The following is a 105672-nucleotide window of genomic DNA, read 5'->3' as shown; positions in this document are numbered from 1 at the left end:
GCGAGGTAAACTCGCTCCTACCACAGCATCAGCACTGACCAGCGTGGTCGGAGGTGGTTTACCCACCGAGCTGTTGGGCTCCCCAAACAAAGAGAGTAAAACATCCTAGTTCGTAGCGAGCCAGGGCCTTATTAAAGATCGCGAGGTGAACTCGCTCCTACCACCGCATCAGTACTGAGCTGCATGGTCGGAGGTGGTTTACCCGCCGAGCTATTAGGCTTCCCAAACAAAAAGAATAAAACATCCTTCTTCGTAGCGAGCCTGGGCCCAATTAAAGGTCGATTAACAGCATTCATCCATGATTCTAATCGACATTAGTACATCCATGTACGTCAAACCCGTTGCAGAGATGCGACGGGTCTTTTGCTGTTTGGGGTTTAGAAAAGCTCGCAAAATCAACACATCGCGAGATAAACTCGCTCCTACCACAGCATCAGCACTGAGCTGCATTAACGTAGCGGTTTTTTGTTTTTCCGATTTATAGCTCAGCATAGCGACACACAACATTTATACCAATCAGCTTAAATATCTGAGCTAATATAGGTTATGTAAAATCACCGGTTAAACAACGTTGAAGCCAAACCTATCAGAACAGCTTTTAGCACTTTCTCGAAAAGTACAAAGCGCTCGAAAACGCATGCGATGACTTGCGGTGTCATTATTTTATGAGGGTAATAGCAGAACCGATACTGCTAAGTGCCTTAATACCAATTCGTTTAATGACGTGATCTATTTTGAGGCGAGAAAAGCTTGTTGATAACACCGCTACTACACCCTACTCACACTAAGGTGCCGGCGTCCATGTCGGCAAGGGCAAAAATCTTACTATTTAGTTGCTCTAAATAAGAAATTTTTAACGGCGTTAATATAATATTTCATCCTTCAAATTGGTTGTAAGATTAATACTGTTGGTATTAACTGCTCTTTGCATTCTCCCTGTCTAGGGAATGTTCCTGTTACTATGAGCCGTCAGCGATCACTCTTATCTCCCGTTGCCTGTTCATAGAATTATGTGATGTAGCCCCTCGCGATGGAAGCCTATTAAAAGTAGCCAATGGTGCATTTCCTAGTGCGATCTCTACCTCAAAGTGAAATGCCTTAGGATTTTCTGGAGCATAATTCTCTTTAGAGAAGAAAAAGCAAGGATCACCACCAACACCCCAGCGGACACCCTTTTTCAAAATATATGAAGCACCTGGAATATTCTGCCACTGCCGCCCTGGTTGCCTGTATTGATAGCGCTGACGGATATCAATGGTTCTTCCCATAGTGAGTGGGCGTCTTACAATATAATCAGGGTTAAATGTTGAGTGATCGTCAGTTACGGAGGCGCTCTGAGAACCATTTGGAGGCATAAAAAAGCTTTGGGGTACCCTACTTAATAATTGGTTAAAAGGAGGATCATAAGCCCTAGCAGTAGGATACCATACATGCTCTCTAGTTAGGCAGTGTGTAAAAGTGTTTACATCGCCGTTGGTACTGTCAAATGTGAATTGATGCTTAAAAATATACCGTGCATTATCAATCCTTATCATACCATGGGTGGGATCTCGAAATTGGTACCATTGTAATTCAAAATCATGAAAAGCCATATTGTAATTCGTTGGGCGAGCGAAGCTATCTATATTTAATGCGTTGCCTAAGTATACTAATGCAGTTTGATATTTTAGAAGTTTATCCACTGGCAAAGCGTGAATTTCCCCCTCTATATTTTCGGCCGTCCGATTATTGATATTTCGATTATTTGGGCTATTTTGCGCATTACCACCTAGCAATAGAATGATATTGTTAAGTGAGGAGGCACTCTGGCGAAAACCATCATTGGCGTTTCCAATGTGGTTCATAAAGTTACGCATAGAGACAATTGGCATAGTAAACTTTCCGTATTGTGTTCAATTCAATGGTGTATTTTTTTTACTTTTAGTTAAAATATAGTTTACTTGAATAGAAAGCCAGAAAATATTTACATTGAAAATATCTTGATAGTGTATCTTGAGTAGAAGCTCAGAGTACTCGATACCAAATTGGAGTTGGTTGCTCCGAGCTTTAGTGATTTATTCTTTCAAAGGCAAAACGATGGTGAATTGACAGCCTTCATTAAGTGCGCTTGCTACACTGATCCGTCCTTTTAGTATTTTGATCAGCTCACTGGTAATAGCGAGACCAAGGCCTGCATTATGTTTACGATTACTATTACTATTTTTGGCTTGAAAACTCGCATCAAAGATATGTTGTAGGTCTGACGCACTGATACCAATACCTGTATCATTTACTTTGATATATGCATAACCCTCACACTCTTCTAGTACTAAACTAATTTCTCCACCAGCTTCAGTGTGTCTAATGGCGTTATCTATTAAGTTTGACAGCACTCTATCTAGTTTTCCTATGTCACTGACAATCACCAAAGTACTTTGAGGTGGGGATACGACTATCTGTAATTGGTTGGCTTCAGCCCTTAACTTGAATTTTGCTGCGACGTCATACATTAACTCCAGCAGGTTAAAGGGCTCAACATGGAGTTTGGTATGTCCGGCTTCTAAGTGAGCTAGCTCAAAAATTTGTGCGATAAGATGATTCAGTTGATTTATATTTTTGCTGGCAATTTCGATGTGTGGAACGATATTTTTGTCACTCGTTTGTTTTTCTATTAGTTCTATGTAACCTTTCAGTGAAGCAAGTGGTGTGCGAAGATCGTGGCTTAGTTGGGAAAGTAACTCTCTACGTTGTTCATCTTTGAGGTTAAGTGTTGCTAATTGCTGCTGAATTTTATCCAGCATAGCATTGACGCTGCGACCTAGCTGATGTATCTCATCATGCTCCTCGGGCCAGTTTATTTGCGCATCTTGACTTATATTAAACTGGTTTTGACTGACTTGGTCTATATATTGAGTCAATCTAGACACTGGTTTGGTGATTTTATTTAGCAGCAACAGAACGACAATCAGTAGAAAGAATAAAGTGCCGAGTAACCAGCTAACCCCAAGCATTACTTTATCTGAATTTTTTAGTTGCTCAATAATGCTATCGTATTTTGAGGAGCCAATTATGATATATAGATAACCCTGTAAAATGTCTTGATTAAATACGGGAGCAACAGAGAAAATTTTACTGCCATTCACACTTCTCGGATCATCACCAAATACAGGAAGTTGGCTATTGCTTTTTAGGAGCCTTTGTAACGGGGTAATGTCAATATACTGGCGTTTAACCTCTCCTGGAGTTGCAGAGTAAGTTAGTAGCTTCCCTTCAGGGGAGACGAAATAAAACTCGAATGAAGGACCCAAGATCATCAAGGTGTGAAACAAATTACTCAAGCCATCATAGTCATACACTCCCTTTTTTATCAGAGGATTATCGTCAACAAGATGGGTTGCGAGTGCAAGATGTAATTGTTGCTCTGCTTGAGATTTAGAAACTTGAGATAGCGCTTGAGTCCACCACACAAAAATTGCTGCGATGACGACGAAAGTGACAAATAAGGTAAGTGCAAGCTTTTTGTAAAGTGAGAGCTTCATAGGCTTTGTCCGCTAAGAGAGGCTGAATTTAATTTATAACCAACACCCCATACTGTTTCTATCACCGTATTATTTGAAATCGCTTCAAGCTTAGCCCTCAGACGATTAATATGGGAATTAACGGTATGCTCGTAACCTGAGTGTTGGTAGCCCCATACTGATTCTAATAGCTGAGTTCGTGAAAATACGTGATTTGGGTGTTTAGCAAAAAACTGCAGCAGCTCAAACTCGGTTGCGGTGAGGTCTAACCTAACATTAGCCAACGAAATTTCATGACAACAGGCATCTATAATGAGGTTCCCAACTTCAATTTTATCACTGGGGGAGTCTGCACTTTCGGTTTGAATTGGCTGCTTAAGTTGTCTGACATGGCGTAGCTGCGCTTTTACTCTCGCTTGCAATTCTCTGGTATTGAAAGGCTTACATATATAGTCATCTGCACCGACTTCCAGCCCGATGATCCTATCGACCTCGCTACTTTTCGAGGTGACGATGATTATACTACTCATAGGGTAAAGCGCCTTAAGCTCTCGACAGAGGGTTAGTCCATCCATATTGGGTAGCATTAAATCCAGTAAAATCACGGCAAAATCGTTTGCTTTAGCAACCGTTAATACTTGGCTGCCGTCGGCAACATGCGTTACCGCTAAAGCTAACTCCTCTAAATGCACTTGGAGCAATCTCGCTATGTCTAGGTCATCTTCAACTAGCAACACGTTTTCTAACATAAATAGCCCTTTATGAAAGCGCAAACGCCTATGGCAGGCGTTTGCGCATAGGCTATTTAACTCTCTCGATAGTGACTGCAAGCAGTGGGTTATCAAATTTATGGATACTAGTGAGCGTTGAACTTTGGAGTCCATCATCACTACCAACCACACCACTGTGCATCGATACTACATTGTGATTATCGTTGCGCTCTGCGTTAAAGCCTTCACCACTATCTGCTGGACCAGGTATGGTTCCCACGGCTTCGCTATTCAGCTCAGTGCCAGCATCGTAAGCAATCGTTCGATACATTTGTATCTCGCCTACGGCCAGTGCAGAGACGTCTATAGCATTTAGACCGGAGAATCCATCATTGGTATTCACCATCATGGTTAATAGCGATAATTTTAGCTCAGAAAGGTCTGTAGTTTTGATGGAGAGGTTAGTTTCTGCACCGGGGCCCAAAGGTCCATCCGTTGAGACGGATGCTAGTGTCATCTCGTCGGCTATGACGTCATTGTTATTTCCCCCCTCTGCAAGTTGTTCTAAAGCTTCACTTGCAGGCATGCCAACAGTAAAGTAATGGCCAGACTGATGAAGCAACACTGCAATTGGTGACATTGGCTGTGCATATGTAAGGTTCGTGATGTTGATGGCAAACTCATACTCAACTGGTTCTGGCTCAACCGGAGGCTCTGGCATCACCATATTATTGTCATTGTCTCCACATGCACTGAGCAGGAGCGCAGACAAGGCAATTAATGCTAATTTCGCTTTCATAGCTCCCCCTTATTTTACGGTTATTGTTACTTTAGCTACGGGATTTAACCAACGGTGCACGGTGTTATGCAGATCGCTATTACCGCCGACTTGCTCGTCGTCACCTACGTTGCCTCTGTGAATATGGACCATGGTGTTTTCTTCACTTGCTGTGACGCCAGCACCTTGAGTTCCAGGAGCCGCACCTGGCGATGCTGGGATCCCTAAAATACCGGGTGCACCAGAGCCTTCGACAACCAGTTCATTATTCGCTTCAGTACCCGCATCATATGCATTAAGGTAAACTTCATAGGTGCCGGCAGCGCTTGGAATAGGCCAAGCATTTAATCCTACAAATCCATCATTGGTAGGAAGTAGCATCGCCACAATTGAAAGGTGCGTATTTCCTTCACTAGTGGCTATCATGGTCATTGTAGAACTTGCGGGTGCAAGTAGCCCCTCAGCTGGGTTTGCGACCATGTTGGCGTTTGAGCTTTCGAGGATTTGCCCTAAAGCTGAAATGTCTCCGCCTTCGGCCATGGCTTGCAATGCTTCGGAAGCTTGCTCACCAAGTTTAAAAAGAGCGGTATCTTGATTATGAGCAGCCACCAGTAAAGGCGTATAGTAAATACCGTGAGTGAGGTTAGTGATTTTTACTTCAAGGTCTTGTGCCAGCGCAGCGCTTGATAAACACGTTGCGACTAGGGTGGTCAGGATTTTTGCTTTCATGATGTACTCTTCTTATTAGGGTTAACAGTCTCCTTATCATGGCCGCAAGATATTGAGATAGGCTCACGGAGTTATCACGTTTTTATCACAAAAGCGTAGAATACTTATCACATGGCTCAGATCAGCAGAGCTTAGGGTAACTTGAAATACGCCGGAACGGTTCTAATCGGTCGAGAACTATCAATTCGTTCTGCAAGGTAGGGATAATGAGGAGTAAAAAACTCCTCATTACTAGAGAGGCGGGTTAGGGCTTATCGAAATAACTGAGGTTGACGCCAAACACACTATTGGCATCAGCAAGCGTTACTTTGTCTTTGGTGTTTGGTGAAAAGTTAGGATCGATATATTCCATAATCATTTCATTAGCAATTTTCCGATAGGCGATTTGTATTGCTTCTGACGAACTACAGCCTTGATCCGTTTCAAAGACTTCGCTTAGTGGCGCTAAACCAAACCCTTTTTGTAGCGCTAAATCTGTCGAACGTAACGCGCCTTCAACCCAGCCCTGATAATCAGAGTAAGCTTCACCGCAGGTAAACAGATTTGGCAACGGCTCCACTAAATCTTCGATAACGTCTTTATCATTCGCACCAATTGCCCATTGATGTACACCAAAACCAAATTGAAGATTTTCAGGCACATTGAAATTTACATTCCCTTCCCAAACTCGAGCGCTCGTGAGGGTGGGTTGTGGGACATAGTGCGTATTAAAAATGTCTTTAAAGAATTGTGTCGCTTGTCGTACAACCGCTTCCGAGGCTGGAAATATATCACTGGGAATAGATTCAACGAGTTCCGACTCACGAGGGTGATGATAAAGCTCACCTTTATTTTGCAGTGCACTCCAAAAATTAATATTCAAATAATCACAGTAAATAGTCAATGCGGCTGGGCGACTGTATTTAGCGGCTTCTATCCCTTCGAGTTTGTGTTGGGTTTCTGAGTTAGGCTCGGCATGACGCTCGTTATACATAAGCGCGGCTGCGAGTTCATCATCTAAAGCATAAAAGGGATAAACAGAACCTGTTGGTAAATCGGCAAAGTTAGGTCCAAAGCTCACCGCAGGGCGGCCTGTTATGCCGGTTCCCCACCATGCAGTGTCGTAGTATAAATTAATCTTCAGGAGCGGTTGGTTGCTTGTGCTTTGCAATGTATCCCATAACGCATCGCGCCGCTGCTTTGGTAGTTGTTTGAATACATCTGACGCTATGAACAACTTTTCAAGCGCGAGCCTTGGCAGCCCTAAAATAAGCTTTTCGGCTTTAAATGTTCCTTCGCTTATCTGTCCGTCTTGCTCGGTTTTGGTGTACTTAAGTACATATAGATTGTCTGCTTTATCAAAGGCGATGCTGTCGATGCTCGTTTGCAGGTAAATCTTCTCTTTACCTATTTTATCCACCAGCGCGTTTGGCAGGGTGCTAAAGCCATCTTTAAAGGTTCTAAATTCGACATCTGCAGGAAAGTCTTCCAAAAGCTGATAGGCAACCCCCGCATTCATTTTCGATAAGAAGGTGCCATTAAAGCCCAAAACACGATACAGCATGGTGATACATTCTTGGCTATAACCCATATCAGTGAGTAAATCCCACAAAGACCAATTATATAGCGGTTCACCTTGCCATTGACATTGCAGACGGAAATCCTGCCAAAACTCTGGACCGCGAACCTCTGGCCTTGAATCAAACTGTGGATTCACTTGCAAGATTCGATTAAAAACAACATTAATAATGTCTTTGGGGTTAACACCTTGCTCGTTTGGGTCGAGGTTATAAAGTGCTGACCAAATATGATAGTCGTCTTGTTCGGCATCGTTTACCGAAAAGCTGGTACCGCGAAAGTAGAGCCGGTTATTGCCGCCGCTATTCATAGGGAAAGGGACTATCTGATCTTCTAGGCCCAATCTAAGAAAGAGGGCCATTAGGTCATCCATACCCTCAAATAGAAACCGCATACCACCTTGTTCTTCTTTGACTGTAATGGTGCTGTCAGGCTTTGCTCCTGCGCGGTTATCTCTGAAATGGATAAGATCTGAGTCTAATCTTCCACCTGTGCGGTTGCTGCGCTCAAAAATGGCGAAGTCATCAACGTCTGTTTCGTACTGTAATCGCCAAGCGCTATACAAACCAGACATACCAGCCCCTATCACTGCGACCTTCACTGCGTCTGGAATGGGTTTTTGACTAATGTCTGTACCTATTTTGTAGTGAGTCATGTGAGTTCCTTAGTCGACTATGTCTCACACTTTTGATGCTGACTGCTTTTATACCAGTTGGTATTACTTCCTAGCTCGCTAAGTGATCTATAACGTATCTATGCACTCCAACCTGTTGAGTGCACTTTCCAAAAGTTTGTTGCAGCAAGCCAAGTATTGCCTTCTCAGCTTGATGCAAAACCCAGATATTACTTTAGTACACTGGTTAAGTTTGTGTTAATTTTTGAGGCAGGTTTTGCCAAGTGTTTGTCTAAAAAGTGCGAATGGCATGAATTTAATAAGCTTTTATTCTTGGCTGAACACTAATTTGAGAGATGGAACATATTTGTTCCATACCGACTAAGTTATTTAGTGTTCAATGAGTTTAGCCAACAATGATATGGGGTAAGAAACGGCTAAGATCTTGTGTGATCAGGCTTTTATCTTCACGAACACCAATTCCAACCGCTTTGTCACCGACAATCCATGAGCCGATGAGCGTATTGAAGCCCGCAAATTTGGGTAAAGGCGAGTAAGCTTGATAAATATAACCTTCTTCGCCATATCCACCAGCAGACTGTGCAAGCAGTTGTTGATCTTTTCGGATCTCAATATTCGCGCCTTCACGAGAAAATAGCGGCTTCTTCACATAGCCGGACTCGCTGTTTGCAATTTTATGCTTGTCCTGTTCAAAGTATGCCGGTAACAGATTTGGGTGATTGGGAAAGGTTTGCCATAGCAAAGGTAAGATTGCTTTATTAGATAAAATCGCTTTCCAAGCAGGCTCTAGCCATTGCACTTTTGCTTTTGATAACTGCTCACTATATTCATCTTGAAACATAAATTCCCACGGGTATAGCTTAAACATCCATTGAATTTTTGAATCATCAAGGTCGACAAAGTGTTGGCCATGAAATCCGATATCTTCGATAAAAACTTGTTTCGTTTTGAGTCCAGCTTCCATCGCGCAGCTGCGCATATATTGAATGGTGCCCAAGTCCTCAATGCTTTCTTTGCAGCAAGAAAAGTGTAGGGGAGCACCACGGTGGAATTTATGCAGTTGATAAAAGCGCTCTATTAGCGCTTCTTGTAGGCCATTAAATTGATCCGCATTACGAGGCAGTTTACCGGCTTTCACTTGTTCTTCAAGCCATAGCCACTGCCAATAACCTGTTTCGAATAAGCTGGTGGGCGTGTCATAATTGGCCTCCAGCAGCTTGGCTGGTGACTTACCACCGTAACTAAAATCAAAACGACCATAGAGTGCTTGGTCTCGACGACGCCATGAGCGAGTCACTAATTCCCATTGCGACTCAGGAATAGCAAACTGTTGCAGAAGTGACTCATCATTACACACTAGATCGACAAGGTGTAAGAGCATTTGGTGGAGTTCATCACTTGGGTCTTCCAAGTCTTGCTCAATTTGTTTTAACGTAAATTGATAATATGCACTTTCGTCCCAATACTTTTCACCATACATAGTATGAAATTCAAAGCCGTGAGCTTTTGCTTGTTCACGCCAGTGTGGGCGTTCATCAATAGAAATTCTTAACATAAGGATAAAATCGATCCGTCTAATATCAATTGCATAGATATTAAGTAAACTACAGAAGACTCAATAAAAAGCCGAGTGAACCTCGGCTTATCTTTTATCAAGCTAAGGTTGGCTTAGCTGCCCCAACTGCCACCGCTACTACGAGTAGCACTACGACCAAATCCACCGCGACTACGTGATACGGAGCTGGCACGCGGCTTGTAATTGATGGTCGAGCTTTTGACCGACGTTGTACCAGAAGATTTTGCAGATGCGACAAACCCGTTTTGCGCATTTCGATAGCTAAAGAAGTCATCACGAGAGCGATACAGCGGTTTTGCGCCAGAATAGTAAGTGCCGCCTAAGTAAGCTGCCTTTTTCTTCTTGCGCTTTTTCATCATGTCTAAGCCTTCATCGACGGCCTCTGCAAGCGCAGCAACCATAAAGCCCGCCATAATTGGACGCCAGATCCCACCAACTGAATGCTCACAACGGTCAAAGCCAAAGTCGCTCTCGCACAACTGCTCAGAGGCATATTTGGGGGCTTCTTGACGGTGGCTGTCGAGTGCTTGTTGATATTGAAACTGGCATGCTTCTTCTTCAATACCGAATGATGTACATTCATCAACGTCTTTAAAAAGTAAGGCTGATTCGTCACTATCACCACACGCGGTCAACCCTCCTGTGGCGCCCATTAATAAAGTCAATTTTATTGTTCTACTCCTTTTCATCTTGACTCCTTAATAGGTCATGCATGCGGCATTCAAAATTCCGGTCGCAAGCGAGGCACCACCTAAGAACAGACCTGCACTGATATGATTGTTTTCGATTTTCTCAGATAACTTTGGCATATACAGTCTTACCATGAAGAAGGTAATTAATTGCATGATTCCTGCAATAATTCCCCAAACGGCAAAATCAATAAGTGATACTGCGTTTATAGCGGCACTGGCGATAGGCAAGACAAAACCAATTAAGGTACCGCAAAACGCAGCTGCGGCAGCAGGATTGTTTTCTTTGACGAGTTTCCACTCACAATAAGGCGTAACTTTGGAGTAGATAAATAAAAAGGCTAAGGTAAGTAAGTAGGCAAGGCCGAAATAGGAAATAAAAGGGACAAATCCTTGTAAAGAATCCAAAATCATAATTTTCTCTTTGTTATTGAATCGAACTTGAAGTCCGATAGATATTAATCATCATCGTAGGTGAGCTGCTCCAGCTCGCGATGTAGTATATCATCATCTCCAAGGTTAAGTTCAATAAGGCGCTTTAAATGCGTCACACTATCGAGGTCGATTTGGCGGCAATGTACGCCTAGGTGACCCTCTTCAACATGACGAACTTCTATCTCCATCGTAATTTGGATATCACTACCTGGTAGATAAAAGTTTAAACTTGCTGGGTCGTTTTTGAGTGGCACATAGCCATCGGGTAGGGTAAGCAACGCCCCATTGAGCGATAAATCCAATATTTCACAGCTAAAATCACCGCTTGAGGCCATAAACTGTGCCTCGTTTGAAAAAATAACTCTGGAAAAACGTCGACGTTCTTTCATTACTGATCCTAATAGTCCGTATAGGTAAATAATAGCTTATATCATTGTGCTCGCTACTAAAAATGACAATAAATTACGCCGGTTGGGAGGGAGTGGTAGTATTCGCTATTGACCTTGATCGTACTAGATAAATAAAGTAAAGCAGGTATTAAAAAACAAAAGAGGCTCCTAACGAGGAGCCTCAGATTATCATCGTCGATAGACTAATGTTTTGATTGTTAGCCAATCTTCTTATATTTGATACGTTTAGGCTCTGCCGCCTCAGCGCCAAAGGTCTTCTTCAGCCACTCTTCGTATTCGGTGTAGTTGCCGTCAAAGAAATTGATTTGGCCTTCATCACGGTAATCTAGAATGTGCGTCGCGATACGGTCTAGGAACCAACGGTCGTGCGAGATACACATAACGCAGCCCGGGAATTCCAAAATCGCATTTTCTAGCGCTCGTAACGTTTCAACGTCTAGATCGTTGGTTGGTTCATCCAGCAACAGTACGTTACCGCCTGCTTTTAGCAGTTTAGCTAAGTGCAGACGATTACGCTCACCACCGGAAAGCTCTTTTACAAACTTTTGTTGGTCATTGCCCTTAAAGTTAAAGCGGCCAACATAGGCGCGGCTCGGTACTTCAAAGTTGCCAATTTTAAGAATGTCTTGGCCGTTAGAGATCTCTTGGAATACGGTGTTATTACCGTCCATGTCATCACGGAACTGCTCAACTGTGGCGATTTCCACTGTTTCACCAATAGTGATGTTACCACTATCTGGCTGCTCTTGACCGCTTAGCATTCTAAACAGCGTTGATTTACCCGCGCCGTTTGCACCGATGATCCCAACAATTGCACCTTTAGGTACGTTGAAGTTCAAATCGTCAATCAACAATCTGTCACCGAAGCTCTTACGTAAGTTGCTCACTTCAATCACTTGGTCGCCTAAGCGAGGACCAGGTGGAATGAATAGCTCGTTGGTTTCGTTACGCTTTTGATAGTCGTTTTGCTGAAGCTCGGTAAACTGCGCCATACGTGCTTTAGATTTAGCTTGGCGACCTTTCGGATTTGAGCGCACCCACTCAAGTTCTTTTTCAATCGACTTCTGGCGTGCTTTCTCTGACTTTTCTTCTTGCTTCAAGCGCGCATCTTTTTGCTCAAGCCATGAAGAATAGTTACCTTCCCACGGAATGCCATGGCCACGGTCAAGCTCTAAAATCCAGCCTGCTACATTATCTAGGAAGTAGCGGTCGTGGGTGATCGCCACCACGGTGCCCTCGTAGTCATGAAGGAATCGCTCTAACCACGCAACTGACTCGGCATCTAAGTGGTTAGTTGGTTCGTCAAGAAGCAACATATCTGGTTTTTCAAGCAATAGGCGACAGATAGCAACACGGCGCCTTTCACCACCAGAGAGATGCTCAATTTTTGCGTCCCATTCTGGTAAACGAAGTGCGTCGGCAGCGCGCTCAAGCGCATTATCTAGGTTATGACCGTCATGTGCTTGGATAATAGCTTCTAATTCGCCTTGCTCTTTAGCTAGGGCATCAAAGTCAGCGTCTTCCATTGCGTACTCTGCGTACACTTCGTCTAATCGATTCAGGGCGCGCTTAACTTCGCCAACCGCTTCTTCAATCGTTTCACGAACGGTTTTGCTTTCATCTAATACTGGTTCCTGCGGTAGGTAACCAATCTTAGTACCTGGTTGCGGACGTGCCTCGCCCTCGAATTCATTATCCACACCCGCCATAATGCGAAGTAAGGTCGACTTACCTGCACCATTAAGACCTAAAACACCAATTTTAGCGCCCGGGAAAAAGCATAAAGAAATGTCTTTTAGAATAGTGCGCTTAGGTGGCACAACTTTGCTCACCCGCGACATGGTATAAATATATTGAGCCATGAGTTTCCAATCTCTCTTTTAAGTTAGATGTATTTTAGAGAAAGCCTTCCAGTGCTGCAATGTTGATAGTTCAGAACGAGGAAAAAACAATGTTCAAGCCAGTGTTGGTTAACCATTGTAATTTTTTATTTACCATTTAATAAGTTAAATAATTGAACTGTTTATTTATCCAGTATTAAATTGTAAGTGTATCATTGATAGGTCATTTTTGACCTGTTTCTAATCCGAGAAATCGCTATTATATCACTACGCTGAAGAAAGTTATCAGATGAAAATGTTAACGATAGGCGGTGGGTTTTTACCGGAACTAAAAACTTGATGGCAAGGATGAACGACAACGTCGTTTTCGCTTTTCTGCGATCTCCATTCAGCTAAGCAGAACAAATTTTCACTAGTCGTGTTTATTTTTTAAGGTAAGGAGAACAATGACACTTATAAACACAGCCACATCCAGACTGGTGGGTCAAAGCAAACCAGCTCCAACCGGAGCCGAAATTCTTCGTGTTGCGCGAAAGCTTCGAGGTTACACGCAAGCCGAATCAGCTGCTCATTATGGTATTGAGGAGCGTACGTTAAGGCGATGGGAAAATAGGGAATATAGCCCACGCTGGAATGATGTTATTGGCCTAGTTGAAGATGTGTACTTACTCGATATTTTAGAAGTGATAGGAAAAATCCATGACCAACAAGCAAGTGACGATTAAACAGGTACGTACTGCCCTTAAGCGCTGGGGTAAATTTTGGTGTAGTAAAGAGCTAGGTAAGGGCTTTAGCCGTCAAGCTGCAACTGAAGCTATTGGTAGTTCATCAAGCCAATACGTCAGTGCAGAGCAGATGCATGTGCCAGATGAAATCGCTCAACTTACTGCATCAATTGAGTTACTTAGACCAGAATGTAAGCGTGCAATCCGAGCTAAATACATGATGCATAACAAGGTGGTCGATGCAGCAAAAACATTGGGTTTTGACAGCAAGCGTTCAATGGAGTTTTGGTTATTGAAAGCTGAGCAAAGCTTGATGGTTAATATGTCGACACATTAGCAACAATAAAGGGGAATTGTATGTCCGTAATGAATACAGTAGAGCAACTCAAAAAACATGAGGGGTTTCGCCAATTTCCTTACCTTTGTACCGCGGGAAAGCTGACTATTGGCTATGGTCGAAATCTCGATGATAAGGGGATTGATGAAGAAGAAGCAGAATCACTACTTGCGAGCGATGTAGAAAATGCCAAAGCGGCGGTGGCGCGCAGGATTGCAACCCAACACTGCAACGATGCACGGATGGCGGTGCTGGTAAATATGGCATTTAACTTAGGGATCACAGGGTTACTTAACTTTAGTCGAATGTTACAAGCGGTCGAAAAAGGTGATTTTGATACCGCTGCACTGGAAATGTTAGATAGCCGATGGGCAAGACAAGTGCCTAATCGCGCCCAAGAGCTTGCTCAACAGATGATCTCTGGGGAATGGCAATCATGAGTCTATTAGGTAGCCTATTTTCTGCAAAAACAGTGGCTCCGATAGAAGCAATTGGCAATATTCTTGATGAATTGTTTACCAGTGAAGAAGAAGTACTTAAGCAAGAGCATTTAAAGGCGAGACTGATAGCAAAGCATGCATTAGTACAAGCGCAGATCAATCAAGTTCAAGCAGCGCATCGCAGTGTGTTTGTTGCGGGGGCGAGGCCTTTTTTGATGTGGGTGTGTGGTTTTGGCTTTTTGTTTTCGTTCGTGGTTAATCCAATTCTACAATGGTTAATGCCTGAACATGGTACGCCTGAGTTGCCGCTTGATGTGATGTTAGAGCTTACGCTTGCCATGTTAGGGCTTGCAGGGCTTAGAACCGTTGAGAAAGTAAAAGGGGTCAGCAAGTGAATCATCCTGAACAATGGCAAATGAAAAAAGAGTTTAATTTGGCCCACATTCTCACCACCATTGCGCTGTTGGTGTCTGGTGTTATTTACCTTGGCGACTTAGATAAAAGGATCACCACTAACTCCCAAGCGCTTGACCACCTCAAGCAAATTCGCCAAGAAGACCAAAAGCGCATCGAAAAGCGCTTAGATTCTATAGATAAAAAATTAGATACGTTGCTCGGTGCCCGCAGAGTGGGTTCGTAGCGCCGCTATTATCGGCCGTATTGGCTTTCTTTATCCAACCCCATTTAAAAGGAGAGTAGCATGAATAATGCTATCGATTTGACGCGCCTATCTGCACCTGATGTGTTGGAGACAGTCAGCTATGAAGCTATTTATCAGGAATTAGAAGCGCAATTGCAACAGCAGTTTCCAGATTATCCATTTCTTCCCTCTGATCCAGCAATAAAGCTGATGGAGCTTTTTGCTTATCGCGAGGTATTACTGAGACAGCGTGTGAATGACGCCGCACAATCTGTGATGGTGGCATATGCCACGGGCAGTGACTTGGATCATTTGGGTGTTTTGTTCGGTGTGGCGCGAGAAGGAGCGGAATCGGATGAACGCTATCGTTTACGGATCCCACTTTCTCTTGAAAGTCATTCAATGGGAGGCACGTCTGGTGCTTATCAGTACCACGCGTTTACCGCTTCTGCAAAAGTGAAAGACGTATTTGTTGAATCAACGTTGCCGGGTATTGTTGAAGTCCATGTGTTACCAGTTGCTGATGTGGTGACTTTGGAAGATAAAGAAGCACTTAGAACAGAGGTGTTACGTTACCTCAATGACGAAGATGTTAGACCGCTTACGGACCTTGTACGCGTGCATTTGGTAGAGCCAACGGCCTACAGGATTGAAGCCGATATTTACTTTAATGCAGGTATTAATACGGAGCAGGTTAAAGTGTCCATCCATCGTGCAATTGAAAACTTTATTCAATCGCATTACTTGCTCGGGAAAGAAGTACCTAGCTCGGGGCTTATTGATGCTTTGCATCAAGGAGGAGTAAGAAAAGTGAAGCTTCGCTCGATGCATGACGACCTCTCACCAAGTGCTAAAAATGCAGCTTACTGTCGTGATGTGCAATTACATTTTCCAACGGAGTAAGGTGATCTATGACAAGTTATCATAAATTACTGCCACCTGGCACATCACCGCTGGTTCGCACCGTTGCCGAGCTAGTCGAAGACTTACCGAGTAAGCTTGAGGTAACACCAACTATCCCAGAATATGTGGGCAAGCAATGGCACCCAGAGACCTGCCCTGAGGCTTTATTACCTTGGCTTGCATGGTCTTTATCAGTAGATGAGTGGGATGAAAGCTGGCCGGTAGATACCAAACGGGCATTTATCGCCAATTCGGTCAAAGTGCATAAGCACAAAGGCACGGTTGGCTCAGTAAAGCGAGCATTGGCAGCGCTGGGGGTAAGTGTTGAGTTTTTTGAATGGTTTCAAGAAATTGATGATATAGCACTGGCGCCTTATCAATCAAAGCAGCCGCATACCTTTATGTTTATCGCGTGGGCGAATGAAATTCCGTATACCAGTGACGCTGTGATCTTAAGTCCGGAGCTTTACCAAGCCGTTAAAGATGTTACCGATAGTACTAAACCAAAACGTGCCCATTTCGACTTTTTAGTCGGTGCCAAAATGAGCCTAAAACTGCAAACGGCCTCTATTGCCAGTGGCTTGCAGGTTGCGAGAAAGTCAGCGCAAACTGAGGCCGTAAAAGCACCCGCTGCCACCGTATCAGCGGCATTTGCATTGGCAAGCAATAAACAAATCGCAGCGACAGGCCGGTATATGAAAAGCCAGCATGTGAATGCGTATTTACAAAGCTCTGCGCGAGTAGGGCTTCACTTAAATAATCGCCGTCATGTAGTAAGCCGAATTTATTTAACCAATGAGCAAAGACTGCCTGCCGCCAAGTTTGACTTTACGACGGAACTTGCGAGCACTTTGCACTTTAATAACCGTCGTTTTCAAGTGGCTAGATTCTACTGCCACACTTATACCAATTTGTCTTAATATTTGCTCAATTTGAAGGAGTAAATCTGATGCTAACGGCGTTAAAAATTTCTCATTTAGAACAACTAAATAGCAAAATTTTCGTCTGGTTATCGACAAGATTTTCTCGCCTCAAAATAGCTCACTTAATTAAGCAAATTGGTATTAATCATCGCAGCAATTTAGCCTACAACCGCTATTGGAATAGCGAATAAACACTTCAATTGATGTCATCAGCGTTTACCCAGCGGTAGTACCTATTGGTATAAAACCCATTGCTGTCATTTCATATCAATGTGCTTAATAAACCAACTTATTAAATGAGTTGTGTATTGATGCGGGTTGATATCACTCAACAAAAGGAGACAGGTGCTGTGAGCACGATTTTACGGCCGACCATCACCACCGCGGGTTTGGAAGCAGTATTTAACGCCCAAAAAAATGGCTTTCAAGCGAAGATCAGCAAGGTAGGGCTTGGTACTGGCAATTATACGCCAGATCAAGGCCGCCGCCAGCTACAACAAGAAGTCCACCGCATTATGGTGGCAAGTGGCGAAGATAAGGGGAATGCCCAAATCCATATGAGTGTGATTGATGATACCGATCACAACTTTTGGGTCAATGAAGTGGGCTTTTATATCGAAAGCGAAGCAAATGGCCAAACACAAGAGGTGCTATTTGCGGTGTATTCTTCACCAGATAGACCTATTGCTTATAAATCGGCGGAAGTCGATTTACTTCTTGCTTTTGATTTGGTGCTAACGGGCGTGCCTGCCGACGCCGTTACCATCGTCGATAACGGCGTTAATCTAAATATTCTTATCGCCCCTGAACTTGCCAAGCTAGGCGCTGCGCAAATTAACAATATGACTCGTCATCTTAAACAGAAGTTTGAGTTGATGGACAAAGGAATTTTATAGGAGCAACTCATGGCATTAGAACAAGATATTGCTAATCTCATTCAGTCTACGGATGCTTTAACGGCGGTGGTGGATAACAAGGCGCAGCAGCTCGATAACCAAATGGCTGCCTTTGACACGCGTATTGCGAAAAAAGAGCAAGATGTCGACAAATTTATTCAAGAGGCGATGCCAGAAACACGCTATGTTCAGGATATTTTTATCGGTGGTTCAAAGGATTATTTTTATCCGGTGTGGTGGACTATGCCCGGTAATGCTGCGGGAGTGAGTAAGTTAACGATTGCTCGTCAGTATTCTTGGAATAGTGACACACAACCCTTAAACACCACAAGCCCTCACCAAGCGGCACTTTTACTTGAATTGGAAGGGAATGCAACGGCTTGGCACGGTGATTCAAATTTTCTACACGTTAAACGCTTTCATGAGCGTTATAACCCAACCGTAAGCCATGCCAGTTTTTCTATGTACTGCAAACGCGAAAAAGCGGATTCAAGTTTAGATCTATATGGGGGCGGTGAAGAAGGTGCCTTTGGTGCATTCTGTGCTACTCATAGCGGGGTTTATTTAAGAGGTGGCGGTCTGAAATATCGAATTATTAAAAACTGGAAAGGCGACGTATGGTTCCATGACGGTAGCGATCAAGAAAGACGGAATCTATATGCAAGAAGCTGGGATAATTGGACAGTTCGTTGGTACGCAGAGCCAATTCCATTTGCCGAGCGCTTAGCCCCAACACTAAGCTCTATTCCATACGCAAACCATCCATATACACCACCAACAGCTTAAAGGAGTCACAATGGAAATTAAAACCTTAAAAATCGGTGATGATGAACTGATTAATGTACCAGCAGATGAAAAAACATTGGCAGATTTGGGAGTCGCCAGTGCTGATATTCCAGGCATTCTAGCTGAGGCAAAGCATGCTCAGCTTGCAGCGCAATGTATGCATGCTAGAAGTTTTGCTTACCAGTGCGAGTCAGATGGTCTTGCCTTCGATTACTTAGCGGCAATGGCCGAATTTGGTGAAGCGAGTGAAGCCGCACAAGCGGCAAAAACTGCGTGGCTGCAAGCGCGAAGCACCATTAAAAACCGCTATCCAAAACCGCAATAACACCAATCTACAACGACTTTAGGCTATTAAGCCCACCATTCGGTGGGCTTTTTTTTGCCTGATTTACCGCTGAGATAACACTCAGTATTCCTTTTATAAATTGTATTAACCATATGGAGAAAAAAATATGGCATTAGAACAAGATATTGCCAAATTGATTGAGGCGTCAAACGACCTCACCGCAACCGTCGATAATAAAATTCAAGATATTACGGCGAAATTAGATGCGAAAAGAGCAGAGGTCGATGCGCGCTTGCAAGCTAAAGAGCAGGCTGTGGACGCAAAAATTACGAGTTTCCAACGAGCTTTGCCTTTAGCACCTAATGCACTTTCTGATACTAAGCATTTCAATAATATTTGTGCCGATGTACCTAACGGCACGGCTGTTGATGTGATTGCGGCGCATGTCGCACCGTGGAGCAGTTTTTATCATCGTGGTACCGAGGGAACAGGAACAATCACTAAGTTATCACTAGCTCAGTTGGCGGAATTCGGTCTCACTCCAAATGAAGAGTTTCTAAGGCGAGGTTTGGGAGCGAAAGATTCCGATGGTGACAACTATTATGGAAGCGATTATAGAGTCCTTCTGCTGGATGTTGTTGTGAATAAAGGACGAGATGATAACCCCGCTGAAGGTAATCTATTTGTACTGAATCAGGGATGTGAAAGATATATTGGTTGGGGTAAGGGGGAGTTTTTAACACAAGCAAGTTGCTGGATTAATGTGTTGGAACAAACCGGTACATTACGATTCTACCCATCCCAAAATCGCTCAGCATCAATTTCTGTTGATAGCTCAGATGCAGGTAAAGGTTGGCAATACAAGTCGAATAGAAGAACAGGCTGGGGTGGATGTCATCAACAATGCTTTGTAGGACTCGGTAGTATGAAGGTGGCCATTGCGTTGCCTTATGTTGGTACGGGCGATCATGGTGACAACATGATCTGGGCTGATAGTGTCGGCTACCCATACACTCACGTAGGTCCAACTTTAAGCGAAGGAGTATAAACATGGCGATTTTAAAATTAAAAACAACAGGTAAAGCGATTGCTGGTGGTATTGTTGATGATGCACACGCGGCACATCTTGCAAAAGAAGCTGAAGTTGATTTCGCTTTATGTGAAATAGAATACAGCCCTAAAGAAATCAGCGAGTTAAGACGCAAACATTACAGCGCCAACACCGACTTCTTATTCTTTGACTATATGGCTGCGGTTACTGAATATGGTGAAACCTCAGAAAAAGCTGTGGCAGCAAAGCAGACTTGGATGAATAAACGCGCCGAAATTAAGTCAACATTGCCAAACCTTTAAACATCAAATTACACGGCTCCTGAAGGGAGTCGTGTTACAACAGGCCCCATTATGTCTTTAACTAACTTCAGTGCGGTCAGTCTTAGTCAATTACCCGCATCCGATTTACTTGAACCCGTTGAATTTAAATCGCTTTATAACGAACTAAAGCAAGCCGTAGAACACGCCTGCCCAGAACTTTCTGAGCTGCTACCTAGCGACCCCATCGTCAAGCTGATGGAAGTCTTTGCTTATCGAGAGCTGTTATTACGTCAACAGATTAATGAAGGCGCGCAGCAGGTATTGCTGGCAAAAGCCACGAGCAGTGAACTCGATTATTTGGGGAATCGTTTTGCGGTGATACGAGAAGCTGGGGAGAGTGACGAGCGCTTTCGAGCGCGTATTCAATTGGCACTAGAAGGGTTTAGTACGGCAGGGCCAATTGGTGCTTATTGTTTTCACACGCTTAAAGCCTTACCTCAAGTTAAGGATGTTTTTGTTGAGTCTCCCGAATTTGAGCAGCTTCAGGTCGAGCCACCATTATCAGACTTAGTACCAGAGCATACGAAATTGCTGCATTGTAGCCATGCCGCTAGGCTTCTAGATGCCGCACCGGGGGATGTTGCGATAACGGTGCTGACAGATAGAGGCAATGGCATACCAAATCACGACGAAATCACTGCAATTACAGAGCATTTGTTTCAAGAAGACATTAGGCCTTTGACGGATAGACCACGAGTGCTCTCAGCTGAGGTAAAAGAATTTACCCTCCGCGCCACGCTTTATTTATATCCAGGCCCCGATGAAGAAAACGTGAAATCTACGGTAGAGCAAAGCGTGCAGCAATGGTTAAAAACACATCATAAACTCAATCATGATATTCGTTTATCTGGGCTTTACAGTGCGCTACACCAAGCAGGTGTGCAACGTGTTGAGCTTCTCTCACCTACCGCCGACATTATCAATACCCCTTGGCAGGCTGCGTTTTGTACACAAGTGGAGATAAACATTGCAGGAAGAGATATTTAATACACTATTACCGCACTCAAGCACTAAGCTTGAGCATGCGTTGGCAAAGGCGCTAAGTAAAGTTTCCGCGACACCAGTTCCACTTGGTAGCCTTTGGGATCCCTGGCGATGTCCCGAGCATTTTTTACCTTGGCTTGCGGATGCACTCAGCGTAGACTTTTGGGATAGCGCTTGGCCAATTGAAGTGAAGCGCAAGATTATAGCGAATAGCGTGCCCGATCATCGAATAAAAGGGACGGTTAGTGCGATAAAAAGCGCGCTCTCCACTCTAGCTGCAAAAGTTGAGCTTAAAGAGTGGTGGCAACAAGAAAATCCTCACGCGTTTACGCCGCATTCTGCACAGATCATTGCGTTGGCCGCTCAGAACCTAGATCCAGCAGGTAGCACGCTACTGACTCCTAAGCTGCAAGCACAACTTTGGCAAGCTGTGGTGATGACAAAACCATGTCGCAGCCAAATTAGTTTGCGTGTAGGTGTACAGCAAAGTACAGGCTTATCGCTCAATACCGTCAGTCAGTCTGCGAGTCTCCAGCGAACGTGGATGCCTCAACACACAGATAATGTTGCAAATGTAAGCCTGTTGTATCTTGCTGGTACTTCTGTCTTGCAAGGGGTGGGCAAAATATCCGGTGAAGTGCGCTCTGATCTCAAAAGTGCTTCCAGCCTTTATGTTCACGCTGCGCCCTTTGCTATCCTAATCCAGCGACAGTCGTTTTATTGCTATTAATACCTAAACAAAGCTGCTGCAAAAACAAACTTGAAGATTAACAGACTCTAAAGGAATGACTCATGGAACAATTTACGCCGCTTATTACGCAGGCGGGATTAAACGCGGCCGTTAATGCCAAAGCCAATGGTTTTACCATTGATATTAGCGCGATTGCGGTAGGCACTTCTGGCTATACGCCGTCTCGTAGCCAAACTAGGCTGCGAAGTGAAAAAAATCGAGTGGCAATTGCCGGCGGGCAAGTTGTTGGTGACGGGCAATTTCATATTACCGGACATTTTATTGACGATGCTGAGTACGCGGTGCGCGAAGTGGGTTTTTATCTTGCCGATGGCACTTTGTTTGCCGTTTGGTCTCACCCGCAAAATGTACTTTTTTATCAAACACCCATTGCACAAATCGTACAAGGGTTTGATCTGCTGTTAAGTGCTGCACCGGTAGACGCTATCACGATTAATACCACAGGCGATTTAACGCTTTTCTATGCCGCTGAATTTCTCGACATGCTGGTGGCACAAACCCAACAACTGAGTGCGCAAATTCAAGCGAATCACCGACAGATTCAATTCAACAACAGACTACTACAGCTAGGAGTGTAATATGGCGGATTATCAGCCAATGACATTAGAGCAGCGCATCGCCGCACTGCAAGCCGAGAACGGCAGATTAATCGATTCAAATAATGCCCTCACACAAACCGTGATCGGCAAAATGGGAGAAATTAATCATGCGCTGAGTGATGCACAGCAAGATATTAGCGAAGCGATTGTTTTGGCAGGAGCAAAAACAGATCAAGCGATCCTTAATTTTGCAGATAGCCACTCTGATTTGCGAATTAATTATTATGATAGGGCAGATCATTCTAAGAGCTCGTTAAATATAGAAGCTGAACCTGAAGCTCCACATATTTCAAAATGGGTAAAAGTACCTATCGCTACGCAGGGTTACTACACTTATCCAGCTCCTCAGGCGCTGACCAAAATACATCTGACTCGTAGTTATAGCTATGCACCTGGTCACAGTGAAGAAGATCAATATAGTCATGATTGGTCTAGAAGCTTTCCTCAATTTGTATTAGCGAATTATGAAGCAACAAGTGATCAGATTAACGCTGAGGTTGAGCGTTTAGGCCTTCAGCCAAAAATTACTGGTGGATGGAATGCATGTGCAACCACCCAGACTATTGACACAATTAAGCTTCATGGTCTGCACCCTTATTCAATGCTATTTGTTCGCTTTGTTAATATGCTCCCATCGCCCGTTGGCAGTGACAAAACACCACAAAATATCGTTGAATTTGGTGGTAACGCCACTTTTGCTGTTGACCGTGTTATTAACTATCCAAGAATCGAGGTGTAATTATGCAAGAACAAATTCCTTCACAACAAGATCATTTAGCTTTACTCGCGTATCTAGACAAGCAAGTAAAGCGCGGGCAAATAAGCCGAGAAGTGGCGGATGTAGAATCTATTATTGGTACTACTGCAGATACAGGTCACCTGGTATTAGTTGAGTTTATTAAGCTGCTTGATGGTCTCAGCAAAGCAACAACACTTGCCGAGATGCGTGCAGCGGCATCACAGGGGCGTGACAGCTTAGGTACATTAACCACAAAAGTGCTGAATAATGAGATTCAGTTTCCCTATCAAGGTAAAGGCGCTGAAAGTGTTTACCAAGAAATTGAATCTCGCGCCACTGGTGTTGCAAGCATTTTAACTTCCTCAGAATAAGGCGCTCTATGGCAAATCAATCAATTGATCTTTCCACTTTGCCAGCGCCAAACATCCTTGAACCACTTGATTTCGAAAGCCTGTTCCAAGCACGTAAACAACGTTTTATTGAACTTGCACCTGAATATGCCGAAGCGCTAGCGCTTGAAAGCTCGCCGCTTGCGATTTGTTTGCAAGTCGAAAGCTATCGCGAGCTGTTATTACGACAGCGCGTCAATGAAGCCGCGGCGGCTAATTTGTTAGCTACCAGCCAAGGCGCTGATCTTGAGCATCTTGGTGCTTTTTATGGGGTAGCTCGGTTGCCCGATGAGCATGACGAAACCCTACGAATGCGTATTCGCAACAGCACCATAGCGTCTAGTACGGCAGGTAGTGCGGCGCATTATCGTCATCAAGCCATTGAAGCTGCACCGGGATTAATCAAGGATGTATCGGTGCAAAGCCCAGGGGATGGGCTGGTGGTGGTAACGGTACTTGCAAAGCTTGACACTGATGCAGAACAGGTCTTAGCACAAGTGAAAGAGAGGCTATTTGACGACTCGGTGAAAATGCTGACAGACACGTTAGAGGTCAAACTTGCACAGCCCGTTTGGGTAGATGTTGAAGCTGAACTTTATCTCAATACTCATGCTTCTGAACTTATTATCAATAAGCTGGAGCAAACGTTGCAAGACAACTGGCTCAAGGTCACGACACTTGGCTGGGACTTAACGCCAAGCTGGCTACATGCGCAATTACACAGTACGGGAATTAGGCATATCGAACTGCTTGCTCCAACACAGTTAATTGATGTGGCGGCCCATCAGTACGTTATGCCCAAGTCAATCTCGCTGACATTAAAGCGAGGCTAAGATGACGTTATTACCTCCTAATCACACTTTGCTGCAACGGCGATTGCAGCAAAGTGTTGCCGTGAGTGACGACACTCATTCGAGTATCTCAAGGTTATCTGGGTTTAAGGCCGAGCCGCATGACAACTTGCTGATGTGGCTCGTTTGGGAGTATGGCTTGGAAGCTATTTTGCCCTACAGCCAAGACCTTCGCGAAACCATCAAGGAAGGTCTGGTTTGGCAGCGACTTCGCGGTACACCAAAAAGTGTAGATATCGCACTCAATTGGCTCAACTTTGACGAGGCTGAGCTTGAGCTTGATAAACCCGGGCGTCACTTTTATCGCTATCAATTGGCATCTGGCAAAATTCCAGGGAACAAGGCGCTTAAAGATATACATCAGCTGCTTGGACTATCTGTCCCAGTAAGAGCCAAACTTTCACGTATTTATCATGGTTATGATGTGCGTGAACTGAATTTATCTCAAAGTGGTTTTGGAGCGCTTCTATCTGATGTTTCTGGCGTGCCATTTCATGATGGCGATAACACGCTATGCAAAGTCAGCTTTGGTCGCAGCCACCAGCAAGGTGTGAGTCATGATATGACGAATGCCTCCGTACACCTCAGTAGAACACATAGTCAGCGCAGTCATTACCTCACGACAAAACGCTTGAGTGAATACAAGCTCAGCGACAAAGAGCCTTCACAACTGCCTGTGAGCTCAGCCCGAATTAGGCTGCTTTCGAAGCATCGCGTGTGGTCAACACGCTCGTGGCAGGGTGAGTGGCAACAAAGCTGGACTAAAGCCGACGCGTTTATCGGTGATCCGCTTCATGCAACGACTGTACATTGGCAACATCGTCAAATGATGCCGCTCTCAGCTGCGCTCGCCACCACTGGACGGCTTAATGTTCATTGCAGTCGTTTCCAAGTGGTGCTCCCAGAATAGCACTCCTCAAATAAATGGAATTCTCAATGCAATCATCACAATTTGCCTCTGTTGTATGGACGACACCGGGGCTTGCCAAATTGACGCAGGCGCTAGAGCAAGGACAAGCTTTTACGTTGACACATTTGTCCGCAGGAAGCGCAGGTTATATCGCGTCTCACTTGCAAACACAGTTACGACAAGAGCGCCAAAAGGTCCCGATATTACAGGCGGAGCAACTCACTGCAACACAAGTGCGTTTTAGCGCCGTGTTTGAGGGGGAAGCCGATTACCCAGTTAAAGAATTAGGAATTTGGTCTGGCAGCACCTTAGTTGCGGTATATAGCGCAGGGGGCGAAGTGCTGAATCATAAAAGCAAAGACGTAGCCTGGTTAGAGGTCATTTCGCTTAACCTCGCAGCGCTGCCTTCACAGCAAGTCAGTTTTGAAACAGGCGTGCTTAACACCAATATTTTTATGGCAAAAGAGCTGGCTACATCTGTTTATGCACATCTGAGACAGGGTAAAAGCCTAATTCAACAAGCTAACCAAACCATGCAACTGGCGATGCGCCTGCGCAAAGCAAACATAGGATAATACATGACCATAGAATCACAACTTGCCCAGTTGCAACAGGCTGCAACAGAGCAAACCGAAGCAAGTGTTCAACTTGCCAATAATATCACCGAAGGCTTACAAGAAATTGATCAGGTTAAGCAAGATATTGCCCAAACCTATCAAACGGTTAATCAGAACAATCAAGCGCTGAATGATTGGCAAACTCAGTCTGGCAGCGTCAACCTCAAAGATCTAAATGGCAACAGCCATACACTGCCAACACTTAAATCACTGATTGCAGATGCACAAAGCGTTAACCCGCATCCCCATGTAATGACCAAAGCCCAGTTTGATGCACTGCGCGACATGCGTAAACAGCAGTATGCGGGGTCAGGGTTTATTGAGTGGGGTAAGCATAATTACCATTCAAACAATGTAAAAGTGAATGAAGGAATTTGGCAGTATGTGGCGCCCTCAGCAAAAAATAAGCTGATTATGGGTGAAGCTGCATCAAATAGAATTGCAGGCATCTCTAACACAATATATCCGGTTGTGAATATCGACGGGGTTACACATCATGTGTCTAAAGTCGCGCACACTAGCACTCAATCTATTTTGAAATTCCCCTTTGCACCCGACGGCACCAAAACCTATGACTCAGCGTCTGGCACCGTAACCCAGCATAATAATGCTGAAGCCGCATTTGCAGCAGAAACCGAGACCAATAAGGTTATCACCTCTCGTAAAGACTTAGTATTCCTGGAGTCTTGGCATGAGAAAATTGCTGATAAAGACGTCGTGTATCCGCTAGGGAATGTGCAATATGGCGCAAATCATTATAAAGGCATTGTGCTTCGCAATAACCTCGTTACTCAGGGGTACTCCGCATTTGGTGAATGGGATACTGGTACAAAGGGGCATGGCATTAAATGGTCATCGCTAACGGAGTCGCAAAAGGCTACTTTCCTTGGAGAGCCTGAACATAATATTTACTACGACCCAAAAGCCAAAGCGTATATTCAGGTTAGGTATCGAGTTAGGGTTGTTGAGGGACTTGGTGATAACTGGGGCTATATAGCAGACTTTAAACTCTCACCAACAGGGCCTAGATTGCAGTACGACGGTTCATTTAATCGAGTAAAACCCCGAGGTAAATTAGCAGGTGTAATGAGCGACCTACGCGCACATAATTCTGGCCCATCAGGCTTTTTCGTAGGTGGTAATATGCAAGAAAGTTATGGTTTATTGCCTGATAAAGGCTGTTTACAAGCTATAAACAAGCAGCTTAGTGCCGTAGATATTGCAATAGCAGAGCAAGGTAAATGCTTCGCTCTACCAATTGCTCTAGTACAGCGTTTAAATCAAGGGGCATATCACCCCAGCTATAACCCGATGGGAACAACACAATATACGATGACGGGTGTACGTAATTATCATTGGTATGAGCTACCCACATCTTTGCGTATGAGCACATTAGGGTGTTTTATCCAGCCAACAGAAACAAGCATCGGAAAGCACCCAGGCATGGGATATATTGGTGGTCATGGCCATTCAAGAGCGGATCAATACAAATACCACGATGCTATCTACGCAGGTCAGGTTGAAGACTTGCGCCTAAGTGCGAAAAAGCAAGATTTTAACGCGTTGCGTGAAGAAACCATGCGTAAAGCGGTTGCTGGGACACTCAGGGGTAAAGAAAAAATCCCTTTTACCTATTTTGAGCATAGATACGGTGTAGAGTTAGCTAGACCAGCAACTTACAACCAGATAAATGCAGGTGGCTCAATTGAATTTAAAATTTCAGCGGGGCAACCTGTACTTGATGCTTATCTTTCTGAACCAAATAATATTGGCTATTACGTATACAACCAAAAGGGAGACTCCATATATATATCAAAGCTAATTGCCTCGCCAATAAATTATGTTAATTGGCCTTATTCGGGTAATGATAAAGTAACCTGCTATATCTATGGCGTTGAAAATAAAGTTGAAGAGTTTAATTCCACATTTTCTATAGGGGATACATTATTTATTGGAGCACTTCGACAGTTAAGTTGTGAATTTGATACTCTCCCTTGGGTTGATATCATCGGCAGCCCTGAAAACATTGCAGCTACCTTCCCTGATGGTGTGGTTGGGCAGTGGATTCCTCAAATCCCGGATGGTACTAGCAAATCTTTTTCGTTAAATAAAAAAGCAGAAAATCCATCCAGCTGGGTGCTCACCAATGATAACGGGAATATATGGAGTGCTGGTAGTCTGGCGTTTGATTACGTGAAGAATGTTTACGTTTCTCCAGCTGAAGAAACAAGAGTTCAATTGCTCAATTATAAGACGGCTTCTACCATTTCACAGGCTGCTGACAATACTAGCTGCCGATCAGTTGGAGAGGTTTTTGCTAACAGTAATTATCTTACCTCGAGAGGCGCAAGGCTAATGGAAAGCTTGACGGATCGTTTTTCCATTTCTGGACAGGGAAACGGTGAGACAAAAATATACCCTTTGTCGGCTTATACGTTAGATTATGATCTTGGTGCCCAAGATATAAAGCTTATGGGGCGAGGAAGCCGATTAGAACATGCTTCGCCAAAACATCCTCAAATAGACCTTATTCCACCTTTATATAATAGTAAAGCATTTAAAGCGTTGGACTCTATCGTGGAAAAAAATGGCCTGTTTTACCTTCAATTTCATGGAAGTGAGTTGCAATATCAAAATCATGATGTACAACTAGCGAACTCAAGTATTTCGCAAAGTTATACAAAAGGAAAAGTGTATAGATTCTCAGTAGGTGAGTTCAAAGGTTTGGTTTTGCAAGCATTGACAACTCTTACAGGAATTATGCAAGACGTGACTTACATCAATGAGGAAGGTGAACTTGTCGGTTTAGTATCAGGCAATGTTGTCTTTAAACCGGTTAACGCAAAAGGCTCTTGGGGCGACGACCAAACCATCCCTATCATCGATGGCGAAAACACCAAAACCGATCTCAATGGCAATACCGTCAAAGTGTTCTGCCATCACACCCTATTCCCAATAGGAATTGCACATAATGGATAAGGAGATTGTAATGAATACTGAGGCTGAGAACTTCACGGCTGATGCAGCAGATACCGCTACAGTGAGTTTTGCAGAAGTGCAAACAAAAATAATGCTGCGTCATCCTCAAGAGCAGATTGACGAAGTGCTACAACTTGCCATTGAGCAAGAAGAAGCGGCATTTCGTGAGGCGCATGCTGCGTGGCAGACTGAAACGACAGAAGTGCAAGCACAGATAGCAGAGGCACAAGCGCACAATGCCGCTAATCCAGATGAACTAATGCCTTTGCCGCAGCTACCAGCGGAGCCTATACTGGACTTGCAAGCGAGAAGAGCTTGTTATTGTGTTGAGCATGTGGAGGTGGATTTAGCATTAACCACTGAAACTGTTGAATCGCGCATAGAGTACGACGATGAAGCGCGAGTGGCTTATCACCATCCAGCGACCATTTCGCATACTGAACAACAAATTGCAGACACCAAACGTGAGCGCTTTAAAAGTCAGCGTGCAGCGAATGTGGCGTCAATCGCCGTTGAGGTTGACGGTCTGGTGTTTGATGGTGATGAACAAAGTCAGCAACGTATGGTTCGAGCCATACTGCTGATGACAGACAGTGACATGCAGCGTTGGGTACTTGCCAATAACACTGTGGCCAATGTGACCAAAGCACAACTTACCCAAGCTTGCTTACTTGCCGCAGAGCAACAATCCGACCTTTGGATTGAATCTTACTAAACCTCTACTTTCTCACCGAGCTTAATTTTTAGCTCGGTTTCATTTCTTTAAGGAGCAGTCCTTGGCCACTTTAACACTTCAAGGCCGAAAGGCGCTTGCACGGCTAATGCAGCAGCAGGCTATTTATTTGGCATGGGGAAACGGTGAATCAAGTTGGGATAATACTTTACCGCCGACCCCTACCAATACCACACAACTCACCAATCTCATAGGTTATCGCAAGGCAAAGCAAATTCGCTTTTGTGAGCCGGATGAACAAGGCGAAATTCAGGTACCAACCGGAAAGTTCCGCTTAAGCGATACCGCCAGCCAACATCTATATTGCCAATTCACCTACGACTTCGAAGATGGCTTAGGTGAGCATATTCGCGAGCTTGGCTTAATGCTTGGTACTACACTGAAAACAGGCGTTCCAGCTGGAAAATATTACCTCTTACCAGACGAGGTTGCAGAGGCTGGTGAGCTTATTTTGCTTGAGCATCGCACGGCGCTATTTCGTGACCAAGGGGTACGCGAAACATTTGAGTTTGTGATCAGTTTTTAAGAAGAAAGCAATGATAAAAGATTATTACCAGCAGTTTGATCCTGCAAAGCGTTACAGCCAGCTATTGTTTCGAGCGAGTAAAGGGTTGCAAAGTCGTGAACTTAACGACCTACAACTGCAGTCTCAGCACCATGTAAAAGGCATCGCTGATGTATTGATGAAAGATGGGGATGTGGTTAAGGGGGGCGAGGTGGTTATTGACCAAGCTCATGCCGTTGCAACCATTGGCGCATCCTCAGTATATTTACAGGGCGCGGTACATGAGGTCGACACCAAACAGCTAGCGATTGCGCTAAATAAACTCGAAATTGTCGGGGTGTGGTTAGCAAAGGAAGTGGTGACAGAGCTTGAAGATTCAACACTTAGAGATCCAGCCATTGGTGCACACAATTTTGACGAAGCGGGTGCCGCGCGACTGAAAATCTCGGGCCGTTGGGGATTGAGCGACAGCCTTGACTATCCCAATAGCGACTTTTTTCCCGTTTACCAAATCGATCATGGCACGCTTATAGTTAAACAGCCGCCGCCACAACTAGACTCAATTACCAGCGCACTTGCGCGTTACGACCGCGAGTCAAACGGCGGGAGTTATGTGGTGAGCGGGCTCAATGTTAGCTATCGAGAGAGCACGGCAAGCCACCAGCACTTTAATGTGCAAGAGGGAAAAGCGCATATCAATGGCTATGAAATAGCGTTTAACACCGCACTGCCCGTTACGCTGCCGAACGATCCCGATGTACGAGAGGTGATCAATGAGCCGAGCCGATTTAGCGCCAATGCCCAAGGCGCTATGCGAGTCGATTTAGACTTTGCACCGGTGCAGCGCATTGATCAGGTGACCGCAGAGGTGAAAAAGCGAACCTCTCTGACTCGAGGCCACGCGCAAACCGGCCAAAACACCGATCCCTTTGATGATGACTCTGTGATTGAAATTTTGCAGATCTCGCAAGGTGGCATTGAATATCAGCAAGGTATCGACTTTATCTTTACCCGTAACCATATTAGCTGGCGCGATGGTGGCAATAAGCCAGCTTCAGGCACGTCGTATGACGTGGTTTATACCTATCGCCGACTTATTGAAGTTGATGCCGACGAAACCGGATTTTGGCTCGAGCAACAGTTAAGCGAGGCAGAGGAAATGCTCGAAAATGGCCTTGTGGTCGTCGATTATCACTGGTTTATGCCACGTATCGACCTGCTCGTGCTTACCCCCAATGGCCAGGTTGAGCGGATCAAAGGTGCACCTGACAGAATCAACCCGCAAGCGCCTTTAGTGCCTCATCAACATCTGGGGCTTGCCCAAGTGCAGCAACACTGGGGGAGTGCGCCACCGCATATCCAAAATATTGCGATTGAAGCGGTACAAATGACAGATCTTGCGTTGATGCAACAGCAGATCTCAGATTTATACCAATTGTTGGCCATTGAACGCCTACGTAACGATACCAATGCCCAGTCACCTGCGAGCAAATACGGCGTGTTTGTTGACCCGTTTTTAGATGACGATATGCGCGATATTGGACTTGGACAAAGCGCAGCTATTGTGGATGGCGAACTCATGCTGCCAATGGCCGCAGAAATAACTCAGTTGTCACAACCACAAGTCCAAACATTACCTTACGAACTCGAGGATGTCTTAGTACAAGAAAGCCGTACTGGGGAGATGAAAATTAATCCTTATATGGCATTTGAACCACTGCCTGCGGATGTCACGTTAACCCCAAGTGTTGACCATTGGACACAAACCCAGACTCAGTGGACAAGCCCTATTACACGCCGCTTAACCCGTGGTGGTGGGCGCGTGCGTCGTGTTGTTGAACATACCACGACAGAACGAGTTGGTGTGCGCCGTCAGCAAGACGAGTTCTTGCGCACTCGTTGGGTCAACTTTGCTATTTCTGGGTTTGATTCAGGTGAGCAACTGGACTCACTATTATTCGATGGCATTGAAATTATTTCAGAGGTGCAAGCATGATCCAAGCAAATACACGCGGTGAATTAGCAGGTCGATTTAAAGTGCCAAATAATGTTCCCGCTGGAACTAAACTGGTGCGATTTATTGGTAAGCAAGGTTCGGCAGGAAGCGCTAGTTATACAGGTAGTGGCGTGATTGAAGTGGAAACATTGAGGCGTGTAAATAACATTATTACTCAGCGTTTTGATCCACTCGCACAAACCTTTATTTTGGAGCAATCGCGATTTATTGCCGGTGTTGAATTATGGTTTACCGCCAAAGGACAGGAAACGGTTGAAGTACAAATTCGAGAAGTTGTACAAGGTATTCCTACGCAAACTGTGCTGGCAAGTAGCAAAATAAGCAGCGATGAGATAAAGCTAAATGACCAATCGACACTGTTTACCTTTACTCCAACCTTCTTAAATGCCGATCAGGAATATGCGTTGGTTGTGTTAACTGATGGGGCCGAGCACAGTGTTGCTATTGCAGAGCTCGGTAAGCTTGATCAGGCGCACAACTGGGTTACCTCTCAGCCGTATCAAGTAGGGGTGTTGTTATCATCAAGCAACGCTAGCACCTGGACGCCACATCAGGATAAAGATCTCACATTTAGGTTAAAAGCCGCCAAATTCACAGAGCAAAGTAGGCGGATTGAACTCGGCGAGGTAGAGGTTGAACAAGTAACGGATTTAATGCTCTTAGCTGTAGTCCAGCGCCCAAGTGCAGATACCCAAGTTACCTTTGAACTCACGTATCCTACTGGCAGTAAAGAAAAAGTACTAAGCGTTCAAGAATGGCAACCAAGCACGCTTGGGGAAACCATAACAGGCAAGGTGAAGGTCGCTGCTGTATTGACGGGAACACCAAGCTTAACGCCAGTACTTTTTGCGGGCAGCCAGTGCGTTCATGGGCAAGTCGCGCAAACCGGAGACTATATTTCTCGCGAGCTGCGCTGCCGTTTAGGCGGTGATTTAACGGTGAGCTTTGAAGCGAATATTCAAAGCCACTCAGAAGTACAAGCCTTGATGCAAAAAGGGGATGTTTGGCTACCACTTGCACTAGATAGCAGTTCAGTGCTGAATGATGGTTGGCAGCAGTTCAACTACACCTTTAACGGTGTTGATACCGCCACGACACGCGTAAAATTAGTACTGAAGGGGACTCCGGCACAGCGCCCTAGAGTACGAAATCTACGTACATTTACCTTGTAGGAGAAATTGTGGACATCAACCAATTTACTCTATTTCAGCAATATCCACTCCCTCACCCAGATAATCTACTTGAACAAGACGTACAGCGATTGATCAATGCGCTTAAGGCAATTGATGCAGATATCCACCAGCAGCAATTGGTACATCAACAAGCTCAAGTAGATATCGACAAGCGCTTCAGACGGCTTCGGCTAAATCAAGTGTTGGGTGAAACCCTGCTACCAATTTAAAGGATTTATAAGAGGAAATTATGGCAACAATTCAACAAGCCGTTCAAGTAATGGTCGACAAACTGGTCGCCGATATGAACGGCAGCACTCCGCTGAGTGCAGAGGAGCAAACCTTAGTCACGAATGCAATTGCGCGGCTTGCAGATAACGCCAAGCTTGAGCAAGCCGTAGTGGCCGTTGCACAGGAACATTTGGATGACTCAACCCAGCTATTACAGCAGGTTGCAACCTCTGCGATTAATAGTATTGATTCTGCCAAAGCTGACTTAACCGCGTCGACCGCAGAGCTGGTTACCAGAGCTGCAAAACTAGCGCTTCTGGATCAAATAGGTCCTTTGACGCAACAAATTAATAAAGTGGTCGCGAACAACACGGCAGCTACGCCAAAAACCTTATTCGCGATAAAAAATATTGATACGGCGAATAATCATGCTAATTTTCGCCGCTCCACATCGGTTTTGGCTATCTATAATAGTGATGGTACTTCCTACCTCACTCGGCCAAGTGTCAACGCAAATGCAGCAACAGAAACATGCCGTTTGGATCATTTAAAAATTAGCCAAGATGGCACATTTACGACGATTTTAAAGTCGAGTTTTGTGTACAACAATGCCTTTGAGCAAAACCCAGCAACTAAGGTGTATCAATATGGTTCAAGTACTATCGTACCACTGGGTTTAAAAGCACAACCTAATGACATTAGTTTTGAAATCGTTTATAGCACTCAAGAGTCTCAGTCCACAAATGCAACAGAGTATGGTGGTATTTTTGTTTCAGGACAGGGGTTTACATCGCGAACTTTGCCTAAGCAAGATCTCAATGCCCGAGATAAATTTGGTATTCCAACTAGGTCTAGTTACAACCATAATGAGGTAGCTGTGTTGTACAATAACCAAAAGCACTGCTTGGTGATTATCGACTCGGGTACTAACTTGGTTGTGGAAAAATATCGTGATGGCAATCACATTACTAACATCGCCATTGCGAATGAAGCTGAATATCAGAATTATGTGGATAGCGGTGATTTTACAACGATGGTATTTATCACAAATACCCTCGCACAGCCGCACGGAATAAATCGCTATAACCACAGCGAATCGGAAATTTCTAGTTATTCATCTAACTATTACGGTTATTTTGGCTTACTCGGAAATGAGCTCAAAATGGCAGGTGATAAATTCAACGCACATTATCTCTTCACTGAAGAGCTGAAGCTTCAGCCTATCAATTATATTTTTACCAGTAATAGTGAACCGTATCGTACACAAAGTTCAAATGGTACTGAGAATAGTGAAGGTGAAGTGAATGTGGTAATGGAAACACTAGATGGCGAGTTACTGAGTTCATACTGCTATCGCTCTAAGGCCGATAGCCTAGGATACGATGGAGGGATAATAGCCACAGCCATTCAAGCGATGAATCCATACTCACATATAGGCGTTATTAATGAGCACTATCTATATAACCAGTACGGCCTTGCTAGAACCTGTCGCGCGATTTAAGGAGTGAAAATGAATACTTACTACGACAATAACAAAGGGATGTCTATTGCGGGTAACTTTTGGCTGGTACACCCGCAAACAGGCGAGCAATGGAGTAAAGAGTCCGTAGCACAATTTATAGCTGAAGCTCAGTTAGAGACTGAAGAAAACTCTGAAGTTGAGTATTTAAAACAGCAAGTCATTTCGCGCATAAAGCAACTCGCCTATGGCAAATTGCAATCGGAGCAGTGGCGAGTAGAGCGCGCAAAAGAGCGCGAGTTGAGTGAGCAGTTGAACGGTAATGAGGAAGGTGCGGCAACAGAGCGTGCAAACCTACTAGCCATTTTGCAGCAAAGAGAAGTGGTGCGTGAAAAAAGCGGTGAGTTAGAAGCCGAGGTGCTTAGCCTTACCACTCAAGCTGAATTACTAGAGTTTGAGGTTGCGTTCTAATAACTTCGCAGCAGGTCAGGATTGACCTGTTTTACTCCCTAAAAATCAGTAAGATAGACCTATGCTTGAGAAAGTTAACAAGCACACAGGTTTTCAATCTCCAAGGCCCACAAGCAAGAGTTTGCTGTGGGTTTTTTTTGTTGGTGAGGGTTATTACTGTCAAGGTAAAAGCTCTTAGCCTGAGTTCTAGTCAATTAGGAATTTCTAAATAATACACAAGTAATGCAAAAGTTAATTTAAGGAGTGAGTATGAAAGAAGACAAAACCTTTATAGCTGAGAGCAAAGCTAAAGCTAACCCTGAAACATTTGGTGTTAAATATGGGATAGATATGAGCAGGGCAGATCAGGAAAATAACCTGAAGTTCCTGAATGAATGTCTTGCACAATGTGGAGAAATTGAAATAACTGGCGATATCGAAATATATGGCAGTGCAAAGGTGAGATCTGGACATCGTATTTCTGGCCAATCAAGGTCAACATGTAGCATTAGGGGGAAACACCCTACGGCACCGACGATTATTGACAACACAGTAGGTAAAACCCCGAATCAGAGTAATAACTCTAGAGATGTTGTTATTCGCCACCTCAAGGTTGAGTCTGAGCATTCTCATTGCTTTCACGTGACGCCCTATCAATGGACTTGGGATTCTTGTCGCTTCTCTTGCGCTAAGTCCGCAATTAAGTTTTATGATGGCGGCTATCAAGTTGAGAACTATATTATCAACAATTATTTTATCCATTGCGGTCGAGGTATAGATTCATTTCTTGAGAAGAACGCAAGTGGTGACTACATCCAAAGAACATTTAAAGCGACAGATCAATATGTTTTAAATAACGTTTTCTTTCGTGCGGGTGAAATTGACTCCGCTATCAAGATGTTCATACCGTCAGGTTCTCGGTTTGATGGTAACCATTACTATGGAGGTGCGGCAGCTGAGTTTGTTTACTTTAGCGGTGGCTCAAATGTCAGGGTGGCGAACGAGTACTTTGAGAATATGAAAAACGCGAGAATGAGAATTAACTTTGGTGCACCTCATTCAGAGTATAACATTGTTGGTTGTTCGTTCTTTGGCGGAAATGGTTCTCAGCGAGACCATAATGGTAATCAAAGTCACTTGGTTACTTTGTCTTTTAATCCAGACAACTACTGTTCTGCGACTTTTGTCGGAAACTCATTCTCAGGAGCAAGTAGTAAAATCCCAGTTTTTGGTTTACTAAATGGACGTTATAGTAACTTAGGTGGAGCCAATGTTCAGTTTGATAAGTCCAACTTGATAAACTCACCTAATTACTCCAAGGCTGTAGCGCTCGATACAGGTGACAACGAAACGAGGAACGTGATCCAGTCTAATCATCCAAACTTTATTATTATGTCATCGGATGGAAAGACAGACTTTACTAAAGGAGATGGAAGTGAATATATCTTCACATACTCAGGTGTGGCTGAAAAGGAAGTAAAATTGCCTGCGAGTCCTAGATGGAGTAAAAATAAACCTCTCATTATTCGAAATATGTCAGGTACAACGACTTTGAAGTTGGCTCAAGGCAGGGTATTTGGAATGAAAGAGATCCCGACTGGTTGTTCAGCGAGTATTATGCAAAAACCAGATGAACCAAATTCGTACTTATGTGTCAAGTTAAGTTAATTCTTAGGTAAGTCAGCTTATGGCAAACCGGTCAGGATTGACCTGTTTTACACCCTAAAAACCAGTAAGATAGACCTATGCTTGAGAAAGTTAACAAGCACACAGGTTTCCAATCTCCAAGGCCCACAAGCAAGTGTTTGCTGTGGGTTTTTTTATGGCGCAAAGCGAGGAGGTGATGATGGCATTTGAGCGGTTGGACTTATCTCAGTTGCCCATTCCTAAAGTATTAAAACCCTTAAACTTTGAGCAGCGTCTAGACGCATTAAAGCAAGCATTGCTGCAAAAGGATAATGCACTCCAAGAGGTAGTAAACTTGGAAAGTGAACCTCTGACTAAATTGCTAGAAGTCATGGCATATCAAGGACTGACTCAGCAAAGCATGCTAAATGATGCAATAGAAGCGAACTTGCTCGCGAGTGCTTCAGGGAGTGACTTAGACGCAATCGCAGCGAGGTTTAATGTTGCAAGGCTTGGGAATGAGGATGATGAGCGCTTAAGAGCGAGAACACAACTGGCGTTTGATGGACTGAATACCGCAGGGAGCGCGGCTTCTTATCGCTTTCATGCATTGTCGGTGAGTAATGAGATTTGCGACGTGCAAGTTCATAGTCCGAGGCCATGTGAAATAGAACTAACCGCCTTGAGTCGAATAGGGAAAGGTACACTAAGCGCGGAGCTGCTGAATAAATTACACGTTGCCTTTACCCCTGAATCGTCAACTCAGCCTGAAGTCTCTAAAGTGAGACCGCTTGGCGATAGAGTCACAATCAAGCAGCCACAGGTATTGACGTTTAACATTGCAGCGGAACTTGAAATTTTACCTGGCCCGTCGCCTGAGGTGATTGTGGACAGTGCATCAGCCGCGCTCGAAGCTTACTTAACAGAAAGGCGACAGCTTGGTCGGCAGATCACGCGAGCGGGCATTAGCAACGCTTTGTTTTTGTCCGGTGTCGAGAACATCAGGTTGGAGTCGCCAAGTGAAGACATTATACCTCTAGATATTGAGGTGGCGTATTGTCAGCAAATGGATTTGCGGGTAAAGGTGAGGGGGCAGGATGACTAAGCTTTTACCTCATAATGCGTCAACGTTGGAGCAGTGGTTAGCAGAGCTGCAAGCCAAGCCTCGAACTATCCGAGCAGGCTTATTAGCGGCCTTAAAAATTGATCAGCGCAGCGATGATGAGCTAGTGGAAATTGCGCGTTATCTCTCGTTGACGGAGGCCGATTGTCTTGATTTACGCAGCGCACTTAAACGCTTATCAAGTAATAAGCTGCTGCCAATTATTAACTCTCAAGTGTTTTTCCCAAGAGATGCACTTGAGCGGCTAGCGATAAATGTCCGACTAAGTGGGCTCTCCGTCAAGGATGATGAAGCACGAATCCAATTGCGTGATGCCTGTGTACTGAGCGACACACGGCTGCTCTTAACGAGTCTTTGGCAACCCGAGCTTTGCCCTGAGCCTTTATTGCCTTTTTTGGCGTGGAACTACTCAGTGGATGAGTGGGATGAACATTGGCCTGTGGCGATTAAACGCCAAGTCATTACTGATGCATTCACGGTTCATCAGTGCAAGGGAACCCCATTTGCGCTGCAAAAAGCGCTCGATAGCCTCAATATTGAAACCGAGATCAAGGAATGGTGGCAGCAGACAGATGGTTTGCCTGGCACTGTGCAGATCTGGGCGCTTATTAATCAGAATTTGGACGACCGACAACAAGGATTGTTGACCTCCCAGATGCTCAAACGTATTCGCCGTGTGGTAAACGCAGTGAAGCGCGGTGCTATCCATGTTGATTTACAATTGGGGATTGCGCTTAAAGAGCAAATTGGTGCTGCAGGTCTTGGTAAAGCGCCTTTGGGTTTGAGCAATACCCAAGTGTTGGGGTTAGGGGTAAAACCTGAGCAAGGCAAAGCCGCATTAGGGGCATGTGGCCATATAAATCACTATGGCTATCAAATGCTAAATACCGAAGGTACAGGCGTTTTACCAAATGAAACGCAGGTAAGTTTAGGTGTGCTTGCGGTTGCAAAACAGCTGAATGCACAAATGCATACCGGCCAAGGATTGGGCGTTCACCCTGATGAGTTAATGCAAGGAGTGGTACTCGCCAGTGGTATGCACCGACTTCAATATCAACATTATCATTTACAAGGAGCGACTTAATGTCTGCACTAACGCTGCAGTTTACCCATGCGGGACTTGATGCCCTACTCAGCGCTCAAGCGCGAGGCTTTAAGGGGCAAATCAGCCATATGGCGTTTGGCGATGCCGCTTATACGCCATCACAAAATCAAACTGAGCTACGCAGCCTAAAAGAGCGTGTAGCTATTGCCGACAGCGACTATCAAGACGGTGAAAGTACGAGCCTTAAAATTGCAGGCAAATTCGACGCACCACTTGAATATGCCATCAGAGAAATTGGTGTTTATTTAGATAGCGGCGAGGTAGATGCAAATGGTGAGCCGGAGCTGACTTTGCTGGGGGTTTACTCAAAAGCCAACACCACACTTGGCTACCGTACACCTGACGTTAAAGTACTACAGTGGTTAACGTTAAGTTTGGCTCAACTGCCTAGTGAGAGTATTGAGGTAAAGCTAGGGGTCGACAATCTTAATCTGATTGTTGACAAAGAGCTGGCCGAAATGACGCTAACGCAGCTAGATACGATGCATCGGCAAATCAAACAGGAATTTCGTTTGCAACAACAGGAAACCGCGCTAAGTGAGCTGCAACAATTGCTCACCAGTGAAGTGACACGATTAGATACAACACATGCCGCTCGACTAGATAATCGCGTATCAGCATTCCATGGCTTATTTAACGCAGAACTTGCCAACGTAACAACGGTACAGCTAGACACCATGAACCGCCAAACCAATCAAGAAATTAGATTAACCAATCTTGAGCATCAATAAGGAAACACTATGTCAAATGACAATTTAACCATGACGGAGCGCCTGAGCCAGGTTGCCACACGTGCCAATGCACTGTGCCAAACTGTTGAAGATCAGGTTGGGATTATTCAAAGTACTTTATCGGAAACGGTGACAGATGTTAAAAGCCAAACTTCTCAAGCTATTAACACGGCACAGACGCAGTTTTCAGAATTTAGAGAAAACGCAGATGATAGGTTTAGCAAACGTCTAGAAGGTGATTCATCGAAAGAAATCATTGATCTCAAACACCTAGATGAAAACACATTTTATGCTCTTAGCTTTCATCACCCAAAAATGCTTGATGTACGCCTAGAAAGGTACGTTCATTTAGATGGAAATGGTAAGGGTTTACTAGAGTTTCAGGTTCAGCTCCAAAATTGGTCTAGTGGTGGAGATTTCCATTTCGCAATCCAAAAGGCACATGCATACTCTTCTCATCCTTTTGTTGCGAAAGTACTAGGTGCGTCTACACCTTATACATCTTCTATTTGGCTGAGAGGTGGTTTTTCATATGTACTTTATACGTCAGGCCATTACTCGAAGCGTTCCATTATTGAATCTAATACACAAGTGGTTGAAAAGATCAGCGACACTGACTATTACTTGCCGCCGATAACGGAAGTGCATAACAGCGTTGTTCCTAATAGATATATTCGAGGTAATTAATTATGGAAAATGAACTATTTACACAAAAGCAATGGAATGAAATTAGGGATATTCGAAATCGACTACTCGTTGAAACAGATTGGACACAAGTATCAGATTCTCCACTTAGTGAAAGTAAACGTGCAGAGTTCAACGATTATCGAGCACAATTAAGAAATTTGCCTAACCAGTCTGAATCTCCGGATCAAGTCGTTTGGCCGGCAAAACCTGAACTCTAAAATCCCTAACCTTCTTTCGGGCGTTTCGTCCATCTTCGGCTTTTTAATCTAGCCAATTTATAATTTGAGAGCACAACTATGCATCGACAAACCTTGATAGGTAAAGTGTTGGCGTGCCTGAGTGCCGGTCTGTCTGAGCTTGCTCAAGTTGATTTACTCAAAGCAAGCCAGCCACAACCGGATTTAACAGAGCGTGCACAGCTTACCCTAATCCCAATCGCTGAGCGACAAGCCAGTGAACTGCAAGCGAAAGGCGCCGACAAAGGCGTGACTTATGGGCCTGCGTACAATAAAAACCTGAGCCCAAATGCACTCGACAGACGGGTGATGACGTTGCAGCTTGAACTGGCGCTTGAAGAGGCTGAACCCTCGGCGTTGATAGCGCGGTTGGATAACTTGGTCAGTGCCGCTGAGGCTTCGATTATAAAGGACGAAACGCCCGTCCCTTGGCAACACTTTATTTGCGAAAAAAGCAGTTTTAGTTATAGCAACCAAGTCAATTCAATGCTCGCTAAGGCAACGCTGACTTGGCAATTTTATTACCAAGTTGAGTATCCCGAGGAGGCCGGTGTTGAGGTGACAGAAGTGTACCTTGGACCGCATGGTGGCGAGCATCGCTTAATTTACAAAACCCCAGAAGAAGGACCGATAGCGTGATAGCCAATCAACATTTTTCAGACTTAGCCATGTCCGACTTACAGCAGCGTCTTACTAAGTTAATTAGCCTAGGAACGGTGCATGAAGTGGACTACGAAACGGCGACCGTCAAGGTCAAAATGGGTGATTGGATCACGGCAAAGTTACCTTGGCTAACGGCGCAAGCTGCTCATGATATGACTTGGCAAGCCCCTGAAGTTGGTGAGCAAGTGATGGTGTTATCTCCCTGTGGAGATACTTCCCAGGGAGTGGTACTTGGCAGCTTGTATTCCAACTCGCAACCACATCATCATCAAGATCATGTTCTTGGTGCTGGTGAGGCATATGAGCAGGTGTCAGACAGGGAAGGGGTGAGTCGCACTAAGTATAAGGATGGTGCGATGGTGGAATACGACCGAGAGCAACACATTTACCATTTGTATGTGCCTAACACCAGTGGCAATGAGGTAGCGCAAATTAAAGTGCACTCGGCGCGCGATATCCACATTGAGTGTGGTAACGATGCCACTGTGATCGTTGGCAATGATGCTAACGTGCAAGTTGCAAACAATCTAACAGCGCAAATTGGTAATGATGCAGTGGTAAATGCTGATAACAATATCAGTGTGGCGGCAGCGAATGAGTTATCGCTTGAAGGTAGTAACATAACAATGAGCTCAACCTCAGGCAATATTGAAATTGCGGCCAGCGCGACGCTGAAATTAAACGGCGCAAACATCAGTGCACAGGAGTGATTGGGTATGCCAGTGATAGCAGTGGATGGCGATATGACAAATGTTCACGCGCAATTTGTACCAGGGACGGCTAGTGCCACACAGTCGAGTTTTACCGTCGCAGGTAAGCCGGTACTTAGGGTTGGAGATCCCATCAGTGACCATGTATTTTCACCCGATCCAAAAGTAAAACACGTTGGCGTCACGATAGCTGCTGGTGCTGGTAGCTTCACCATTGCAGGGAAAGCGGTCGCGAGGATCAGTGATGCAGCCAGTTGTGGTGGCAAGCTTGCAGTTGCGGGCGTCGCGTCATTTAGTGTAGGAGGGTAACTCAGCATGATAGGAATGAATGCCAAAACGGGCAAGCCGCTAGGTGGTGTTGAGCATCTAAAACAGAGTATTCGCGATATTGTGACCACACCACTTGGGAGCCGAGTGATGCGGCGCGATTATGGCTGCGGCTTATATGAGCTTGTAGATAGGCCTTTTTCTCACTCTTTGGTAGGGGATATCACTATGACCATCGCCAATGCACTGGAAAAGTGGGAACCACGGTTTCAACTTGATGGTGTTGCAGTACACCCAGCAGGAGAGGGCAAGTTGTCTATCGAAATAAAAGGATTGTATTTAATCAACGGGGAGCCTGTCACCATCGAGGGTATCCAAATCTAAGTCATTTTTTATTCACCTTACCCGTTAGGTATAAGGTCAACAAACTCTAATTTATATGAAGTTATTAGGGCCATACAAGGCAGCTTGTATGGCCTTTTTTATTCTCTAACTGACATGTCTTTAAAGGAGATAACTATGTCAAAATTTCTACACGGTGTAGAAGTCATTGAGGCGCAATCCGGCACGCGTCCAATCAAAACAGTAAAAAGCTCAGTAATTGGTGTGATTGGTACTGCACCTAGTGCAGATCCAGAAAAGTTTCCACTTAACACACCTGTATTGGTTGCTGGTAAACGTGCTGAAGCTGCACCGTTGGGTACAGAAGGAACACTGCCTGCGGCAATGGACGGTATTTTTGACCAAGCTGGTGCGGTAGTCGTTGTGGTTCGTGTCGATGGTGCTGATGAAGCGGCAATCATGTCAAACATGGTTGGCGGTGTGGCAGCAGACGGTTCTTATGAAGGTGTACAAGCTTTCCTTGGTGCTGAGTCTGTACTTGGCGTAACACCACGTATTCTTGTGGCGCCAGGTTATGCGCATCAACGCCCTGAAGGTAATCGTAACCCAGTTATCACAGAACTTGTGAACGTGGCTGAGCGTCTTCGTGCGGTGATCATTGCAGATGGTCCAAATACAAACGATGAGGATGCAAAAACATATCGTGCTGACTTTGGTTCGCGCCGTGTGTTCGTTGTTGACCCTCATGTCAAAGTATTCCGCGATGGTAAAGCAGAAGTTGAACCTGCAAGTGCACGTGTTGCGGGCATGATTGCTAAGTCGGACAACGACCGAGGCTTTTGGTGGAGCCCAAGTAATACCAATATGAACGGTATTGTGGCAACTGCACGTCCTATCGACTTCCAGCTGGGCGATGCTAACGCACGTGCGAATATGCTGAACGAAAAAGAAGTGTCGACCATCATTCGTCAAAACGGCTTTAAGCTTTGGGGTAACCGTACTTGTTCTGACGACCCTAAATGGGCATTCCTGTCAGTGGTACGTACCGCAGATATGATCAATGACTCACTACTGCGTGCGCACATGTGGGCGGTTGACCGCAATATCACCAAAACTTACATCGAAGATGTTACGCAAAGTGTTCAGTCATACCTAGATAGCTTAAAAGCACAAGGTGCAATTCTTGGCGGTCAAATTTGGGCTGATGAAGAGTTAAACACACCGGCCAATATTCAAGCGGGTAAAGTGTATTTTAGCTTTGACTTCACGCCGCCAACACCGGCTGAGCACATCACCTTCAAGAGTATTCTAACTAACAACTACCTAGAGGAAATCGTATAATGGCAATCTCTCCAAAAATTCTTAAAAAATTCAAGCTGTTTGTAGACGGTAAAGGCTATCTAGGTATTGCTGATGAAATCCAGCTACCAAAAGTAACCGTAAAAACTCGCGAAGTTACGTCGGGTTTCCAAGCGCCGGTTGAGCTTGATGTTGGCCAACTTGAAAAGCTAGAAGGCACAATCACGTTACTTGAATACAACGCTGACATGATGAAGCTACTTGGCGATTGGAGCGGTGCAACAACGCCATTAACGGCTCGTGGTGCTATCCAAGCGCAAGGCGAAGCGCCAGTGCCCGTAGTGGTAACGCTTGAAGGCTTCTTCAAAGAAGTGGATATGGGCAGCTGGAAAGACGGCGAGGAAGCTAAGCTAACGCTGCAATATGCAATTCAGAAGTACAAGCTACAGATCGGTCAAGATGTAATTTACGAAATTGACCTATACAACGACGTTCGTACCGTTAATGGTAAGGACCAAATGGCAGCACTTCGCGCAGCAATCGGAGCTTAATCCATGAAAGAAATCATTACCTTAGCATTCCCAGTTACGGTCGATGGGCATGAGTATGCAGAACTGACAATGAGACGACCAAAAGTACGCGATCGGTTAATGGTGGATAGAGCGGATATCAGCGAGTCAGAAAGCGAAATTCGTTATTTCTCGCACTTATGCGAAGTTTCTCCAGATATCATCGAAGAGCTTGATTGGAGTGATTTTGTGAAGCTGCGAGAAACGCTACAAGCTTTTCTCGTGTCCCGCCAAAGCGCTTAAAAGCCATGGTTATCGCTCTGGCCAAATATACTGGCTGGGGCTTGGCCGAACTCAACGCGCTGACCGAAGACGAACTCATCGAGTGGTTTGAAGCAGCGCTTGATTACAAACAAGCGACAGAAGCGGGCTAAACCGATGACCGCAACCGCCCCTTAATCCTTTAGGGGGCGCATTTCCATACTTTTAGACGCTTTAGCTTAGGCCTCAGCTTAAGCTAAAGCGTTTCACTTTTCTCTATTTTCCTCAGGTAACGCCATGACAAAACAAGGTAAACAGGTTCGTTCACGAGAGGCGAACAAAGTCAAAAATAAGTTGCCACAGGTAACTTCGCTTGCTAACCAAGTTGCACATTTAGGTAGTCTAGTTGCAAAGCTCAATGCCAATTCAGCGACTAGTGCGCAGATCCAGCAATTAATCTCCATCATGACTCAACTTAATGCCAGCGCGGTGTTAAGTCCGGAGGCTTCGTTCTCAGTACCTGAGTTTCAGGCACCTGCCACTGGTGAAAATGCTGTGCCTAGTAGCCAGCTGTTTCAGCAGGCTGAGCAGGTCATGTTGGCGTTGCCCGATTCTTTACAGCATGCGATAAGCGGCTTGTCTGAACGGGTTGCAGAACTGGATTTCAGTGCCGCAAGCCAAACCGTACAAGTTGAGTTGGCGGCATTAGCCGAACACGTTCCTTCACTTTTTAACGCAATTTCCGTTGCACCAGCCGTGACTGCCGCGACAAATGCATCCAAACAAAGCCAATCTGTAATCGATGCTCAGCAGCAATTTTGCCTAGATGCAGCGTCATTGGGTCAAGCTTTGCCGGACTTTGCATCGAGTTTAGATTTGGCTGCTTTGCCAAAGCAGCTGCTCGAAACAGGCAGTTTGTTGAGCAATATTGAGTTTGCAGAGGTACTCAAAGGAGAGCTTGGTTCGTTAACAGAAGCAGCTCCTGCGTTATTGACTCAATTTGGCTTTGACGATGCGGCAAACGTGGTAACGCAGTTTGCGCCAGCTGTGAACCAATTGGATATTCCAGGACTTTTTCAAGGCGATTTACAAAGTTTGCAGCAGGCTTTGCCAAGCTTGCTAGAAGCCGTTGATCTTAAGGCATTGAACCAAACTCTCGCACAAGAAATTCCGGCGCTTGCACAACTTGATTTAGCCGGGCTTGCTAATGGTGAGCTGGGGTCGTTGGCCGCAACATTACCAAACTTACTTGAGGCGGCTGGACTTGATGGTGCTGCAAACTCAGTATCTGCGGCTTTGCCAGCACTACAACAATTGGACTTAGGAGCAATTGCGGATGGTGATATCCAGTCGTTGCTACAAAGTGCTCCGGCATTATTAGATGCATTGGATATGCAAGGTGCGTCACAGGCTTTTGGTTCAGTTCTTCCTATCGCTGAAAAACTCGATTTTAAGGGCTTAATGGATGGTGAGCTAAGCAGCTTAGTGGATGCCGCACCTGAAGTGCTTAGAGCATTTGAACTTGGCGATGCAGCGGATAAGCTACAAGCTGCGATTCCTGGCTTAAAACAACTGAATCTCAAGCAAATTGCCAGCGGTGACGTATCGAGCCTTATGGCGGCAGGTCCTTCATTACTAAAGGCATTTGAATTAGACGGTGCAGCTGGCGTACTCGAAGGCGCATTACCGGCATTAGAAAAACTGGATGTCGACGCGATTTTGGGGGGCGACATCAAGTCCCTTGTAAGTGCAGGGCCTGAACTGTTAAGTGCATTTGGGCTAAACGATGCGGCAAGTGTACTAGAGCAACACGCTGATCTACTCTCCAATATTGATTTAAAAGGCGTTCTCAAGGGAGATCTATCTTCTCTTACCAACAGCTTACCAGATTTATTTGGTGAGTTTGGATTAGACGGTATTAGCGATGATTTATCCGAGTCGTTTGCTGAGTTAGAAGGTGATGTTGAAGAGAAGAAATCTACGCGTAAAAAAGGACGCAAGAAGCGAGGCAGAAAGCGTAACAAGCGAGCTAAGTCTTCTAATCTAGCGGATAAACAAGAAACGTCGGCGGATCGCGAGCACAAGCCGCGCAAAGTCAACAAACGAAGCGCCAATAAACCCGCTTTGAAACTGTTAGACGGCGGGAAAGCCCCTAGCGTAAAAACACAGTTAGATAATCAAGCATCGCAACCAAAGTCCAAAGCAAAAGCCAAAAAAGTCAAAATGATGGCTGCCGCAAATGATGCTAGTTATCAAAAGCTTGGTAGTTTCTCTCCAGCTAAAGGTGGCAAACTTGGTCAGTTATTCAAGGGGTCTAAAAAGTTACTTGGGCGTGCGGCTGCACCGCTTAGCGTGGCGTTAGGTGCATTCGATGCATTCACGGCATTAACTGATGACACGTTAACGACGAAAGAAAAAACCACTCAGGTTGGAGCGGCTGCGGGTGGCGCTGGCGGCGCACTCGCGGGCGCCGCAGCAGGCGCGGCAATTGGCTCGGTTGTTCCTGTGGTTGGCACTGCAATTGGCGGCTTAGTCGGTGGTGCACTCGGCGCGATGGGCGGTGAGTCAATTGGTGGTTGGTTTGGTGACAAACTTGGTGGTTGGTTCTCTGACGATGCTCAGGACTCAGCTTCAGGTACCTCGAGCCCTTCGGTGACAGAGCGCTTGCTCGATAGCGCAACGAGTTTTGCCACCATGGGACCACTGGGCTTAATTAGTGACACCCTCGGCGGTTGGTTATCAAAAGGCGATGAAAACGTTGCGCAAACGGACAACAAAACGGCTGCGATTAGTACGCCTCAAAGTGGTGAAGCAACTAAAAACAATGCGCTCGACTTTGTTAAAAATAATGTCATTAATGAGCTGAATTTGGCCACCGGCACGGCTGCTGCGTTTGCTGCTAATCAAGGGATGACAACCGGCAAAATACACGGCGTCAGCAAGGCGGGTGATTTGGCTGGTAGAGCGCTAAACGCACACACAGTATGGGAAACGCTCAATAATGATGGGCTTTCTGTTAAAGAAAAAGCGGCTGGCATTGGTAGCACGCTGGGCGGTATGTTTTCTGCTGATGCGGTATCAGGTGCACTTTCAAAAAGCAAAAATCCCTATGTGAGAATGGCGGCCCCTATGGCGGGTTACCTTACCAACAACATGGTTGGTGATGCCATTAAAAGCTGGTTTAGCGAGGACAAAACATCAGCTACCAATGAGTCTAAAGCACCGGATCTAAATAGTTTAAATCAACTGAATGTGAGTGCGAATAAAGCATCTGAATATTCATCGGCGTCGCAGCCGAGCGCAGCATCGGTAACGGTAAACGCCAATATTACTGTCAATGCAAAAGATGGCCAACAGGCTTATGAGGTTGCGCAGCAAGTGAAGCAAATGTTGGATCAGCAGCAACAACAAGCAGAGCAAGAGCTTAGTGCTAGATATTACAATCAAGTGGCATAACGATAGAGGACTAAATGAGCAAAGTTAATCATGCTAAACATATGATGCAACTGGGAGACTACAAGTTCTCAGTAAGCACCGCAGCGTTTAATAAGCTCCAGTACGATTCTCAATATCGCTGGGAAGCCCACAAATCTCAGACTGATAAGGATTCTCCGCCGATGCAATTTATTGGCGTAGGAGAGCAAACCTTAAACATTGAAGGGGTGATCTTCCCGCAAATTGTGGATAACGGCTTGAAGCAGTTAGACATGATGAGAGATGAAGCCGCCAAAGGGGAGCCGATGACGCTGGGCTATGTTGAAGAAAGTGGGAAATCTAGTCCAAGCGTAGGGCGCGTGATGGGTAAGTGGGTCATCAAACGGATAAGTGAAACGCGGACCTTATTTTTTAATGATGGGATCCCACGAGAAATCCAATTTTCAATGGAGCTCAGCCGCTATTAAGCGCGCTGGGTGCTAAGGAGTCGTTATGAGCAAAGGGGTAACTTATATTACGCGAGATGGCGATTGTCTCGATCTCATCTGTTTTAAGCACTATGGCCGCAGTAGTGGCATGGTAGAAAAGGTGCTAGAAGCCAATCATGGCTTGGCAGAGCTTGGGCCAATTTATTCGGAGCAGATCAGTATTTTTCTTCCCGAAATCGCAAAACCTACTGCGTCTAAAGTGATCAATATTTGGGATTAATATGGACTTACAACCGCATTATTCTATTAAAGCAAATGGCAATGAGGTATCAAAAACACTGAAGAACCGCTTGGCTGAGCTTAGTGTTACAACACGCACGGGACTGGCGAGTGATACCTGCTATGTACGATTTGACAATTTGGCTGACGCGCCCATTGCCTTACCCGCACCAACGGATCAACTAGAAATTGCGATGGGATATAAAGAAGGCACCAAAGATCAGAGTGCTCCTTCAACCAAATTAGGTATTTTCGAAGTGGGCGCTTATGAGTTGACTGGCCCCAATCGCTCGTTGACATTTTATGGTAATAAAGTGCTGTGGGATCAAGATTTTAAAGCGTTAAAAATACGCTCATGGCCAGAGCAGGGGAAGGATGAGCCGCTGATGCTGGACAAGCTTATTCAAGACATTGCTGGTGAGTATGGGCTACAGGCAAAAATAGGCGATGCTTTTCAGGGCCGAGAAATACCGCACATTGAGCAAAGTGAAAGCGATATGCAATTGCTAAGCAAGCTTGCTGTGCAGTTTGATGCAATCATGAAGATTGCGGATGACAAGCTTATCTTTATGGCTAAAGGCACCGGAAAGTCGTTAACTGGCAAAGCTTTACCTAGCGTGACGGTAAGTAAAAAGCAGCTGGTTTCATGGCAGCTTAATGCTAACCACAACAAGTTAGTTAAAGGGGTGCAGGCGTATTTTTACGATAAAGCGTTAGCGCAAAAAACATTGGTAAGTGTCGGTGGCGGTTCACCTAATACTACACTCTCTTACGTTTATCCTAATGAAGCCGAAGCACAAACCGCGGCGACGGCCATGTTACAGCGTTTAAATCGAGCGCATACCAGTGTGCAGCTTTGTGTGGTTGGCGACCCTAATTTATTAGCAGGTGGCGTGATAACTATCGAAGAGGTTGATGATAACCTCAACGGCGACTGGTTTGTCTGTGAGGTCAAACATGTAATTAATCACGCCGGCTTTAAAAGCTATTTAGTATGCGAAGCATTAGGTTAAGTTAAATCCCACACTTTTTATATTAGGCGTCAGCGATTATCGCGTTGAGCGCTTCCTTCCTTAATTTTTTCCTTTCTCCCTGTGTCCCGCATAGGGTGTACTTCTATCTCATCCATCATAGGTGAGATATACCCTTTCTCCATGTGGGCCATCCTCATTTTGAGGCTCTGGCCTCTTTCCTACCTGTAATTTGATGTAATGGTGTAAGTCAGAAATAGCTTCTACACTGCAGTAATGCTTCATGAATTGAACCACTGCAAAAAGGATTACAACATGTCACATCACTGCAATCAAAATCCCATTGTTTCAGCTGCGATATACCCACCCATTGGAGTAATGCGGGTTGGTAACAGCCCAGATGAATTTTTTATTGGTCCTGAGGTCGATACCGCCATTCCAAGAGATATGAATTACTATCGCGATAGCACGGGGGCGTTGAAGCGCCAAGCTGCGCGTTTTCGTATTTATGGATTGGACGCCGAGGGCAACATCGTTAAAGAGCTCACTTGCGACGACGGTGCTTCTATCATTTGGCATGCTCGCTTGGCTAATCAAAAAGCATCTTGGTATGAGTTTCAATTAGCGTTGGATATTCCAGAGGCGGCTGAAGCCGAGCCGAGTTTACTACGCAACCTCAATGTAAACGACCGTAACAGCTTGCTCATTGATGGTGGGGCGCAGCAGATCAGTGGTATTGCTTCTGGGTGCGGTTGTAGTCGCTTTGAAGGATGTTTTGCCGGTAAAAAAGTGTACTTAGGCGAAATGCGTACCGATGATAAGGGCCGCTTACTGATGCTTGGTGGGCACGGGGTGTCAGAAAATCCTCAAGGCCACGAAGCGATCACGTTCGGTAATAATGAAGGCTGGTACGACGATACTTCGGACGGCCCGGTAACTGCTGAGGTGAAATATCAAGGCAAAGCACTTGATGTGAAACCTGCATGGGTTATTTGTGCGCCACCAGATTACGCACCAATGCAAAAATCTCCGCGAACCATGTGGGATTTAATGCGTCAGGTTGCAGTTGACGCCAAGATGCTACCTGCACCTAAGGGTAAGCCTTCCTTTAGTAAAGACATTCTGCCGATTTTCCAAAGGTTAACCGATTTACAATGGGTTAATGCGGGATTTGCCGCAGGATTTGGCTGGAATAGCCCCTTTGATTTTACTTCAGAGACTTGGATCAGCCGTTTAAATGACAACTCACGCACATGGCAAGAAGTAAGACGTAATCTCTTTAATAACTTTAGACAGATAGAAAAAGTCACCACAGCGGATGAAAAACATAGTTGGAACCCTAAATTTGCCGCTACCGCTCCGCAGTTGTGGCCTTGGTTGTACGGCGATGCGATGAGTGTAGATGCCGATGACTCGCCAAGGCAGTTTGTCACCCTGACAGAAATTCAGTTGAATATGTTACAGCAGTGGTCGAATGGCGAATTTGATTCTGATTACGACCCTTGTTATCGCCCCCCAGCCAGCATTGATGAAATACCAGTTGCTGAGCAGCCTGATATGTTAACCAAGGCGGCGATGGAGTTCTGTTTAGCGGATGCTTTCCACCCTGGATGTGAAATGACTTGGCCAATGCGTACAGCAGGCATGTATAGCGAGGCTTTCCGTCTTAAGCATTCAGAGGATACTGCACCGACCCACGGCACCAATTATGGCGTGGAAATGACATCAGAAATCGCGCTGCATTCGAGCGGGCCGTTAAAAACGGGGCAGGTTGCTGGTGGCATTACACGTTGGATGGCCATTCCTTGGCAAACAGACACCGCGAGTTGTCGTGATGGCTACAATGAAGCGTACGACCCTTATTTACCGACCTTTTGGCCTGCACGAGTGCCAAATAATATGCTTAGCGAGCAAAATTATCACCGAGTAGTCGATGAAACAAAGCCATTTGCAGAGCGACAAGCAGCATTTAATGACCGGGAGCTGTGGCTAAACGATTTGCCGATAGGCCCTTCAACCAACTATATCGAGCAGATCAACAGTATGATCACTGGGTTTGGTCAATTGGCGGTGGTATTACCGAAGACAGAAAAAGGCGTAACTGGTTTTCCAACCACCATGCAAGTAGGGTTAACACCAGTCAAAGCGGAAAAACTGCTGGCTGCGGATAATAACGAAAGCATGCGAGATTGTCGTCCTGATTTGTCACAAACCGACAAAGCACATCGTCGGAATCGCAAATAATAAGGGCTAATATGGCTGAAAGGAAATCGGATATTGTCATTGTAGGTGCAGGCATTGCAGGATGCATTGCTGCACTTGCTTTGCACCCTCACTACCAGGTGATAGTAGTCGATAAGCTCGCCGCAGCCAAAGACAAAGTAGGCGAGTGTTTACCGCCAGCGGCGTCTAGAATTCTCAAAAAGCTTAACTTGTTGCACTTACTACAAAGCCCGGAACATCTCACTTGTCACGGTATGATTTCGTTTTGGGGTAGTGAATCGCCTACTATAGTGGATAACGTTAAAAACCCCGATGGTTTGGGGTGGCACATTCATCGGCAGCATTTTGAACAGCAGCTTCGTGATCAATTAGTGCTTCGTGGTATCCCTTTGTTATCTTCTACAAAGCTTACTGATGTGGTGCAAACACAATCAAGTTGGCAAGTTAGGGTTGAAGGCCGCGACACTGACATGTCTATCACGACAACACTGCTTATTGATGCTACCGGTCGCGCCTGTCATCTGGCGAGGCGACTCGGTGCAAAACTACAACAGTTTGATAAGCAAATGGCACTGTGGCTTACCGCAGAGGTTGCCACGACGAAACAGTTTGCGGTGATAAGCGATGAAGAAAATGGCTGGTGGTATAGTGCGCCGAGCGCGGCATGCTCTTCACTCGATCCTAATATGCAGCCTCGGGTGTTTTCTTGGCAGGCTTGCGCTGATGCGATCAAAAAGTACAACATCACCAACGCTCGAGATTTTTTAGCCAAAGTAAAGCAGGTGAGGGGATTTAACACCTTAGTGGACTTGGTGAATATAGAAACAGCACACCTGCACCCAATGGTAAGTGCAAATTCGGCCCGTTTGGATAGTTGCGCAGCAAAAGGCTGGTATGCGGTGGGTGATGCGAGCATGAGCTTCGATCCGCTCTCTTCGCAAGGTATGTTGCATGCCATGACCAGCAGCATGCAACTTGCGGATATGCTGCTGTTGCACGGTACGGATTACAAACATGGCGCAAAATTATATCAGTCGCAAATGGATAGAGTGTGGATGCGCTACCTTGAGCATCGGCAGCACTTTTATGAGGGATCAAAGTTGATCAGTTAACACGTATTATTACTATGTTTTGGTGCTAAAAAAGTAGCAGGTAATAATAATTGAGCTACTGTTTAAATACGTGTTAATAAGCCTCGCAAGGCTTAGGGAAGCAAAATGTCTATCCAGCAAAACAACATAGAAGAAACCTTGTTTTTCAGCCAGTTACTAAAGCAAACCTCAGCAATAGAATTATTAAAACAAGTACTTATGCATTCTCACCATGCGGTGGTTGTCACCGATGCAGATAGGAAAAATGGCTACCGCATCGTCTACGCTAATAAAAATTTTTGCAAACATACCGGTTATGATCTCGCGGAACTTATAGGTAGTTCTCCTGCGATTTTACAAGGTCCTAAAAGCAATAAAAACGTCATTGCTAAATTAAGTGATGCCCTTGAACGCGACGGCTTTTTCTACGGCTCCTCAATCAACTATCGTAAAGATGGCAGTATGTATCCGGTAGAGTGGAATATATCGGCTATTCGAAATGAGCAAGGGGAGGTGACACATTATATTTCCATGCAAAAAGACTTAACTAATCTGCGCCGACTCGCTGAGCAAATCCAAGAGTCAACGGAGGTTTTTAAGAAGTTTTACTTTAAAATCTCGCATAATCAGGAATTTGTAGGACCGGAGGCCCGCCGTCAAAGAGACAAAAGAAAAGCATCGTCAGAAGCAATAGAATTGTTCGATGAAACCCTCGAAGAGCTTAAGAAAAATGAAAAAATACTTAATGGCAATTTGCGCTCAGAAGAAGCGAATGACTTATTTGATGATGCTTTTTTTGATATGGGTCCAGACGACCTCGGAGCGTTTTCAAGTAAATTGCAAAAAGAGCCTGAATCCGCAAGCGAGTTTTGGCTTGAGTGTCCAATAGAGCTCGATGATGTAGCTTGTCTACTCGAAGCGATGGATGAAGTGGATGCTGAAGTTGGGCTTGTCCAAGCAAATGGCTATTCGCAGCAACGTATTGAACTTATCGTTAAATTGTATAAAGAACTGGCCAATAGCTTATATTTTTGTGTTGAGTTTAACGATGGCGCGTTATTAATTGATGAGGTTGCAGAATGTTTAACGGCACATTTGCATGATAAAGATATTCCTGTCGAAATGCTGGTAATGTTTAATAAAGATTTGTTTGGATTAAAGAAGTGTTTGAATCGAAAGAATGCGACAACATCTATAGTGGTGAAACCAATACCATTGCCGCTGGTCGTCAGTTGATTGCGATGCTTAAAATGTCTCAATAAATGTCGCCTAGAGGTGGCAGTGAACACTCACGTACTTACTGCCATCAGTGGAAGCTGAATATGAGCAATTGCACCTTGCGCATCTTTACGATTGGTTAAGCTCAGTTTTCCGTTATGTTGTTCAACAATGTTTTTAGCTAAGATGAGCCCAATCCCTTTACCTGCTGCTTTAGTGGTGTAAAAAGGTACAAATAGGTTGTCGGCGTTTTTTATTCCATGCCCTTCGTCGAGTACTTCAATACCTGCGAATTTATGATTGTGATACGCTTTGACGTAAACAGCATTGTTCTCCCCCCCAGCTTCTAAGGCATTTTTAATCAGGTTTACAAGCGCTTGCTCAAGTAAGCTTTGATCAATTTGCAGCGTAAAGTCCTGTTCAATGGTTAATCTCACGCGATTGTCGAAGAGCCCTACTAGCGGCGTTAGTAAGTCATTTATGGATATCGTCTCTATATCAAGTTGATGTTGTTTTGCAACGCTTGCATAGCGATTAACAAATGACATCAGGCCGTCGCTGCGCTGCACAATTACGCCAAGCGCTTGTTCAAAATCGGCTTGATTTTCTTGCGTGCTGGGAATTTCTATCAAGGTTTGAGCCAGTGACTTAATTGGCGAGAGGGAATTATGAATTTCGTGGCTGAGCACTCTGATCATTTTTTGCCAAGCGTCGCGCTGAGCTTGACTGACAACTGCTTGCACATCGGTCAGGATCACTAAGTGCGCCTGCGTACCTGCAATGGTAAGCTCGCTGTAGCGAAGCTGCCACTCATCACCTAGGGTGGAATGGTTAAAGCGCCAATACCCACTATGATACTCAAGGCTAAACTTATGCGCTTTTAATAAACGCTGGCTTTGCCATGGTTTCCCTATCCAATTTGAGAAGGCTTCATTGGCATGCACCAATGCAGTATTGTTATCGAAAATTGCGATGGGGCTGGGCAGTTGTTCAATGAGTCTAAATAGTAATATGGCTTGGTGGTCTCGCTCTGATTTGAATGATTGCAGCTGCTGACATAATTGCTGCGTTTCTTGCTGCAAACTGTGAAGAATGCCTGAGCTTTCAGAGGTGTAAAAGCGCTGCCCATACTCTTCGTTTTTGATAGCCTCTATGGTGGTTGATAGATGATAAAAAGGTTTTATCACTCGCTGTTTAAAATGATACAACAGCAGTGCGAGCGGACAAAGGACAAGGAAAAAGTAGGTGATAACACTGAGTGTTGAGACCTCAAGGGTGACCATAAAAAAAGCGCTGAGTACGGTGAACAGCAACCAAATAATCAGGCAAAAAATCTCGATAGTCTGTTCAAAGTTAGGCTTTTTCATAGGTAAGCTCATCGCATTTTGATATCGAATTTATCAAGGCGACGATATAGCGCACTTTTACTGATCCCAAGTAAAACCGCAGCATCTTCCACATTATCATGGCATTGACACAGCGCCATTTTAATCAACTTTTGCTCGGCTTGTTCTAGCGTCATTATTTCAGGCTCGCTCTGCTCTGTGGTTGCTACAGATTTAAAAGAAAGCGCGCTTTGTTCAATTTCAGTGCCATCACACAGCAAAATCGCACGTTCCATCATATGGCTAAGTTCACGGATATTACCTGGGAATGCGTAACTTTGTAGTCTTGTTTGCGCTGCGTGAGACAAGGGTTTTACGTCTAATTCATAGGCCGTTGCGTGCTTTTGAATAAAAAAGTCGGCCAGCGGAATTATCTCAGTGCGACGCAAGCGCAGTGGTGGGATCTCAAACTCCATTGTATTTAGTCTGAAATATAGATCACTACGAAATTGACCTGCTTGTTGTTGCGATTCTAAATCTGCATTAGTTGCACTAATAATTCGACAGCTTGCATGCTGCGTTTTGCTTGAGCCAACGGCTTCATATTCCCCTGTTTCTAATACTCGTAGTAGCTTCGCTTGTTGAGACTCAGTGAGAGTGCCTACCTCATCTAAAAATAAAGTCCCTTGCTCAGCCATTGAGAAACGGCCTTGTCTATCCTGTTTAGCGTCAGTAAACGCACCTTTCACATGGCCAAACATTTCACTTTCAAACAATGACTCTGGAATGGCAGCCATATTGGTGCTCACAAAGTTGCCTTTGATGTTGCTTTGCTGGTGGATATAGTTGGCAATCTGTGATTTTCCTGTCCCATTTTCCCCTCTAAGCAATATATTCGCTTTGGTTTTTGCAATACGGTCAAGTTGGCTTTTTAGTGTTTGCATCGTGGGGCTTAACCAGAGTAACGCTTCAGCTGGCTCTACATTTGACGCTATTTTAGCTATGGTTTGTTGGGAGGAAGCAGGTTGTTGTTTTGCAGCGATTTGCTTTAGCCCTAAATGCTTTTTCACCATCGTTACCACAGCGTGGTTGTCCCAAGGCTTGGCAAAAAAGTCTTTGGCGCCGCACTGCATGGCTTCGACGGCGAGTTCGACGCTAGACCAAGCGGTCATCGCAATAAATGTTGCGCTACTTTGGCTTGCATATTGACTCAAAAAAGAGAGGCCTTCATCGCCGGATGTTGTGTCGAATTCATAGTTCATGTCTAGCAGTACAATATCAATGTCGTTCGCATTGAGCTGCTTAGCTGCACAATCAAGACTACTACTTTGGAAAATGGTAAAACCGTGGTTTTTTAGTAAAAACTGTAAGCTAAGGCGGATATCGGCCTTGTCATCAACAATTAAAATTGAACCTTGCATAGTGTGTTGTAGGCAAAGTGAGATTAAACGCCACGCTTTGCCTACGCATTCCTGTTGTTATTATTAACTTATTCGTTTCTTAGCGCTTTAATGGGATCTTGGCTTATCACTCTTTGCACTGGTAAATAGCTTGCGATGAGCGCGATCAGCAGCATGATAGGGATTGTCACGGTTACGGCGAACCAGCTCACGGAAATAGTATCTGTGCTTATCTTTGTCAAAATTCCATACCCGATTGCAATGGCTAATGCACTCACTCCAAGGCCAATCATTACAGGTGTTAGACTTTGCTTGAGCACTTGTGATATCAGTTTGTGTGTATGTGCACCCAATGACAAGTGAATACCAAGCTCATAGCGACGCATTTGTACACTGTAGTTGAGCACGCCGTAGATCCCAGCACCAGCTAGGCTTAAGGTAAGGGCTAATAGGGCAACAGTCAACATTGCTTGCAGCCAAGTTTGTCTTAACCTCTGGGTGAGCATGTCATCTACAGGCTCAAAGAAAGCAAAGTTTAGACTCGGATGAATGGCCTTGAGAGCATGAGTTAATTGGACTTTTGACAGTGCAGAATTCCCTTTGATAATAAAGGATGTGCTACCTTCGGTGACAGGCAAGTAATAGCGCTCTAAGGTATAGCCTCGGTTGCCTGTAGGCACGTAAATATCACTTACAACCCCAACCACTTTTCTTGGCTCTTCTCTGTCTGCATAGAGGGTTTGACCGATTGGATTTTCATCTTTGTACAAACGCTTAGCGAGTGAGGCTGAGAGAATTATTTCATTGTTGTCTGAGCCTGATGTCATAATCGGTGTAAATCGGCTTCCTTGCTCAAGTGGCAGTGAAAGCGCAGTGAAACCGTCCTCGTCGTAAAAGGACAAACTGACGATACCGATCAGCGCAATATTTTGATCATACAAATAGTTTTGCCACCCCATTTGTAGCGGTGAAGTGTAACTTGCTGAGACCGATGCGATGCTTGCTTGATTGGCTAAAAGCTGTTTGATTTGTTTGCCAAGCTCAAAGCTATCTATTTCTGTGGCACTGCCATCAATACGGACATAGTACAAATGCTCAGTATTAAACCCTGTGGGATGAGTCATTTGCGCGTATGCGGGAATTAATTTGTTGGCTGCAAGAAAGAGTAAAATACTGGCAAAGCACACTTGTAATGCCACCAACGCTTGACGAGTACGCTTGGAAATTTGCGCGCCAGTGCCTTTACCGCTGCTGTGTAGCGCATCTGTCAGTGCATGATAGTTTACTTGTTTACTGGTAAACCAGGCGATGAGAAGCGATATTATCAGACTCAGTGCACAAGCAACCACTATGGTCGGCCAGTCCAGAGTTAAGCTCTGCATGCGACTAAATAAATAGCTCAAGTCGTTTGCTAACCAAACATTCAACCACTCGGCAAGCAATAATCCGAGTATAGTGGCTGCGCCCACTAACAGCACGCTTTCACAAAACATACTGACAAAAATGTGAGTAGGCTTTGCCCCCAGTGCCGCTTGAATTGCTATGGTGCGCTGTTTTTGCGCAGCTCTTGAGAGAAATAAATTAACCACATTAGTCAGGGCAATGAGCACCAAAACTGCAGCTGAGAATAATAAGGTAATTGCTAGTTCATCACTTCGTGCAACGATTTTGTCGCGCAGTGGTGTAAACTTAGCGCCAATTCGCGTGTCGGGCGCTACGTTCTCACGGGATTGGTAAAGCGTGTTAATTTGCTCGCCCAGCGCATGATTCATCTGCTCTATGTTTACACCCGCTTTAAGCCGAGCGATGCCGTTAAATTCACTGCTGATACTATTCCAATGCGAGGTAGTGGTGACAGGCTCCGGAAAGCTACTAAAACCGCTAACGGGGAAGCCACCAAAAATTTCAGGCACTTCAAACGCTTCTCCCGTTACTCCGATAATTTGATAGCGCTCACGATTGATGCTCGTGTAGCTACCAACGACATCTGGGTTGGCATTAAAATGCGTTATCCAAGACTGGTAACTCAGTACCAAGACTTTTTGTTCGTCGCTGACACCTTCATCTTTTTTTAGCGCGCGACCAAGGTGCAATGGAGTACCCAACAACTCAAAGAATTCGGGAGTCACTCGAATAATGTCTACCGTGGGCATACCCTTAATGTCCATAAAACGAGATGATACCAAGTGCATCATCGCCATTTTGTCGATAAATTGCTTATCTTGATATAGTCGAAACTGGGTAGAGAGCAGTTGGAATCCATATTGGGTTTCTCCATTAATGGTTTCGCTTTGATCGGTCACCCACAGCTTGTCTGCATCAGGGTAGGGAAGCGGTTGTGTGATCAGTCTATGATTGATATTAATCACCACCGTCAGCGCTGCTAAGGTTAATGCTAGGGTGAAAAGCACGGTAAGACTAAATCCCGGAAGCTTCCTAAGGTTTGACAGTGCGAGCTTAAATTCCTCTTTTATCATCCCACCATCTCCAAATTCATTTCATCTACCATCACCCCATCTAACAAGAATAGTTTACGTTTTGCCATGTCTGCATACCTAGGGTCGTGAGTAACCATACACATGGTTGTGCCTTGGGCGTTTAGGTCGCTCAGCATTTTCATTACGGCATCGCCATTTTTTGAGTCCAAGTTTCCTGTAGGTTCATCAATAAGCAAAATATCTGGCTGATTGGCGAGCGCTCTGGCAATGGCGATACGTTGTTGCTGCCCGCCAGAAAGTTGATTGGGCTTATGCTCTGCTCTATGGGTCATTTGTACTAACTCTAAGCAAGTCATTATCCGTTCTTTTAACGCAGTATTTGAGAGTGCAGTGCTACTGTACTTGATGGGTAAGGCGATATTGTCAAAGACGTTCAACTCATCGATAAGGTTAAATGACTGAAATACAAAACCAATATGTTTATTTCTTAGTGTGGCTCTTTGGTTGACGTCAAGGTTACTGACATCGTTACCCGCAATTGTGTAGGTACCGGTACTTGGGCTGTCTAATAAACCAAGAATGTTTAAAAGTGTTGACTTGCCGCAGCCCGATGGACCTGAAATTGACAGATATTCGCCTTGAGTCACATTCAGATTCACGCCACGCAGTGCCAGTGTTTCCATTCCGCCGAGGACAAACTTTTTAGTGATGTTTTTAAGTTCAATAACATGTTTATTATTCATTGTTCTTCCTTTGGTTTGTTATTTGCTCAAAGTCACTACGGGTGTATTGGCATAAGATGCCATATCCGACAAAATAAACTGCTGATTTGTCGAAGCGCCACTGAGCAGCTGAATGTGCTGTGACGTTTCTGCGCCATAGTGTACTTGAATTGCACGGGCTTGTTGTTTTTCTTTATCAACAAGATATAAGGTTGCTTGACTATAAGGTTTTGCACCGACGGGTTTGTCGATGAACAGTGCGGAACTCAATTTGTCGATAGAGACTTTCCCCTCAATATTTAGTTCGGGACGAGCACTCGCGGGCAGGCTTTTAGGCAGTGTCACCTCAACTTCAATATTGCCATTTTGTACCATTGGATTAATGCGCGACACTTGGCCTTCAATTAAGTCGTTACGAGTATTGATGCTCACCTGCTGAGCCAACTTTATTTGCTGAGCATAGGCTTGTGGGATCTGCAGTTGCGCATATAAATCGGTAGTGCTGCCAACCAACACCAATTGAGTGCCAAGAGACACGCTTTGTCCAAGCTCCACATGAAGTTGCTGCAAGACCCCTTTGATCCCAGCCCGTACCGTGAGCTTATTTACCCTATCTTGTACCAATAAAAATGCTTCATTACTGGCATCAATATTCGACTGCGCAAGCTGTAGATTGGCTTTGTGTAAGGTCTGTAATTGCGCTATTCGCTGCTGCTCTATATTAATGCGGCGTTTCAACTGACGATGGGTAAGTACCGCGCGTTGGTAGTCGAGTTTAGAAACAACTCCATCTTCAACCAATTCTCCTTGAGCGGTAACCTCCAGCTCGGCACTTTCTAACTCAGATCTCAGAATTTCTAAATCCGCTTGATGAGACAGCAATTCTCGTTGTTGATTGATATCGAGCTGTAGATATTGGTCTTGCGATTGCGCCAAACTGCGTTTGGCATCTTTTAGAGATTGGGCCAAATTTGCATCTTGTAACCTCATGATGATGCTGTCGGGGTTAACTTGTGCACCTGGGCGCAGCAAAATTTCTTCAACCGTGGCATCGCTTGCGGCACTTATCAAACGCGGCGTTCTCGATTTAAGCTGACCATATCCAGATACACTGACCTCTAAATCCCCTTGCTGGACCTCCGCAATCCATGTTTTTGCCATAGGCAAAGATGCCTGCGCTGAGGGTTGTATTAGCAGCCATATAATAACTACGGCGAAAACAGTTCCGCCAATAGCCCACAACCAGTTAATCTTGTTGCGCTTTTTATGTTCGACTTGTATATCCATGTTGATATCTCTAGTGGAATGAAGATTGTAATACTCAGTAGATAACAAGTCGCATGCCAAATTTTAATTTATTGAAATTATTGAGTTTTTGCTCTTATCTGTTTGCAGGGAAGGAGTGCTTTTTGCGTTTTCGAAAATAAAAATTGTGGTTTTGGGAAGCACGATTGTATTTGTAAGTGTGCAGAAGAAAATAGGCTCGTCAAAAGAGCCTATGAATTGCAGCGTTATTATTTGTTAAAACACACGTTCTGGGTTGATTGGTACGTCTTGCTGCTTTAGGGTCCATTTCGCTATGTCTATTTTGCGCATAAACTTAACCTTTGGATGCGATTTAGCGTAACGAATAAAGTCGTCAAGTGCTTTTACGCGAGCAGGGCTGCCTGCGAGCCTGTCGTGTGCACTAATAGACATCATCCGGCGCTGGGATTTTCCTTCTTCATAAAGCACATCAAACTCGTCCTTTAACTCTTGTAAATAGGCTTTTGCTGTCATTGCAGAGCTGCCACCGTAGCGCACTATATCGTTGTTTCTAAAGGTGTAGGGGACAACTACGAAAGGCTTGCCATTCACGGGAGTAAACGAAGGCTCATCCCGAGATAAATCATCAATATGGTAGACAAAGCCAAGGGACTGCAAAATAGTTAATGTTTGCTCAGAGTGGCGCATCCAAAATGCATTAAAGCCTTTTGGTCTTTGTCCCGTGATCTTTTCAAGCACGTTTGCACTGTGAATATAAGACGCCCGTTCTTCTTCGGGGGTCATTGAATATTGTGGTGTCCAGCTTTGTCCATGGCCTGAAATTTCATGCCCTTTTTCTGCCACCATTTTGGCAAGTTTAGGGTTAAGCTCAGCAGCTTTTCCTACCATGTGGGACGTCACTTTGATGTTATGCTTGTCCCAAAGCTTGAGCAATCTTGGGATCCCTTCATTCATACCGTACTGATACCAAGTAGGAGCGATGGTGTCGGGGTAGCCCGCTTCTTGCTGAGGAAATGGCCCAGGATCGCTTGGGTCTTGCGCGGTTGCTTCAAACTGCATGGAGATAGAGATCACCAATTGAGCATCATCAGGCCAGTGATGACCAGATTCTACTTCGACGCCGTGGGCTGTGCCTGTAAGCAGGGCGATTGCTGTTAGTAGTGCTCGAATACTTGTGGTCAATGTAGTACACATGGTTATTCTCCTGCGGCTCTTGGGCCGGCATACACAGAGAGTGTTGCCTGCGCTAAGCTATGCTGGTGGATAAAAAATCCAGTAAGTGGTGCCGTTGCACCAGTTGGCACGGGGAGTGTGTCTACATCTAGTGCATGCACGGTAAAGGTGTATTTATGTTTGCGGCCTATAGGCGGGCACGGGCCAAAGTACCCTGGCTTTCCTAAATCCGTATTACCTTCAACGGCTTGGCTTGGTAAAGTTTCTGCAAGCCTAGTTGTGTCTTTGGGCAGGTTATAGATTTGCCAGTGCCAAAATCCGCTGCCGGTTGGCGCGTCTTGATCGTAAAACGTCACCGCAAAGCTCTTGGTTTGTTTAGGTGCATTTGACCAAACTAAGGTTGGCCGTGTGCTGTTACCCTCGCAGCCAAATTGATCCCAGTATTGAAATGGCCGAATAGATTTTTCGGCAACAAGATCTGGGCTTTCTAATGTAAACTCAGGTGCTGAAATTGCATTGGTTGCACCAAGTAATGCCATGGAGGCTAGGGAAAAATTCAGTAATAATGGCTTCATATTGCACCTTTTGCTCTTAATTGTTGAAAATCTGCATAGTCGGTGTAGCCCTGCTCGCTACCACCAAACAAAGGCGCATCAGGGTTGATTGGACTCAAAGGTAATTGATGAGTCAGACGGTATACGAGATCTGGGTTGGAGATAAATTTGCGACCAAAAGCCACAAAGTCGACTAGGCCTTGTTCAATAAGGGCTTCGGCTTGCTCTGGCTCGTAATTTCCCGCCACAATAATGGCGCCGTGGAATTTTCTTCTTAGTGCTTGCCTAAAGCTCTCCGTCACGACTGGCGCATCATCCCAGTCCGCTTCGGCTAAGTGCACATAGGCAATGCCTAAGCGGTTAAAGTGCTCCGCGGCGAGCAAGATAGTATCAATGGCCTCTTCGTCTTGCATGCCACGTTGAGTAATAAAAGGTGCTAATCGGATCCCTACTTTTTCAGCCCCAATTGCTTGGCTAATCGCGGTGATAACTTCAACCGCAAAGCGAATTCGGTTTTCCTTCGAGCCACCATATTGATCATGACGTAGATTAGAACTGCGGCGTAAAAATTGGTCAATTAAGTAGCCATTACCAGCGTGGATCTCGACGCCATTAAACCCTGCGATCATGGCATTCTCAGCCGCATGGACATAATCTTCGACTATGCTCTGTACTTCTTGGGTTGCCAGTGCGCGTGGTGTTGGGCAATCGACCATTTCACCCACTCCTTTCTCATTGACCACCCACACTTGCGCGTCGGGCGCGAGTGCTGAGGGGGCGACGGGTTGGCCATCTTCATGAAAAGTGGAGTGAGACATACGACCGACATGCCAAAGCTGACAGAAGATACGGCCACCTTTTTGCTGGACTGCATGGGTGATTTCTTTCCATCCAGCAACCTGCGAAGCAGTATAAATTCCGGGAGTAAATGAATATCCTTTGCCCTGACAAGAGATTTGTGTGGCTTCACTAATGATAAGCCCTGCCGAAGCGCGTTGGGCGTAGTACTTTGCCATCAACTGGTTTGGAATATCTCCCGGTTGTGTTGTTCGAGAGCGAGTCATTGGCGCCATCAAAATGCGGTTTGGTAAGATTAAATTACCGAGTTTTTTCTGCGTAAATAACAATGGATCAGACATAGTATTCTCCTAATTATTGGATTAGTGAGTTGATGTGGCGTGGAAATAGCACTTCAATTTTTAGAGATTCAGGTGCAAAGATAAAAACTTGGTGCTCATTGCTAATAGGGACATCTCGCTCCTCGTAGCGAACGCCAAAACGCTCTAATCGGGTGATTAACCCGAGGTAATCGTCACCACGAAATGCAATATGATCTATGTTGCTAGTACCCATGCTTGCGGTTTGCGCAGAACCGAGGTATTCAGCCTGTGCTTGGGTATGTGGTGATTGTTCAACCAGATGAATGAAAGGTTGCTGTTGGTCGCCATAGAACCACTTTCCTGGAAATGGGAAAGGTGGACGTAAGCCTTCTTTAAGCCTAAGCACCTGCTCAAAAAAGGTTGCCATCTTTGCCATGTCATGTGCCCTAAACAAAAAGTGATCTAACTGCATGGTGTGTTACCTCCATTGGTGTTAGCGATTTATGCGTTGAGAACAGTCTATTTGTTTATTAATATTTGATAATTGGCTTTTATATAAAATTACTTTTCATAAAAGGTGAATAATGAAAAGCAAAGCAGACGATATGGCGCTTTTTGTTCAAGTGGTGCGCTCTGATGGCTTAGCTGCAGCAGGGCGAGTATTAGGGCTTTCTCCTGCGAGCATGACAGCCCGGATCAATGCACTTGAAGCGCACTATAAAACCCGTTTACTGACTCGAAACACCAGAAGTATCAAACTAACGGAAGCGGGAGAGCGGTTTTACCAAGGCTGCGTGCGAGTTATTGAGGAGGTTGCGGCGGCGGAGGCGTTACTGCAAGATGCCGATCCCGATTTGAGAGGCACACTCAAAATTGCGGCAAGCTCAGATTTTGGCCGTCAGTATGTGGTTCCCGCCGTTGCGGAGTTTGCCACGCAGCATCCACAGGTGGTGGTTAACTTGAGCTTAGGGGAGGGCTTAGTTAAATTAGTTGAGTCTGGCACTGATATCGCCATTCGCTATGGTAATTTAAATGATAGCAGTTTGATATCTCGGCCTCTGTTAAACAACCGCAGAATGCTGGTGGCCGCTCCAAACTATCTCGAACAGTATGGTACGCCAGATTGCTATCAAGCATTACAGCAACATCGTTGTCTAGTACTGGAAAGAGCGGGACAGGCGCTAAACGATTGGTATTTTCTCGATAAAGACACGCAAGCAACCATCATTGAAACCGTGCCTACTTGTTTAGTGAGTTCAGATGGCGAAGTCCTACGAAACTGGGCTATTCAAGGACTTGGGATCACCATCAAGTCATGGCTGGATGTTCACAAAGATATTAAAGCGGGGCGATTGGTGGAGTTGTTGCCAACTCAAACATTGGGATTTAGTCCAACGGACTCAGACAAAGTCGCGCTGCAAGCGATTTATCCATCTAGGCAGTTTCAACCTCGCCAAGTCAAAGCATTTCTGGCCTTTTTTAGCGAGTATTTACAACAAATGCAGAATTGAGTTTATTTCATCGGAGTCTACCGAATTAGCCGTGCGTAAGTGATAAAGATATGCATAATAAACGCTCATATTCAAACTAACTAAAGAGGTTCAAGGATGGCAATTGGCAATATTAAACACGTAATTTTTGACGTAGGTAACGTATTTGTGAGGTGGTCACCAGAGGAGATAGTTCGGCTTACCTTTGGCAACCAATGCGACGTTGAGAGTCTAGCTAAGCAGCTGTTCCACAGTGAGATTTGGTTTGCTATTAACCGAGGCGAACTGACTGAAGCAGACACCAAGCACGCTTTTATGCAAACCTGTCACTTAACCTCAGAGCAAGCTGATGAACTGTTCTTTTATATCAAAGAATCACTGATCCCACTTCATGGCACGCTTTCACTGATGCAGCGCCTAAAGGCAGCGGGATATAGTGCATATGCCTTAACCGATAATGTGCACGAGATTGTGAGTCACCTAAAAGCGCGTCATACTTTCTGGCAACACTTTGATGGAGAAATTATTTCTGCTGAGCTTGGCTGCATGAAGCCCGGTAAAGCTATTTTTACTCACTTACTGGAGCGTTACCAACTAGCAGCAGATGACTGTGTTTTTCTTGATGATGTCTTAGCGAACGTTGAAGGTGCAAAGCTGGTCGGATTGCATGGCATTCAGTTCTTTAATGCGGCGCAAGCTGAGCGCGAGTTACGTGAGCTAGGATTAGTGTTTTAAGCAGGTCGAGACTCCAAAATAGGCCCAAGTACGGGCCTAAAAAGAATTAATCACACATATACTGTCTATTTGTGAAAGCGCAGTCGTGATCACCGTAACAAGAGATAGCACCTGTCCGGCAATCGTGACGGTTAGTCGGTACACAGTCCAAATCAGTCAAACGGTTTATACCACCACCAATTTGGGGGGTTGCTTGTGGTGTAATGGCTTGAGCATTGTTTAAGTTTTTAAGCGGCTTTTTATTCAGTTTAATTTTCATTTTTCATTTCCTTTGGGTGGTAATAAAGCGTATTAACAGCGAAGAGAGCCACAGTTATAGCAAGAACCAAATGCTTTCGTGTTGCATAATTCGGTTATTTCTCTGTCACAACCCGCGGTTAAATAACCTCCCGCGATGTTTGGTGTTTGGGCTTTTTCCAAGCCTGCAGTATGGTTCAGTTGTTTTATCTTTCTTTTTGTTAGTGTTAACTTCATCTTATTTTCCTTATTGTGAAAGCTTGAATTGTCGTACAAAAAATAAACTGCATTGTTGACTGTACCCAATATAAATTATTTGTCAAATATGTTTTTCGAAGGTTAAATTTATGTTTTTCGTAATTACCTTATTTCAACCCTGTGTTACTTCAACATTTGACGACAAGCTGCTTTTTAGCCTTGAGTGCAGTAACTATGGTGTAACGTAAATTTGCACTGTCAGTCGCCCAACGCATCGATATTGTTTGGTCTTTTTATTCATGCAACACTGCAACATGAGAATAATTAAAAAACGGGATGAAGATGCGTAAATTAACAGCCTTGGTGTGGTCTTGCTCTGTTTCCTTGTGCGTGGGTGTAGCGTCTGGTAACACGGTGCAAGCTGACGAGTCACCAATATTTAGTTCTAAAGCCACAGCACAGCCAATATGGGCTGAACACGGCATGGTATCTAGCCAAGAGGCACTTGCTAGTCAAATTGGTGTAGAGGTTTTAAAGCAAGGTGGCAATGCTGTTGATGCGGCTGTCGCAGTAGGTTTTAGTCTTGCCGTGACCTTGCCAAGAGCCGGAAATATCGGTGGCGGTGGCTTTATGCTAGTGCATCTGGCGAAAGAGAATAAAACCATTGCGATTGATTATCGCGAAATGGCGCCGAGTCGTGCGCACAAAGATATCTTTATTGATGAAAACGGCGAGGTAAACCCAAAGCTAAGCCTTCAACACGGCCTTGCCGTGGGCGTTCCCGGAACGGTTATGGGGATGGAGTTGGCACTCGAGAAATACGGCACTATGACACTTAGGCAAGTTATTCAGCCTGCAATTAAATTAGCACGTGATGGCATTAAAGTGACCTCTGATTTAGCCAATTCGCTTTCTCATAATTATATTAAAGAACGAATGCTTGGTGTGCCGGCATCTAAGGCTGTGTTTTATAAAAAAGATGGTAGCAGCTATAAGCCAAATGAATGGCTGGTTCAGGCTGATTTGGCTCACTCTTTGGAACTTGTTGCCGAAAAAGGCAGCGCGGGCTTTTATCAGGGTGAGACAGCAAAGAAAATAGTTGCTGCGGTAGAAGCTGCTGGCGGCATTATGTCGCTGGATGACTTAAAAGACTATAAAGCGGTGGAGCGAGAGCCAGTAAAAGGTACATACCGCGGCTACGACATCGTTTCTATGCCACCTCCTTCATCTGGTGGTGTGCATATCATAGAGATGCTGAATATGCTGGAGCAATACCCTATTGGTGAGCTTGGGCATAATAGCGCTGCTACCGTCCATTTAATGGCTGAGGTCATGAAACGTGCGTATGCTGACCGCAGTGAATATTTGGGCGACCCCGATTTCTACGACGTACCCGTTAAAGCTTTGGTGGATAAGCAATATGCAAAGCAGCGCAGTAAACAAATAAATGCAGACAAAGCGACGCCAAGTCGTGAGATTAAGCCCGGTAAATTATTACCTTATGAGAGTAACCAGACCACGCATTATTCTGTGGTAGATAAGTGGGGCAATGCAGTGAGTAACACTTATACGCTCAACTTTAGCTATGGCTCAGGTATTGTCGCGGCTGGCACAGGCATTCTACTTAACAACGAAATGGATGATTTCTCGGCAAAGCCCGGCACACCAAACGGTTTTGGCTTGGTTGGTGGAGAAGCTAACGCCGTTGAAGGAAAAAAGCGCCCTTTGAGCTCGATGACACCCACGATTGTAATGAAAGAGGGTAAACCCTTTTTGGTAACGGGTAGCCCGGGTGGCTCGCGTATTATCACCACCACGCTGCAAATCATTTTGAATGTTATTGATCATGGCTTAAACATTGCCGAAGCAACCGTGGCTCCGCGTATTCACCACCAATGGTTACCAGATGAAATTCGTATTGAACGTAGCTTAAATGTGGATACTCGACGTCTACTTGAAAACAAAGGACACACACTTTCAGAGCAGAATGCGATGGGCTCAACCCAGTCAATCATGCTTACCGATAAAGGTCTATTTGGCTCCTCAGATCCAAGGCGTGCAGATAGCGCAGCGGTGGGGTACTAATATCTTGATTTCCATTGAGTCTTAAGTGTAATTTAAATCGAGTAGGGGCGAGATGCCCCTTTTCTATGCGCTTTCTTTGATTAAATACTCTGGCAGTGGCCAATTCATGACGATGACTTCGCCTTGCCAAGTTTCGATCGTCAGCCAAACCCTGTCGTCTTCTGATAATGTTTTCTTTGCTAAAGCATGTACGTGTTGACCGTGTTTTGTGCCGTGAAGGATCCCGAGCTCATGCTCCACAAGCTGTGCAAGTGGCATCGCGTTGGGGCCGATATTGAGATAGCCTTGGCGCACAGAATCAACATCGCCTTTGTTAAATAGCAATAAGAAGTCTTTGACGTATAAGTTATCGTGGATGTATGGCGGCTTGTCGTCAAAAGGCATTGGCGTGATGCTGTACTTTCCAAGTGTTTGCTCCGCCAATGGAGCGGGAAATTCTGGATGTAATGATTGATAATAAAACCAAGCTGGCAACACCAGCAATAGGGCATTTAACCAATATTTATTGTGTTGTATAAAGCGTTTGACTGCATTCATGGCGATTTACCCTTGTTGTGCTTTTAGTTGTCTTGCATTGCTCCGTTCTTGGCTACGCGCGCGTTTGGTCCGAAGCTGATACATGATAAATCCGGTAACTGACATCCCGGATAAAACACAGCCAAAAATAAACCAGATGACTTTTGTCCAGATCCCTCCAATGGTGCCGTAGTGCAGTGGATCTGTGATGTGCATAACCGTTTGTAAGCCTGTCATTGAATCAGGGTTTGCATGATGAACGACTGTATCATTCCAAGTGTTGTAGGCAATATTAATGCTGTAATCGTCATAGAGTACGTAGTCGTTTGCGCCACTGATTTTGAGCGTATCACGGTTATGCTCAGGTAGCATGATGTAACTTGGACGAAAGTCAGTGTACAGCTGTTGAATTTCACCGAGCGCTAGGTCAACACTGGTCTCTACTGCATTCGCGTTTATTGTTGAGTTGGGTATATCCGCTGCATTTAATGTTTCATGATGTTCGAGTTCAACACCTGCATGCCACAGCACCGCTTGCGTTAAATACCACAGTCCGGTGAGGCTCATTACGGTCATAAACCAAAGCGACCATACTCCACTGAGCTTATGGATGTCAGCGGCAAAGGTACGACCTCCTTGTGATTTACGCAGCTTAAACTGAAAAAACGCCAACCAAAACTTTTTGTATACCACCAGGCCTGTGATCAACGCGCCCAGTAGGATCAGTGACATGAACGCCACTAAATAGTAACCAACACTGTAGCCGTTTTGCCATGGAAATAGCAGCCAGCCATGTAATGAGCGCATAAAGTTAATAAACGTATTGCCGTCATTTATTTCCTGAACAGCCCCTGTGTACTGGTTTACGTATGCAAGCGCATAGGGCTTGTCGACGTCGGTAAACATCACCACATAGGTCAAATAGGGCTCTCTCACATTGAGCCCCATGACATCTGCACTTGGGTGCTCATCCTTAAACGCGCGTAACACTGAGCCCGCTGACATCTCACTTACCTGACTGGGGTTATGTGCCCGAGAATCAGGGTTAGTAAGCCATGTAAGTTCATGGCTGAGAACGGAAATGGTACCTGTGATACAAATAAAGCAAAACAGTAGCCATATTGGCAGTGAAAACCAACCATGCAACTGAAACCAAAACTTGTTGCTTATCTTCTTTGCCATTGTGTGTTCCTAGTTCTTTGAATGACGGCGACAAATTAAAGCTGAGGGAGTATTTGCGCAAAAATGTAAATAAAGTATATCTTTTTAAAAGTGTAAATAGCAATTATATTCATTTGGATGTGCGTTAAATGGCATGTTTTATTCGTTTAGCGGTTTATACTGCTTGTTTTCTTTATAGGAAAGTTGTTTTAAATTATGTGGTTACTGTTTTGGGGACGTTCCTTAAATCGGGTTCGAAACTGGTTGTAACTCATTTTAATGTTATTGCTAATGGTTATCATCTGCATTACTATAATTTCAATTTTTACAATATTAGGATGAACCCAGTGAACACTCTGCCTCTCAAAACGCTCTCATTTGCTGTTATGGCAGCGCTCGGCACGTCAGTATTACAGGTGCAAGCAGCACAGCAAGATAATGAAGAAATTGAAAAAATAGTCGTGACGGGAAAATACACCGTCAATGAAGTGATAGACACCGCAACTGGCTTGGGGTTATCTCTTCTTGAGACGCCGCAATCTGTTAGCGTTATTACCGCTGCACGGATCAAAGAGCAAAAACTCGATACATTAACCGACACCGTGTTAAATGCGATTGGGGTGTCAGCGAAAGAAATTGATAATGTTCGTAATACATTGCAGTCACGTGGCTTTGACATTACCAATTATCAAATTGACGGCGTTCCTTTGTCATGGAGTTTGGCGGGTGATTCAGGTGAAACCATCGCGGATGTTGCGATATACGAGCGCGTGGAGTTTGTGCGTGGTGCAACGGGGTTATTAACCGGCGCGGGCGATCCTTCAGCTTCTATTAACCTAGTACGCAAACATGTAAATAGTACTGACCTTACAGGTTTCACTAGTGTCTCTTTGGGGAGCTGGAACAATAAAGAAGTGATGGTGGACGTTGCCAATGGATTAACTAACGATGGCAGTGTGCGTGGGCGAGTGGTCGCGAAGTATGAAGAAGGTGACTCGTATTTAGATCTCTTTTCTGACGAAAGTACCGTGTTTTATGGGGTACTAGAAGCGGATTTAAGCACGCATTCGACAATCCGCGTTGGTGCTAGCTATCAGCGTAACGATCCTACCAGTCCAACTTGGGGGGCATTACCTACTTTCTTTACCGATGGAAGTAAAACAGACTGGGAAGTCGAAAAAAACACTGCTGCAAATTGGACAGAGTGGCAAACTACTGGCACCAATGCTTTTGTGAACTTTAGTCATAATTTTGCAAATGGCTGGGAACTGGTCGCCAATTACAACAATCTGAAATACGAGCAAGATACAGAGCTGCTGTATTTATTCGGTACATTGGATAAAACAACGGGTGAGGGCTTAGCTTCTTGGCCTTATAAAAGTACTGGTGAAAGTAACCAAGACAGCTTTGATATCCGGCTTCAAGGTTTTTATCAACTCGCAGGTCGTGAGCATGATTTTGTAACTGGCGCGCTTTACAGTGAGCAAAGTGCCGATACACTCACTTTCGCTGCGCTCGATAATGCCTTTTTGCCAGTTGGCAATTTTTACGAGTGGGACGGCAACTTCCCTGAGCCGACGTGGGGCACAGAAACCTCAGTTGCTCAAGATATGGACACCGAGCAAAAAGGGTTTTACGCCGCAACAAGGCTAAACCCTAGCGATGAGCTTAGCGTGATAGCGGGTGGTCGGTTGTCGAGCTGGCAGCGCGAAGGCGAAAGCTATGGCGTCATCACTGATTTTGGCGACAATGGCGTATTTATACCTTACGCTGGTGCCTTGTACGACTTGTCGACAACACAGCGAGTGTATGCAAGTTACACAGAAATATTCCAGCCGCAAAATGCCCAAGACCGTAATGGTGATTTCCTTGATCCAATCAAAGGAAAATCATACGAAGTGGGGCTAAAAAGTACCTATCTAGACGAGACTCTGCAAACAACATTGGCGATTTTCCAAATCGAACAGGACAACCTAGCTCAAGATGATGTTGGATACATAGTTCCTGGCTCGGTAAATACAGTCGCGCAATATGCTGCTGAAGGCACAACCAGTAAAGGCTTCGAATTTGAAGTGGTGGGTCAGTTAACAGACGGTTTTGATGTGCATTTGGGTTATTCACAATACAAAGCCGAGGATGCCAACGGCGTTGAAGTGAATACGGATAACCCAAGAAAGCAATTTAAGTTGTATACGACTTGCCAATTTGTGAATGCTTTACCTGAGTTGACGATTGGTGGTGGCGTGAACTGGCAGGATGACACTTATTCAGTAACGGGCAACGATAGGCTAGAGCAAGATGCCTATGCACTGGTTAGCTTGATGGCAAACTACGCACTGGCAGACAATATGGCGCTACAACTCAACGTAGAAAACCTCTTCGATGAAAAGTACTACAGCCAAATTGGCTTCTTTGATCAGTATCGTTATGGCGCGCGAGAAATTACAGCTTAAGTTTTAGCTATGATTTTTAGCAGACTGTAAACTAACAAAGCGTGGCTGATGGGCCACGCTGTTGTTCATTGTCTATCTATTGTAAGTTGTGTATGCTTGCAACACATCATTTAAAAGGAATTTATAATGAGTTTATCCCCATTACTGCTGGTCGTTGGCTTATTGGTAAATATAAGCACAGCTTCAGCCACACCTAACGATCAATATGTGATTAGCCAACTAAAACCGCTGACTGGTGAACTTACCTCGATACTGAGTGACGTTGATAGGCAAGCTCTCGAGCAGCAGGTTATGTCTGAGCTAGATGAAAGCAATCGTCGACTGCGCAGCAAACGCGAAGAATGCAACAATGTTACGACTGTGCTAAACAACTCGCAATTTAGCACGCTCAACATTGAGGTAGACTACTATCTTCCTGTACTCAGTTATTTTAACTACTTAAACAAATATCAGTGTGAATCTGCGGAGTTTAGTGATTTTTCACGGAGGTTTGCTGTCAGTTATATAATGTTAAAAGATGAAAGACGCTTCGATAGGCTAAAGTTAATGAGCCTAGTACCTTCTCTCAGTTACAAGGAGTTCATGGAAGCCGATGAAACATTCAATACCTTACCCAAACCCGTGAAAGAGGCTGCGCTGAAAGCTGATTTTCTAAACAACAACTTTAATTATGTTGAAAGCTTATTGCCAGTTTTGACATTTAAGTGATTAAAGGTGTCTGTGGTGAAATCTCGTTTATTCGTTTTGATACTGTTTGGGTTTCACGAATAAGTTGTTGTAGCGTCTCGTAAGATAACCTCGTGTAAGGCGACTTAGCGTAAACTGAGATGAATGGTGTTGTTCTAGCGCCAAAAATACATGGTTTATCATTGCGGCGACTATATTTTGAAGAGCGGTCATTAACAGGAGGGAGTTTTGGAAAGTGACATCAAAAGGATACGAAGCCTAATAAAGCATTTAGTAATAGCGCTACTATCCGTCGCTGCTATGGGTATTGTTAATGCTAAAACTTCAATGACTTACACTGAATTGTATAACAAGCTACCGCTAAGCGAATTGGAGTTTACTTCTTTACAGAGTGAGTTTGATTTAAAGTCGAGTGAGCACGCGAAGATGATGGAGTTATTATCAAGCTATAACTCGCTACATAAAAGAAGAATGAGCTGTCGAGCTGTCGACAACACACTTACAGTAAGACAAATGGATGCATTGAGTATTGACAAAACACATTACGTAACAGTGTTATTTTACGTCGATAGTGTAAACAAAAGTCGGTGTGAGCGAGCAGCGTATGAGCACTTTTTGAGATTGCTTGCGGTCAATTTGGTTGTTCAAAAAGAGCCAAAAAGTGTTGAGCTAATAAATTCTATGAACACTTTATCATCTCGCCTTTATGGTGATTTTAGGGAGTTTAAAGCCGAGTTTAATCTCTTACCGGAACAAGTTCGAGAAACAGCTCTTAACGCTGACTACTTAAACAAGAACTTCAATTTATTTGCTACGCTTGACAGTGTGATGAAATAAACTAGTGCTGCAGGCCATGCCTCTGTATGCTCGTTGTCTATTCAATACAGGGCCTGTATGCTGCAGAAACTATAATAATATGATTGAAAAGGAATTTTACAGTGAATTTATCCTCAGCATTCTTAGTCGCGGGCTTGTTGCTAAATGTGAGCACAGTGGCTGCTAAACCCGATTATCAAGAGATACTTAATAAGCCACCTGTACAGCCCAGCGAACTCAACACGCTACTGGACAATTTTGGAATAGAAGGTTTTGAGCGACAGGCAATGTCAGCGCTTATAGAGAGCTATAACCGATTACAGAGTAAGCGCAAGGAATGTGAGAACGTTGATAATGTGTTGAACAAGTCGCAATTGAGCCCGCTAAAAATCAATATGAAGCACTACCCCTTAGTTCTTCATTACTTTGACGGTCTCAACAAAAACCAGTGCGAATCAGCAGAGTTTAGTGAGTTTTCAAAGTTACTTGTCGTCAATCATGCAACGAAAGGGCAGCATAGTGATTTCACCTTTTTAGAGGCCATCAATGCTGCGTCTTCTTCTCGCTATGCACACTTTATTGAAGCTGAAGCGAGGTTTAATGCCTTACCTGAGACGGTAAAAGAGGCCGCACTAAAGGCGGATTTTCTTCGGAACAACTTTAATTATCTTAAAAGCATAGAGCAGATCTACGGATTCGAGCGATAGAAGAGATAGTTGATGAATCGCCAGCTATTCATTTCGATATTGTTTGGACTTGTATTCGCACAACAAGCGAATGCTGAAACAATGTCAGTAGATCTTACGCCGACTATTGAGTATCCAGTCGAACAACTTGAACCAGTTCAAAAGGCACTCCTCAGTGAGCTGTTAAATAGCGTAACACAACTGGGTGATAAAAAAGCGGCTTGCGAAAGTGAGCGTGCTATTACAGAAGAGCAATTACGCAGTCTTAATATTACCTCGCAGCAGCGAGGTATCGTTTTATCTTATTTTTATATTCACCAAAAAAGGGAATGTGAAGCCGAAGAGTATGGCGAATTCGCCAGACTTGTTGCCGCGAATTTAGCGGTGCAAAAGCAGTCAGAAGTCTTAAGGTTCGTCAATGCGCTAAACACGGTAAGCTCCAGCGTTTATTTCGATTATGTTGAAACGGAGCTGGAGTTTAACCAGCTACCAGAATGTGTTCGCAATAAAGCCTACCAAGCCGAGTTTTTACAACATCCGTTTAGTCTTATGCATACGCTAGAACAGTTCGAATGATTCGGCGCGTTGTTACTGATTAAGTAAAACCTAAGCTAACATAATACGGTTTAATAATTCATATGCGGTACATTTTGCGATATTCACATTGATCGCGAGCGTGCTATTACTCAGTGTTAACCACGTTTATGGTTTAGCAGTAGTGATGTTTATTTCAAGACTCGCGTTTGCTGCTACTCGCTTGGTATCAAAAACACGATGATACAAGGCGAGTAACTCAAGTTGTCAGTGATTAGGATGTAAAAGTCGCGCTTATTTCGCGCGACATACCGCTTGTTTATCTGCAGTTTTGCTGCTGCAGGTTAAAAAGGCGGCACCACTTTCATCCAAAAACTCTCCTTGCCACGCGCCATCTTTGCCAAGCTTAATTGATAAAAAGCCGAACTTACCTTGTTCGTTAACGATTGCGTTTTGGCTATCAAGTGCATAATCAAATTCGCTAAAGGCATCGGTATCACTAAGGCTGACGCCGCTATTGCCGACAACGATTTGCGGAGGACGCGCGGTACTGGCTGCAAAGGTGGAAGACTGATAAATATGCATGTGTCCTGCGAGTGATAAAGTTACGTGAGCAGGCAACTTACCTTGTCTAGTGTTCTTCAGCGCGGTTTGCAACATTACGTTTAATGTGTCTTTGGTTGTCGGGTCTTCAACGCCCCAAATGGGTCTGTGGCTCATAATCCACATGGGTTTGGCTTTGAGTAGTTCGCTTCTGACATTAAGTCGTTGATATTGCTGTTGGTAGACTTTTGTTAGGCCATTGTCTGCACTGGCATCACAGGCATTGGCGCTATCCATTACCCAAACACTGAGCGGCTTTAAGTTGATGGTATAGGAGTTTTGCACAATGATATGAGCGCTTGCAGATTTAGGTGGTTGGTTATAATCCCCCTGTGATGGGCATTGCTGTTGGTCAATGGCATCAGGAAGGTTGGCTCCTGGGCCAAAAAAGTAAAACCAGCCAATACCTGCTCGGCTACAAAGTTCATGATTGCCTCGTGCAAAAATCCATGGTGCGGTTGCTGAAAGATCAGTTGTTGCGGTAAAAAAGTCGGCTTGCCAGTTGCTCCATGTATCTGGTCTTGGGCTATTTAACGCGTTTTGACTGTAGTAGGTATCGTTAAGACCGCAGCTAGTACCGCCATATCCACCATCGCCTGCATCATAAGCATAGGTATCACCAGAAATCGCACCTCCGGTACCTCGATAGTTGAAATCCCCCATATGGAGCAACAATTGTGGTTGTTGCTTTGCCCCTTGCTCTGCGAGGGTTTTAAACGGCTCGGCGGCAGTGTTGTTTTCGCAAACTGATGACTTACAGCCGGTATCGCCAAAAACCGCAATTTTATTCGGATCGAATGTCACGGGCGCTAACGAGAATTGGCTACCACTGACGGTATAAGCCGTGTTTTGGGAGATTTTTGCCTCGCACACAGTGATTGGAAAATGTGTTTGGTCTGGACGCATTGCTCGCAATTGCATCGGCATGGATTTTTTACCAAAGAGCAAGCTTGGGCATTGATTGGCGTCGCTGAGCACGCCGTCAACAACAACGCGCGCGTAGATATTTGGGGCTTCTGTAGTGGAGGGCGCGAACATTGAGTAAGCGCCTAGTACTTTGGTATTCGCTTGTTGGACTGCAAACGTGCTGCTACAAGCAATTAAATTGAGCGTCGCAATGGCGATGATGATGCGCATGACTTCATTCCTTTTTGAACAGTTGAATGAAGTTTAATGCATTGTTAACAATTTGCGAGTCTTGAATACGAATATCCTTTTTCTCAGCTAATTATTGGTGGCTGCAGCGGTAGAAGCCGGTGACTGTGTCTTGACTAAAGCGTGTGCCGTTAACATAAGTGTCTTGGTTGATTTTACCGAACTGCGCTAAGTTAAATTGCAATCGTGCAAGCATTTCAGCGCTCGAGGCCTGTTCAAAGATTTCTGTTACCGGTGGATCGCCAACAAAGTTGGTATACCAAGGAAACCAAGAATTATCCTGCCCACTGACTGTTTGATTCGGATAATAACTCCCTCCCTGCCAACGGTCAAAGGTAAGATCTTCGAGGCTAAATAGGCCAAAACTTGGCTGAGTCATACAAGCATCAGCCGCTTGATACTCAGGGTAACCTGAGCTGGCAGCAAAATGATTGCAAACATTGTGTGGCAAATTACTGTTATTCGCCGCTTGATATTCCACCTTTCTAAACATCACTGGATGTGCGGGGCTTCCTGATGGGTAGACGATATTCGCGGCGACAGGTGAACCCCAGCGATAATGGTACATGGCCACAGCCAGTCCTAAATCTTCCTTACTGGTGGCAACATTATCTGGATGTGTCCACACTCCACCCGGATCGGTTGGCGTCGCCCCATTTTTAAAAATAATCCCATATTGATTGTTCTCTAATTGATTCATTAGATTTGGCGTTGTGTTGTCAACCACCGTCATTGGGATCATTGTGCTTGCGGCATTGGGAGTATAGGTGAGTGTTGGGTTATTTAATGCCTTCCAGCATAGCAGGCCATAACCATAGCCACTGGCTATCATCGGACAGCCAGACATTGCTGATGCCGATTGGTTGCTTTCATACGCATGTGTTGTTGAACGTGCCGAAACTTCGCCGGAGCTAACCAATATTCCCCACGCATTGCGAGTAATGCGAATATCAGCAAACTCGGTGTCAGGAATAAATACCGTTGTGGCCGAAATAACCTGTAGCCCTAAGTCCAATTCTAGTAGAGACGTGGCAACGAGGGCGTCTTCATGAAGCTTTGGATACTGCGTCATAATCGTTTGCTGCGATGGTTTAATCACAGCGTCTCTTGGTGATAACCCTAATAAATATAAGCGATCGTTATCAAGGTAGCTTGCCAGTATGCGTGATAGCTCGAGTTGTGCGATTGGACGCTTAGCTTGTATATTTGAGCGGGTATCCGTGAGGGTGAGGTCGGTATTTTGAAGCAGCAACCAATGCTTATCACTTAGGCCAAAAACCTGAGTTTGATTAAGGATATGGCGAGATACGCTATCAGCTTGGCGAGTAACAATTAAACTATCGTCATTCAACGAATAACTAGACTGTGTGGTGTCATTGTGGTGATGACGCAGTGCTGGTGGCTGATATTGTCCTATTAAGGTGGTAAGTTCAATGCGAATGGTGTCGTGAGTACTTTGAATAAGCCAATTTCCGGTTTCATCTTGAACAAAAATAGCCGGACTATATTGGCCAGATTTATCCACGCTAAATGCTTGCCAAGTGGTATTACAGGCTTTGGCGCAGGAGGGGGAACTTCGAGTAAGGGATGACTTATCTTTTGCCAGAGATTCGTCATAGTTATCATTAAATACAAAGGGTAACTCAGCTTTACCCGAGGCGAGTTGTAACGTGAACAGTAAGCGCCGTTGATTGCCGCTGGCATAGAGTCTGTTTTCTTTTAGATAACCGAGCTGGAGTTGAGAGTAACTCTCTAACTTTTTCATGTTTCCAGCTTCACCTTGATAGCTGGGCTCATACGTCTCGCTATTGAATGGTGCGGTTTGCTCTAATCGGGGAAATTGCAACGTTTGTTTGCAGGCATCTTCTGCGCATGTTTGTAAGGTGATCCTTTGGTCCTGATACTGAAAAGAATACCAAGGTGAAAGGGCTTGATAACCTTGTTGTCCTGCGTGAAATAATAGCGGTAAGGTTGATGTATCGTAGTGCTCTGACTCTGCTGAGGCGTTAACGCTTAAAGACAAAGCCCAGCAGGTAAGCGTGGTGGCGATGAACTTATTCATAATCTTTCCTTATTGGAGTAGGGCAGCGCATGGCCACCCTTAACAAAAACCTAGTGAATGATGCCTTGGCGTTGGCCTGCATTAACGGGTTTGTTGAGCTGCACAGAGAGCCAGTTTTCAACGTCACTACGTAACGACGCGTCACTATCAGGACCGGATTGTGACGAATAGAACCATAACCCTGTTGGTGCTGGGGCATTGACATTGCTGCCGCAGGTAAAGTGATTTGCCGCATACATCACCGCGCCTGAGCTACCATATTCGTAATGACTGTCCGAATAACCACCGTAGCCTCTGGCTTGCACCCGACCTTTTGAATCAAGGGTAAAGTGATACACTTCATTGGGTTGCAACAAGAAAGGGCTGACATCGGACGAGTCGAAGCGCGCGCGCATTGTGGTGGTAACACTGGCTTGATTACCCGAACGCGTGATCATGCCTGCCAAGTTGGTGATAAGCGCATCGGCCAATTGACCGTCAAGCAAGCTGCCAGGGTTGCCATTGACGATTGCAGAAGTAATGCCAAGTGCGGCTTTGACGACTCCAATGGTGGAGTTTAAATTCCATGTGGTGTTGTATCCCATGGCTGCGCCACCGGCTTTATTAAACAAGATGACTTCAGGTGCAGATCCTGGCAAATCGACCGCAAATTTTGCGCCGTCGGTTGCGTGTGAGTTGGTACCTTTTGACCAGATTTTTTTAGCTTGCCCAGTTACATGGTAGCGAGCTGAATAAGTGCCTCTGACTTCTAAATTGCCCGAACAGGCATTGCTTTGATTACATGCAAATCCCCCGGTGTCTGCACACAACATTTTGACGTGGAACTCTGTCGAGTTATGGGCTGAGGTGTTATCGAAACTGAGCGCTTTATTTTTTGACCAACGTTTCCCCTTAGCTGAGTGAAAGGCGCCGTAGGCTGAGGTATTGACATAAGCATGGTGCTTAGAAAAACCACTACCATCGCTGGTGGATGTGCTCCAAGGCGTTTGGGTTGATGGGTAGTTAGTGACTACTTGACCTGTGCTGGTTGAAGGGGTCACCATCTGACATGAGCATTGTGACTTAGGCCCGAAGATGGGTTTTTTAGTCAGCAATTCTTTTAATTCGGCAAGAGTATCTGACGGTAGCGTCCTATCGTATTCAAGTACCGAGAGCCCTTTACGTTTAGGAGCTGCGTACTCCTTGTGCCAAGTGCTGTAAAGCTGCGATGCATTTCGCTCTAAATGTTGGCTGAGCGTTGGCATTTTTTGCTGTTGAGTCCATTTTTCGAATACCGTCGGTTTAAATTGAATAAGATATCGAGTAAAGAAAAAGTTATCTTCAGGCGCTTGCTCGGTAAAAGCATTTTCCCATGCTGATAACACATTTTGATCTAGAGCTTTTGCTTGGCTAAGCATCTCCCCATCTCGATAGCCGCGGATCAAGCTATCCACGTAGCGGTCTAATTCATATTCTTCGTCGTTGTCGGAGATATATTCAAGCAAGGAAACACGGTCTTGAGACCAGTTTGAAATGGCTTGCCACGCTTCTGGGCTTACTTTAGAGGGGGCCATTTCTCCATATTCTTCTGCGGCTTGTAGCGAAATACTACCCAGTAACAACGTGCTGGTAACTAGGCTGACTAATTTGGGGGTGAAATTTCTCTGTTTCATTTTTCTATTCCTTCATCGTTGTGCTGAGTCAACATGCCTCATGCATTGTTAACTTGCCTTGTGATGTTGGAAACTTTTTCAGCGATTGAATAGGAGGTTGTAGGGCCAGTTAGGGTCAACTTGGGTAAAACCTTTGATATTAAACGGACGCATTGGGTTAGGTAAGTGTTGATATCAAGCTGTGGTAAATAAAAACTTAAATATCAAAGGTCTGCTTATATTTTTACCCGAATTTACCCAATTGCCCCGTAACTTTTGCTGCAATCAATATTCGCTTGAGGCAGGATTTTGCTATCGCCTTTATTGGAGTCTCAGCGTAAGTACATTCGCACTCTAATAACGGTGTCATAACCAATAAGGAGACAGTTATGAAACGAGTAATAGTATTGGGAGCAACTTTGATTGCGAGTTTTGTACAAGCCCATAGCCCAGAAATGATAGCGCAGCTCGAAGTTGCTGATGGGGCGAAATGTCCAAAGCGGCAAACGATTCTGCTAGGTAAAATGACATTAACAGCTGGGACCTTTAAATATTTACACAGTGAAGGAAGTAACGTTTGCACCAGTCCTAAGCAAAGTAGTTCTGGTCGCATTACACCACAACTAGATTGTGGCCAGTTTGATGACTGGCGACTTGCGTATGATATGGGTAATAAAATGTGTCAATCTCTACACCAAAATATGAAAGGCTTTAGTAATAGCTTAAAACCTGATGTGACAGTGTATCCACGCTTTGAAGGGCCTTTTGAATTCAAAGGAGACCGTCATCACCAAGAATATGAGGCCGGTATGGGCGTGACTTTAGCGTGCTATTTATGTGAGACTGCGACGGTTAACTAGGGCTTGTTAATACCAAAAGGGGCGAAAGCCCCTTTGTTGTAGACATCAAGTAGCGTTGGAGCACGCTAAGATTTGCTCCAGTTGTGCAACTTTTTCACAAAGAGGCGCGGTATTGAAATTAGCGTCTTGGCATTGAGTGAGTACATATTGTGCCGTGGTAACAATATTTCGAATACGCGGCTTTTTGGGCAGCGTTTTGATATTAAGATAGCGTTCAAGAGTACGTACTCGTAAGCGACCATCATCGATATTCACTTTCCATACTTTGCTTTCTTCAGCTAATTCGACACGGGTTTTGCCACTACTTTGCTCCCAAAGCGTCAAAGTGAGTGTCATTACTTCAACCATCAATTGTCTAGCGGCCTGTTCGTCAATGCTCATATGTCCACCGTGCAATCCATTAGTACCCGTGCGGGCGGTATAGCGAGCAAAGCTGTAAGTAACCAGCACACCCACTACAAATGCGATAAACCCGACGAGTACATGAGACAAAATACTTGTCTCTGTTTGGTGCTTAGGCGCGGCCAAGACGTTAGCGCTTTGAAGGCGAAATTGATAAAGGTTTTCACTTTGTACACGACTAGTTTTAAGCATGTCATTATAACGCTGTGCGGTCTCGACCGCTTCTTTATAAGCGTGTGTTTGTAGTTGGGACTGCAATAAGGCAATGTAAAATAACTCGGTAAGCTGACTATTTTGCTGATTATGCGCTTCAAGCCCCTGTTTAAGTAACGTTTGTGCAGTTAGGTTATCACCCTCAAGCTGCTTGAGTTTGGCTTCAATAAGCAGAGCTCGCTGATCAACTTTACCGTGTTGAATTAGTTGCCGAGTGCGTTTGAATGAAGCGAGTTGCTGTTGTGCCTGAGTGATATGATTTTGAGCAATGGCAATTTCGGCCAATAATAAATAGGCTCGAGACAATTGAGTATAGGCACCACTTTGTGTTAACGGTTGAAGTAAATCTTCAATGATTTCAATTGCTTTGTTGTAGTCGCGCTTTTTGTAAAATACTTCCGCGATGCTTAGCAAGGTGTGGTTCGCTTTAGTTTGGTCGCCGGCTTGCTGGTGGAGTGCATGGGCTTGACGAAATGAGAGAATGGCATCATCCAACTGATTAATATCCCTTGACACATTCCCTAAATTGTTAAGCGTGATCGCTTGTCTCTGCAGGTCATTTGTTGCTTTCGCTATTTGGTAGCTTTCTAAAAATAAAGTAAGGGCAGTGTCTAAATCTCCAAGCGCCTGATAAGCATTAGCTAAATCGTTTGCCGATTTACCCAGGAGTTCGTTTTGTTGCAACTTAGCCGCAAGCGTTTGCGCTTCGTGGAAGCTCTCCAGCGCTTGAATGTAATTGCGCTGGCGGTAACGATTAATACCACTTTGTCTTAACACCTGAAAGCGCTGAAGTGTGGTTAACTTCCATGCCATCAACTCATCCAGTATTTGATTGCTGAGCTTTATGTCACCCGCTCGACGATACAAGCTCACAAGCTCAAGATGTGCATCAAAAGCTTGAGCACCGTTGGGTTCAAGCGTTTCAAGATGTTGCTTACAAGACAAAATTTGGCCTGTGAGGTTGGCATTATTGGCACTTGGGCATTCTGAACCATGCGCCGGTAACACAACGAGCAGTAAAGCTAAAAGCAAAGCAAGCAAAGGCATAGATATTAGTCTAGATACATTGTTTTTACATATTAATATAGTGGTAACAAAAAGTCGTGCCTGCCTTTAATAAATCTCAGGTTGACTATTTTTTGTATTTTGTTGCTGTCTAGCTGCTGTTGTTTAATCTTGTCAGAACAACCAAGTCGCTATTTGTTAATATTGTTAGTTTAATGTGTTTTTGGTATGGTCTTGTTGCTAATTAGGGCCCAGCAGAAGAAGCTGGAAATCAATCCATAAGGAAATAAAAATGAAGTTAAATACGATGTGGCTAAAGTCTCTTAGCGTCGGTGTTACGTTATTTTCACCATTAGTGAGTGCCGCTCCTCAGCTTAATAAAGCCATATTTGAGTACAATGCTGGACTAAACATTCAAGAGGAATTTAATATCTTTGCCGATGGCAACGTGGCTGATCCTAATTATCCAAATAGTGAGCTACGTATTCAATTGGATAGTAGCAAAAGTTACGATCAAATTGGCTTTTATGACAAAGTTTACACTACATACGGTCAAGCGGTTGCATACAACACATTAGACAGACGTTGGGTTAAATTTAAGGGTAAGGTGCTTTATTTTTCAGGCGAAGACAACGGTAACCAAAAGATAGATACGATTTCTTTTCGCATTGTTAATCCTGCTGGAGAAACATCGGAGTGGGGAGAGATCAGAGTTAGCTTAGACCAAGCGTTTGGTGGTAATTACGATGTGTATCCGAGTGATGACTTGGCACAAACCTTTGCTGGTCAACCTGTTGATGTGTACGTTAAAGATAACGATAGTGGCGTACCCTATTACTATGGTGTTGAGATTTTTAGCTCACCAGCTAACGGTACAGTATCTGTTAACAGTGACTACTCCATTACTTACACACCAAAAGCTGGGTTCATTGGCCTGGATTCGTTCCAATATCGCATTAAGGGTAACAACCTTTATGATATTACAAGCGCGCCAGCGACAGTTTCTATTTCGGTAGCAAATTAACCCCAAACTCAGGCCAATATGCACACATATTAAGTGTGTATATTGGCTATCCTTTTAGTAATAAAAATACTCCAGCCAAAGCAATTAGACCCCCAAACACCATAGACTTAGTAATCGCTTCTCTGCACAGGAGTCCAATCGTCATCACCATGAGTGGTGCCGTTGCAAAGATGGTTTGTGCGATTGCGGGATCAGTATGATTAACGGAAATCAACTGTAGCCAAAGCCCAATAAAAGTGCCAAAAAACACTGCAACGAATAACCAGTTTTTACCGTCGATTTGTTTAAGTGTGAGTGCTTTAAACAGGCTTTGTGATCGCAAACAAATAACAATAAAGGCCACAAATAGGGTGCCGGATCCCAAGCGGATAAGTGCCGCCCACAAACTACTAATGCTTTCGTTATTTAGCGCACCTTTGGAAAGCACCATACCCGCCGCTTGGCAAATGGCAGCCGTGAGTGCAAAGCAGACTCCCAAAAGATAATGTTTTTTGTCTAATACTGGCTGGCTTCTACTTGGCTTAATCGCCAGCATCACACCAACAGTCGTCACTGCAATGCCGAGCCAAGCGGATGCGCTGAGATAAACACCAAGAAGTACAATGTTTAAGATCCCCGCGATGGCAGGTGCAAGACTTTCAATAACCAAAGTGCGAGCAGGGCCTATATTTCTAAGCGCGGCAAAGTAGGCGCTGTCACCAATCGCTATGCCCAGTACCCCACTGGCTATCAGCCAGCCCCAGCTCGAGAGTAAGGTCGGGTACATAGCATCACCTGCGATGAACAAACAGAAGATCATCAAAGCAGAAGCGATGACGCCTTTGCTGACGTTCAACTCAAATGGACTAAGGTGATGGCTAAATCGTTTATACAGTATAGTTGAGCCAGCCCATACCCCAGCCGCCCCAATCGCTGCCGCTTCGCCAATACCAATCATAAATATCAAGTTTCTTGTGTTTATTTATTTGATGGCAAGTATACATAAATTGAAATAATCAGTGAGAGATGAAGCATCAAATTATTATTACTAATGTTTAGACGTCCATACATCTAGAGGTTGAAATTTTCCAGTTTTTGTCCATAATAATGCCATTCGATTAGTCTGGAGCAGCGCATGCCAATCACCGTCACCGACGAACTCCCAGCCATTGCCCAATTGCGTCATGAAAATGTGTTCGTGATGCCACAAAGTCGTGCATCAACGCAAGAGATCCGCCCAATGCGGCTCGCGATATTAAACTTGATGCCGAATAAGGTGGAGACTGAGGTGCAATTTATCCGATTACTGGCAAATACCCCTTTGCAGGTGAATGTTGATTTGTTGCGACTGGACACCCACCGCAGCTCTGAAAACTCAGAGCAGCATCTAGATATGTTTTACCGCTATTTTTCGGATGTGAAAGAGCAAAACTATGATGCTTTGATCGTCACCGGTGCGCCGCTGGCGCATCTTGAATATGACGATGTGGTGTATTGGCAGGAATTACAGGCGTTTTTTGATTGGGCTGAGCACCATGTTACTTCAACCCTGTTTTCCTGTTGGGCCGCACATGCCGGTTTGTATCACCATTATGGGTTAAAGCGAGTACTCAAAAATGACAAACTGTGCGGCGTATTTAAGCATCACTGTTATTTTGACCACGGGGCGCTCACTCGTGGTTTTGATGATGAGTTTTTGGTGCCACACTCACGCTACGGCCACATCGACATCGATAAAATTAATGCGTGTAAAGATCTAGTGGTATTAGCTGGCTCTGAAAAAGTGGGCGCTTACTTAATTAAAAATCACTCAGGTAGCCAAGTCTATATTACCGGTCATCCTGAATACGACGCCGATACGCTACAAAAAGAATACCTTCGCGATTGTGAAAAAATGGCCAACGCACCGCAGCCTGAAAACTATTTTCCTGAGAATGACGCCAGCAAACGTCCATCTAAGACATGGCAAAGCCATGCATTCTTGTTATTCTCAAATTGGTTAAACTACTATGTTTACCAAACCACACCTTATGATATTAACTTAGTTAGCCAAGATGTAAGGACTAACAATTATGCCGAATAATGTAGCCGTAAACGGTGAGCAAATAGCAGAGCAGCTTAAGCAAGCAATGCAGCAACGTATTCTGATCTTAGATGGTGCAATGGGAACCATGATCCAAAAGCACAAATTAGAAGAACAAGACTATCGCGGTGAGCGCTTCAAAGATTGGCATGTCCTTATCAAAGGCAACAACGATCTGTTAAGTTTGACGCAGCCTGAGATAATCAAACAGATCCATCGCGATTATCTAGCTGCTGGCGCGGATATCATTGAAACCAATACTTTTAATGCCACCACTATTTCAATGGAAGATTATGATATGGCAAGCCTGAGTCGAGAGATTAATCTCGAATCGGCGAAGCTCGCACGTGCGGTGTGCGACGAATTTACCGCCCAAGACCCCGGCAAGCCTCGCTATGTGGCAGGTGTACTTGGTCCAACGTCAAAAACCTGTTCGATTTCTCCTGATGTAAACGACCCTGGTTTTCGCAATATCACTTTCGACAAGTTGGTTGCAGCTTATGTCGAGTCAACGCTTGCCCTTATTGAAGGTGGTGCGCACCTTATTTTGATTGAGACTATTTTTGATACCCTGAATGCCAAAGCCGCGTCTTATGGTGTGGAGGAAGCTTTTGAGCAAGCTGGGGTGAGATTACCTGTGATGATCTCAGGTACTATAACCGACGCGTCAGGGCGTACGCTGTCAGGGCAAACCACAGAGGCGTTTTATAACTCTATTCGCCATATTAAGCCAATCTCTATCGGCCTCAACTGCGCGCTAGGCCCAGATTTATTAAGACAATATGTAGAAGAGCTGTCACGGGTTTGTGAGACCTTTACTTCGGTGCACCCAAACGCTGGGCTGCCTAACGAGTTTGGTGAATACGACCTTGCAGCCGACGACATGGCAAAAGAGATTATCGATTGGGGTAAAGAAGGGTTTATTAATATTGTTGGCGGCTGCTGTGGGACCACACCTGAGCATATTCGCGCCTTCGCGAGAGGCCTTGAGCAAACCCAGCCGCGTAGCTTGCCTGACATCGAAGTGCGGATGCGTTTGGCTGGTCTTGAAGCCTGTAACTTAAATTAGGAATTCACCATGACACAAACCGCAGTATTTACTAATGTCGGTGAACGTACCAATGTAACGGGATCGGCAAAATTTAAGCGCCTTATTCTAGAAGAAGATTACGAAACTGCATTAGATGTTGCCAGAGAGCAAGTTGAAAATGGTGCTCAGGTAATTGATATCAACATGGATGAAGCCATGTTGGACTCAAAAGCAGCGATGGTAAAGTTTCTCAATCTGATAGCGTCAGAGCCGGATATTTCAAAAGTTCCCATCATGGTTGACTCGTCTAAATGGGAAGTCATTGAAGCGGGCCTGAAATGTATTCAAGGTAAAGCCATCGTAAACTCAATCTCCTTAAAGGAGGGTGAGGCGCCATTTATTCACCAAGCTAAAATTATCAAACGTTTTGGTGCAGCCGTGGTGGTGATGGCGTTTGATGAAGTTGGTCAAGCGGAGAGCGCAGATAGAAAGTTTGAGATCTGTCAGCGCTCTTACAAAATCTTGGTTGATGAGCTTGGGTTTCCGCCAGAAGACATTATTTTTGACCCAAATATTTTCGCGGTCGCAACGGGTATCGAAGAACATGATAACTACGCCGTTGAATTTATCGAGGGTACGCGCAGAATTAAGCAAAACCTGCCGCATTGTAAAGTGTCAGGGGGCGTGTCGAACGTATCCTTCTCATTCCGTGGTAACAACCCTGTGCGTGAAGCGATCCACTCTGTGTTTCTTTACCATGCGATTAAAGCAGGTATGGATATGGGGATCGTTAATGCCGGTCAGTTAGCCGTGTATGACGATATTCCAAAAGAGCTCCGTGATGCCGTTGAGGATGTGATCCTCAATACCGACGCCGGTGCTGGCGAACGATTGGTTGAGATCGCACCTAAATACTCTGGCATGGCGCAAGCCGAAAAACAGGAAGATTTAGAGTGGCGTTCTTGGCCAGTTGAAAAACGCTTGGAGCACGCCTTAGTTAAAGGGATCACCGAGTTTATCGACGAGGATACCGAGGCTTGTCGGCAACAGTTTGATAAGCCAATTCAAGTGATTGAAGGACCTCTGATGGATGGTATGAACGTGGTTGGCGACTTGTTTGGCGCGGGTAAAATGTTCCTGCCTCAAGTGGTGAAATCTGCTCGAGTGATGAAGCGTGCGGTTGCCTACCTTGACCCTTACATTGAGGCCGAAAAAGAAGAAGGCTCGAGTAACGGTAAAGTGATCATGGCCACGGTTAAGGGCGATGTACACGACATAGGCAAAAACATTGTGGGCGTGGTACTGCAATGTAATAACTATGAAGTCGTGGACTTGGGTGTAATGGTGCCGGCAGAGAAAATTCTGCAAACGGCCATTGACGAAAACGCTGATGTCATTGGCCTGTCGGGTCTTATTACGCCTTCCCTTGATGAAATGGTGCATGTTGCGAAAGAAATGACGCGTCGCGGCTTTGAGATTCCTCTACTTATTGGTGGTGCAACCACATCGAAAGCGCATACGGCGGTTAAAATTGAACCCCAGTACGACAAAGGTGTGATTTACGTCAACAACGCCAGTCGTGCGGTTGGTGTGGTATCTAGCCTGCTAAGTAAAACACAAAAGCCAGAATTTTTAACAAAAACCGCGGATGAATACGTCAAAGTGCGAGAGCAACAAGCGCGTAAAAAGCCACGCTCAAAACCGGTTACCTTAGCGCGAGCTCGCGATAATGCGGTAAAACTTGATTGGCAAAGCTATACGCCACCGGTACCAAGTAAGTTGGGGATCACTGAGTTTAAAGATGTGAGCATCAAAACTCTGCGCGATTACATCGACTGGACGCCATTTTTTATGACTTGGTCATTGGCTGGTAAATATCCACGTATTCTGCAAGACGAAGTGGTTGGTGAAGAGGCGCAAAAACTGTTTCATGATGCCAATGCTATGTTAGATCAACTAGAGCGAGATGGTAGTTTGCAGCCACTTGGTGTGATTGGTTTGTTCCCGGCTAACCGCGTGGGTGACGATATTGAGATTTACAAAGATGAGTCACGAAGTGAAGTCTTGGTTACGTCATGTCAGCTGCGCCAGCAAACCGAAAAAACCGATTTTCCTAACTATTGTTTGTCGGATTATATTGCACCTAAAGGCACTCCTGATTATTTCGGTGCATTTGCCGTCACTGGTGGTCTTGAAGAAGATGACTTAGCAGATGCATTTGATGCCAAGCAAGATGACTACAACAAGATTATGATTAAAGCGGTCGCAGATCGCTTAGCCGAGGCATTTGCCGAATACTTGCATGAACAAGTGCGTAAAGTGCACTGGGGATTTGCAGCGGATGAAGCGCTAAGCAACGAAGAACTTATCCGTGAAAACTATCAAGGGATCCGCCCTGCGCCTGGTTATCCAGCGTGCCCTGAGCACACCGAGAAACAAAAAATTTGGCAGTTGTTAGATGTCGAAAACCGTATCGGTATGAAGCTGACTAGTTCATACGCCATGTGGCCGGGAGCTGCGGTGTCGGGTTGGTACTTCTCGCATCCAGATTCTAAGTACTTTGCCGTTGCGAGTATCCAAAAAGATCAGCTAGAAGACTATGCCGCGCGTCAAGGGATGTCGTTAGAAGAAGCGGAGCGTTGGCTTGGTCCTAATATAGGATATGAAACCGCATAATAACTGAATTGAAGCCTAGCTTAACTTAATCTAAGGCTAAGTTAAGCTAGGCTTTTTTTATTACCTTCACTTTTTGAGTTTTAACGTTTATTTGCAGACTGATAAATTTCAAATCCAAATTCATTAGAATATGTTGTTTAGTAGTTAACAGAGTGAGCTAAATTCAAGTATACTGGATTGAATAATGGTTAATAATAAGGCTTTGCTCAATAATGAAGATGAAGTGGTTGTTTTCACTCCTTTTTATTTCCAATCTCGGTTGGGGGAGCAATCAGCTGGTTGTTGATATTATCAGTAGCGAAAATTTTAGTCAGCGTTATGAGGACTTTCTTGCCGGTCGTGACGTTTTAGATGTAGATTCTTTTTTCCCAAGCACAAATGGTTCTCATATTGAAATCATCGAAATGGTGCTTTTACAGCAGGCCCTGTTTCTTGGTGGTGAAACACGTAAAGTCATATTTAATCCAAAGCCTTCGGTGAATATTCTAGAGTTTTCTGATCTAATCGCTGGGGAAAGCCTCATCCTTGCTCGCAGTGTTTGGCATGAAAATATAGTGGACTATCGCGGTTCACTATTTATCTCAGATCCGATTGTTGAAGTAGGAGATTACGAAGCTGGGCTATACGTCACTAAACGTAATGTCGCACTGCAACAAACGCCGCTTTCGCAGCTAAGACAGTTGAATGTTGTGTCTAATCCGCAATGGGAAGTGGATTGGCGTGCTTTGATGAATACCGATTTACATATGGTGAGTTTTATTGGCCCATGGGAAACCATGTTAGCAATGGTAGAAAGCGATGTGGTCGATACCATGTTGATTAACTTTAGCGTGAGTGACTCTTTAACCTTAAATTTTGAGGGTAAAGAATATGTCCCAATCGAGAATATTAAGGTTGTCTTACCAGACTCTCGACATTTTGTCGTCAGTAAAAACCACCCTGAAGGTGAGCAAATATTTGCGGCACTCAATCGTGGGTTAAGGATACTGAAACGACGAGGTGTGATTAGAAGGGCGCTGACAGAATCCGGTTTTATCAACAAAAAAGTGGCGAATTGGCAGGTAGCTAACGCTAAAATGCTGGTGGGAGAAAACTAATGCAACCAGCCGTTGTATCGCTTTGCATAATGATGAGCGCTCTAATTACATTTTGTGTTTTTGCTTACGAACCATCAGAGCAAATACAGCGCAATTTAAACGCGCTACAAATGTCTGCTGAACAAGATTATGACTTGTCTTTATTACCGGAGATTAGAGCGCTGCGAGAGCAAGCGCGTGCGCAAGGTAATAAGCCTTTGCAAATCAAAGCATTATTATTAGAAGGAAGTATAGTTCAACACTTTGGTGAGTTTGAGGATGGTCTAGACTTACACCAACGAGCGTTGCAGTTGGCCGAAGCGGATAATAATAAGTTTTTAAAAGCAAACACATATCTTGCCATTGCTCACCTTGATATTGACTTAGAGAGCTATGAGTTAGCACAGCGTTATTTGGATAAAGCGTCATTGCTGGCTGAGCAAATTGATGATAATGCCCAAATAAAAGCCGATATCAGTCTTTGGCAGTCGCGCTTGAATATGGATAGGGGAGCTTATCGTTTAGCGCTAAAGTCTTCTTTCGTACCTGAGATTTCAGGTATTCGGCAAGAGACTATCGCACAGTTAAAACTCACACGTTCGTGGGCTCATTTACAGCTTGGTGAATACTTACAAGCCAAGCAAATTCTAGATGATTTAGACGATGCGGGTTATCTGGTTCAAAATCGAAGAATGCGGATAATGTCGACGGTGCAGCGTGCCAGAGTCGCTTTACAAAGTGGTGATTTTGCAACGTCAATTGAGTTAGCTCAGGCCGGGCTAAGAGACACACTTGGTACACGTTTTTTACTCTTTCAATCTCAGTTACAATGGCTATTGGCCTCAGCCCATGCTCAAATAGGCGATTATCAGCAGGCACATCGCTATCTAAAGCGCTACGCTGTTACTGAGCAGTCACTGAATTTGCAAAAGCGCAATAACAAATTACTTAAGCTAGAAGCACAGTACTCTCTTGCTCAGCAAAAACAAGCGCTTAACGAATTGGAGCGTGATAATGCCCAGCAGGCAAAACAGATTATGGCGCACCAACAACAGATAGAAAACGCTAGATTAAGCCAGCAGCGTTGGCTATTGATAGCCTTGCTTGCATTTACTCTGGTGCTGGTATTTTATTGGCGATGGCAGAATCGCCGTTACACCAAGCTGTTAGAGAGTCAGGTTGCGCAACGTACTGAGGAGTTGGCGGAACGAAACAAGCGTTTGCAAACCCTAAGCTTCACTGATAGCTTAACTGGGCTTAGCAATCGACACCACTTTTTTAGTATGATTGATAGTACCATTGAGGTACACAGACAAAAGTGGCAAGTTCCGCAAAGACAACAGAACGCCGATCTGATTTTTGTCATTGTTGATATTGATCACTTTAAAAATATCAATGACAGCTTTGGCCATGCGGCAGGAGATATTGTGCTGCAAGACTTTGCTGAAATCCTTAAGCAATGCACAAGAGAGTCAGATATTTTAGTGCGTTGGGGTGGAGAAGAGTTTTTGCTGGTGATGCCGGATATGGACAGAGCGGCTGCACACGAAGTAACAGAACGGATCCGTCGCCAAGTGGAGAGCTATCCATTTGTGGTGAACGATCAAACGATTAACTGTACATGTTCAATTGGCTTTGCGCCATTCCCGTTTGACCCAACACAACCAGATAAGCTTAGCTGGGAGCACGTGTTGGAGTTAGCCGACGGTGGTTTATATCTGGCGAAAGAATCTCATCGTAATGCTTGGGTTGGTGTCCATACCGGAGACGAGGAAATGCAAAGTCCAGCCGAGCATGTGGTGCAAAATCTACGCTCATACTTACAAGCGGGCAAACTAAAAACATGGTCAAATCTATCCGATCTTATTTACGCTTGTAATACTCGTTAAGCGAATTCGGCTGTTTGGCGGCATCAAGTTTAGGTGTATCATATTGAGCAAGATAGAATAATAAAGTGTTAGAGTTTTGCTGCCGATTGAAGCCTTTATACCTGAGATTATTTCCACCTTATCCAATGATAACCGTTTAGTATTGCAGGCCGAACCCGGCGCAGGTAAATCGACCTTAGTGCCACTGCGTTTACTGCAAGCTGATATTTTTTCCGGTAAAAAAATCATTATGCTTGAGTCACGTCGTGTGGCGGCAAAATCTATTGCGACCTTTTTAGCCAAACAGTTGGGAGAATCGGTCGGTGATCGAGTTGGTTATCAAATCCGAAACGAGCAACGTGTTTCATCCAACACCCGCTTGGAAATCGTCACCGAAGGCGTATTGACTCGACGTCTTCAAGCGGATCCTGAACTTAGTGATGTTGCACTTATTATCTTTGATGAATTCCATGAACGTTCTATTCATGCGGATTTAGCCTTAATGCTCGCGTTTGAAGTGCAACAGGCGTATCGAGATGACCTCAAATTGTTGGTGATGTCTGCCACCATAGACACGGAGCTACTATCTAACTATCTGGATGGCGCACCAAAGTTATCTTGCCCAGGTAAAACCTATCCTGTTGAAGTTGAATATATCGGTAAAGCGAGCCGTTACTTGGCGGATCATGTGTTAAGTGCGCTGCGCCATGCTTTCACTCTGCAAGGCGATGGTGATGTACTGGTTTTTCTACCCGGACAGGCTGATATTCAGCGCTGCATTGAGGCTTGTCAAGTACTTGACCAAAGTAATATTGAGCTTATGCCTTTGTACGGCGGATTACCCTTATCTGAGCAAGAAAAGGTGCTCAATAAAAGCGATGGTGCATCCAGGCGTGTTATTTTTGCGACTAATGTTGCTGAGACCAGTTTGACTATTACCGGGATCACTATGGTTATAGATTCTGGCCTTGAAAAACGCTTAACCTATGATGTTAAAAGCGGTCTCTCTCGACTCGATACGGTGATGATCTCAAAGGCATCAGCAACACAACGAGCCGGGCGTGCAGGTCGTCTACGCGCAGGTCACTGTTTACGTCTTTGGCGCGAAAGCGAGCATAATAATTTACGTGACTTTCAGCCAGAAGAAATCACTACCACTGACCTATCTGACTTAGCGTTAGAGCTAAGTGCGTGGGGGGTGACTCAATACAAGGACGCGAATTGGCTAACACCGCCACCGGTGCAACATTTTTCGGTGGCCTGTCAATTAAATCAATCGCTTGGCTTGGTCGATGCGCATAATAAAGTGTTAACTGCTGGGCAGCGTGCACTACAACTGGGTGTTTCGCCTCGTCTTGCTAGCATGCTACTGCGATGTGAGACGTCTATTGAGCAACAACTTGCTTGTTTTTTGGCGGCGATATTAAGCGAGCGAGATATTTTAGTGCAAGCCAACACAAGTGACGTATGTGAGCGAGTTTTAGCATTGATTGAGTTTGTTCAAGACCGTACCCGTGCCGCCAAAGCATATCGCTTGCACAGAGCTGCCGCAGAGCAGGCCGTAAAATTGGCCAAATCATTTGCACACAAACTGGGAATTAAGCTCAAGAGTGAAGCAATCACCCTTGTAGATATTCAAATCTTAGTGCCTACTTTATTGCTCCATGCCTTTCCTGACAGAGCTGCACAAAAACGTCCTCAAGGGGATAACCGCTACTTGCTTGCGAATGGACGGGGAGTAACATTACGTGACGGCGATCCGCTGCAAGGTCAGGCCTACTTGATTGTTTGTGATGTGGATGGCAAAAATAAGGATGGCTTGGTATTTCTTAGCTGCGCAATTGAAAAGGGCACATTACTTGAGCAACTAGCGCCATATTTGAGTGAGGTGGTGCGGTATCAACTGGATAGTAAAAAGGAGGCGATTCAGGGCCGTCAACAAGTTAAATATCATGCTCTAGTATTAAAGGAGCAAAACCTGAGTCAAATTCCCAAAGAAGCGTTTGCCCAATGTGTGAAGGATATTCTCACATCGGAAGGGCTTGGTCTGCTCAATTGGTCGGCAAAAAGTCACGCATGGCTTGCTCGAGCTAAATGGTTAAGTGAGCACTTGAATACCTTCCCACAGATATCTGAGGCAAGTTTGATGGCGCAGCTTGATACTTGGTTATTGCCCTATTTGACGGGCGTAAACACTATCAAACAACTGAAGCAACTGGATATTTTTAATCTGCTTCAAGCGACACTCACTTGGGATCAGCAACAGCAACTCGAAGCGCAAGCACCTGAGTTTTATGTTACGCCAAGCGATAAGCGAGTCGCGATCCGCTACGATGAGCACCAAGGGCCAACCGTTTCAGTGGTGTTACAAGAAATGTTTGGTCAATTGACGTCGCCGATGCTCGCTAATGGTCAAGTCCCGGTGCGATTCGAGCTGTTATCTCCAGCGAAAAGGCCAATCCAAACCACCAGCGATTTAAGCAACTTTTGGCAAACTTCTTATTTTGAGGTGGCCAAAGAAATGCGTGGTCGATATCCAAAACACCGATGGCCAGATAAACCGCTTGAGGAAAAGCCTGGCCGCTCCATAAAACCGAGAGGTTGAAGCATGGTTTAGTCAAAGCTTGGGTAAGCAAGCCAGTGAGGAATATACTGACTTTGCTGATGTAGCTTAAAACCAAAAATATCATGCGCTAAAATTGTAAGCGCAGTAAGGGGGAGCGAGTATAGCTCTCTTTTTTGTTGCAGTGGGGAGCGACTGAGATAATATTTATGATGTAGTTCCAACGCTTGTTGTATCGCTTGATTAAACGCTTGCGCGTCGCTGAACATTCCTTGTATCACTTTAGTGAGCGGATATTGAATAGTTCGAGCATATAAATGCTCTTCACCCTCACGGTTGGAAACGTCATCGTTACAGATGTTAGTTAACGCTGGCGTTATGTCAGAGTCACTGGTGAGCAATGCCTGATACAACTCGATAAGAGCAAGCTCAAAGGTTGTGCATGGCACTTGATCTGGACTGCATTGAAACTCACTTAGATTAATTTCTTTGAGATAATCAATGCTGCCTTGCTGGCGTGTTAGAATGGATATATTAACCGCTTGCAACCAGGCTTTTGGCGTAATACTCTCGGGACTGGAGGTACCAGTATACCGAAACGCATCGTCAAGATGGATTGTAAAAGATTGATGTGATTTGAAATGATTTAAAAATACGCCCAACCCTAGTTGTTGGATCATAAGCAGATATCGCCATGCAGTGTCGCTATTTGGTAATAGATGAACCATTCTGGGAATAACTTCGTTAGTACAAAAATCAAATAGATTATAGAATCCTAGCTTTGGATAGTAGTCTAGATAACATATATAAAGCTCAATGCGTGAATCGGCATAATGCACTAATTCAGCATCGTCATTTAGCATTTCTTGGGAAAACATGTGCTCGATGATTTGTACGATTTCTAGATCGCCTTCATCCATAGCCGCTACTTGGTAACTGGTATTCAGCATGCTGTCCGTATCCGTCGCTGGTGGCATAGCGACGCTTGCGATTTTGGCGTCTTTTAGAGCTTGGCGTTGCGCATTGAGCTTATGTCGATTAAAGAACCTAAATACGAAATAACCCAGTATTACCAAAGATGCGTAGTTTGATAAAGTCGCTCTAAATTCGTCTTGCTCTTCATATATATTAAAGAATAACCCCAATATAAAAAAGAAAGCGATAGAAGCAAGCCAAAACATGCCCCACCTTTTGGCGCGAGAAGGTGACAATTTACCTTTGGCATTGATGGTGGTGAAAATTAAGCAATTTAACATGATGACAAAGAAAGCGGTTATCTGCATTTAACATTCCTTTTTGTCTTTTTAGTGAATCCAATTCGAGCCTCAGATTAAAGAATTTGGCAAGCCTTGTAAAGGCAGCCTAATGGTTATAGTGTGAGCAATCTAATAATATAAAGGAGTGTGTAATGCGGTCTATCATGGCGCTCATCTTACTGGGCTTGATTGTTGCTCAGCCAGCTTATAGCGGTGAGTTTGAAGTGCTTTATCAATCTGACACAGCAAAAGTCGTTAGAGATAAAAGTTATGGCACGAGCATTGGGATCTTTGCAACGAAAAGGGGAGTGGTGGTCATTGACCCCACAGTTGAAGATACAGGTTTGCCAAAGCTCAATGATTTGATACAGAATAGCTTTCAGAGCGAGAAAAAATACCTGCTAAATACACATCGTCATTCGGATCACACAGGTGGTAATGCTTTTTTCCAACAGCAAGGTTTTACACTTATTGACAGCTCGCAAGGGTTAAAGGAGCTTGGAGTGATAAAGCATACTCAAGCCGTTTCACATACCGCCAATGACAACATCCTCTATCATCCCACGAGCAATATTTTGTTCACCGGAGATATTTACACCACAAACTGGCATCCAACATTTTATGCTGGGGGCTTAACGGGTTTTAATAAAGCGGTCGATTTGATTTTGTCGATTGGCGATCAAGATACGCTGATTGTGCCAGGTCATGGCAAACCTACATCGAAAAGTGAACTCGAACAACATAGAATTCAAACATTCGCTTGGGTTGAACGGGTTAAGATTTTGAATCAGGCGGGTAAGTCGGTTGAGCAAATAAAGAACGATGAGGAGATTAAGCGCTTATTATCACAGTTTAATCTTGAAGGGCGACAACCCTTTCTTCCAGAGCGGGCGCTTACCCGCTTCATTGAGCGCACTATCACTGTGCTAGGGCAAGCAAACAAAGCTTAATAAAAACTGCTAAAAGGCTGAGGCTGATATGCAAACAAAAAGTGGAAAAATAGCTTTATATTTTCTGTTGGTCATCCTTGTGGTGATAAGTTGGTTGCCAGAATTTAATACTGCCATGATGACCTTTATTGATGATGCGCTACTGCAGTCTTCGCTTGTCTATGCTTCAGCACGTACGGTAAATGGCGCTATTTCTTTGCTGCAATCTGCCGAGGTTGGGATTGGTGTTGCAAGCATTCAGCCTGCGCAGCTACTCGACCCTATCAATGATTTAGCCGAATACATTTCTGATGTGATGCAACTAGCCATTGGCTCTTTGTTTATCCAACGTATTCTCTACACTATTTCCACCCATATATTATTCAGTGTTGCTTTTACCGTCACCGTAATTGGATATTTCGTGTGCTGCTATCTAGGACTTTGGCAAACGGTAAGGACTAAAATATTAGCCACGATGCTACTGATCCGTTTTGTGGTTCCCTTTGTTATTCTATCGACGGGTCTCACTAGCCAACTGTTACTGGACCAAGAAATAAATAAACAAAGTGAAGTTGTGTCGAGTAGTGTTGATCTCTTCCAATCTCAAGTAACAAAGACCAGTGCGCAAAGTGCAAAAATAAAAGCCCAAATCACCAGTCAAAAGCAAAGCCATAGTGAGCAAATAGCGCTATTGACTAAACAGCAGATCCGTCTTCATGGTGAAGCGACTGAACTAAATGCTGAAATTACCGCTTTGGAAGGTGATATTGAAGCGGCTCAAGCGAACCGAAGTTTATCCGAATGGTTAACATTTACCAAAAGTGAAGAGGCTAAGCCACTGATTGAAAAGCAACAGCGATTGGCCAGCGATAAAACAAAACTCGACACTCAAATAGCGCTTATCAATAGAGAAAAAGATCAACATCAACACGCAATTGAAAAGCTCAATGAGCAGCTTCACGGTAGCAATGAAGGGACGCTAAGCCGAGCAATTAAAGCGGTTTCTAGTGGTATTAGCGATATGCTCGACGCTGCTGAGTCACTCTTTATCGACTTCTTAAACGTGGTATCGCTTTTGGTACTGAAGTTAGTATTGATGCCGCTGTTATTTTTCTATTTGGCGAGTAAAACCTTTAAAGCAATTTGGCGAATTAAATAGGCTATCTGAACCTGTTGTTCTTTGCTGAGCGGCAGGTTTCCCATAACTGATATTACACAGTCCCAAGTTAGGGAAAGTTCATAAAGGCGAATTCTTTTAACTTTATAAAAATCAATAGGTTAAATTTGGCCTAAATATCGTATTACCGTATAAAAATAATAACATGGTAATTCGATGGATATTCACATTAGCCTTGCCAAAACGGCTAAAAAGCCATTTCGTCGGTGGTGGCTGTTAACAACCCTTATTTTGCTTGCTGCAATGGGCGTATGGATTGTGCCTCACGACCAGCAAATAGATGCTGAAAAGCTCAAATTTGCCACCGTTCAATCCGGACCGATACAGTTTAGTGTTAAAGGCTATGGCCGATTACGCTCAAAGATCAGTAGAGAGATCACGACCGCATTTGCAGCGCAAGTTGAAACCGTACTGCATCTTCCTGGCAGCAGGGTAGAGCCAGACACCGTTATTTTACAGTTAACCAATCCTGAGTTAACTCAGCAACTCCACCGGGAAAGACTAGTACTCGCTAGGCAAAAAGCCAATGTTGAAGCATTAAGGCTAAGCCAAGAAAGTGAGCGATTAGTATTAAAAGGACAAAATACTCTACTCAGCAGTGAGCTTGAAAATGCCAAATTGCGAGAGCAGGCTGAGCGCCAATTAGTCACCCAAGGCATAGTTTCAAGCTTAGATCATCAGCGCTCAATCTTAATGGTCGCCCAGTTAAGCGAGCGAGTAAAACTCGCTCAGCAGCAGCTTAGCCAAACCAGTGCATTACATAAGCAAAGAATTGAGATTGAGCTAGAGCTATTAAAAGAATATGAGCTGAGCTATCAGGTTGCGCTTCAGGCGGTGGAGCAATTACAAGTCACTGCGGGGATCAGCGGCATGTTGCAGCAAGTACATGTCAGTCAAGGTCAAGCAATTACACGCGGGCAGGCGCTAGCCGTGGTGGGCAGTGAGCGAACTTTGGTAGCCGACTTACTGGTGCCTGAGCGAGAAGCAAGCGAGATTATCTTAGGTCAACGAGCGCTAGTAGACACCTTTGTTGGTCAGGTTGAGGCAAAGGTTAGCCGCATTGTACCCATCGTACAAGACGGGCGTATTGCGATAGAACTGACATTACTTGGAGAGCTGCCAAGCAATGCTCGCCCACTTTTGACTGTTGAAGGGCAAATTTTTACAGCAAAAAAGACCGCCGCACTTTCACTGATCAAGCCACCGCGTGTAACTCCACAATCTCAGAGTCAATTATTTGTTTTAGATAAACAAAACAACATGCTTATCAAAAAAAGTTTTAAGTTTGGTAAACTAGCCGGCAATGCCATAGAAGTACTTGAAGGCGGTGTATCCGGTGAGCAAGTGGTGGTGTCAGAAATGTCTGACTACCAGCACCTAGAAAAAATAACAATTAAATCACTCAATCGGTAAAGGAAGAACAAATGGACAAGACAATTTTGGCATTACATCAAGTGAGCAAAGTGTTCTTTGGCGAGGATGTTCAAACTCACGCCATTAGCAACATTAACCTTGAAATTGAAAGGGGCGATTACGTTGCGATAACTGGTCCGTCAGGATCGGGAAAATCCACCCTATTGAGCATTCTTGGACTATTAGATGACATCACTTCAGGCAGCTATCGCATCCAAGATATAGAAACCAGTACGCTAGATGCAGACACGCAAGCAGAGCTGCGTAATTTGCATATCGGTTTTGTCTTTCAGTCATTTAACCTACTGGATGGGTTAACGGTATTTGATAATGTGGCTTTACCGCTTCAATATCGTGAGCCTGCGCTTGCGACTGACGAAATTGAGCGCCGTGTGATGGGCGCACTTAAGCAAGTTGAAATGTCTCACCGAGCAAAACATAAACCAAACCAACTATCTGGTGGGCAACAACAGCGAGTGGCTATTGCGCGTGCGCTTGCAGGCGAGCCAAGTATCTTATTAGTTGATGAACCAACTGGAAACCTCGATTCTAAAAATGGTGATGCGGTAATGGCCTTGCTGGGGGAGTTGAATAGGCAAGGCACAACCATTTGCATGGTGACGCACGATATTCGCTATGCAGGTTATGCCAAGCGGCAAATTCAGCTTTTAGATGGTGTACAGGTTTCATCAAGCGTTGCAAAACGTGATAGTTGTACTGCGGAGGTGGTGTAATGGGGTTTTTGCAACTTCGGCGTCAATTAGGGCTGGCAATCAAAAGTTTGCTTCAAGTACCGAATTTTTGTATCACGCTAGTACTGACGTTGGCACTCGCGTTAAGCTGCTTTTTTGTCGCATTGAGTCTGTTTAGTGGCTTCTTTATTAAGCCGCTTGAGATTGAAAATGAATCGCGATTTGTTGTGTTAGAACAAAAAAACGTATACCAAGACAGGGCGTCTGAAGGGCTGCAAAGCTTTCAAAATATGCTGAACTGGTATCAGATCCCCTCCATATTTGAAAAACGAGCTTTGATCAGTAGCTTTTCTGATGTGATTGAAAATCTAGCTGGCAAGCCAAAGCTTACGCTGACTTTTGCAAGTTCGGATTATTTTAGTATGGTGAAAATGCCGCTAGCACTGGGGCGGTACCTAACACCGACGAAAAGCATTAGCCAGAAAAATCCAGAGGTCATTATTTCCTATCAACTTTGGCAACAATACTTCAATGGTGATGACAATGTGCTTGGGGAGAGTCTGCGGATTGTTGGCAGACTGTACACCATCGTCGGTGTTGCTGCACGTACGCATGTTGATCCTTACTTTTTAAGTGAAGGAAATGGGGCGCTGTGGCTTAGTTTCTCTGAAGATGAGCGATTTTTTGGTGATCAGCGCGGCGAGTATCATCCGTGGAGTAGCAGGCTAAACAACTTGAAGTTACTGGCGATATTACCAGTCAAAAGTGGTCAGGATATCCTCGCAGACCAGCTATATCAAAATGTTCAACTACACCAAAGCGAATGGAAATCGGCTGACGAAGAACTCGTGGCTATTGAACCTATAGTACGCTTGTACCGTGACGTAGAGCTGGCGGGACATGACAAGCTTGCCATTATCGTGTTGTTGAGTGTGTCATGCTTGGTACTCATTGCAATTTTTAATGTGAGTAATTTGTTTATCTCTCGAGCTCACACCATCCAACAGCAACTGGCCTTACAAGCTATGCTCGGCGCGAAGCGTAAGCTGTTGTTTCGTGGCATTTTGCTAGAAGCGCTGTTATTGGTGTCAGGTGCTGTGCTGGTGGGGTTATTTATCGCGGCGTGGGAGTTGAGATTAGTTAAAGCGCTCACCAGTGGTTATTTGCCGCTGATTGATACCTTAACCTTAGATACCACTGTACTGCTCAGTGCTATCCTAACCGTACTATTATTGGCTTTATTGTTTGCGTTTGTCACCTCACGCATGATTGATTTTAGCCAGCTTAAGCAAAGCATGCAGTCGTCAGGTAAGGGCAGCGTAAAAGCAGTACGCATAGCGACGACAAAAACACTGGTTGCAGTACAGCTGTTTTTTACCACAGTGCTGGTACTTGGGGCGACTTTGGTGTTGTGTAAAAGCGCCGATACCTTGCTTAGACCGCTCGGAACAAAGTTGGACAATATGTATAGCGTGATGCTGCATATTCCCGTAGACCCCACTCCATTTCCCGCGCGTTACGCCAATATTGAAGGATTCAAACTCGCGTTGGTTAACATTCCGGGCGTGTTAGGCGTCGCCCATGGAGAAAGTCCATTACAAAGCGATGTCCCTGTGGTTGCTATGCAGGATATGGCGAGTGAATGGACACCGAGCATGGTTAGAGGTAACGTCGGGCCGGATTATTTTGCATTAACTGGGCTTGAACTCGTTGCCGGACGCACTTTTAGCGAAGCTGCAATTCGAGGCGAAAAGGAAGAGGCTATTATTTCTTGGGCTGCGGCACAGGCGTTAAAACCAGGTGGTGATGTGATTGGTGAAACGTATTTTATTTTTAACCCAGATGTACCTGCTGAAATAGTAGGTATTTCAAAAAACTTCAATCACCCTAAACGTCATCATGAACTTCAAGGTAAAACCGTTTGGCTACCCGCGCTGCCTTTGGGATATCCATTTATGATAGAAATGGAACCGGGAGCATCACTTACTCGCGCTCAGATCCAAAATGCCATCAGCACCGTGAATGGTCAGGCGGGAATATGGCGTTTTTCAAACTTAACAAAGACATATCAGAGCATTACCTATTTGGAGCGCCTGACTTTACTGCTAAGCTTTGCGCTTTGTGGTTTTTGTTTGTTGTTATCTGGGGTGGGCATTTACGGTGTGCTTAACTATAGCTTTCAACAAAGACGCTACGAGTTTGGGATGCGAATGGCACTTGGTGCCAAACGACACCGCTTATATCGGTTGTTATTGTCAGATACCATCGCACCCATGCTGGTGGCGATGTTGGCTGCCATTATGGTTGTTGCGGGATTTTATATAAGTGTTTCGTCAGATTGGTTGTTGGCAAAATCTAGCTGGTTGCTTGTGGTGATTGTTACCATATTGGCTTTTGCGTTAGCCACGGCAATTTACCCAATGAAACAGTTAATAAACTCGACACCAATGCGTGCATTAAAACATTAAAGTTTGGGCGTAAGCCCAAACAAAATATAAGTAGGAAGTGATGACGCCAGTTTTAATCATCGACGACAACCCTGACGTGCGAATGTCAGCCACCATAGTGCTACAAAGTCATGGTTTTATGAGCCTTGAAGCCGCACACCCAGATGAAGCCAAGGCTATGTTATCGGAGCAGCCCGTTGCGCTTATTTTGCTTGATATGAACTTCAATAGAGATACAACCTCAGGAAAAGAAGGGCTGCAATTTCTTAGTTGGTTGAGACAAGCGCAAATAAGTGTGCCTGTGGTTGTTATTACCGCGTGGGCCAAGGTTGAACTTGCGGTCCAAGCAATGCAGTTGGGCGCATGTGACCTCATTGAAAAACCTTGGCAAAACCAGCGACTGCTGAACACCGTTAGACGCTACACCAAAAGTGCTGAAGCGCTATCGTCATCACATGAACCACACGCAGGCAATAACGCGACCTCTCAGTTATTTCAGCAAGCTCAGCGCGTTGCGAAAACCAATGCCAACGTGCTTATTTTGGGAGAAAATGGCTGCGGAAAAAGTCAGTTGGCTAAATATATTCATGAGAAGAGCGGTCGCTCTGAGCACGCTTTTGTGAGCGTGAATATGGCCGCTATTCCAACGGAATTATTTGAAAGTGAGTTATTTGGCCATTGCAAAGGCGCATTCACCGATGCAAAAGCAAGCCGCACTGGGCGGTTTGAAATGGCTGAAAGTGGCACTTTGTTTTTAGATGAAATCGGCAGTTTGCCGTTGTCACTTCAGGGCAAGCTATTACGTGTGCTCGAAACGGGTGAATATGAAGTCGTGGGAGATTCTGAAACGCGCCGCAGTAATGCGCGGATTGTTTCTGCCACTAATACGGATTTGTCAGAAGCGATTAACGCCGGGCAGTTTCGGCAGGACTTACTTTATCGCTTAAATACGGTGGTGCTAAAGGTACCGCCGCTCAGAGCGAGATTAACAGAGCTCCCAAGCTTAGCAGCCCATTTTTTAGCTAAACACACTCGGCGGCATGGTAATGATACCGGGCAGGAGCGCTCGCTAACTGCTGCGGCGCTAGACAAATTATTGAGTTACAGTTGGCCTGGGAATATTCGTGAGCTATCTCATGTCATTGAACGAGCAGTGATCTTAGGACTTCAGCCTGAGATAACTGCGGATGATATTG

101 protein-coding genes and 1 pseudogene (1 of these 102 cut by a window edge) are annotated in these 105672 nt (G+C 44.7%); 71 read left to right on the top strand and 31 right to left on the bottom strand.

Annotated features, from left to right (window positions below):
* Positions 1-282: 282 nt before the first annotated feature.
* The 12 genes from DRB05_RS17410 to ettA all read right to left on the bottom strand — a co-directional run bounded on the left by DRB05_RS17410 (position 283) and on the right by ettA (position 12877).
* Positions 283-492 carry a hypothetical protein gene (locus tag DRB05_RS17410; protein ID WP_128728048.1) on the bottom strand — a complete coding sequence of 70 codons (210 nt, stop codon included), beginning with the start codon at positions 490-492 and terminating at the stop codon, positions 283-285.
* Between the two features lie 467 nt (positions 493-959).
* A complete protein-coding gene (locus DRB05_RS17405) occupies positions 960-1871 on the bottom strand; it encodes a hypothetical protein (protein ID WP_128728047.1) in 912 nt (303 codons plus the stop codon).
* 183 nt (positions 1872-2054) lie between these two features.
* Positions 2055-3518 carry a HAMP domain-containing sensor histidine kinase gene (locus DRB05_RS17400; protein WP_128728046.1) on the bottom strand — a complete coding sequence of 488 codons (1464 nt, stop codon included), beginning with the start codon at positions 3516-3518 and terminating at the stop codon, positions 2055-2057.
* On the bottom strand, positions 3515-4246 hold the full coding sequence (locus DRB05_RS17395) for a response regulator transcription factor (protein ID WP_128728045.1): 732 nt from the start codon (positions 4244-4246) through the stop codon (positions 3515-3517). Before DRB05_RS17395 ends, DRB05_RS17400 begins: the two co-directional genes overlap by 4 nt.
* Before the next feature lie 52 nt (positions 4247-4298).
* Positions 4299-5006 (bottom strand): spondin domain-containing protein, encoded by a 708-nt coding sequence (locus DRB05_RS17390; RefSeq protein ID WP_128728044.1) that lies wholly within the window; start codon positions 5004-5006, stop codon positions 4299-4301.
* A 9-nt stretch (positions 5007-5015) separates the two neighbouring features.
* Positions 5016-5714: a spondin domain-containing protein gene (locus DRB05_RS17385; protein WP_128728043.1), complete on the bottom strand. Its 699-nt coding sequence runs from the start codon at positions 5712-5714 to the stop codon at positions 5016-5018.
* Positions 5715-5958: 244 nt separating this feature from the next.
* Positions 5959-7926, bottom strand: a complete 1968-nt coding sequence (locus DRB05_RS17380) for an FAD-dependent L-amino acid oxidase (RefSeq protein WP_128728042.1) — start codon at positions 7924-7926, stop codon at positions 5959-5961.
* 364 nt (positions 7927-8290) lie between these two features.
* Positions 8291-9460, bottom strand: coding sequence for a glutathionylspermidine synthase family protein (locus DRB05_RS17375; protein WP_128728041.1), 1170 nt, complete (start codon positions 9458-9460; stop codon positions 8291-8293).
* Between the two features lie 113 nt (positions 9461-9573).
* A complete protein-coding gene (locus DRB05_RS17370; RefSeq protein ID WP_128728040.1) occupies positions 9574-10170 on the bottom strand; it encodes a DUF1190 domain-containing protein in 597 nt (198 codons plus the stop codon).
* A 9-nt stretch (positions 10171-10179) separates the two neighbouring features.
* Positions 10180-10584, bottom strand: a complete 405-nt coding sequence (locus DRB05_RS17365; RefSeq protein WP_128728039.1) for a DUF350 domain-containing protein — start codon at positions 10582-10584, stop codon at positions 10180-10182.
* Between the two features lie 44 nt (positions 10585-10628).
* The gene (locus tag DRB05_RS17360; protein ID WP_128728038.1) at positions 10629-10994 is read right to left on the bottom strand and encodes a PilZ domain-containing protein; all 366 of its coding nucleotides are present in this window, start codon (positions 10992-10994) and stop codon (positions 10629-10631) included.
* A gap of 218 nt (positions 10995-11212) precedes the next feature.
* Positions 11213-12877 (bottom strand): energy-dependent translational throttle protein EttA, encoded by a 1665-nt coding sequence (gene ettA / locus DRB05_RS17355; RefSeq protein ID WP_010604458.1) that lies wholly within the window; start codon positions 12875-12877, stop codon positions 11213-11215.
* Positions 12878-13302: 425 nt separating this feature from the next.
* On the opposite strand from ettA, the gene DRB05_RS17350 reads away from it, so the two are divergent.
* The 49 genes from DRB05_RS17350 to DRB05_RS17115 all read left to right on the top strand — a co-directional run bounded on the left by DRB05_RS17350 (position 13303) and on the right by DRB05_RS17115 (position 54774).
* Entirely contained in the window at positions 13303-13581 is a 279-nt protein-coding gene (locus DRB05_RS17350) for a helix-turn-helix transcriptional regulator (RefSeq protein WP_128728037.1), read from the top strand.
* Positions 13556-13918 carry a hypothetical protein gene (locus DRB05_RS17345; RefSeq protein WP_010378324.1) on the top strand — a complete coding sequence of 121 codons (363 nt, stop codon included), beginning with the start codon at positions 13556-13558 and terminating at the stop codon, positions 13916-13918. Before DRB05_RS17350 ends, DRB05_RS17345 begins: the two co-directional genes overlap by 26 nt.
* Positions 13919-13938: 20 nt before the next feature.
* Positions 13939-14358, top strand: coding sequence for a glycoside hydrolase family protein (locus DRB05_RS17340; protein ID WP_017218911.1), 420 nt, complete (start codon positions 13939-13941; stop codon positions 14356-14358).
* A complete protein-coding gene (locus DRB05_RS17335; RefSeq protein ID WP_128728036.1) occupies positions 14346-14753 on the top strand; it encodes a 3TM-type holin in 408 nt (135 codons plus the stop codon). The genes DRB05_RS17340 and DRB05_RS17335 overlap by 13 nt, the downstream gene beginning before the upstream one ends.
* Complete coding sequence (locus DRB05_RS17330) at positions 14750-14998, top strand: hypothetical protein (protein WP_099031760.1); 249 nt, start codon at positions 14750-14752, stop codon at positions 14996-14998. Before DRB05_RS17335 ends, DRB05_RS17330 begins: the two co-directional genes overlap by 4 nt.
* A 60-nt stretch (positions 14999-15058) precedes the next feature.
* A complete protein-coding gene (locus DRB05_RS17325) occupies positions 15059-15901 on the top strand; it encodes a baseplate J/gp47 family protein (protein WP_128728035.1) in 843 nt (280 codons plus the stop codon).
* A gap of 8 nt (positions 15902-15909) precedes the next feature.
* Positions 15910-16821 carry a phage tail protein I gene (locus DRB05_RS17320; RefSeq protein WP_128728034.1) on the top strand — a complete coding sequence of 304 codons (912 nt, stop codon included), beginning with the start codon at positions 15910-15912 and terminating at the stop codon, positions 16819-16821.
* 353 nt (positions 16822-17174) lie between these two features.
* Positions 17175-17720, top strand: coding sequence for a phage tail protein (locus tag DRB05_RS17315; RefSeq protein WP_019647288.1), 546 nt, complete (start codon positions 17175-17177; stop codon positions 17718-17720).
* A 9-nt stretch (positions 17721-17729) separates the two neighbouring features.
* Positions 17730-18506 carry a phage tail protein gene (locus DRB05_RS17310; protein ID WP_128728033.1) on the top strand — a complete coding sequence of 259 codons (777 nt, stop codon included), beginning with the start codon at positions 17730-17732 and terminating at the stop codon, positions 18504-18506.
* Between the two features lie 10 nt (positions 18507-18516).
* Positions 18517-18831, top strand: coding sequence for a hypothetical protein (locus DRB05_RS17305; protein WP_128728032.1), 315 nt, complete (start codon positions 18517-18519; stop codon positions 18829-18831).
* A gap of 127 nt (positions 18832-18958) precedes the next feature.
* Positions 18959-19840, top strand: coding sequence for a hypothetical protein (locus DRB05_RS17300; protein WP_128728031.1), 882 nt, complete (start codon positions 18959-18961; stop codon positions 19838-19840).
* A gap of 2 nt (positions 19841-19842) precedes the next feature.
* Positions 19843-20145: a hypothetical protein gene (locus tag DRB05_RS17295; protein WP_128728030.1), complete on the top strand. Its 303-nt coding sequence runs from the start codon at positions 19843-19845 to the stop codon at positions 20143-20145.
* 51 nt (positions 20146-20196) lie between these two features.
* Positions 20197-21153: a baseplate J/gp47 family protein gene (locus tag DRB05_RS17290; RefSeq protein WP_128728029.1), complete on the top strand. Its 957-nt coding sequence runs from the start codon at positions 20197-20199 to the stop codon at positions 21151-21153.
* On the top strand, positions 21134-21880 hold the full coding sequence (locus DRB05_RS17285; protein WP_128728028.1) for a phage tail protein I: 747 nt from the start codon (positions 21134-21136) through the stop codon (positions 21878-21880). Before DRB05_RS17290 ends, DRB05_RS17285 begins: the two co-directional genes overlap by 20 nt.
* Before the next feature lie 62 nt (positions 21881-21942).
* On the top strand, positions 21943-22479 hold the full coding sequence (locus tag DRB05_RS17280) for a phage tail protein (RefSeq protein ID WP_128728027.1): 537 nt from the start codon (positions 21943-21945) through the stop codon (positions 22477-22479).
* A gap of 1 nt (position 22480) precedes the next feature.
* On the top strand, positions 22481-23239 hold the full coding sequence (locus DRB05_RS17275) for a hypothetical protein (protein ID WP_128728026.1): 759 nt from the start codon (positions 22481-22483) through the stop codon (positions 23237-23239).
* 2 nt (positions 23240-23241) lie between these two features.
* Positions 23242-23610, top strand: a complete 369-nt coding sequence (locus DRB05_RS17270) for a hypothetical protein (protein WP_128728025.1) — start codon at positions 23242-23244, stop codon at positions 23608-23610.
* Positions 23611-23618: 8 nt separating this feature from the next.
* Positions 23619-24461, top strand: coding sequence for a baseplate J/gp47 family protein (locus DRB05_RS17265; RefSeq protein ID WP_128728024.1), 843 nt, complete (start codon positions 23619-23621; stop codon positions 24459-24461).
* A 1-nt stretch (position 24462) separates the two neighbouring features.
* Positions 24463-25389, top strand: a complete 927-nt coding sequence (locus DRB05_RS17260) for a phage tail protein (protein ID WP_128728023.1) — start codon at positions 24463-24465, stop codon at positions 25387-25389.
* Positions 25390-25415: 26 nt separating this feature from the next.
* Positions 25416-25964: a hypothetical protein gene (locus DRB05_RS17255; RefSeq protein WP_128728022.1), complete on the top strand. Its 549-nt coding sequence runs from the start codon at positions 25416-25418 to the stop codon at positions 25962-25964.
* A 3-nt stretch (positions 25965-25967) separates the two neighbouring features.
* Complete coding sequence (locus tag DRB05_RS17250) at positions 25968-28985, top strand: hypothetical protein (RefSeq protein WP_128728021.1); 3018 nt, start codon at positions 25968-25970, stop codon at positions 28983-28985.
* A gap of 10 nt (positions 28986-28995) precedes the next feature.
* Complete coding sequence (locus DRB05_RS17245) at positions 28996-29700, top strand: hypothetical protein (RefSeq protein ID WP_240036266.1); 705 nt, start codon at positions 28996-28998, stop codon at positions 29698-29700.
* A 61-nt stretch (positions 29701-29761) separates the two neighbouring features.
* Positions 29762-30244, top strand: coding sequence for a hypothetical protein (locus tag DRB05_RS17240; protein ID WP_128728019.1), 483 nt, complete (start codon positions 29762-29764; stop codon positions 30242-30244).
* A 10-nt stretch (positions 30245-30254) separates the two neighbouring features.
* Positions 30255-32219 (top strand): DUF4815 domain-containing protein, encoded by a 1965-nt coding sequence (locus DRB05_RS17235; protein ID WP_128728018.1) that lies wholly within the window; start codon positions 30255-30257, stop codon positions 32217-32219.
* On the top strand, positions 32216-33412 hold the full coding sequence (locus tag DRB05_RS17230; RefSeq protein WP_128728017.1) for a hypothetical protein: 1197 nt from the start codon (positions 32216-32218) through the stop codon (positions 33410-33412). The genes DRB05_RS17235 and DRB05_RS17230 overlap by 4 nt, the downstream gene beginning before the upstream one ends.
* Before the next feature lie 8 nt (positions 33413-33420).
* Entirely contained in the window at positions 33421-33642 is a 222-nt protein-coding gene (locus DRB05_RS17225) for a hypothetical protein (RefSeq protein WP_128728016.1), read from the top strand.
* Positions 33643-33662: 20 nt separating this feature from the next.
* Positions 33663-35144, top strand: a complete 1482-nt coding sequence (locus DRB05_RS17220; protein WP_128728015.1) for a hypothetical protein — start codon at positions 33663-33665, stop codon at positions 35142-35144.
* A 9-nt stretch (positions 35145-35153) separates the two neighbouring features.
* Positions 35154-35573, top strand: coding sequence for a hypothetical protein (locus DRB05_RS17215; RefSeq protein ID WP_128728014.1), 420 nt, complete (start codon positions 35154-35156; stop codon positions 35571-35573).
* Positions 35574-35822: 249 nt separating this feature from the next.
* Positions 35823-37220 carry a hypothetical protein gene (locus DRB05_RS17210; RefSeq protein ID WP_128728013.1) on the top strand — a complete coding sequence of 466 codons (1398 nt, stop codon included), beginning with the start codon at positions 35823-35825 and terminating at the stop codon, positions 37218-37220.
* A gap of 154 nt (positions 37221-37374) precedes the next feature.
* Entirely contained in the window at positions 37375-38283 is a 909-nt protein-coding gene (locus DRB05_RS17205) for a baseplate J/gp47 family protein (RefSeq protein ID WP_240036265.1), read from the top strand.
* Complete coding sequence (locus tag DRB05_RS17200; protein ID WP_128728012.1) at positions 38276-39385, top strand: phage tail protein I; 1110 nt, start codon at positions 38276-38278, stop codon at positions 39383-39385. The genes DRB05_RS17205 and DRB05_RS17200 overlap by 8 nt, the downstream gene beginning before the upstream one ends.
* Positions 39385-40137, top strand: coding sequence for a phage tail protein (locus DRB05_RS17195; RefSeq protein WP_128728011.1), 753 nt, complete (start codon positions 39385-39387; stop codon positions 40135-40137). The genes DRB05_RS17200 and DRB05_RS17195 overlap by 1 nt, the downstream gene beginning before the upstream one ends.
* 9 nt (positions 40138-40146) lie before the next feature.
* The gene (locus tag DRB05_RS17190; RefSeq protein WP_128728010.1) at positions 40147-40824 is read left to right on the top strand and encodes a hypothetical protein; all 678 of its coding nucleotides are present in this window, start codon (positions 40147-40149) and stop codon (positions 40822-40824) included.
* A gap of 2 nt (positions 40825-40826) precedes the next feature.
* Positions 40827-41042 carry a tail fiber assembly protein gene (locus DRB05_RS17185; protein ID WP_128728009.1) on the top strand — a complete coding sequence of 72 codons (216 nt, stop codon included), beginning with the start codon at positions 40827-40829 and terminating at the stop codon, positions 41040-41042.
* 78 nt (positions 41043-41120) lie between these two features.
* A complete protein-coding gene (locus tag DRB05_RS17180; protein WP_128728008.1) occupies positions 41121-41699 on the top strand; it encodes a hypothetical protein in 579 nt (192 codons plus the stop codon).
* On the top strand, positions 41696-42433 hold the full coding sequence (locus tag DRB05_RS17175) for a phage baseplate assembly protein V (RefSeq protein ID WP_128728007.1): 738 nt from the start codon (positions 41696-41698) through the stop codon (positions 42431-42433). The genes DRB05_RS17180 and DRB05_RS17175 overlap by 4 nt, the downstream gene beginning before the upstream one ends.
* Positions 42434-42439: 6 nt before the next feature.
* The gene (locus DRB05_RS17170; RefSeq protein ID WP_052258317.1) at positions 42440-42742 is read left to right on the top strand and encodes a PAAR domain-containing protein; all 303 of its coding nucleotides are present in this window, start codon (positions 42440-42442) and stop codon (positions 42740-42742) included.
* Positions 42743-42748: 6 nt separating this feature from the next.
* Positions 42749-43084: a GPW/gp25 family protein gene (locus DRB05_RS17165; RefSeq protein ID WP_017218947.1), complete on the top strand. Its 336-nt coding sequence runs from the start codon at positions 42749-42751 to the stop codon at positions 43082-43084.
* 135 nt (positions 43085-43219) lie between these two features.
* Positions 43220-44383 (top strand): phage tail sheath subtilisin-like domain-containing protein, encoded by a 1164-nt coding sequence (locus tag DRB05_RS17160; protein WP_128728006.1) that lies wholly within the window; start codon positions 43220-43222, stop codon positions 44381-44383.
* A complete protein-coding gene (locus tag DRB05_RS17155; protein ID WP_010378397.1) occupies positions 44383-44892 on the top strand; it encodes a phage major tail tube protein in 510 nt (169 codons plus the stop codon). The genes DRB05_RS17160 and DRB05_RS17155 overlap by 1 nt, the downstream gene beginning before the upstream one ends.
* Before the next feature lie 3 nt (positions 44893-44895).
* Positions 44896-45153, top strand: coding sequence for a phage tail assembly protein (locus DRB05_RS17150; RefSeq protein WP_128728005.1), 258 nt, complete (start codon positions 44896-44898; stop codon positions 45151-45153).
* A gap of 5 nt (positions 45154-45158) precedes the next feature.
* Complete coding sequence (locus DRB05_RS23110; protein ID WP_017218950.1) at positions 45159-45284, top strand: hypothetical protein; 126 nt, start codon at positions 45159-45161, stop codon at positions 45282-45284.
* A 124-nt stretch (positions 45285-45408) separates the two neighbouring features.
* Entirely contained in the window at positions 45409-48567 is a 3159-nt protein-coding gene (locus DRB05_RS17145) for a phage tail protein (protein WP_128728004.1), read from the top strand.
* Between the two features lie 14 nt (positions 48568-48581).
* Positions 48582-49013: a phage tail protein gene (locus DRB05_RS17140; protein WP_010378403.1), complete on the top strand. Its 432-nt coding sequence runs from the start codon at positions 48582-48584 to the stop codon at positions 49011-49013.
* Positions 49014-49038: 25 nt separating this feature from the next.
* Entirely contained in the window at positions 49039-49254 is a 216-nt protein-coding gene (locus tag DRB05_RS17135) for a tail protein X (RefSeq protein WP_128728003.1), read from the top strand.
* Between the two features lies 1 nt (position 49255).
* On the top strand, positions 49256-50266 hold the full coding sequence (locus DRB05_RS17130) for a contractile injection system protein, VgrG/Pvc8 family (protein ID WP_128728002.1): 1011 nt from the start codon (positions 49256-49258) through the stop codon (positions 50264-50266).
* A gap of 273 nt (positions 50267-50539) precedes the next feature.
* Positions 50540-52468 (top strand): LodA/GoxA family CTQ-dependent oxidase, encoded by a 1929-nt coding sequence (locus DRB05_RS17125; RefSeq protein ID WP_128728001.1) that lies wholly within the window; start codon positions 50540-50542, stop codon positions 52466-52468.
* A gap of 11 nt (positions 52469-52479) precedes the next feature.
* A complete protein-coding gene (locus tag DRB05_RS17120; RefSeq protein WP_128728000.1) occupies positions 52480-53559 on the top strand; it encodes a tryptophan 7-halogenase in 1080 nt (359 codons plus the stop codon).
* A gap of 105 nt (positions 53560-53664) precedes the next feature.
* Positions 53665-54774 (top strand): PAS domain S-box protein, encoded by a 1110-nt coding sequence (locus DRB05_RS17115; protein WP_235956519.1) that lies wholly within the window; start codon positions 53665-53667, stop codon positions 54772-54774.
* A 53-nt stretch (positions 54775-54827) separates the two neighbouring features.
* Here DRB05_RS17115 and DRB05_RS17110 read toward each other — a convergent pair whose 3' ends face one another.
* The 9 genes from DRB05_RS17110 to DRB05_RS17070 form a co-directional block, all read right to left on the bottom strand.
* Positions 54828-56123, bottom strand: a complete 1296-nt coding sequence (locus tag DRB05_RS17110) for an ATP-binding protein (RefSeq protein WP_235956520.1) — start codon at positions 56121-56123, stop codon at positions 54828-54830.
* A gap of 8 nt (positions 56124-56131) precedes the next feature.
* A complete protein-coding gene (locus tag DRB05_RS17105; protein ID WP_128727998.1) occupies positions 56132-57502 on the bottom strand; it encodes a sigma-54 dependent transcriptional regulator in 1371 nt (456 codons plus the stop codon).
* Positions 57503-57570: 68 nt separating this feature from the next.
* Positions 57571-59958: an FtsX-like permease family protein gene (locus DRB05_RS17100; RefSeq protein WP_128727997.1), complete on the bottom strand. Its 2388-nt coding sequence runs from the start codon at positions 59956-59958 to the stop codon at positions 57571-57573.
* Complete coding sequence (locus DRB05_RS17095) at positions 59955-60662, bottom strand: ABC transporter ATP-binding protein (RefSeq protein ID WP_128727996.1); 708 nt, start codon at positions 60660-60662, stop codon at positions 59955-59957. The genes DRB05_RS17100 and DRB05_RS17095 overlap by 4 nt, the downstream gene beginning before the upstream one ends.
* An 18-nt stretch (positions 60663-60680) precedes the next feature.
* Positions 60681-61928, bottom strand: coding sequence for an HlyD family efflux transporter periplasmic adaptor subunit (locus tag DRB05_RS17090; RefSeq protein ID WP_128727995.1), 1248 nt, complete (start codon positions 61926-61928; stop codon positions 60681-60683).
* Positions 61929-62162: 234 nt separating this feature from the next.
* Complete coding sequence (locus tag DRB05_RS17085; RefSeq protein ID WP_128727994.1) at positions 62163-63101, bottom strand: polysaccharide deacetylase family protein; 939 nt, start codon at positions 63099-63101, stop codon at positions 62163-62165.
* Positions 63102-63103: 2 nt separating this feature from the next.
* Positions 63104-63655 (bottom strand): YbhB/YbcL family Raf kinase inhibitor-like protein, encoded by a 552-nt coding sequence (locus DRB05_RS17080; RefSeq protein ID WP_128727993.1) that lies wholly within the window; start codon positions 63653-63655, stop codon positions 63104-63106.
* Positions 63652-64773: an alkene reductase gene (locus DRB05_RS17075; protein WP_128727992.1), complete on the bottom strand. Its 1122-nt coding sequence runs from the start codon at positions 64771-64773 to the stop codon at positions 63652-63654. Before DRB05_RS17075 ends, DRB05_RS17080 begins: the two co-directional genes overlap by 4 nt.
* 13 nt (positions 64774-64786) lie before the next feature.
* Complete coding sequence (locus DRB05_RS17070) at positions 64787-65206, bottom strand: VOC family protein (protein WP_128727991.1); 420 nt, start codon at positions 65204-65206, stop codon at positions 64787-64789.
* 112 nt (positions 65207-65318) lie between these two features.
* Between DRB05_RS17070 and DRB05_RS17065 the strand changes: the two genes are divergently transcribed.
* Positions 65319-66245 carry a LysR family transcriptional regulator gene (locus tag DRB05_RS17065; RefSeq protein WP_128727990.1) on the top strand — a complete coding sequence of 309 codons (927 nt, stop codon included), beginning with the start codon at positions 65319-65321 and terminating at the stop codon, positions 66243-66245.
* A gap of 96 nt (positions 66246-66341) precedes the next feature.
* Positions 66342-66959 (top strand): HAD family phosphatase, encoded by a 618-nt coding sequence (locus DRB05_RS17060; protein WP_128727989.1) that lies wholly within the window; start codon positions 66342-66344, stop codon positions 66957-66959.
* A gap of 46 nt (positions 66960-67005) precedes the next feature.
* Here DRB05_RS17060 and DRB05_RS17055 read toward each other — a convergent pair whose 3' ends face one another.
* On the bottom strand, positions 67006-67218 hold the full coding sequence (locus DRB05_RS17055; RefSeq protein WP_128727988.1) for a hypothetical protein: 213 nt from the start codon (positions 67216-67218) through the stop codon (positions 67006-67008).
* Between the two features lie 32 nt (positions 67219-67250).
* A complete protein-coding gene (locus DRB05_RS17050) occupies positions 67251-67433 on the bottom strand; it encodes a hypothetical protein (RefSeq protein WP_010604114.1) in 183 nt (60 codons plus the stop codon).
* Positions 67434-67736: 303 nt separating this feature from the next.
* Here DRB05_RS17050 and ggt point away from each other — a divergent pair, with 303 nt between their 5' ends.
* On the top strand, positions 67737-69479 hold the full coding sequence (gene ggt / locus DRB05_RS17045) for a gamma-glutamyltransferase (RefSeq protein WP_128727987.1): 1743 nt from the start codon (positions 67737-67739) through the stop codon (positions 69477-69479).
* A gap of 63 nt (positions 69480-69542) precedes the next feature.
* Here the strand turns inward: ggt and DRB05_RS17040 are convergent, their stop codons facing one another.
* Complete coding sequence (locus DRB05_RS17040; RefSeq protein WP_128727986.1) at positions 69543-70016, bottom strand: hypothetical protein; 474 nt, start codon at positions 70014-70016, stop codon at positions 69543-69545.
* Positions 70017-70022: 6 nt separating this feature from the next.
* Positions 70023-71177, bottom strand: coding sequence for a PepSY-associated TM helix domain-containing protein (locus DRB05_RS17035; RefSeq protein ID WP_128727985.1), 1155 nt, complete (start codon positions 71175-71177; stop codon positions 70023-70025).
* 326 nt (positions 71178-71503) lie between these two features.
* Between DRB05_RS17035 and DRB05_RS17030 the strand changes: the two are divergent.
* From DRB05_RS17030 to DRB05_RS17010, 5 genes and pseudogenes are all read left to right on the top strand, one after another.
* Positions 71504-73629 (top strand): annotated as a pseudogene (locus DRB05_RS17030) (TonB-dependent siderophore receptor).
* A gap of 106 nt (positions 73630-73735) precedes the next feature.
* Positions 73736-74317, top strand: coding sequence for a hypothetical protein (locus DRB05_RS17025; RefSeq protein WP_128727984.1), 582 nt, complete (start codon positions 73736-73738; stop codon positions 74315-74317).
* 306 nt (positions 74318-74623) lie between these two features.
* Positions 74624-75133, top strand: coding sequence for a hypothetical protein (locus DRB05_RS17020; protein ID WP_205125739.1), 510 nt, complete (start codon positions 74624-74626; stop codon positions 75131-75133).
* Positions 75134-75234: 101 nt separating this feature from the next.
* Positions 75235-75819, top strand: a complete 585-nt coding sequence (locus tag DRB05_RS17015; protein WP_128727982.1) for a hypothetical protein — start codon at positions 75235-75237, stop codon at positions 75817-75819.
* A gap of 12 nt (positions 75820-75831) precedes the next feature.
* Complete coding sequence (locus DRB05_RS17010) at positions 75832-76374, top strand: hypothetical protein (RefSeq protein ID WP_128727981.1); 543 nt, start codon at positions 75832-75834, stop codon at positions 76372-76374.
* Between the two features lie 252 nt (positions 76375-76626).
* On the opposite strand, the gene DRB05_RS17005 is transcribed toward DRB05_RS17010, so the two are convergent.
* From DRB05_RS17005 to DRB05_RS16995, 3 genes are all read right to left on the bottom strand, one after another.
* A complete protein-coding gene (locus DRB05_RS17005) occupies positions 76627-78072 on the bottom strand; it encodes a metallophosphoesterase (RefSeq protein WP_128727980.1) in 1446 nt (481 codons plus the stop codon).
* Positions 78073-78163: 91 nt separating this feature from the next.
* The gene (locus DRB05_RS17000) at positions 78164-80152 is read right to left on the bottom strand and encodes a hypothetical protein (RefSeq protein ID WP_128727979.1); all 1989 of its coding nucleotides are present in this window, start codon (positions 80150-80152) and stop codon (positions 78164-78166) included.
* A gap of 50 nt (positions 80153-80202) precedes the next feature.
* The gene (locus tag DRB05_RS16995) at positions 80203-81804 is read right to left on the bottom strand and encodes a hypothetical protein (protein WP_128727978.1); all 1602 of its coding nucleotides are present in this window, start codon (positions 81802-81804) and stop codon (positions 80203-80205) included.
* Between the two features lie 368 nt (positions 81805-82172).
* On the opposite strand from DRB05_RS16995, the gene DRB05_RS16990 reads away from it, so the two are divergent.
* Positions 82173-82643, top strand: coding sequence for a hypothetical protein (locus DRB05_RS16990; protein WP_128727977.1), 471 nt, complete (start codon positions 82173-82175; stop codon positions 82641-82643).
* A gap of 45 nt (positions 82644-82688) precedes the next feature.
* Here DRB05_RS16990 and DRB05_RS16985 read toward each other — a convergent pair whose 3' ends face one another.
* Entirely contained in the window at positions 82689-84305 is a 1617-nt protein-coding gene (locus DRB05_RS16985) for a tetratricopeptide repeat protein (RefSeq protein ID WP_128727976.1), read from the bottom strand.
* 250 nt (positions 84306-84555) lie between these two features.
* Here DRB05_RS16985 and DRB05_RS16980 point away from each other — a divergent pair, with 250 nt between their 5' ends.
* Positions 84556-85287: an Ig-like domain-containing protein gene (locus tag DRB05_RS16980; protein WP_128727975.1), complete on the top strand. Its 732-nt coding sequence runs from the start codon at positions 84556-84558 to the stop codon at positions 85285-85287.
* A gap of 46 nt (positions 85288-85333) precedes the next feature.
* Here DRB05_RS16980 and DRB05_RS16975 read toward each other — a convergent pair whose 3' ends face one another.
* The gene (locus tag DRB05_RS16975; RefSeq protein WP_128727974.1) at positions 85334-86224 is read right to left on the bottom strand and encodes a DMT family transporter; all 891 of its coding nucleotides are present in this window, start codon (positions 86222-86224) and stop codon (positions 85334-85336) included.
* Between the two features lie 177 nt (positions 86225-86401).
* On the opposite strand from DRB05_RS16975, the gene metA reads away from it, so the two are divergent.
* The 6 genes from metA to hrpB all read left to right on the top strand — a co-directional run bounded on the left by metA (position 86402) and on the right by hrpB (position 96604).
* On the top strand, positions 86402-87349 hold the full coding sequence (gene metA / locus DRB05_RS16970) for a homoserine O-succinyltransferase (RefSeq protein ID WP_128727973.1): 948 nt from the start codon (positions 86402-86404) through the stop codon (positions 87347-87349).
* Complete coding sequence (locus tag DRB05_RS22840) at positions 87339-88418, top strand: homocysteine S-methyltransferase family protein (RefSeq protein WP_128727972.1); 1080 nt, start codon at positions 87339-87341, stop codon at positions 88416-88418. The genes metA and DRB05_RS22840 overlap by 11 nt, the downstream gene beginning before the upstream one ends.
* A gap of 9 nt (positions 88419-88427) precedes the next feature.
* Positions 88428-91055, top strand: coding sequence for a methionine synthase (metH, locus tag DRB05_RS16960; protein ID WP_128727971.1), 2628 nt, complete (start codon positions 88428-88430; stop codon positions 91053-91055).
* A gap of 212 nt (positions 91056-91267) precedes the next feature.
* A complete protein-coding gene (locus DRB05_RS16955; protein ID WP_128727970.1) occupies positions 91268-92152 on the top strand; it encodes a hypothetical protein in 885 nt (294 codons plus the stop codon).
* The gene (locus tag DRB05_RS16950; RefSeq protein ID WP_128727969.1) at positions 92152-94020 is read left to right on the top strand and encodes a GGDEF domain-containing protein; all 1869 of its coding nucleotides are present in this window, start codon (positions 92152-92154) and stop codon (positions 94018-94020) included. Before DRB05_RS16955 ends, DRB05_RS16950 begins: the two co-directional genes overlap by 1 nt.
* A gap of 76 nt (positions 94021-94096) precedes the next feature.
* Entirely contained in the window at positions 94097-96604 is a 2508-nt protein-coding gene (hrpB, locus tag DRB05_RS16945; protein ID WP_128727968.1) for an ATP-dependent helicase HrpB, read from the top strand.
* 8 nt (positions 96605-96612) lie between these two features.
* Here hrpB and DRB05_RS16940 read toward each other — a convergent pair whose 3' ends face one another.
* Positions 96613-97845, bottom strand: coding sequence for an immunity 49 family protein (locus tag DRB05_RS16940; protein WP_128727967.1), 1233 nt, complete (start codon positions 97843-97845; stop codon positions 96613-96615).
* Between the two features lie 125 nt (positions 97846-97970).
* On the opposite strand from DRB05_RS16940, the gene DRB05_RS16935 reads away from it, so the two are divergent.
* The 6 genes from DRB05_RS16935 to DRB05_RS16910 form a co-directional block, all read left to right on the top strand.
* Positions 97971-98768 carry an MBL fold metallo-hydrolase gene (locus tag DRB05_RS16935; RefSeq protein ID WP_128727966.1) on the top strand — a complete coding sequence of 266 codons (798 nt, stop codon included), beginning with the start codon at positions 97971-97973 and terminating at the stop codon, positions 98766-98768.
* A 28-nt stretch (positions 98769-98796) separates the two neighbouring features.
* A complete protein-coding gene (locus DRB05_RS16930; protein ID WP_128727965.1) occupies positions 98797-99906 on the top strand; it encodes a hypothetical protein in 1110 nt (369 codons plus the stop codon).
* A gap of 174 nt (positions 99907-100080) precedes the next feature.
* Positions 100081-101337: a biotin/lipoyl-binding protein gene (locus DRB05_RS16925; RefSeq protein WP_128727964.1), complete on the top strand. Its 1257-nt coding sequence runs from the start codon at positions 100081-100083 to the stop codon at positions 101335-101337.
* Between the two features lie 11 nt (positions 101338-101348).
* Positions 101349-102071, top strand: a complete 723-nt coding sequence (locus tag DRB05_RS16920; protein WP_128727963.1) for an ABC transporter ATP-binding protein — start codon at positions 101349-101351, stop codon at positions 102069-102071.
* Positions 102071-104497: an ABC transporter permease gene (locus DRB05_RS16915; RefSeq protein ID WP_128727962.1), complete on the top strand. Its 2427-nt coding sequence runs from the start codon at positions 102071-102073 to the stop codon at positions 104495-104497. The genes DRB05_RS16920 and DRB05_RS16915 overlap by 1 nt, the downstream gene beginning before the upstream one ends.
* 40 nt (positions 104498-104537) lie before the next feature.
* Positions 104538-105672: the 5' portion of a sigma-54 dependent transcriptional regulator gene (locus tag DRB05_RS16910; protein WP_128727961.1), read on the top strand. The gene runs 200 nt beyond the window's last position; 1135 of the gene's 1335 nt are visible here — the first part of the coding sequence; it begins with the start codon at positions 104538-104540; its stop codon lies beyond the right edge, outside the window.

The organism is Pseudoalteromonas sp. A757, assembly GCF_004103285.1.
Taxonomy (GTDB): domain Bacteria; phylum Pseudomonadota; class Gammaproteobacteria; order Enterobacterales; family Alteromonadaceae; genus Pseudoalteromonas; species Pseudoalteromonas galatheae.
This window is presented reverse-complemented; position numbering and strand designations above follow the sequence as displayed.

Bases quoted from the DNA above. Each gene is read 5' to 3' on its own strand.
- DRB05_RS17410 (WP_128728048.1), bottom strand. From the start codon at position 492: ATGCTGAGCTATAAATCGGAAAAACAAAAAACCGCTACGTTAATGCAG.
- DRB05_RS17405 (WP_128728047.1), bottom strand. From the start codon at position 1,871: ATGCCAATTGTCTCTATGCGTAACTTTATGAACCACATTGGAAACGCC.
- DRB05_RS17400 (WP_128728046.1), bottom strand. From the start codon at position 3,518: ATGAAGCTCTCACTTTACAAAAAGCTTGCACTTACCTTATTTGTCACT.
- DRB05_RS17395 (WP_128728045.1), bottom strand. From the start codon at position 4,246: ATGTTAGAAAACGTGTTGCTAGTTGAAGATGACCTAGACATAGCGAGA.
- DRB05_RS17390 (WP_128728044.1), bottom strand. From the start codon at position 5,006: ATGAAAGCGAAATTAGCATTAATTGCCTTGTCTGCGCTCCTGCTCAGT.
- DRB05_RS17385 (WP_128728043.1), bottom strand. From the start codon at position 5,714: ATGAAAGCAAAAATCCTGACCACCCTAGTCGCAACGTGTTTATCAAGC.
- DRB05_RS17380 (WP_128728042.1), bottom strand. From the start codon at position 7,926: ATGACTCACTACAAAATAGGTACAGACATTAGTCAAAAACCCATTCCA.
- DRB05_RS17375 (WP_128728041.1), bottom strand. From the start codon at position 9,460: ATGTTAAGAATTTCTATTGATGAACGCCCACACTGGCGTGAACAAGCA.
- DRB05_RS17370 (WP_128728040.1), bottom strand. From the start codon at position 10,170: ATGAAAAGGAGTAGAACAATAAAATTGACTTTATTAATGGGCGCCACA.
- DRB05_RS17365 (WP_128728039.1), bottom strand. From the start codon at position 10,584: ATGATTTTGGATTCTTTACAAGGATTTGTCCCTTTTATTTCCTATTTC.
- DRB05_RS17360 (WP_128728038.1), bottom strand. From the start codon at position 10,994: ATGAAAGAACGTCGACGTTTTTCCAGAGTTATTTTTTCAAACGAGGCA.
- ettA (WP_010604458.1), bottom strand. From the start codon at position 12,877: ATGGCTCAATATATTTATACCATGTCGCGGGTGAGCAAAGTTGTGCCA.
- DRB05_RS17350 (WP_128728037.1), top strand. From the start codon at position 13,303: ATGACACTTATAAACACAGCCACATCCAGACTGGTGGGTCAAAGCAAA.
- DRB05_RS17345 (WP_010378324.1), top strand. From the start codon at position 13,556: ATGACCAACAAGCAAGTGACGATTAAACAGGTACGTACTGCCCTTAAG.
- DRB05_RS17340 (WP_017218911.1), top strand. From the start codon at position 13,939: ATGTCCGTAATGAATACAGTAGAGCAACTCAAAAAACATGAGGGGTTT.
- DRB05_RS17335 (WP_128728036.1), top strand. From the start codon at position 14,346: ATGGCAATCATGAGTCTATTAGGTAGCCTATTTTCTGCAAAAACAGTG.
- DRB05_RS17325 (WP_128728035.1), top strand. From the start codon at position 15,059: ATGAATAATGCTATCGATTTGACGCGCCTATCTGCACCTGATGTGTTG.
- DRB05_RS17320 (WP_128728034.1), top strand. From the start codon at position 15,910: ATGACAAGTTATCATAAATTACTGCCACCTGGCACATCACCGCTGGTT.
- DRB05_RS17310 (WP_128728033.1), top strand. From the start codon at position 17,730: ATGGCATTAGAACAAGATATTGCTAATCTCATTCAGTCTACGGATGCT.
- DRB05_RS17305 (WP_128728032.1), top strand. From the start codon at position 18,517: ATGGAAATTAAAACCTTAAAAATCGGTGATGATGAACTGATTAATGTA.
- DRB05_RS17300 (WP_128728031.1), top strand. From the start codon at position 18,959: ATGGCATTAGAACAAGATATTGCCAAATTGATTGAGGCGTCAAACGAC.
- DRB05_RS17295 (WP_128728030.1), top strand. From the start codon at position 19,843: ATGGCGATTTTAAAATTAAAAACAACAGGTAAAGCGATTGCTGGTGGT.
- DRB05_RS17290 (WP_128728029.1), top strand. From the start codon at position 20,197: ATGTCTTTAACTAACTTCAGTGCGGTCAGTCTTAGTCAATTACCCGCA.
- DRB05_RS17280 (WP_128728027.1), top strand. From the start codon at position 21,943: ATGGAACAATTTACGCCGCTTATTACGCAGGCGGGATTAAACGCGGCC.
- DRB05_RS17275 (WP_128728026.1), top strand. From the start codon at position 22,481: ATGGCGGATTATCAGCCAATGACATTAGAGCAGCGCATCGCCGCACTG.
- DRB05_RS17270 (WP_128728025.1), top strand. From the start codon at position 23,242: ATGCAAGAACAAATTCCTTCACAACAAGATCATTTAGCTTTACTCGCG.
- DRB05_RS17265 (WP_128728024.1), top strand. From the start codon at position 23,619: ATGGCAAATCAATCAATTGATCTTTCCACTTTGCCAGCGCCAAACATC.
- DRB05_RS17260 (WP_128728023.1), top strand. From the start codon at position 24,463: ATGACGTTATTACCTCCTAATCACACTTTGCTGCAACGGCGATTGCAG.
- DRB05_RS17255 (WP_128728022.1), top strand. From the start codon at position 25,416: ATGCAATCATCACAATTTGCCTCTGTTGTATGGACGACACCGGGGCTT.
- DRB05_RS17250 (WP_128728021.1), top strand. From the start codon at position 25,968: ATGACCATAGAATCACAACTTGCCCAGTTGCAACAGGCTGCAACAGAG.
- DRB05_RS17245 (WP_240036266.1), top strand. From the start codon at position 28,996: ATGAATACTGAGGCTGAGAACTTCACGGCTGATGCAGCAGATACCGCT.
- DRB05_RS17235 (WP_128728018.1), top strand. From the start codon at position 30,255: ATGATAAAAGATTATTACCAGCAGTTTGATCCTGCAAAGCGTTACAGC.
- DRB05_RS17230 (WP_128728017.1), top strand. From the start codon at position 32,216: ATGATCCAAGCAAATACACGCGGTGAATTAGCAGGTCGATTTAAAGTG.
- DRB05_RS17220 (WP_128728015.1), top strand. From the start codon at position 33,663: ATGGCAACAATTCAACAAGCCGTTCAAGTAATGGTCGACAAACTGGTC.
- DRB05_RS17215 (WP_128728014.1), top strand. From the start codon at position 35,154: ATGAATACTTACTACGACAATAACAAAGGGATGTCTATTGCGGGTAAC.
- DRB05_RS17210 (WP_128728013.1), top strand. From the start codon at position 35,823: ATGAAAGAAGACAAAACCTTTATAGCTGAGAGCAAAGCTAAAGCTAAC.
- DRB05_RS17205 (WP_240036265.1), top strand. From the start codon at position 37,375: ATGGCGCAAAGCGAGGAGGTGATGATGGCATTTGAGCGGTTGGACTTA.
- DRB05_RS17200 (WP_128728012.1), top strand. From the start codon at position 38,276: ATGACTAAGCTTTTACCTCATAATGCGTCAACGTTGGAGCAGTGGTTA.
- DRB05_RS17195 (WP_128728011.1), top strand. From the start codon at position 39,385: ATGTCTGCACTAACGCTGCAGTTTACCCATGCGGGACTTGATGCCCTA.
- DRB05_RS17190 (WP_128728010.1), top strand. From the start codon at position 40,147: ATGTCAAATGACAATTTAACCATGACGGAGCGCCTGAGCCAGGTTGCC.
- DRB05_RS17185 (WP_128728009.1), top strand. From the start codon at position 40,827: ATGGAAAATGAACTATTTACACAAAAGCAATGGAATGAAATTAGGGAT.
- DRB05_RS17180 (WP_128728008.1), top strand. From the start codon at position 41,121: ATGCATCGACAAACCTTGATAGGTAAAGTGTTGGCGTGCCTGAGTGCC.
- DRB05_RS17170 (WP_052258317.1), top strand. From the start codon at position 42,440: ATGCCAGTGATAGCAGTGGATGGCGATATGACAAATGTTCACGCGCAA.
- DRB05_RS17165 (WP_017218947.1), top strand. From the start codon at position 42,749: ATGATAGGAATGAATGCCAAAACGGGCAAGCCGCTAGGTGGTGTTGAG.
- DRB05_RS17160 (WP_128728006.1), top strand. From the start codon at position 43,220: ATGTCAAAATTTCTACACGGTGTAGAAGTCATTGAGGCGCAATCCGGC.
- DRB05_RS17155 (WP_010378397.1), top strand. From the start codon at position 44,383: ATGGCAATCTCTCCAAAAATTCTTAAAAAATTCAAGCTGTTTGTAGAC.
- DRB05_RS17150 (WP_128728005.1), top strand. From the start codon at position 44,896: ATGAAAGAAATCATTACCTTAGCATTCCCAGTTACGGTCGATGGGCAT.
- DRB05_RS23110 (WP_017218950.1), top strand. From the start codon at position 45,159: ATGGTTATCGCTCTGGCCAAATATACTGGCTGGGGCTTGGCCGAACTC.
- DRB05_RS17145 (WP_128728004.1), top strand. From the start codon at position 45,409: ATGACAAAACAAGGTAAACAGGTTCGTTCACGAGAGGCGAACAAAGTC.
- DRB05_RS17140 (WP_010378403.1), top strand. From the start codon at position 48,582: ATGAGCAAAGTTAATCATGCTAAACATATGATGCAACTGGGAGACTAC.
- DRB05_RS17135 (WP_128728003.1), top strand. From the start codon at position 49,039: ATGAGCAAAGGGGTAACTTATATTACGCGAGATGGCGATTGTCTCGAT.
- DRB05_RS17130 (WP_128728002.1), top strand. From the start codon at position 49,256: ATGGACTTACAACCGCATTATTCTATTAAAGCAAATGGCAATGAGGTA.
- DRB05_RS17125 (WP_128728001.1), top strand. From the start codon at position 50,540: ATGTCACATCACTGCAATCAAAATCCCATTGTTTCAGCTGCGATATAC.
- DRB05_RS17120 (WP_128728000.1), top strand. From the start codon at position 52,480: ATGGCTGAAAGGAAATCGGATATTGTCATTGTAGGTGCAGGCATTGCA.
- DRB05_RS17115 (WP_235956519.1), top strand. From the start codon at position 53,665: ATGTCTATCCAGCAAAACAACATAGAAGAAACCTTGTTTTTCAGCCAG.
- DRB05_RS17110 (WP_235956520.1), bottom strand. From the start codon at position 56,123: ATGAAAAAGCCTAACTTTGAACAGACTATCGAGATTTTTTGCCTGATT.
- DRB05_RS17105 (WP_128727998.1), bottom strand. From the start codon at position 57,502: ATGCAAGGTTCAATTTTAATTGTTGATGACAAGGCCGATATCCGCCTT.
- DRB05_RS17100 (WP_128727997.1), bottom strand. From the start codon at position 59,958: ATGATAAAAGAGGAATTTAAGCTCGCACTGTCAAACCTTAGGAAGCTT.
- DRB05_RS17095 (WP_128727996.1), bottom strand. From the start codon at position 60,662: ATGAATAATAAACATGTTATTGAACTTAAAAACATCACTAAAAAGTTT.
- DRB05_RS17090 (WP_128727995.1), bottom strand. From the start codon at position 61,928: ATGGATATACAAGTCGAACATAAAAAGCGCAACAAGATTAACTGGTTG.
- DRB05_RS17085 (WP_128727994.1), bottom strand. From the start codon at position 63,101: ATGTGTACTACATTGACCACAAGTATTCGAGCACTACTAACAGCAATC.
- DRB05_RS17080 (WP_128727993.1), bottom strand. From the start codon at position 63,655: ATGAAGCCATTATTACTGAATTTTTCCCTAGCCTCCATGGCATTACTT.
- DRB05_RS17075 (WP_128727992.1), bottom strand. From the start codon at position 64,773: ATGTCTGATCCATTGTTATTTACGCAGAAAAAACTCGGTAATTTAATC.
- DRB05_RS17070 (WP_128727991.1), bottom strand. From the start codon at position 65,206: ATGCAGTTAGATCACTTTTTGTTTAGGGCACATGACATGGCAAAGATG.
- DRB05_RS17065 (WP_128727990.1), top strand. From the start codon at position 65,319: ATGAAAAGCAAAGCAGACGATATGGCGCTTTTTGTTCAAGTGGTGCGC.
- DRB05_RS17060 (WP_128727989.1), top strand. From the start codon at position 66,342: ATGGCAATTGGCAATATTAAACACGTAATTTTTGACGTAGGTAACGTA.
- DRB05_RS17055 (WP_128727988.1), bottom strand. From the start codon at position 67,218: ATGAAAATTAAACTGAATAAAAAGCCGCTTAAAAACTTAAACAATGCT.
- DRB05_RS17050 (WP_010604114.1), bottom strand. From the start codon at position 67,433: ATGAAGTTAACACTAACAAAAAGAAAGATAAAACAACTGAACCATACT.
- ggt (WP_128727987.1), top strand. From the start codon at position 67,737: ATGCGTAAATTAACAGCCTTGGTGTGGTCTTGCTCTGTTTCCTTGTGC.
- DRB05_RS17040 (WP_128727986.1), bottom strand. From the start codon at position 70,016: ATGAATGCAGTCAAACGCTTTATACAACACAATAAATATTGGTTAAAT.
- DRB05_RS17035 (WP_128727985.1), bottom strand. From the start codon at position 71,177: ATGGCAAAGAAGATAAGCAACAAGTTTTGGTTTCAGTTGCATGGTTGG.
- DRB05_RS17025 (WP_128727984.1), top strand. From the start codon at position 73,736: ATGAGTTTATCCCCATTACTGCTGGTCGTTGGCTTATTGGTAAATATA.
- DRB05_RS17020 (WP_205125739.1), top strand. From the start codon at position 74,624: ATGACTTACACTGAATTGTATAACAAGCTACCGCTAAGCGAATTGGAG.
- DRB05_RS17010 (WP_128727981.1), top strand. From the start codon at position 75,832: ATGAATCGCCAGCTATTCATTTCGATATTGTTTGGACTTGTATTCGCA.
- DRB05_RS17005 (WP_128727980.1), bottom strand. From the start codon at position 78,072: ATGCGCATCATCATCGCCATTGCGACGCTCAATTTAATTGCTTGTAGC.
- DRB05_RS17000 (WP_128727979.1), bottom strand. From the start codon at position 80,152: ATGAATAAGTTCATCGCCACCACGCTTACCTGCTGGGCTTTGTCTTTA.
- DRB05_RS16995 (WP_128727978.1), bottom strand. From the start codon at position 81,804: ATGAAACAGAGAAATTTCACCCCCAAATTAGTCAGCCTAGTTACCAGC.
- DRB05_RS16990 (WP_128727977.1), top strand. From the start codon at position 82,173: ATGAAACGAGTAATAGTATTGGGAGCAACTTTGATTGCGAGTTTTGTA.
- DRB05_RS16985 (WP_128727976.1), bottom strand. From the start codon at position 84,305: ATGCCTTTGCTTGCTTTGCTTTTAGCTTTACTGCTCGTTGTGTTACCG.
- DRB05_RS16980 (WP_128727975.1), top strand. From the start codon at position 84,556: ATGAAGTTAAATACGATGTGGCTAAAGTCTCTTAGCGTCGGTGTTACG.
- DRB05_RS16975 (WP_128727974.1), bottom strand. From the start codon at position 86,224: ATGATTGGTATTGGCGAAGCGGCAGCGATTGGGGCGGCTGGGGTATGG.
- metA (WP_128727973.1), top strand. From the start codon at position 86,402: ATGCCAATCACCGTCACCGACGAACTCCCAGCCATTGCCCAATTGCGT.
- DRB05_RS22840 (WP_128727972.1), top strand. From the start codon at position 87,339: ATGCCGAATAATGTAGCCGTAAACGGTGAGCAAATAGCAGAGCAGCTT.
- metH (WP_128727971.1), top strand. From the start codon at position 88,428: ATGACACAAACCGCAGTATTTACTAATGTCGGTGAACGTACCAATGTA.
- DRB05_RS16955 (WP_128727970.1), top strand. From the start codon at position 91,268: ATGAAGATGAAGTGGTTGTTTTCACTCCTTTTTATTTCCAATCTCGGT.
- DRB05_RS16950 (WP_128727969.1), top strand. From the start codon at position 92,152: ATGCAACCAGCCGTTGTATCGCTTTGCATAATGATGAGCGCTCTAATT.
- DRB05_RS16940 (WP_128727967.1), bottom strand. From the start codon at position 97,845: ATGCAGATAACCGCTTTCTTTGTCATCATGTTAAATTGCTTAATTTTC.
- DRB05_RS16935 (WP_128727966.1), top strand. From the start codon at position 97,971: ATGCGGTCTATCATGGCGCTCATCTTACTGGGCTTGATTGTTGCTCAG.
- DRB05_RS16930 (WP_128727965.1), top strand. From the start codon at position 98,797: ATGCAAACAAAAAGTGGAAAAATAGCTTTATATTTTCTGTTGGTCATC.
- DRB05_RS16925 (WP_128727964.1), top strand. From the start codon at position 100,081: ATGGATATTCACATTAGCCTTGCCAAAACGGCTAAAAAGCCATTTCGT.
- DRB05_RS16920 (WP_128727963.1), top strand. From the start codon at position 101,349: ATGGACAAGACAATTTTGGCATTACATCAAGTGAGCAAAGTGTTCTTT.
- DRB05_RS16915 (WP_128727962.1), top strand. From the start codon at position 102,071: ATGGGGTTTTTGCAACTTCGGCGTCAATTAGGGCTGGCAATCAAAAGT.